The sequence below is a fragment of the Pseudomonas sp. MH9.2 genome, assembly GCF_034353875.1.
Classification (GTDB): Bacteria; Pseudomonadota; Gammaproteobacteria; order Pseudomonadales; family Pseudomonadaceae; genus Aquipseudomonas.
The window spans coordinates 2632501-2747843 of sequence record NZ_CP133784.1; the positions used below are offsets into that span (position 1 = coordinate 2632501).

At 56.8% G+C, this 115343-nt stretch carries 104 protein-coding genes, 1 tRNA gene and 1 pseudogene (2 of these 106 only partly in view); 53 read left to right on the forward strand and 53 right to left on the reverse strand.

Annotated features, from left to right (window positions below; genetic code table 11):
• On the reverse strand, window positions 1-1067 hold the 5' portion of the coding sequence (gene tyrS / locus RHM55_RS12415) for a tyrosine--tRNA ligase (RefSeq protein ID WP_322182406.1). The gene continues 133 nt to the left of window position 1, outside the view; the window shows 1067 of its 1200 coding nt (coding positions 1-1067); the start codon lies at window positions 1065-1067; the stop codon falls past the left edge of the window.
• 210 nt (window positions 1068-1277) lie between these two features.
• Between tyrS and RHM55_RS12420 the strand changes: the two genes are divergently transcribed.
• Window positions 1278-2708 (forward strand): peptidoglycan DD-metalloendopeptidase family protein, encoded by a 1431-nt coding sequence (locus RHM55_RS12420; protein WP_322182408.1) that lies wholly within the window; start codon window positions 1278-1280, stop codon window positions 2706-2708.
• Between the two features lie 3 nt (window positions 2709-2711).
• A complete protein-coding gene (locus tag RHM55_RS12425) occupies window positions 2712-3815 on the forward strand; it encodes an anhydro-N-acetylmuramic acid kinase (RefSeq protein ID WP_322182410.1) in 1104 nt (367 codons plus the stop codon).
• 55 nt (window positions 3816-3870) lie between these two features.
• Here RHM55_RS12425 and erpA read toward each other — a convergent pair whose 3' ends face one another.
• Both erpA and argC read right to left on the reverse strand, forming a co-directional pair.
• Entirely contained in the window at window positions 3871-4221 is a 351-nt protein-coding gene (erpA, locus tag RHM55_RS12430) for an iron-sulfur cluster insertion protein ErpA (protein WP_219064335.1), read from the reverse strand.
• A gap of 83 nt (window positions 4222-4304) precedes the next feature.
• Window positions 4305-5339, reverse strand: a complete 1035-nt coding sequence (gene argC, locus RHM55_RS12435; RefSeq protein WP_322182412.1) for an N-acetyl-gamma-glutamyl-phosphate reductase — start codon at window positions 5337-5339, stop codon at window positions 4305-4307.
• 136 nt (window positions 5340-5475) lie between these two features.
• Here argC and hemJ point away from each other — a divergent pair, with 136 nt between their 5' ends.
• From hemJ to coq7, 6 genes are all read left to right on the forward strand, one after another.
• Window positions 5476-5904, forward strand: coding sequence for a protoporphyrinogen oxidase HemJ (gene hemJ, locus RHM55_RS12440; protein WP_322182414.1), 429 nt, complete (start codon window positions 5476-5478; stop codon window positions 5902-5904).
• Window positions 5905-5933: 29 nt separating this feature from the next.
• The gene (locus RHM55_RS12445; RefSeq protein WP_322182416.1) at window positions 5934-6902 is read left to right on the forward strand and encodes a nitronate monooxygenase family protein; all 969 of its coding nucleotides are present in this window, start codon (window positions 5934-5936) and stop codon (window positions 6900-6902) included.
• A gap of 87 nt (window positions 6903-6989) precedes the next feature.
• Complete coding sequence (locus RHM55_RS12450; RefSeq protein ID WP_322182418.1) at window positions 6990-7886, forward strand: DUF805 domain-containing protein; 897 nt, start codon at window positions 6990-6992, stop codon at window positions 7884-7886.
• Window positions 7887-7964: 78 nt separating this feature from the next.
• Window positions 7965-8753 (forward strand): SDR family oxidoreductase, encoded by a 789-nt coding sequence (locus RHM55_RS12455; RefSeq protein ID WP_322182420.1) that lies wholly within the window; start codon window positions 7965-7967, stop codon window positions 8751-8753.
• A 63-nt stretch (window positions 8754-8816) separates the two neighbouring features.
• Window positions 8817-9155, forward strand: coding sequence for a histidine triad nucleotide-binding protein (locus RHM55_RS12460; protein ID WP_219064341.1), 339 nt, complete (start codon window positions 8817-8819; stop codon window positions 9153-9155).
• A 124-nt stretch (window positions 9156-9279) separates the two neighbouring features.
• The gene (coq7, locus tag RHM55_RS12465; RefSeq protein WP_322182423.1) at window positions 9280-9927 is read left to right on the forward strand and encodes a 2-polyprenyl-3-methyl-6-methoxy-1,4-benzoquinone monooxygenase; all 648 of its coding nucleotides are present in this window, start codon (window positions 9280-9282) and stop codon (window positions 9925-9927) included.
• An 80-nt stretch (window positions 9928-10007) separates the two neighbouring features.
• Here coq7 and speD read toward each other — a convergent pair whose 3' ends face one another.
• Both speD and RHM55_RS12475 read right to left on the reverse strand, forming a co-directional pair.
• Window positions 10008-10802 carry an adenosylmethionine decarboxylase gene (gene speD / locus RHM55_RS12470; protein WP_322182425.1) on the reverse strand — a complete coding sequence of 265 codons (795 nt, stop codon included), beginning with the start codon at window positions 10800-10802 and terminating at the stop codon, window positions 10008-10010.
• Window positions 10803-11055: 253 nt separating this feature from the next.
• Window positions 11056-11478 carry an OsmC family protein gene (locus RHM55_RS12475; protein ID WP_322182427.1) on the reverse strand — a complete coding sequence of 141 codons (423 nt, stop codon included), beginning with the start codon at window positions 11476-11478 and terminating at the stop codon, window positions 11056-11058.
• Between the two features lie 207 nt (window positions 11479-11685).
• On the opposite strand from RHM55_RS12475, the gene crp reads away from it, so the two are divergent.
• Window positions 11686-12330 carry a cAMP-activated global transcriptional regulator CRP gene (crp, locus tag RHM55_RS12480; protein ID WP_322182429.1) on the forward strand — a complete coding sequence of 215 codons (645 nt, stop codon included), beginning with the start codon at window positions 11686-11688 and terminating at the stop codon, window positions 12328-12330.
• 14 nt (window positions 12331-12344) lie between these two features.
• On the opposite strand, the gene RHM55_RS12485 is transcribed toward crp, so the two are convergent.
• The 15 genes from RHM55_RS12485 to RHM55_RS12555 all read right to left on the reverse strand — a co-directional run bounded on the left by RHM55_RS12485 (window position 12345) and on the right by RHM55_RS12555 (window position 30518).
• The gene (locus tag RHM55_RS12485; RefSeq protein WP_322182431.1) at window positions 12345-13040 is read right to left on the reverse strand and encodes a lipoyl protein ligase domain-containing protein; all 696 of its coding nucleotides are present in this window, start codon (window positions 13038-13040) and stop codon (window positions 12345-12347) included.
• A gap of 38 nt (window positions 13041-13078) precedes the next feature.
• On the reverse strand, window positions 13079-13903 hold the full coding sequence (trpC, locus tag RHM55_RS12490) for an indole-3-glycerol phosphate synthase TrpC (protein ID WP_322182433.1): 825 nt from the start codon (window positions 13901-13903) through the stop codon (window positions 13079-13081).
• On the reverse strand, window positions 13900-14949 hold the full coding sequence (gene trpD, locus RHM55_RS12495; RefSeq protein ID WP_322182435.1) for an anthranilate phosphoribosyltransferase: 1050 nt from the start codon (window positions 14947-14949) through the stop codon (window positions 13900-13902). Before trpD ends, trpC begins: the two co-directional genes overlap by 4 nt.
• Window positions 14950-14970: 21 nt before the next feature.
• Window positions 14971-15570 (reverse strand): aminodeoxychorismate/anthranilate synthase component II, encoded by a 600-nt coding sequence (locus RHM55_RS12500; RefSeq protein WP_322182437.1) that lies wholly within the window; start codon window positions 15568-15570, stop codon window positions 14971-14973.
• Window positions 15571-15903: 333 nt separating this feature from the next.
• Entirely contained in the window at window positions 15904-17226 is a 1323-nt protein-coding gene (locus RHM55_RS12505) for a nitrate/sulfonate/bicarbonate ABC transporter ATP-binding protein (RefSeq protein ID WP_322182439.1), read from the reverse strand.
• Window positions 17227-17240: 14 nt separating this feature from the next.
• Entirely contained in the window at window positions 17241-18983 is a 1743-nt protein-coding gene (locus RHM55_RS12510; RefSeq protein ID WP_322182442.1) for an ABC transporter permease subunit, read from the reverse strand.
• A gap of 651 nt (window positions 18984-19634) precedes the next feature.
• Complete coding sequence (gene trpE, locus RHM55_RS12515; protein WP_322182444.1) at window positions 19635-21116, reverse strand: anthranilate synthase component I; 1482 nt, start codon at window positions 21114-21116, stop codon at window positions 19635-19637.
• Window positions 21117-21186: 70 nt separating this feature from the next.
• Window positions 21187-22005 (reverse strand): phosphoglycolate phosphatase, encoded by an 819-nt coding sequence (locus RHM55_RS12520; protein ID WP_322182446.1) that lies wholly within the window; start codon window positions 22003-22005, stop codon window positions 21187-21189.
• A complete protein-coding gene (rpe, locus tag RHM55_RS12525) occupies window positions 22002-22676 on the reverse strand; it encodes a ribulose-phosphate 3-epimerase (protein WP_322182448.1) in 675 nt (224 codons plus the stop codon). The genes RHM55_RS12520 and rpe overlap by 4 nt, the downstream gene beginning before the upstream one ends.
• A gap of 133 nt (window positions 22677-22809) precedes the next feature.
• Complete coding sequence (locus RHM55_RS12530; RefSeq protein WP_322182450.1) at window positions 22810-23634, reverse strand: ABC transporter permease; 825 nt, start codon at window positions 23632-23634, stop codon at window positions 22810-22812.
• An 11-nt stretch (window positions 23635-23645) separates the two neighbouring features.
• Window positions 23646-24893 carry an ABC transporter permease gene (locus RHM55_RS12535; protein WP_322182452.1) on the reverse strand — a complete coding sequence of 416 codons (1248 nt, stop codon included), beginning with the start codon at window positions 24891-24893 and terminating at the stop codon, window positions 23646-23648.
• A 96-nt stretch (window positions 24894-24989) separates the two neighbouring features.
• Complete coding sequence (locus tag RHM55_RS12540; protein ID WP_322182454.1) at window positions 24990-26024, reverse strand: ABC transporter substrate-binding protein; 1035 nt, start codon at window positions 26022-26024, stop codon at window positions 24990-24992.
• Window positions 26025-26090: 66 nt separating this feature from the next.
• The gene (locus tag RHM55_RS12545; protein WP_322182456.1) at window positions 26091-27215 is read right to left on the reverse strand and encodes an ABC transporter ATP-binding protein; all 1125 of its coding nucleotides are present in this window, start codon (window positions 27213-27215) and stop codon (window positions 26091-26093) included.
• Between the two features lie 217 nt (window positions 27216-27432).
• Window positions 27433-28062, reverse strand: coding sequence for a response regulator transcription factor (locus tag RHM55_RS12550; protein ID WP_219064357.1), 630 nt, complete (start codon window positions 28060-28062; stop codon window positions 27433-27435).
• Between the two features lie 32 nt (window positions 28063-28094).
• Entirely contained in the window at window positions 28095-30518 is a 2424-nt protein-coding gene (locus RHM55_RS12555) for a PAS domain S-box protein (RefSeq protein ID WP_322182459.1), read from the reverse strand.
• Between the two features lie 121 nt (window positions 30519-30639).
• Between RHM55_RS12555 and RHM55_RS12560 the strand changes: the two genes are divergently transcribed.
• On the forward strand, window positions 30640-31623 hold the full coding sequence (locus RHM55_RS12560; RefSeq protein WP_322182461.1) for an alpha/beta hydrolase family protein: 984 nt from the start codon (window positions 30640-30642) through the stop codon (window positions 31621-31623).
• A 202-nt stretch (window positions 31624-31825) separates the two neighbouring features.
• Here RHM55_RS12560 and RHM55_RS12565 read toward each other — a convergent pair whose 3' ends face one another.
• Genes RHM55_RS12565 through RHM55_RS12575 form a run of 3 tightly spaced genes read right to left on the reverse strand, consistent with a single transcriptional unit; the run spans window position 31826 to window position 34322 of the window.
• A complete protein-coding gene (locus tag RHM55_RS12565; RefSeq protein WP_322182463.1) occupies window positions 31826-32593 on the reverse strand; it encodes a DnaJ domain-containing protein in 768 nt (255 codons plus the stop codon).
• Complete coding sequence (gene murU / locus RHM55_RS12570; protein WP_322182465.1) at window positions 32594-33277, reverse strand: N-acetylmuramate alpha-1-phosphate uridylyltransferase MurU; 684 nt, start codon at window positions 33275-33277, stop codon at window positions 32594-32596. It abuts the gene before it with no gap.
• A gap of 19 nt (window positions 33278-33296) precedes the next feature.
• Entirely contained in the window at window positions 33297-34322 is a 1026-nt protein-coding gene (locus RHM55_RS12575) for an aminoglycoside phosphotransferase family protein (protein WP_322182467.1), read from the reverse strand.
• A gap of 128 nt (window positions 34323-34450) precedes the next feature.
• On the opposite strand from RHM55_RS12575, the gene RHM55_RS12580 reads away from it, so the two are divergent.
• The 11 genes from RHM55_RS12580 to RHM55_RS12630 all read left to right on the forward strand — a co-directional run bounded on the left by RHM55_RS12580 (window position 34451) and on the right by RHM55_RS12630 (window position 48668).
• Window positions 34451-37249 carry an LPS-assembly protein LptD gene (locus tag RHM55_RS12580; RefSeq protein WP_322182469.1) on the forward strand — a complete coding sequence of 933 codons (2799 nt, stop codon included), beginning with the start codon at window positions 34451-34453 and terminating at the stop codon, window positions 37247-37249.
• A complete protein-coding gene (gene surA / locus RHM55_RS12585; RefSeq protein WP_322182471.1) occupies window positions 37230-38570 on the forward strand; it encodes a peptidylprolyl isomerase SurA in 1341 nt (446 codons plus the stop codon). Before RHM55_RS12580 ends, surA begins: the two co-directional genes overlap by 20 nt.
• The gene (pdxA, locus tag RHM55_RS12590) at window positions 38567-39556 is read left to right on the forward strand and encodes a 4-hydroxythreonine-4-phosphate dehydrogenase PdxA (protein ID WP_322182473.1); all 990 of its coding nucleotides are present in this window, start codon (window positions 38567-38569) and stop codon (window positions 39554-39556) included. Before surA ends, pdxA begins: the two co-directional genes overlap by 4 nt.
• Entirely contained in the window at window positions 39553-40359 is an 807-nt protein-coding gene (gene rsmA / locus RHM55_RS12595) for a 16S rRNA (adenine(1518)-N(6)/adenine(1519)-N(6))-dimethyltransferase RsmA (RefSeq protein WP_322182475.1), read from the forward strand. The genes pdxA and rsmA overlap by 4 nt, the downstream gene beginning before the upstream one ends.
• A gap of 142 nt (window positions 40360-40501) precedes the next feature.
• A complete protein-coding gene (gene apaG, locus RHM55_RS12600; RefSeq protein WP_322182477.1) occupies window positions 40502-40882 on the forward strand; it encodes a Co2+/Mg2+ efflux protein ApaG in 381 nt (126 codons plus the stop codon).
• Entirely contained in the window at window positions 40882-41763 is an 882-nt protein-coding gene (locus tag RHM55_RS12605) for a symmetrical bis(5'-nucleosyl)-tetraphosphatase (RefSeq protein ID WP_322182479.1), read from the forward strand. The genes apaG and RHM55_RS12605 overlap by 1 nt, the downstream gene beginning before the upstream one ends.
• 37 nt (window positions 41764-41800) lie before the next feature.
• Window positions 41801-42130: a thiosulfate sulfurtransferase GlpE gene (glpE, locus tag RHM55_RS12610; protein ID WP_322182481.1), complete on the forward strand. Its 330-nt coding sequence runs from the start codon at window positions 41801-41803 to the stop codon at window positions 42128-42130.
• Window positions 42131-42415: 285 nt separating this feature from the next.
• Complete coding sequence (locus RHM55_RS12615; RefSeq protein WP_322182483.1) at window positions 42416-44338, forward strand: PrkA family serine protein kinase; 1923 nt, start codon at window positions 42416-42418, stop codon at window positions 44336-44338.
• Between the two features lie 191 nt (window positions 44339-44529).
• Window positions 44530-45801: a YeaH/YhbH family protein gene (locus RHM55_RS12620; protein WP_322182485.1), complete on the forward strand. Its 1272-nt coding sequence runs from the start codon at window positions 44530-44532 to the stop codon at window positions 45799-45801.
• A complete protein-coding gene (locus tag RHM55_RS12625; RefSeq protein ID WP_322182488.1) occupies window positions 45798-47360 on the forward strand; it encodes a SpoVR family protein in 1563 nt (520 codons plus the stop codon). The genes RHM55_RS12620 and RHM55_RS12625 overlap by 4 nt, the downstream gene beginning before the upstream one ends.
• 78 nt (window positions 47361-47438) lie before the next feature.
• Window positions 47439-48668: a multifunctional CCA addition/repair protein gene (locus RHM55_RS12630; protein ID WP_322182490.1), complete on the forward strand. Its 1230-nt coding sequence runs from the start codon at window positions 47439-47441 to the stop codon at window positions 48666-48668.
• Window positions 48669-48698: 30 nt separating this feature from the next.
• On the opposite strand, the gene folK is transcribed toward RHM55_RS12630, so the two are convergent.
• Entirely contained in the window at window positions 48699-49232 is a 534-nt protein-coding gene (gene folK, locus RHM55_RS12635; RefSeq protein ID WP_322182492.1) for a 2-amino-4-hydroxy-6-hydroxymethyldihydropteridine diphosphokinase, read from the reverse strand.
• Window positions 49223-49576, reverse strand: a complete 354-nt coding sequence (gene folB, locus RHM55_RS12640) for a dihydroneopterin aldolase (RefSeq protein ID WP_322182494.1) — start codon at window positions 49574-49576, stop codon at window positions 49223-49225. The genes folK and folB overlap by 10 nt, the downstream gene beginning before the upstream one ends.
• A 74-nt stretch (window positions 49577-49650) precedes the next feature.
• Here folB and plsY point away from each other — a divergent pair, with 74 nt between their 5' ends.
• Window positions 49651-50220 carry a glycerol-3-phosphate 1-O-acyltransferase PlsY gene (gene plsY / locus RHM55_RS12645; protein WP_322182496.1) on the forward strand — a complete coding sequence of 190 codons (570 nt, stop codon included), beginning with the start codon at window positions 49651-49653 and terminating at the stop codon, window positions 50218-50220.
• Window positions 50221-50254: 34 nt separating this feature from the next.
• Here plsY and tsaD read toward each other — a convergent pair whose 3' ends face one another.
• Complete coding sequence (tsaD, locus tag RHM55_RS12650; RefSeq protein WP_322182498.1) at window positions 50255-51280, reverse strand: tRNA (adenosine(37)-N6)-threonylcarbamoyltransferase complex transferase subunit TsaD; 1026 nt, start codon at window positions 51278-51280, stop codon at window positions 50255-50257.
• 187 nt (window positions 51281-51467) lie between these two features.
• Here tsaD and rpsU point away from each other — a divergent pair, with 187 nt between their 5' ends.
• The 6 genes from rpsU (at window position 51468) to RHM55_RS12680 (ending at window position 61083) form a co-directional block, all read left to right on the forward strand.
• Window positions 51468-51683 carry a 30S ribosomal protein S21 gene (rpsU, locus tag RHM55_RS12655; RefSeq protein ID WP_002551877.1) on the forward strand — a complete coding sequence of 72 codons (216 nt, stop codon included), beginning with the start codon at window positions 51468-51470 and terminating at the stop codon, window positions 51681-51683.
• Between the two features lie 365 nt (window positions 51684-52048).
• Entirely contained in the window at window positions 52049-53998 is a 1950-nt protein-coding gene (gene dnaG, locus RHM55_RS12660; protein ID WP_322182501.1) for a DNA primase, read from the forward strand.
• Between the two features lie 67 nt (window positions 53999-54065).
• On the forward strand, window positions 54066-55919 hold the full coding sequence (gene rpoD / locus RHM55_RS12665; RefSeq protein ID WP_322182503.1) for an RNA polymerase sigma factor RpoD: 1854 nt from the start codon (window positions 54066-54068) through the stop codon (window positions 55917-55919).
• A gap of 129 nt (window positions 55920-56048) precedes the next feature.
• The gene (locus RHM55_RS12670) at window positions 56049-59792 is read left to right on the forward strand and encodes a bifunctional diguanylate cyclase/phosphodiesterase (RefSeq protein WP_322182506.1); all 3744 of its coding nucleotides are present in this window, start codon (window positions 56049-56051) and stop codon (window positions 59790-59792) included.
• A gap of 15 nt (window positions 59793-59807) precedes the next feature.
• Window positions 59808-59884: transfer RNA gene (locus tag RHM55_RS12675), tRNA-Ile, on the forward strand.
• A gap of 125 nt (window positions 59885-60009) precedes the next feature.
• Window positions 60010-61083, forward strand: coding sequence for a site-specific integrase (locus RHM55_RS12680; RefSeq protein ID WP_322182508.1), 1074 nt, complete (start codon window positions 60010-60012; stop codon window positions 61081-61083).
• Window positions 61084-61239: 156 nt separating this feature from the next.
• Here the strand turns inward: RHM55_RS12680 and RHM55_RS12685 are convergent, their stop codons facing one another.
• Window positions 61240-62490, reverse strand: a complete 1251-nt coding sequence (locus RHM55_RS12685) for a helix-turn-helix domain-containing protein (protein ID WP_322182510.1) — start codon at window positions 62488-62490, stop codon at window positions 61240-61242.
• 90 nt (window positions 62491-62580) lie between these two features.
• Between RHM55_RS12685 and RHM55_RS12690 the strand changes: the two genes are divergently transcribed.
• Both RHM55_RS12690 and trfA read left to right on the forward strand, forming a co-directional pair.
• Window positions 62581-62799, forward strand: a complete 219-nt coding sequence (locus RHM55_RS12690; protein WP_322182512.1) for a DNA-binding protein — start codon at window positions 62581-62583, stop codon at window positions 62797-62799.
• Window positions 62800-62809: 10 nt separating this feature from the next.
• The gene (gene trfA / locus RHM55_RS12695; RefSeq protein WP_322182514.1) at window positions 62810-63715 is read left to right on the forward strand and encodes a plasmid replication initiator TrfA; all 906 of its coding nucleotides are present in this window, start codon (window positions 62810-62812) and stop codon (window positions 63713-63715) included.
• Window positions 63716-64080: 365 nt separating this feature from the next.
• Here trfA and RHM55_RS12700 read toward each other — a convergent pair whose 3' ends face one another.
• Window positions 64081-64521, reverse strand: a complete 441-nt coding sequence (locus RHM55_RS12700; protein WP_322182516.1) for a hypothetical protein — start codon at window positions 64519-64521, stop codon at window positions 64081-64083.
• A gap of 270 nt (window positions 64522-64791) precedes the next feature.
• Here RHM55_RS12700 and mobC point away from each other — a divergent pair, with 270 nt between their 5' ends.
• Window positions 64792-65328, forward strand: coding sequence for a plasmid mobilization relaxosome protein MobC (mobC, locus tag RHM55_RS12705; protein WP_322182518.1), 537 nt, complete (start codon window positions 64792-64794; stop codon window positions 65326-65328).
• A 165-nt stretch (window positions 65329-65493) separates the two neighbouring features.
• Window positions 65494-65922 (forward strand): hypothetical protein, encoded by a 429-nt coding sequence (locus RHM55_RS12710; RefSeq protein ID WP_322182520.1) that lies wholly within the window; start codon window positions 65494-65496, stop codon window positions 65920-65922.
• An 81-nt stretch (window positions 65923-66003) separates the two neighbouring features.
• On the opposite strand, the gene RHM55_RS12715 is transcribed toward RHM55_RS12710, so the two are convergent.
• The gene (locus tag RHM55_RS12715) at window positions 66004-66969 is read right to left on the reverse strand and encodes a hypothetical protein (protein WP_322182522.1); all 966 of its coding nucleotides are present in this window, start codon (window positions 66967-66969) and stop codon (window positions 66004-66006) included.
• Window positions 66970-67108: 139 nt separating this feature from the next.
• On the opposite strand from RHM55_RS12715, the gene RHM55_RS12720 reads away from it, so the two are divergent.
• The 3 genes from RHM55_RS12720 (at window position 67109) to RHM55_RS12730 (ending at window position 69644) form a co-directional block, all read left to right on the forward strand.
• On the forward strand, window positions 67109-67987 hold the full coding sequence (locus RHM55_RS12720) for a competence protein CoiA family protein (protein WP_322182524.1): 879 nt from the start codon (window positions 67109-67111) through the stop codon (window positions 67985-67987).
• A gap of 206 nt (window positions 67988-68193) precedes the next feature.
• Window positions 68194-68445 (forward strand): helix-turn-helix transcriptional regulator, encoded by a 252-nt coding sequence (locus RHM55_RS12725; RefSeq protein WP_322182526.1) that lies wholly within the window; start codon window positions 68194-68196, stop codon window positions 68443-68445.
• On the forward strand, window positions 68442-69644 hold the full coding sequence (locus RHM55_RS12730) for a type II toxin-antitoxin system HipA family toxin (protein ID WP_322182530.1): 1203 nt from the start codon (window positions 68442-68444) through the stop codon (window positions 69642-69644). The genes RHM55_RS12725 and RHM55_RS12730 overlap by 4 nt, the downstream gene beginning before the upstream one ends.
• Window positions 69645-69863: 219 nt before the next feature.
• Here RHM55_RS12730 and RHM55_RS12735 read toward each other — a convergent pair whose 3' ends face one another.
• The 10 genes and pseudogenes from RHM55_RS12735 to RHM55_RS12775 all read right to left on the reverse strand — a co-directional run bounded on the left by RHM55_RS12735 (window position 69864) and on the right by RHM55_RS12775 (window position 80431).
• Window positions 69864-70997 (reverse strand): DNA cytosine methyltransferase, encoded by a 1134-nt coding sequence (locus tag RHM55_RS12735; RefSeq protein WP_322182532.1) that lies wholly within the window; start codon window positions 70995-70997, stop codon window positions 69864-69866.
• A 57-nt stretch (window positions 70998-71054) separates the two neighbouring features.
• Window positions 71055-72011, reverse strand: coding sequence for an O-methyltransferase (locus RHM55_RS12740; RefSeq protein WP_322182535.1), 957 nt, complete (start codon window positions 72009-72011; stop codon window positions 71055-71057).
• On the reverse strand, window positions 72011-72751 hold the full coding sequence (locus RHM55_RS12745) for a hypothetical protein (protein WP_322182537.1): 741 nt from the start codon (window positions 72749-72751) through the stop codon (window positions 72011-72013). Before RHM55_RS12745 ends, RHM55_RS12740 begins: the two co-directional genes overlap by 1 nt.
• Window positions 72730-73344: an ATP-binding protein gene (locus tag RHM55_RS12750; protein WP_322182539.1), complete on the reverse strand. Its 615-nt coding sequence runs from the start codon at window positions 73342-73344 to the stop codon at window positions 72730-72732. Before RHM55_RS12750 ends, RHM55_RS12745 begins: the two co-directional genes overlap by 22 nt.
• Before the next feature lie 766 nt (window positions 73345-74110).
• A complete protein-coding gene (locus tag RHM55_RS12755) occupies window positions 74111-75349 on the reverse strand; it encodes an HD-GYP domain-containing protein (RefSeq protein ID WP_322182541.1) in 1239 nt (412 codons plus the stop codon).
• 89 nt (window positions 75350-75438) lie between these two features.
• Window positions 75439-77118: a methyl-accepting chemotaxis protein gene (locus RHM55_RS12760; protein WP_416152020.1), complete on the reverse strand. Its 1680-nt coding sequence runs from the start codon at window positions 77116-77118 to the stop codon at window positions 75439-75441.
• A 33-nt stretch (window positions 77119-77151) separates the two neighbouring features.
• On the reverse strand, window positions 77152-77856 hold the full coding sequence (locus tag RHM55_RS25925) for a methyl-accepting chemotaxis protein (RefSeq protein ID WP_416152021.1): 705 nt from the start codon (window positions 77854-77856) through the stop codon (window positions 77152-77154).
• Window positions 77857-78057: 201 nt separating this feature from the next.
• Window positions 78058-78726, reverse strand: a pseudogene (locus tag RHM55_RS25930) (hypothetical protein); the annotation flags it as partial.
• A 405-nt stretch (window positions 78727-79131) separates the two neighbouring features.
• Entirely contained in the window at window positions 79132-79446 is a 315-nt protein-coding gene (locus tag RHM55_RS12770) for a cupredoxin family copper-binding protein (RefSeq protein ID WP_322182547.1), read from the reverse strand.
• A 13-nt stretch (window positions 79447-79459) separates the two neighbouring features.
• Complete coding sequence (locus RHM55_RS12775; RefSeq protein ID WP_322182549.1) at window positions 79460-80431, reverse strand: metallophosphoesterase family protein; 972 nt, start codon at window positions 80429-80431, stop codon at window positions 79460-79462.
• Window positions 80432-80593: 162 nt separating this feature from the next.
• Here RHM55_RS12775 and RHM55_RS12780 point away from each other — a divergent pair, with 162 nt between their 5' ends.
• Together RHM55_RS12780 and RHM55_RS12785 are read left to right on the forward strand one after the other, a co-directional pair.
• Window positions 80594-81106 carry a sigma-70 family RNA polymerase sigma factor gene (locus RHM55_RS12780; protein ID WP_322182551.1) on the forward strand — a complete coding sequence of 171 codons (513 nt, stop codon included), beginning with the start codon at window positions 80594-80596 and terminating at the stop codon, window positions 81104-81106.
• Window positions 81099-81854, forward strand: a complete 756-nt coding sequence (locus RHM55_RS12785) for an anti-sigma factor (protein ID WP_322182554.1) — start codon at window positions 81099-81101, stop codon at window positions 81852-81854. Before RHM55_RS12780 ends, RHM55_RS12785 begins: the two co-directional genes overlap by 8 nt.
• 16 nt (window positions 81855-81870) lie before the next feature.
• Here RHM55_RS12785 and cysC read toward each other — a convergent pair whose 3' ends face one another.
• Together cysC and RHM55_RS12795 are read right to left on the reverse strand one after the other, a co-directional pair.
• Window positions 81871-82479, reverse strand: coding sequence for an adenylyl-sulfate kinase (gene cysC, locus RHM55_RS12790; RefSeq protein ID WP_322182556.1), 609 nt, complete (start codon window positions 82477-82479; stop codon window positions 81871-81873).
• A 41-nt stretch (window positions 82480-82520) separates the two neighbouring features.
• Window positions 82521-83849 carry an MFS transporter gene (locus RHM55_RS12795; protein ID WP_322182558.1) on the reverse strand — a complete coding sequence of 443 codons (1329 nt, stop codon included), beginning with the start codon at window positions 83847-83849 and terminating at the stop codon, window positions 82521-82523.
• A gap of 176 nt (window positions 83850-84025) precedes the next feature.
• On the opposite strand from RHM55_RS12795, the gene RHM55_RS12800 reads away from it, so the two are divergent.
• The 10 genes from RHM55_RS12800 (at window position 84026) to RHM55_RS12845 (ending at window position 94916) form a co-directional block, all read left to right on the forward strand.
• On the forward strand, window positions 84026-84487 hold the full coding sequence (locus RHM55_RS12800; RefSeq protein ID WP_322182896.1) for an Lrp/AsnC family transcriptional regulator: 462 nt from the start codon (window positions 84026-84028) through the stop codon (window positions 84485-84487).
• 178 nt (window positions 84488-84665) lie between these two features.
• Window positions 84666-86345 (forward strand): flavin monoamine oxidase family protein, encoded by a 1680-nt coding sequence (locus RHM55_RS12805; protein ID WP_322182560.1) that lies wholly within the window; start codon window positions 84666-84668, stop codon window positions 86343-86345.
• A 15-nt stretch (window positions 86346-86360) separates the two neighbouring features.
• Window positions 86361-87161, forward strand: a complete 801-nt coding sequence (locus RHM55_RS12810; RefSeq protein WP_322182563.1) for a carbon-nitrogen hydrolase family protein — start codon at window positions 86361-86363, stop codon at window positions 87159-87161.
• Between the two features lie 97 nt (window positions 87162-87258).
• Complete coding sequence (gene pqqF, locus RHM55_RS12815) at window positions 87259-89664, forward strand: pyrroloquinoline quinone biosynthesis protein PqqF (RefSeq protein WP_322182565.1); 2406 nt, start codon at window positions 87259-87261, stop codon at window positions 89662-89664.
• Between the two features lie 155 nt (window positions 89665-89819).
• Window positions 89820-89891: a pyrroloquinoline quinone precursor peptide PqqA gene (gene pqqA, locus RHM55_RS12820; RefSeq protein ID WP_008365141.1), complete on the forward strand. Its 72-nt coding sequence runs from the start codon at window positions 89820-89822 to the stop codon at window positions 89889-89891.
• Window positions 89892-89984: 93 nt separating this feature from the next.
• Window positions 89985-90896 (forward strand): pyrroloquinoline quinone biosynthesis protein PqqB, encoded by a 912-nt coding sequence (gene pqqB / locus RHM55_RS12825; protein WP_322182567.1) that lies wholly within the window; start codon window positions 89985-89987, stop codon window positions 90894-90896.
• Window positions 90897-90904: 8 nt separating this feature from the next.
• Entirely contained in the window at window positions 90905-91660 is a 756-nt protein-coding gene (gene pqqC, locus RHM55_RS12830; RefSeq protein ID WP_322182569.1) for a pyrroloquinoline-quinone synthase PqqC, read from the forward strand.
• Window positions 91657-91932 carry a pyrroloquinoline quinone biosynthesis peptide chaperone PqqD gene (gene pqqD, locus RHM55_RS12835; RefSeq protein WP_322182571.1) on the forward strand — a complete coding sequence of 92 codons (276 nt, stop codon included), beginning with the start codon at window positions 91657-91659 and terminating at the stop codon, window positions 91930-91932. Before pqqC ends, pqqD begins: the two co-directional genes overlap by 4 nt.
• Window positions 91904-93076 carry a pyrroloquinoline quinone biosynthesis protein PqqE gene (pqqE, locus tag RHM55_RS12840; protein ID WP_374029324.1) on the forward strand — a complete coding sequence of 391 codons (1173 nt, stop codon included), beginning with the start codon at window positions 91904-91906 and terminating at the stop codon, window positions 93074-93076. Before pqqD ends, pqqE begins: the two co-directional genes overlap by 29 nt.
• On the forward strand, window positions 93042-94916 hold the full coding sequence (locus RHM55_RS12845) for a S9 family peptidase (protein WP_322182573.1): 1875 nt from the start codon (window positions 93042-93044) through the stop codon (window positions 94914-94916). The genes pqqE and RHM55_RS12845 overlap by 35 nt, the downstream gene beginning before the upstream one ends.
• Here RHM55_RS12845 and RHM55_RS12850 read toward each other — a convergent pair.
• On the reverse strand, window positions 94886-95494 hold the full coding sequence (locus tag RHM55_RS12850; protein ID WP_322182575.1) for an aminotransferase class III-fold pyridoxal phosphate-dependent enzyme: 609 nt from the start codon (window positions 95492-95494) through the stop codon (window positions 94886-94888). The genes RHM55_RS12845 and RHM55_RS12850 overlap by 31 nt on opposite strands.
• Window positions 95491-96189 (reverse strand): MOSC domain-containing protein, encoded by a 699-nt coding sequence (locus RHM55_RS12855; protein WP_322182577.1) that lies wholly within the window; start codon window positions 96187-96189, stop codon window positions 95491-95493. The genes RHM55_RS12850 and RHM55_RS12855 overlap by 4 nt, the downstream gene beginning before the upstream one ends.
• A 102-nt stretch (window positions 96190-96291) precedes the next feature.
• Here RHM55_RS12855 and RHM55_RS12860 point away from each other — a divergent pair, with 102 nt between their 5' ends.
• Entirely contained in the window at window positions 96292-97209 is a 918-nt protein-coding gene (locus RHM55_RS12860; RefSeq protein WP_322182579.1) for a LysR family transcriptional regulator, read from the forward strand.
• Between the two features lie 261 nt (window positions 97210-97470).
• Here the strand turns inward: RHM55_RS12860 and RHM55_RS12865 are convergent, their stop codons facing one another.
• The 10 genes from RHM55_RS12865 to bioB all read right to left on the reverse strand — a co-directional run bounded on the left by RHM55_RS12865 (window position 97471) and on the right by bioB (window position 109955).
• A complete protein-coding gene (locus tag RHM55_RS12865) occupies window positions 97471-99249 on the reverse strand; it encodes an acyl-CoA dehydrogenase C-terminal domain-containing protein (RefSeq protein ID WP_322182581.1) in 1779 nt (592 codons plus the stop codon).
• A 148-nt stretch (window positions 99250-99397) separates the two neighbouring features.
• Window positions 99398-101194: an acyl-CoA dehydrogenase C-terminal domain-containing protein gene (locus RHM55_RS12870; RefSeq protein WP_322182583.1), complete on the reverse strand. Its 1797-nt coding sequence runs from the start codon at window positions 101192-101194 to the stop codon at window positions 99398-99400.
• Window positions 101195-101283: 89 nt separating this feature from the next.
• The gene (locus tag RHM55_RS12875) at window positions 101284-102573 is read right to left on the reverse strand and encodes a GGDEF domain-containing protein (RefSeq protein ID WP_322182585.1); all 1290 of its coding nucleotides are present in this window, start codon (window positions 102571-102573) and stop codon (window positions 101284-101286) included.
• A 193-nt stretch (window positions 102574-102766) separates the two neighbouring features.
• A complete protein-coding gene (locus RHM55_RS12880; RefSeq protein ID WP_219064565.1) occupies window positions 102767-104572 on the reverse strand; it encodes a phenylacyl-CoA dehydrogenase in 1806 nt (601 codons plus the stop codon).
• Between the two features lie 321 nt (window positions 104573-104893).
• Window positions 104894-105190, reverse strand: coding sequence for a pyrroloquinoline quinone biosynthesis protein PqqE (locus RHM55_RS12885; protein WP_322182589.1), 297 nt, complete (start codon window positions 105188-105190; stop codon window positions 104894-104896).
• A 199-nt stretch (window positions 105191-105389) separates the two neighbouring features.
• On the reverse strand, window positions 105390-106070 hold the full coding sequence (bioD, locus tag RHM55_RS12890) for a dethiobiotin synthase (protein WP_322182591.1): 681 nt from the start codon (window positions 106068-106070) through the stop codon (window positions 105390-105392).
• Window positions 106071-106085: 15 nt separating this feature from the next.
• Window positions 106086-106910: a malonyl-ACP O-methyltransferase BioC gene (gene bioC / locus RHM55_RS12895; RefSeq protein WP_322182593.1), complete on the reverse strand. Its 825-nt coding sequence runs from the start codon at window positions 106908-106910 to the stop codon at window positions 106086-106088.
• Window positions 106903-107649, reverse strand: a complete 747-nt coding sequence (locus RHM55_RS12900; protein WP_322182595.1) for an alpha/beta fold hydrolase — start codon at window positions 107647-107649, stop codon at window positions 106903-106905. Before RHM55_RS12900 ends, bioC begins: the two co-directional genes overlap by 8 nt.
• Complete coding sequence (bioF, locus tag RHM55_RS12905) at window positions 107642-108832, reverse strand: 8-amino-7-oxononanoate synthase (RefSeq protein WP_322182597.1); 1191 nt, start codon at window positions 108830-108832, stop codon at window positions 107642-107644. Before bioF ends, RHM55_RS12900 begins: the two co-directional genes overlap by 8 nt.
• A 64-nt stretch (window positions 108833-108896) precedes the next feature.
• Window positions 108897-109955 (reverse strand): biotin synthase BioB, encoded by a 1059-nt coding sequence (gene bioB, locus RHM55_RS12910; RefSeq protein WP_219064559.1) that lies wholly within the window; start codon window positions 109953-109955, stop codon window positions 108897-108899.
• 102 nt (window positions 109956-110057) lie between these two features.
• Between bioB and RHM55_RS12915 the strand changes: the two genes are divergently transcribed.
• From RHM55_RS12915 to rarD, 5 genes are all read left to right on the forward strand, one after another.
• Window positions 110058-110792, forward strand: a complete 735-nt coding sequence (locus RHM55_RS12915; RefSeq protein ID WP_322182599.1) for a ComF family protein — start codon at window positions 110058-110060, stop codon at window positions 110790-110792.
• Window positions 110793-110872: 80 nt separating this feature from the next.
• The gene (locus RHM55_RS12920) at window positions 110873-111637 is read left to right on the forward strand and encodes a TOBE domain-containing protein (RefSeq protein WP_322182601.1); all 765 of its coding nucleotides are present in this window, start codon (window positions 110873-110875) and stop codon (window positions 111635-111637) included.
• A gap of 81 nt (window positions 111638-111718) precedes the next feature.
• Window positions 111719-113626: a PhoX family phosphatase gene (locus RHM55_RS12925; RefSeq protein WP_322182603.1), complete on the forward strand. Its 1908-nt coding sequence runs from the start codon at window positions 111719-111721 to the stop codon at window positions 113624-113626.
• Between the two features lie 105 nt (window positions 113627-113731).
• Complete coding sequence (locus RHM55_RS12930; RefSeq protein ID WP_322182605.1) at window positions 113732-114706, forward strand: serine/threonine protein kinase; 975 nt, start codon at window positions 113732-113734, stop codon at window positions 114704-114706.
• Between the two features lie 97 nt (window positions 114707-114803).
• Window positions 114804-115343, forward strand: partial view of an EamA family transporter RarD gene (gene rarD, locus RHM55_RS12935; RefSeq protein WP_322182607.1) — the 5' portion only. The gene runs 342 nt beyond the window's last position; 540 of the gene's 882 nt are visible here — the first part of the coding sequence; its start codon is at window positions 114804-114806; the stop codon falls past the right edge of the window.

The window sequence follows — 115343 nt, forward strand, 5'->3', positions numbered from 1 at the left end:
TCCCGAGCAACCGCGGAGTTCTTGACCAAGCCTGCTTTATTAAGGACCGCCGCGATTGGCATGTCGTCAGTGGCCGCAAGACTGATCTCTGGCAAGTCATCAGGCAGGTCGCCGTCTTTCATGCGGTTGCCCGCCGAACGATGCGCAGTTGCCGCTGCCTCTTCGCCATGGAATCGGGCAACGATCTCTTCAGCCAGCTTGATTTTGATATCTCGCGGATTCGCGCCCGCAGCGACATCAGCCTTGAAGCCATTGATCTCCTCCATAGAGAGGAAGCTCAGCAACTCGAAGTAGCGCCACATCAAGGCATCAGGGATTGAAACCAGCTTGCCGTACATAATGCCCGGCGCTTCCTGAATCCCTACATAGTTACCCAGGGATTTGGACATCTTCTTCACGCCATCCAGACCTTCTAATAAAGGCATGGTGAGAATGCACTGAGCTTCTTGCCCATAGGCGCGCTGCAGTTCGCGCCCCATCAGAAGGTTGAACTTCTGATCGGTACCGCCCAGTTCGACATCGGCACGCAACGCGACTGAATCGTAGCCCTGCACCAATGGGTACATGAATTCATGAATGGCGATCGGCTGATTGGTCGAGTAGCGCTTATGAAAGTCATCGCGCTCCAGCATCCGCGCCACTGTGTATTGTGACGACAGGCGAATAAAGTCAGCCGAACTCATTTGATCCATCCAGGTGGAGTTGAACGCCACCTCGGTCTTGGCCGGATCAAGAATCTTGAAAACCTGGGTTTTATAGGTCTCCGCGTTAGCCAGAACCTGTTCGCGCGTCAGCGGAGGCCGCGTCGCACTTTTACCACTAGGATCGCCAATCATGCCGGTGAAGTCGCCAATCAGGAAAATGACCTGATGACCAAGCTCCTGAAACTGACGCAGCTTATTAATAAGCACGGTATGACCCAAGTGCAGATCCGGGGCCGTAGGGTCAAACCCGGCCTTGATACGCAATGGCTGACCACGCTTAAGCTTTTCGACCAATTCGGACTCGACCAGGAGTTCATCCGCACCGCGCTTGATCAGCGCTAGCTGCTCTTCAACCGACTTCATAACAGCCCCGTAATGGCTCATCTAAATGGGACCCAACCATACAAGATCAGGGCCCGATTACAAGTTTTTGCCCCGCACTCTCCGCCGAATCAGAGACTGATGCGTTCGTAGGGTTGCTTCGAGCATGATTTGGTTATATTTTATACAGTTATTTCTTCATCATCATGTCATTCATCTTTTCCAATTCATCTTTTCAAAGTCAAATTACCTATGATCGACACACCGCCCAAGGCGCCTCCGCTTTATCCGAAGAGCCACCTGCTCGCTGCAAGCGGCATCGCCGCCCTGCTGAGCCTGGCGCTTCTGGTCTTCCCGTCCAGCGACGTTGAAGCCAAAAAAACCACCCTGAACCTTGATCTGGAAAGACCTGCAGATCAACTGACACAAGAACAAGACGCTTCAGAACCGATTCAGGCCACACCCGACGTCACTGCATCGCCATTTGCGCAGATCGAAAGTGGCGCTGACGACACTCAGGAAACGGCCACTGCACAACCTGTGAAGGCAGAGCCTGCCCCCACAATTGTTGCCAAGAACCCGACTCACAAAGAAGTTGTCGTCTCCAGGGGCGACACCTTATCGACCCTGTTTGAGAAAGTAGGTCTTCCTGCTGCAGCCGTGCATGAAGTACTGGCCAGCGACAAACAAGCCAAGCAATTCAGCCAGCTTAAGCACGGGCAGATTCTACAGTTCGAGCTATCCCCTCAAGGTCAGCTCAAACAACTGCACAGCAAGGTCAGCGACCTGGAAAGCATCAGCTTGTCCAAGTCCGACAAAGGCTATGCATTCAGCCGGGAAATCACCAAGCCGAACATACGCACTGCGTATGTTCATGGGGTTATCAACAGCTCGCTTTCCCAATCGGCTCAACGCGCAGGCCTGTCCCACAGTATGACCATGGACATGGCCAGTGTTTTTGGCTACGACATCGACTTCGCTCAGGATATTCGCCAGGGCGACGAGTTCGATGTGATCTACGAACAGAAAGTCATCAACGGTAAAACCATCAGCACCGGCAACATCCTGTCAGCGCGCTTTACCAACCGAGGCAAAACGTACACTGCCGTTCGCTACACCAACAAGCAAGGCAACAGCAGCTACTACACTGCTGACGGCAACAGCATGCGCAAGGCCTTCATCCGCACCCCGGTAGACTTTGCCCGCATCAGCTCGATGTTCTCCATGGGCCGCAAACACCCGATTCTGAATAAGATCCGCGCCCACAAAGGCGTCGATTACGCAGCGCCTCGCGGCACACCGATCAAAGCAACCGGTGATGGCAAGGTTCTATTGGCGGGTCGTCGTGGCGGCTACGGCAACACCGTAGTCATTAAGCATGGCAACACCTACCAAACCCTGTACGGGCATATGCAGGGTTTTGCCAAAGGCATACAAACCGGCAGCAATGTGAGGCAAGGCCAGGTCATCGGCTATATCGGCACAACCGGACTCTCGACCGGACCGCACTTGCACTATGAGTTCCAGGTCAATGGTGTCCATGTCGACCCACTGGGCCAGAAATTGCCAATGGCCGATCCAATCGCCAAAGCTGAAAAACAGCGTTTCATGCAACAAAGCCAGCCGCTAATGGCCCGCATGGACCAAGAGAAATCCACCCTGCTCGCTTCGAACAAGCGCTAAGCCATGGCCTTCTATATAGGTGTGATGTCCGGGACCAGTCTTGACGGGCTGGATATCGCCCTGATTGAACAGGACGACCGACCAAAACTGCTGGCGACCCACTACATACCGATGCCGGATGATCTGCGCGCCGAGCTTCTGGGTTTATGCGCCAGTGGCAACGATGAGCTTGCCCGGGCCGCTATCACCGAGCAGAAGTGGGTGCGTCTTGCCGCACAGGGTGTTCTGGCGCTGTTGAGCCAAGAGCAATTGTCTGCGGGCGAGATACGCGCCATCGGCAGTCATGGACAAACTATTCGTCATGAGCCCGCGCGCGGCTTCACCCTCCAGATTGGCAACCCCGCACTGCTCGCAGAGCTGACAGAGATCACCGTCGTCAGCGATTTCCGTCGCAGAGACGTAGCCGCAGGCGGGCAAGGTGCACCGCTGGTGCCAGCGTTTCATGAAGCCCTTTTCGACAATCCGCTTGGCGCGCCACAAAATCATCGTGCAGTTCTTAATATAGGTGGCTTCAGCAACCTGAGCCTGCTGGAAGCCGACAAGCCCGTGTCCGGTTTCGACTGCGGACCAGGAAATGTCTTGCTTGATGCCTGGATACAAACACAACGCAGCCTCAGCTTTGACCGCGACGGCGCTTGGGCGGCGAGCGGCAAGATTGAGCCAGCGCTGCTGAAATCGCTACTCAGTGATCCGTTTTTCCTGACCCAAGGCCCTAAAAGTACAGGCCGCGACGTCTTCAATCCTGGCTGGCTTCAGCATCATCTGTTCCAACTGCCAATGTTCGCCCCTGAAGACATTCAGGCAACCTTGCTTGAGCTGACTGCGCTGACCATTACCCAGTCGCTGCAAACTGCACAAACGCAAACTGATGAGCTGTTGGTCTGTGGTGGCGGCGCGCACAACTTGGCGCTGATGGCGAGGCTGACCGCGTTGCTGCCTGATACCAAGGTCAGCAGTACAGCGGCTTATGGCGTAGACCCTGACTGGGTCGAAGCGATGGCTTTCGCCTGGTTGGCGCACTGCTGCCTTGAAGGCGTACCCGCCAACCGACCTAGCGTCACCGGTGCTCGCGGCCTGCGCGTGCTAGGCGCCATCTACCCGGCATGACGCACACAGCAAAACGCCGCACATAAGCGCGGCGTTCTCTGACCAGCAAGCCAAATCAGACCGAGAATGACGAGCCGCAGCCACATGTGGTGGACGCATTCGGGTTCTTGATCACAAAGCGCGATCCTTCCAGCCCTTCCTGATAATCCACTTCTGCACCTGCCAGGTACTGGAAGCTCATCGGGTCGACAACCAGGCTGACACCCTCACGCTCGACGATGGTGTCGTCATCCGCCACGTCTTCATCGAAAGTGAAGCCGTACTGAAAACCTGAACAGCCGCCACCTGTCACAAATACGCGCAGTTTCAGGCGATCATTGCCCTCTTCATCGACCAGAGTCTTCACCTTGTGCGCTGCACCGTGAGTGAATACCAATGCCGTAGGGGTGAAGGTTTCGACGCTCATGCTGAATATCTCCCGGCGCTATATGCCGTCATAATGCGTAATGACTGGCATTATCCGCTTGACCTAGTAAATTGGTCAACTAATCAAGGCAGCATACCGGCATGGGAAAGGCCCAAACGCTCGTCCAGACCGAACAGAATATTCATATTCTGTACCGCTTGGCCTGATGCGCCCTTGACCAGATTGTCGATGACCGACAACACCACCACAAGATCGCCGCCTTGCGGACGATGCACGGCAATTCGACAAACGTTAGCGCCACGTACACTACGTGTTTCCGGATGGCTGCCAGCTGGCATCACATCGACGAACGGCTCATCGGCATAGCGTTTTTCGAAGAGCTCCTGCAAATCCACGGACTTATCCAGCACCGTGGCGTAGAGCGTCGAGTGAATGCCCCGAATCATCGGCGTCAGGTGTGGAACGAAGGTCAAGCCGACATCTCCGCCTGAGGCACGCCGCAGACCCTGCCTGATTTCAGGCAGGTGACGATGGCCTTTGACCGCGTACGCCTTAAAGCTTTCGCTGGTTTCAGAGTACAGCGAGCCGACACTGGCACCGCGCCCTGCACCACTGACGCCTGATTTACAGTCGGCGATCAACCGAGAGGTGTCAGCCAGGCCAGCTTCGAGCAACGGCAGAAAGCCCAGCTGTGTCGCGGTAGGGTAGCAACCGGGCACGGCAATCAGGCGCGCTTGCTTGATCTGCTCGCGATTGACCTCGGGCAGCCCGTAGACCGCCTCCTTAAGCAATTCAGGTGCGCCGTGCGGCTGACCGTACCATTTAGCCCACTCGTCTGCGTCCTGCAGGCGGAAGTCTGCCGACAAGTCGATGACCTTGGTCCCGGCGTTCAACAGTTCGCCTGCCAACGCATGAGCAACACCATGCGGGGTGGCAAAGAACACCACATCGCAGGCACCCAGTGCTGCGATGTCTGGCACGCTGAAAGCCAGGCCATCGTAATGGCCTCGCAGGTTAGGGTACATATCGGCCACGGCCAGCCCTGCTTCGGAGCGAGAAGTGATGACCACCACCTCGGCTTGCGGATGCTGTGCCAACAGACGCAGCAGCTCGACCCCGGTGTAACCCGTGCCGCCGACGATACCGACCTTGACCATAAATCTGCCCCTTCAACGAACCTAGTGGAAAACCATTGATAATATGGGCGTATGGCCTGAGGAACAACCGCGAACGTGACGTATGGCGGGTCATACCACTACTATTTGGCCACCGTGAACTTGGGAATAACCAAAAATGCTTTTTCTATGGCTCAAAGCCCTCCACATCGTCTCGATGGTCTGCTGGTTTGCAGGTCTGTTTTATCTGCCGAGACTGTTCGTTTATCACTCAATGAGCGAGGACGTCGCGAGCCGGGAACGTTTCTGCATCATGGAGCGCAAGTTGTACCGAGGCATCATGGGGCCCGCAATGATTGCCACACTGGCGTTCGGGATCTGGCTGATCAGCCTCAACCCCAGCGGTTATTTCAGCCAGGCCTGGATGCACGCCAAGCTGACGTTGGTGGTTCTGCTAATTGGCTATCACCATGTCTGCGGCGCGCAAGTCAAACGCTTCGCGCGTGGCGAGAAGGGTCGCAGCCACGTCTACTATCGCTGGTTCAATGAAATTCCTGTATTGATCTTGCTGGCTATCGTCATTTTGGTTGTGGTCAAACCGTTCTAATCAATAGCTGAATGCGTGGAGTAATGCTCATGTCACTGCCCGCCTTGCTTGAACAGTCCTTGCGTCTGCCCCTCGTGGCCGCACCGATGTTTCTGATCTCCAATCCGCAATTGGTTCTGGCGTGCTGCCGCAATGGAGTGGTCGGGAGTTTTCCGGCACTTAACCAGCGCGAGAGCAGTGGTTTCAAAGCCTGGCTAGAGGAAATCGAAGTCGGGCTGGCAGCGCTTGTGAATCCGGCGCCCTACGCAGTCAACCTGATAGTGCACAACAGCAACCCACGTTTGCAGGCTGATCTGGCCATCTGCATCGAGCATAAAGTACCCATCGTGATCACCAGCCTCGGCGCCGTTAAGGAGCTGGTCGATGCGGTGCATGATTACGGTGGTTTGGTGTTTCATGACGTGACCACTCGCCGCCATGCGGAAAAAGCAGCAGAAGCCGGCGTAGACGGTCTGATCGCCGTCGCGGCTGGCGCCGGGGGGCATGCCGGAACCTGGAGTCCTTTTTCGCTAATTGCCGAGATCCGCCAGTTCTTCGATAAAACCTTGTTGCTGGCGGGCTGTTTAAACCACGGTCACGAGATTCTTGCCGCGCAGTTGCTTGGCGCGGACCTGGCCTACTTCGGTACACGCTTTATCGCAACCCGTGAGAGCCATGCCCCGGAGGCTTACAAAGAGATGCTGCTGACCTCCAAAGCCGCCGATATCGTCCATACCGCTGCGGTCTCCGGCGTGCCTGCCAGCTTCATGCGCAAAAGTCTGGAGAATGCAGGTTTTGACCTCGCGGCTCTGCAAGGCAAGGGTGAAGTCGACTTCGGCTCGAAGCTCAAACCCATCAGCGATGAAGCAAAAGCCTGGAAAACCGTATGGTCCGCTGGGCAAGGCGTTGGTGATATTGACGATATGCCCAGCGTCGACGAACTGATTGCGCGCCTGGATGCTGAATACCGTAAGGCGCAAACACGCTCAGCAGACCTGGCCAGACGCTGGCCGCACTGATTGCCCGCCAGCGGCCGCCTTTTCGGCCATTTTCAGGCTCAGCTGCGTTAGCCATAACTCTGTTTTACCCAGACAAGGAAGCCAAGCATGGCCGAAACCCACTTCAAAATTGTCTTCGAAGGGAAGCTGCGCACTGGCGTCGACATCGAGACCGCCAAACTGAATATGGCTGGCCTGTTCAAACGTGAACTATCAGCTGTCGAAAGACTGTTCAACGGCCAGCCCGTTGCGCTCAAGCGCGGGTTGTCGCAAGAGCAAGCCCTGCACTACCTGAGCGTATTGAATGATGCTGGCGTCGAAGCCCGGATCGAAGCGGATCCCGCTATCAGTTTGAGTCTGGAAGAGATCGACGAGCCCAAACCGTATAGAGCGCCTGAAGCACCATCGCACGGAGCATCGCCTTATGCTCCACCACGGGCTCAGGTGGGGGCCGCATGGCCAGCGTTTGGCGAACTTAAAGTGTTCACCGTTCAAGGCCGGATAGGTCGTTTACGCTATCTGGCCTGGACGCTGGTGCTCATGGTCGCCATCCTTGCCGTTACCGGCCTGTGCGCAGCGGTCCTGACCCGCTCACTGGTGGGCGGTGGATTGCTCATTGCCATCGCAGGGATCGGCTTTTTTATCGTCAGTGTGCAGATCGGCGTGCAGCGGCTGCACGATGTCGGCTGGTCCGGCTGGCTGTTGCTGATCAATCTCGTGCCGTTCGTAGGCAGCCTGTTTCCGATCCTGATGATGGTCATCCCGGGCAATACCGGCGCCAACCAGTACGGAGCCCCGCAACCTCCAAACACCAAGGCGGTAAAAGTCCTGGCCTCTTTGTGGCTCGCGATTATCGCCATCCTGATGATCGGCGCTTTCGTCGGAGGCATCTCCACGTTCGAAAGTGAGGTGCAAACCACCGCCAGCGAGTATGAAAATATCCTGCCTTACGACGATGATAACGACAGCGATACCGCGCAACCCGCCGACAGCCAGCGTCTGTAGACTATAAAGATGAATAACGCGCCCGCTTGAGCCCGACGCACACTGCCGTGGCTCGCGGTCGCTGCCTGGAGAATGTGCATGACCCGTTACGCTCTGATCACTGGTGCCTCCAGCGGCATCGGCCTGGCCATGGCCGAAGCCTTGGCGCGCCGTGGTCGCAGCCTGATTCTGGTGGCCCGTCAACGGGACCTGCTGGAAAGCATTGCCATTGAGTTGAACCAGCGTTTTGGTGTCGAGGTCCTGTTTCGAGGCTGCGACCTGGGGGAGCCGCTACGTCTTTCCGGCTTCTTGCTGGAACTTGAAGAAGGCGAACGACAGATTGATTTGCTGGTGAACTGCGCAGGCATCGGTACCTGCGGACCGTTTCTGGCCCAGGATTGGGGCCAGGAACAAGACTTGATCGAACTGAACATACTGGCGCTCACCCGCCTGTGTCATGCCCTCGGCAATACCATGGCGGTCCAGGGTGGCGGGCAGATACTCAATGTTGCCTCGGTAGCGGCCTTCAAGCCTGGTCCATGGATGAGCAGCTATCACGCCAGCAAGGCCTATGTGCTGCACTTTTCCGAAGGGCTGCGTGAGGAACTGAAAAAAACCGGTGTAAAAATTTCAGTCCTTTGCCCTGGCCCGACCCGCACCGAGTTTTTCCGTAATGCACATTTGGAAGTCGGCAAGCTGGAACACAGTAAAAGGATGATGAGCCCAGAGGAAGTCGCGCTTCATACAGTGCGAGCACTGGCGAAAAATCGCGCAGTGATCATTCCCGGCTGGCGCAATAAGCTGTTGGCGTTTACCCCGCGTCTAGGTCCGCGCTGGCTGACCCGGAAAATATCCGGCGCGATCAACAAGACGTACTGCCCGCGCTAAAGAACTGGGCGTGGCCCCCGCCCCTCAGTACACTCAAGCACTTATCAAAACGGAGAAATGGTTGTGGAGACTCTGTTCACCAAGATCATCAACAGAGAGATACCGGCAAAAATCATCTACGAAGATGATCAGGTGCTGGCCTTTCACGATATTGCCCCGCAAGCGCCGGTGCATTTTCTGGTCATTCCGAAAAAAGCGATCCGCACGCTTAACGACGTGACCGAAGATGACAAAGGGCTGCTCGGTCATGTCCTGTTCACTGCGCAACGTCTGGCCAAAGAACTGGGCTGCGACGACGGCTTCCGGGTGGTCATGAACTGCAATGAGCTAGGCGGACAGACCGTCTATCACATTCACATGCACGTACTGGGTCAGCGTCAGATGCATTGGCCGCCAGGCTGATTCAACGTTTCAACGACTTACGCCCGCTGAGATTGCCGGTGCAAACCCGGCGGGCTGATCCATCTCAAGCCGCGCCCGACTGATTCGGGTAAACTGGCCGCCGTGGATTTATCCGGAGGTGCCCATGGCTACCGAACGTCACTACTCCCCTGTTGACCGTCTTTTATTGCAAGCCGATGCTGCGATGCGCACGCTGCTGCCTTTCAGCGTGCAACCGTATCGACCATCACCCGCCATTGTTCAGTCCGAAACCAAGATGAGCGACGTCGATACCCGGCACGTTGCGGGCCTGATGCGCATCAACCATACCGGCGAGGTCTGCGCGCAAGCGCTGTATCAGGGCCAGGCGCTGACCGCCAAGTTACCGAAAGTGCGGGCAGCTATGGAACACGCTGCCGAAGAAGAGATTGACCATCTGGTCTGGTGCGAACAGCGCATCCGCCAATTGGGTAGCCACACCAGTGTGCTCAACCCACTGTTCTACGGTATTTCCTTCGGGATCGGTGCCGCTGCTGGCATGATCAGTGATCGGGTCAGCCTCGGTTTTGTGGCCGCGACCGAAGATCAAGTTTGCAAGCACCTGAACGATCATTTGCAGCAGCTGCCCGCCGAAGACGAAAAGTCCCGGGCCATTCTCGAGCAAATGCGCATCGATGAAGAACGCCACGCCGAAAGCGCGCTGGATGCTGGCGGATTTCGTTTTCCGGCACCGATCAAATTCGGCATGAGTCTGCTGGCCAAGGTCATGACCCAAAGCACGTATCGGATATAACCGCCGCGCCATGACGGCAGACACAAGAAAGGCGCCTCGATGGGCGCCTTTCTTCTTTGTACTGACGAATCCGGTAAATCTTAAACGTTGACGTTGCGTCCGTAGAAGATTTCCAGCATTTCGTGCTTCACGCGCTCGGTGACCTGATCACGCTGTTCGGTCGACAAGTCGCTGGTCGCATCACCGAACAGGTAGTCATCCAATTCGAAGTTCTTGAGCAGCATCTTGGTGTGGAACAGGTTCTCCTGGTAAACGTTCACGTCGGTCATCTGGTAACCGGCGCGCGTGTCTACAGAGAGGTAATTCTGGATCGAGTTTATCTCGTGATCGATGAAGTGTTTTTTACCTTCAACGTCACGGGTGAAACCACGCACGCGATAGTCGACGGTGACGATGTCGGAATCGAACTGGTGGATCAGGTAGTTGAGCGCCTTAAGCGGTGAAATCACCCCACAGGTCGACACATCGATGTCCACACGGAATGTCGCGATGCCATCGACCGGGTGAATTTCTGGGTAGGTGTGCACCGTGATGTGGCTCTTGTCGAGATGCGCCAGGATGGTCTCTGGCAGCGGCCCCGGGGACTCTTCGATCTGGCTGTCGGTAGGCGTCACCGGCTGCTCGGAGATCAGAATGGTCACACTAGCACCTTGCGGGTCATAATCCTGACGAGCGATGTTCAGGATATTGGCGCCAATGATATCGACAACCTCGGTGAGGATCTGCGTCAGGCGTTCGGCGTCGTACTCGTGATTGATGTACTCGACGTAAGCTTGCTGGTCCTGCGGAGTTTCCGCATAGCAGATGTCATAGATGTTGAAGCTCAAGGTCTTTGTCAGGTTATTGAACCCGTGGAGCTTGAGTTTGCTTTTCACCGTTAATAACTCTCTATATATGTGCGGCCCGGGCCGCGTGATCAAGCATGCCCGTCAGATGAGGCCGGCTCATCTGCGTAGGACGGTTAACACCTCTTCGCGGTGGCGATTTTGGTTGTCCGTTCGGGGGCGACTATAGCCTTGGTACAGCGGGTCGCACCCTGAAAAAGTGGCGCATTATGCCGACGTCGGCGCCTGTCGGCTAGCGGGTATCGCCAAGTGTGCGCCGCTTTTGTGAAAGTTGAGTGTCGTTTCAGCCCAGTTCGATGATTTCATAGTCATGGGTAATTTCCACACCGGCATTACCGAGCATGATAGAGGCCGAACAATACTTCTCGGCAGACAGCTCGATGGCGCGTTTGACCTGAGCCTCTTTCAAGCCTCGGCCCTTGACCAAGAAGTGCAGATGGATCTTGGTGAATACCTTCGGATCTTCGCTCGCGCGTTCGGCTTCCAGAAACGCCTCGCAGCTTTCTACCGGCTGACGGGACTTCTTCAGGATACTGACCACGTCGAAGTTACTGCAACCGCCCAAGCCGAGCAGGAGCATTTCCATAGGACGCACGCCCAGATTGCGACCGCCGCTTTCCGGCGGGCCGTCCATTACCACCACATGACCGCTACCGGATTCACCGAGGAACATGGCTTCGCCAGCCCATTGGATGCGTGCCTTCATCGCCAAGACTCCACTGCTAAAAAAGGGTCGCCAGCTTAGCACAGGGCCACACTGTCACTGGATGCCCGGTTAAATGCCAAATCAAATTAAGTCCGTAGGAAATTTCCCAAAAAACAGCAAACTCTCCTGATAAGCTGCGACAAATCACCCGCACGGCCGATACCTATAAGGATGCCGTGTGGCGCAGTACTTTTTCGGGATACATGCATGGTTGCTATAACCCTTACACCCAAAATAAAAAACCTCGACAACCTTCTCGGCCATTGCCAGAAGCGCCGTTACTTAGCCAAACACACCATCATTTGCGCAGGTGATCGCTCTGAGTCGCTGTTCTTCATCATCAAAGGTTCTGTCACCATCCTGATCGAGAACGACGAGGGTCGGGAGATGATTGTCGCGTACCTGAATGCCGGCGATTTTTTTGGTGAGCTGGGCCTGTTTGACCGGATCGGGCACGAGGTAGAGCGTAGCGCCTGGGTTCGCACCAAAACCGAGTGCGAAGTGGCTGAGATCAGTTACAGCAAATTCCGTGAAGTCACACAGCAAGAACCGGATATCCTCTACGCCATCGGTAGCCAGATGGCTGACCGGTTGCGCAATACCACGCGAAAAGTCGGCGACCTGGCGTTTCTCGACGTCACTGGAAGGGTCGCACGCAGCCTGCTGGATCTGTGTAAGCAACCCGATGCCATGACCCACCCCGACGGGATGCAGATCAAGATTACCCGCCAGGAAATCGGGCGCATTGTCGGATGTTCAAGGGAAATGGTCGGCCGCGTACTTAAGGCACTGCAAGAGCAGAACCTGGTGCATGTCAAAGGCAAAACCATGGTGGTGTTTGGTACGCGCTAAGCAAGCCGGGCAGCTCAAAATCCTGCAAGGATCTTTTGATAGCGCTCGGCTAGCCGGTCCAGCACATCAGCAGCCGGGAAGGCTTCATGCAGGGCAATGTGGCTGTGGGCGCGGACTCGTTGATCCTGCTCGCAGATCTGGTTGAAGCGGTTGACCGCAGCGACCATTTGCTCGCGCTCGTTATCCAGCAGCAGCGCGCCGTGGGCCAATACGACGGGGCGTTGCCCGCCCTGACTCTGCCGCCAACGCTGAGCCGTACCGACCATTTTCCGGCCGTCCAGGTTGACGTTGAAACGCCCGTCACAGAAGGCGCCGTCCACTTCCCCAAGTGAGGCAGCTCCGCCCAACTCGATCAGCACATCACAGATCGGCTGACACAGACGGTTATAGGCATTTTCGATCCGGTCGCGGTCATTGTCACCGCGCGGCTGGGCGTAAACCAATGCGATGTTGACCACCGCCGGTGATTGCGGGACCGGTTCGCCGCCGCTTTCACGCAGCAGTATTGGCCACCCGCTGACCGCCAATGCTTCGGTAGCCTGTTCAAAACCTGCGAGACGGCTCATCCGTCGCGGCATCACCAAGGCCCGATCAAGCGGTCGCCATAACAGCAAACCGTACTCGAACTCGCCGGCACACACAGCGGCGAGCAAATCCTGCTCGGCCTGCAGGCCTGCCTCGACGGATATATCGATGACTTTGTCTAACATGCTGGTTTCTCTGTAGGCGCTGCGTCAGGGCTATCCGCTTAATTACTGATCAATGGCCCACGCTCAGGGAAGAACAAACGTTGCAGTTCAGCCCCTGGGTGTTGCTTGCGCATGAACGCTTCACCCACCAGAAATGAGTAGACCCCGCTGACTTCCATCAGCTCGACATCCGCGCGATTAAAAATGCCGCTTTCGGTGATGACCAAGCGATCACTCGGAATCTGCGGCAGCAGGTCCAGCGTCGTTTCCAGGTTGACGTCAAAGGTGTGCAGGTTACGGTTGTTGATGCCCACCAACGGCGTATCCAGTGTTTTGAGGGCGCGTTCCAACTCAGCGGCATCATGCACTTCGACCAGCACATCGAGGCCCACGCTTTTGGCGACGGCAGCCAGCTCGGCCATCTTCGAATCGTCCAGCGCGGAAACGATCAGCAACACGCAGTCGGCGCCTAATGCGCGGGCTTCGACGATCTGATACGGATCGATCATGAAGTCTTTACGAATCACCGGCAGACTGCAGGCGGCACGCGCCTGTTGCAGGTAAGCATCGGCACCTTGAAAGAAATCAATGTCGGTCAGAACAGACAGACAGGTTGCCCCACCTGCTTGATAACTTTTGGCGATGTCAGCAGGGACAAAGTTTTCCCGGATCACGCCTTTGCTCGGCGATGCTTTTTTGATTTCGGCGATGACCGCAGGGTGCTTGCTCTTGGCCTGCTTGATCAATGCCTTGGCAAAACCGCGTGGCGCGTCGGCCAGTGCCGCTTGGCGCTCGAGCTCGGCAAGACTCACCATGGCACTGCGGGCAGCGACCTCCTCAACCTTGCGGGCGAGAATTTTTTCCAGAACCGTCGGCACACTCATCCTTCATTCTCCTGCTTGAATACCGCGGTAAAGGCACCCAACTCTTCCAGTTTTTCCCGGGCAAGGCCGGTGTGCAGCGCATCGTGGGCCAGTGCAACGCCCTCTTTCAGCGTAGACGCATGATCAGCAGCATAGAGTGCTGCGCCCGCATTGAGCACGATCATTTCGGCCGCTTTCTGCCCGTTTTCGGTCTTGCGTCGCCCCAAGGCATCGCGGATCAACTCCAGCGATGCAGCAGGGCTTTCCACGGCCAGGCCGATCAGGCTCTGGCTTTTTATCCCCACATCTTCCGGCTGTACCCAGTATTCAGTCACTTCGCCATTTTTCAGCTCGGCCACGAAGGTCGGTGCCGCGAGGCTGAACTCGTCCAGACCATCCTGGGAGTGCACCACCAATACGTGCTTGCTTCCGAGACGAAGCAAGACTTCGGCCAACGGCCGGCACAGCGCCTGACTGAACACCCCTACCACCTGATGGCGGACGCCAGCCGGATTCGTAAGCGGGCCAAGCATATTAAACAGGGTGCGCAATCCAAGGTCGCGACGCGGACCAGCGGCGTATTTCATTGCGCCGTGGTGGGACTGGGCAAACATGAAGCCGATGCCCACGCTTTCGATACAGCGGGCCACCTGCACAGGCGTCAGGTTCAAATAGATACCCGCCGCCTCAAGCAGATCGGCGCTGCCACTTTTGCCGGACACAGCCCGATTACCGTGCTTGGCAACCGTGCAACCAGCCGCCGCGACCACAAAGGACGATGCTGTGGAGACGTTAAAAATATTTGCGCCATCGCCGCCCGTGCCAACCACGTCGACCACGCCGTCGAGGGACTTGAGTTCGACTTTGCTGGCCAACTCACGCATGACCGAAACAGCACCGACGATTTCATCAATGCTTTCGCTTTTCATGCGCATGGCCATCATGAAGGCGCCTATCTGCGCTTCTGTGCACTGACCTGTCATGATTTCGCGCATGACGTCGCGCATTTCCTCGGTGCTCAAATCAAGCTGGTTGACGATGCGAGCCAGCGCGCCTTTGATATCCATAGCCATAACCTTGAAAGCCCCTTAACCCTGACGGCTGCCGCCAGTTTGCTTGAGGAAGTTGGCGAACAGCTCATGTCCCTGCTCGGTAAGAATCGACTCAGGGTGAAATTGCACCCCCTCGATATTTAGCGTTTTGTGCCGCAGGCCCATGATTTCATCGACCGAACCGTCTTCAAGCTCAGTCCAGGCGGTCAACTCCAGGCAATCGGGCAGGGTTTCGAGCTTGACGACCAGAGAATGATAACGGGTGACCGTCAACGGATGATTCAAGCCTTCGAATACGCCAAGGTCTTCATGAATCACCGGACTGGTCTTGCCATGCATCACTTGCCGCGCCCGCACTACATCGCCCCCAAATGCCTGACCAATAGACTGATGGCCCAGGCACACGCCCAGAATCGGCAACTTACCGGCGAAGTGCTTGATCACCTCCAGCGATACGCCTGCTTCAGTCGGGGTGCATGGGCCAGGGGAAATCACGATGCGCTCGGGGTTCAGGGCTTCGATCTCGGCAATGCTCAGCTCGTCGTTGCGGATCACTTTGACCTCGGCACCCAACTCACCCAAATATTGCACGACGTTATAAGTAAAGGAGTCGTAGTTATCAATCATCAGCAACATGTATTTAACCTCTTGAAATTACTGACTTTTAAAGCCGCCCTTGGATATTGCTCGCTTGTCGGACGCACACTGTCTGGTCACTGGGATTCATCCAGCTCAGGCACTCTGACAAGTCAATCGAAGGGCATATCGGTACAGGTCCGGCTGGCCGGAAGGGAGAACAGTCAGGCGCGCCAACGCCAACGGCCGAGAGCCTTGATAACGCGCACAAAAAGTTTGCTGAGGATTAACACTGGGGGAGGTCTCATGTATACGTTTGGGCACAGTAGCCTACCCACGCACACGGTGCAATATCGAGCCCTCCCCACGCTGCCATCTCATGCGCTGAACGTGTTACTGGCTGCCTTCGACATCTTCCAGACTGAACGTTTCAGTGTTGTCATTGTAGGAGAAAATTTCTGCGTATCGCCCCCAACTGATCACACTCTCCAGTGTTTCCTCCACAAAGGACCCACTGAGCGAATCTTCCAGTTCCTGCTCGAAGCGTACACGTGGCGCCCAGTGCCCGTGCCGTTCCTGCAATACCTGGCGGATACGTGCGGCCAATGGCACATGTTTGACCAGATGCTCGGCAAAAATGGTTTTTCGCTCCTGGGTGCCGTACTCGGCGAATAACTTGCCAGCCTCTGTGAGCGTGATTTCAGCGCCCTTGAGCTCAGCAAACCCCAGATGCTCCAGCATCTCTGCCACCGGGAACAAATCGTCGACTTCCAGCAATAGCCGTTCTGAAACATTCGGCAAACCGGCATGCCCATGATAGGGCTCGGCCGCCAACGCTTCGATCAGGCCCGCCATCAGGTTGGTGGAGACATCCGGCAGCGGACTGCCCATTTGCAGTTCGGCCTTGCCGGTGCTGGCATCAGCACTGCGCCGGTTGGTCATCAACGCATAAATATCATCAACCATCTTGCGAAAGGTTGGATCCAGCCGATTGCGCGGGTGAACGAACGGCACTTTGATTTCCGCCACGACCCGCCCAGGATTTGACGACAAGACCAGAACACGGTCGCACATCAATACCGCTTCTTCGATGTTGTGAGTCACGATCAAGATGGATTTTATCGGCAGTTGTTTCCCGCTCCACAGATCCAGCAAATCGCTTCGCAGTGTTTCTGCCGTCAATACATCCAGGGCAGAGAAAGGCTCGTCCATCAATAACAAGGTTGGGTTGACCACCAGGCCTCGGGCAAAGCCCACGCGTTGACGCATCCCGCCAGACAATTCGCGCGGATAGGCGTTCTCGAACCCATCAAGACCGATCAGGTCGATTGCATCCAGCGCACGCTTACGTGCTGCCTTGGGCTCTACCTGCAGGGCTTGAAGACCTGCCTCTACGTTTTCAAGTACGGTCAGCCATGGAAACAGCGCAAAGGTTTGAAAAACCATGGCCACACCTTCGGCGGGGCCCGTCAACAAGGAGCCGTTGTATCGAACCTCGCCAGACGAGGGTTGTATCAGGCCGGCGATGATGCGCAGCAGCGTCGACTTGCCCGACCCGGAGCGGCCCAGCATGCCCACAATTTCGCCTTCGCGTAGCGTCAGATCGACACCACTGAGAACCTGTAACTCATCCTTGCCCTTGCCAAAAGCCCGGCTCACATCATTGAGCGAGTAAATTTCGGGGGCGGCGCTAGCCTGCTCGGTATAGGTATTCATAACATCGACTCCTGTTAATTCAGGCGGAGTTTGTTTTCGGCAATGGCGTACATCGGCCGCCATACCAAGCGATTGAAAGCCACGACAAAGAGCGACATCACCACCACGCCGAGCGTGATTTTCGGAAAGTCACCGGCCGCAGTGGTCTGGGCAATGTAGGCGCCCAATCCATGCGCCACTACCTTGTCTTGTCCCCATGAAACGAATTCGGAAACGATACTGGCATTCCACGCCCCGCCCGAAGCAGTGATCGCCCCGGTTACGTAATACGGGAAAATGCCTGGCAGCATTACCTTGCGCCACCATAACCAGCCGCGGATGCGAAAATTGGCTGCAGCTTCCTTGAAGTCATTCGGGAAGGCACTGGCACCGGCAATTACGTTGAACAGGATGTACCACTGTGTACCCAGCACAATCAGCGGACTCAACCAGATATCGGGGTTTAACTGATAGCGCAAAATGACGATGACAAACACTGGAAACAATAAGTTTGCAGGGAAGGCAGCCAGGAACTGGGCTAACGGCTGGATTTTTTCCGCGAGGCGCGGACGTAAACCAATCATCACGCCAAGTGGCACCCAGATGACTGATGCGACGGCAATGAGCAGAATGACCCGCAACAGGGTAATCAGACCCAACCCGAGCACATGCCCGACCTCTGCAAGTGTCACCTCGCTGCTAACGTAACCCGCGATCCGGTACAGGATGTACAGCGTGAGCACCGCAATCACTCCCCCCCACACCCAGTCGATAGCCCGTGAGATGGCGGGATCAGGGGGTGTCGCCACGGTTTTCGATCGAGGCAAGCTCAGGCGCATATGGCCAATGCGGGTCATGGCCCGGGCAAAAGGCCGCAACAGGCGTTGAATAACCCGGGTCCGCTGAATCAGGTTCAGCACCCAGGATTCAGGCGCGCCAGCTTGGGAGGCGGTGTCTTCCATACGGAATTTGTCGGCCCATGCCACCAACGGCCGAAACAGGAACTGGTCATAGAGAAGGATGACCGCAATCATCGCCAGGATGACGTAGCCCACCGCATGCAGGTCGCGTTGTTCGATGGCAACCGCCAGATAGGAGCCTACACCTGGCAGCGTGATGGTCTTGTCGCCCACGGTGATGGCTTCCGAGGCAACCACAAAAAACCAGCCCCCGGACATGCTCATCATCATGTTCCAGACTAGCCCTGGTATGGCAAACGGAACGTCCAGCTTCCAGAATTTTTGCCAACCGGAAAGCTGTAGATTGCTGGACACCTCCACCAAGTCACTAGGCAGCATGCGCAGTGACTGATAGAAGCTGAACGTCATGTTCCAGGCCTGGCTGGTGAAGATGGCAAAAATGGCAGCGCATTCAGCGCCCAGTACGCGGCCTGGAAACAGCAACAGGAAAAACGTTACCGTAAACGAGATGTAGCCCAGAACGGGCACCGATTGCAGGATATCCAGCACCGGCACCAACAGCTTCTCTGCCCGCCGACTTTTGGCAGCCAACGTACCGTAAACCAGCGTAAATATCAGGGACGCAACCATCGCTGCAAGCATGCGCAATGTGGTGCGTACCGCATATTCGGGCAGGTTACCCGGATCAAGCGAAATAGCCTCGCTCTGCAAGGTTGAAATCGGTGCCCAGGTCTGTTGTGCGCCAATCGAAAAAAACAGCAAAAAACCGATAACCAACGGCATGGCTACCAGATCCCAACGGTTGGGAAGCAGCCGCTTTGCGGTTACCGGGATGTAATGACGGAATACCTTATTCATGTTCACTGATTCCAGCAGCTATCTGAGCATGGTCCCTGACCACAAGGTCAGTGTCTTCCAGAGCGCAGCATCCGAAACTGCGCAACAGGCAGTCACAGCACACTCTAATGAGGGGAAACGAAACAACTGAGAGAGGCCACGCAAGCGAACGCTACACGGTAGATGCAGGGAAGGTGGCCAAGTCATTCAGTGATTCAGACCGCTGAATAATCCCGCGCACCCATTACATTCCGTTTGGCGTCCCACTGCGTGACCCACCGAGAATGGGCAGGATCCATGGCTGGAGTCTCCTTGCGCGGGTTTAAGATTGGCATTCGGGAGGAATAGCGAAATGGCACCCTAGGGGTGACGCCATCAAGACAAGACTTTTCCGCGGCGGATTATACGCATCAAAATGTTACAATTGCGCACAGCCAACGTAACTTTTGGTGCGTTAACAGCCCTGCTCTACGCAGAGTTTTTTGTTAAGGCATAACCCTACAGTGATTATCTGGTTTCCCGCCGCCGCGCCATCCATACAAAGCTGACGAGGCATGGCAGTCTACCTGGGCGAACAGTGCGTTATCACGCGTGCAAAGCACCATTGGCCAGCTTACGAAGCGAGATTGCTCACGAGCACGAAGACGGTGTGTTTGACACACCGCCCTCACCTCAGGAAAGCGGTTCTTGCTCAGCCAGCGCCACCGCACGGAACATGGCGCGGCGCTTGTTCAGGGTCTCTTCCCATTCCAGCGCGGGCACAGAGTCAGCGACGATACCGCCACCGGCCTGCACGTGCAGCTCACCGTTCTTGATCACTGCGGTACGGATCGCAATCGCGGTGTCCATGTTGCCGTTCCAGGCCAGGTACCCCACTGCGCCACCATAGACACCACGCTTGACCGGTTCCAGCTCGTCAATAATTTCCATGGCGCGGATTTTCGGCGCGCCAGACAAAGTGCCCGCCGGCAGAATCGCACGCAGGGCATCCATCGCCGTCAGGCCGCTTTTCAACTGGCCAGTGACGTTGGAAACAATGTGCATCACGTTAGAGTAACGCTCGATGACCATTTTTTCCGTGAGTTTGACCGAGCCGATTTCAGACACGCGACCGGTGTCGTTGCGCCCCAGATCGATCAACATCAAGTGCTCGGCGACCTCTTTGTGATCGGAAAGCAGGTCTTTTTCCAGCGCCAGATCTTCTTCTTCGTTTGCGCCGCGCGGACGGGTACCGGCAATCGGGCGCACGGTGATCAGGTTGTCTTCGACCCGCACCAATACTTCCGGCGAACTGCCCACGACATGGAAGTCGCCAAAGTTGAAGAAATACATATAAGGCGTCGGGTTGAAACAACGCAGCGCACGGTACAAGTCGATGGGGGCGGCCTTGAAGTCGATCGACATGCGTTGCGACGGAACGACCTGCATCACGTCACCGGCAAGGATGTACTCCTTGATGGTGTCCACTGCGCGCTCGTAATCGTCTTGAGTGAAACTGGAGCGGAATATCGGATCAGGCGCCTGCGGCCGGGTCAGATCAAGACCGCGACGTGGGGTAATCGGCTGACGAAGTTTTCCCATCAGCTCGTCCAGACGCGCCAGGCCACTTTCGTAGGCGCCGGCTTCAGCCGGGTCGACCAGCACGATCGCGTGCATCTTGCCGGCGAGGTTGTCGAACACCACCACCGCATCCGACACCATCAGCAGGATATCCGGCACGCCCAGCGGGTCCGGGTTCGGACATTTACCCAGGCGCTTCTCGACATAACGCACGCAGTCGTAACCGAAGTAACCCACCAGCCCGCCGTTGAAACGCGGTAACCCGGCAATGGTCGGCACGTTGTAGCGCGCCTTGAATTCTTCGACGAACGCCAACGGGTCTTCCGACTCCAGGCGCTCGATCTCGACGCCGTCCCGGGTCACGCTGATCTGCTGTTCGTGAACACGCATCACGGTGCGGCATGGCAGGCCAATGATCGAGTAGCGGCCCCATTTCTCGCCGCCCTGCACCGACTCCAGCAAATAAGAGTTCGGCTGGTCGGCCAGTTTCAGGTAGATCGACAGCGGTGTGTCGAAGTCGGCAAGGGTTTCGTAGGCAAGCGGGATACGGTTGTAACCGGCAGCAGCCAAACGCAGAAATTCTTCGCGGGTCATGATCAGCCTCGTGGCTTGAGGGTAAAACGGTCAGGTATGCAAACGCGCCGGTGGACCGGCCAGAGTCAAGTCAGGCGCGCCAACGCCAGCGGGCCAGGGCCTTGATGACTTTCATCCAGAGCTTGCGGGTGACCACCACGATGGAATCTCTTTGAGGGGGGGATTTGACGTCGGCCAACGTTAGCGCAGCGGCAGAATCTAAGCAACCGGGGAGCAGCATACGCAGGTCATCAATAACCAGCGACGGCGATTCCTCGGCAATCGGCCGGCCATGGTTGTAGCCATAGCTGAGCGCCACACTGGCAACGCCTGCCGCTTTTGCTGCCAGCACATCGTTGCGCGAGTCACCGACAAATAGCGACTGGGATGCCGGAACACCAGCCATTTTCATCACAAAAAACAGCGCAGCCGGATCAGGCTTCTGTTGCGGCAACGTATCGCCGCCGATGATCCAGCGGAAAAACCGTCCCAGCTTCAGCTCATCCAGCAGCGGCGCGACGAAGCGCTCCGGTTTGTTGGTGATAAGGGCCATTTCAACGCCCTGTTTCTGCATCCACTTCAAGGTTTCGCGCACCCCGGGGTACACCTGCGTCAGCGCGTGACTGCCCGCGTATACCTCCATGAAAATCGCCAGGGCCTCTTCGGTCAACGCCTCATCAACGGCGCTGTGATCGATGTCGCTGGCCAAGGCGCGACGCACCAATACGCGCACCCCGTTGCCGACCCAGAGCCGTACAGCCTCGACACCCGCGGGCGGGCGCCCCAGTTTGAGCAGCATTTTATCCACGGCCGCTCCAAGGTCCGGCACCGAATCGATCAATGTGCCATCCAGATCGAACATCACCAGCTTGGGCAAGCGGCCCGGGAACAGCTGCTCAAACCCGCTCATGGGCGAGCCAACGCCAGTTCGGCACGCATTTTCTGGATGACCTCTTGGTAGTCCGGCGCGTTGAAGATAGCGGAGCCCGCGACAAAGGTGTCGGCACCGGCGGCAGCGATCTCACGAATGTTGTTCACATTGACCCCGCCGTCGATCTCCAGACGAATGTCATAGCCGGAGGCTTCTATCAGCGCCCGCGCTTCACGCAGTTTGTTCAGAGTGCCGGGAATGAACTTCTGCCCGCCAAAACCGGGGTTCACGCTCATCAGCAAGATCATGTCGACCTTGTCCATCACATACTCAAGCACGTTCAGCGGCGTGGCCGGGTTGAACACCAGACCGGCCTTGCAGCCGCCTTCACGGATCAACTGCAGTGAGCGGTCGACGTGCTGCGTGGCTTCAGGGTGGAAGGTGATGTACGTGGCGCCAGCGTCGATGAAGTCGCCGATCATGCGGTCAACCGGGCTGACCATCAAATGAACATCGATGGGCGCGGTGATCCCGTACTTGCGCAATGCCGTGCAGACCATCGGGCCGATGGTCAGGTTAGGTACGTAGTGATTGTCCATGACATCGAAGTGAACAATGTCCGCGCCAGCGGCAAGAACATTGTCGACTTCCTGGCCCAGGCGGGCGAAGTCGGCGGAAAGAATTGAAGGAGCAATAACGAAGGGCTGCATGACGCACCTTTGAGCAGAATCTCGGTGGCGCGCATTGTACCTTAGTCGGGCCGGGTGCAACTCTCCACAGATCCGAGCCAGACCCCGATCCCGCAGAACCGGGGTCAGCCTCGGATATTTCCTGCCAGATCGATCAAGCCACTTGAGTTCGCAACTTCTCGCTACGTCCGCGCAACCATTCCAGTACCAGCAACAGCACCACCGAGAACGCGATCAGCATAGTGGCCGCAGCGGCGATGGTCGGGCTGAGGTTTTCGCGAATACCGCTGAACATCTGCCGGGGCAGCGTGGCCTGTTGCGGGCCAGCGAGGAACAAGGTCACGACCACTTCATCGAACGAGGTGGCGAACGCAAACAACGCACCCGATACCACACCTGGCGCGATCAGCGGCAAGGTCACCCGGCGGAACGCAGTCAGTGGGGATGCCCCGAGGCTGGCGGCAGCACGAACCAGATTGTGGTTGAAGCCCTGCAAGGTCGCCGACACCGTGATGATCACGAAGGGCACACCCAACACCGCATGCACCAGAATCAGCGATATGTAACTGTTGCCCAACCCCAGCGGGGCGAAGAACAGGTAGCTGGCGACACCGACAATGACCACCGGAACGACCATTGGCGAAATCACCAGGGCCATGACCAACGCCTTGCCCGGGAAGTTGCCACGCGTCAGGCCAATCGCTGCCAGCGTACCGAAGCCCATTGCCAATACCGTGGCCGCAGGCGCAACGATCATACTGTTCTTCAGCGAGCGCATCCATTCAGCTGAGGAGAAGAAGTCCTGGTACCAGTGCATGGAAAACCCTTGCAGCGGGTAGACCAGAAAGCTCCCTGAGTTGAACGACAGCGGAATGATCACCAGCACCGGCAGGACCAGAAACAAAAGCACCAGCCCGCAGAGAATACGCAGGGCGTAGTACCAGACCCGCTCAATAGGAGACGTGTAAGGGCTCAGCATGTTGATTCTCCTCAGCTCAGGCGCATGCGGCTGGCGCCGACTAGCCAGTTATAAATCAGGTAAAGCACGATGGTTGCCATCAACAGCAAACCGCCCAAAGCCGTGGCCATGCCCCAGTTGATACTGGTGTTGGTGTAAAAGGCGACGAAGTAGCTGACCATCTGATCGTTCGGGCTGCCGAGCAACGCCGGCGTGATGTAGTAGCCAATCGACAAAATGAACACCAACAGACAACCTGCACCGACACCCGCATAGGTCTGGGGGAAATACACGCGCCAGAAGCTGGCGAATGGATGGCAGCCCAGGGAAATGGCCGCCCGCATGTACGTCGGGGAAATCCCCTTCATCACGCTGTAAATCGGCAGGATCATGAACGGCAGCATGATGTGCACCATCGAGATGTAAACGCCGACCCGGTTGAACACCAGCTCCAGCGGTTTATCAATGATGCCCATCGCCATCAAGGCACTGTTGATCAAGCCACTCGATTGGAGCAATACAATCCACGCGGCAACCCGCACCAGAATCGAGGTCCAGAATGGCAGCAGCACCATAATCATCAGCAGGTTGCTTTGCCGGGAAGGCAGATTCGCCAGCAGGTACGCCAACGGGTAAGCCAGTACCAGGCAGATCGCGGTGATGACCAGACCCATCCAGAACGTGCGGGCGAAAATATCCACGTAAATTGCTTGATCAGGGGTCGCGGGCGCCACTTCACCGAGGTCATCGATGCGATGGTCGACTGCGGCCAGCAAGTAATAAGGAGTAACGCTACTGGTGTTACGGCGGATCGCTTGCCAATAGGCAGGATCGCCCCAGCGCTCATCGACAGCTTCGAGCGCTTCTTTATAAGAAGTCGGTTCAGTCTTGAACGGCAATGCGCGGGCGGTTTTCGTCAGCAGGCTGCGATAACCGGCCAGTTCCATATTCAGGCGCTTGGACAAATCGCCAAGGGTCTGATTCTTGCGGGTTTCAGCCAGGTCCACGCTCAGTGCCTGGTAAGCAGCCTCGGACGGAAGACTCTTGCCGTCCCATTGGGCCACCGCTGCAACCGTACGCGGTAAGGCGCCGACCACTTCAGGGTTACCGACGCTCTTGTAGAGCAGCGCAATAATCGGCACCAGAAATACCAGCAGCAAAAACAGCACCAGAGGAGCGATCAATGCCTGAGCCTTCCAGCGATTGACCCGTTCAGCACGAGCCAGACGCTGTTTCAGGGTGGGGCTGGCGCCTTCTGTAAGGGGCACTGTGATGGCCATAGCGAACTCCGAAAATCTTTGAACGATGGATGCGCCCCTCCTCCCTATCTACAGCAGAAGAGGGAGCGCACCTGGATCTAACTCAACGTAAAACGGTTACTTGGCCGCCCACGCGTTGAAGCGCTGCTCCAGTTGCTCGCCGTTGTCAGCCCAGAAGCTCACGTCGATCTGCACCTGGTCCTTGATGTTTTCCGGGGTGGTCGGCATATCTTTCAGGATGCCTTTGTCCAACAGCGGTACGGCTTGGGTGTTAGCTGGGCCGTAAGCGATGTTTTCCGAGTAGGTCTTCTGCTGTTCTGGCTTGACCGAGAAGGCGATGAATTTCTTCGCTGCTTCGGCGTTTTTCGAGCCTTTTGGGATGGCCCATGCGTCGAAGTCGTAGATGCCGCCGTTCCAGACTACTTTCAGGTTGCTTTCTTTTTGCACAGCGGCAATACGGCCGTTGTAGGCGGAGCTCATCACGACGTCACCGGAGGCCAGGAACTGTGGCGGTTGTGCGCCCGCTTCCCACCACTGAATGCTCGGCTTGAGTTCGTCGAGCTTTTTGAATGCACGGTCTTGACCGCCTTTACCCGCCAGCACTTTGTAAACATCTTTAGGGGCTACGCCGTCAGCCATCAAGGCGAATTCCAAGGTGTACTTGGCGCCTTTACGCAGACCACGCTTGCCCGGGAATTTTTTCACGTCCCAGAAATCAGCCCAGCTGGTTGGGGCGGTTTTCAGTTTGTCGGCGTTGTAGGCCAGCACGGTGGACCACACGAAGAAGCCAACGCCGCAGGTCTGGATAGCGCCTTTGACATAGTCTTCCGACTTGCCAAGCATCGCAGGATCGATCTCTTCGAACATCCCTTCATCGCAACCACGGGACAGCTCGGGCGATTCGACTTCTACCAGGTCCCAAGAGACGCTCTTGGTGTCGACCATGGTTTTGACTTTGGCCATTTCGCCGTTGTACTCACCCGCAACCACCTTACCGTTGCCAGCTTTTTCCCACGGTGCGTAGAACGCTTTTTCCTGAGCTGCCTTGTTGACGCCGCCGAAGGATATAACGGTCAGATCTGCCGCCGCCATGGCGTTTGCCGCGCACATCATGCCGAGCGTAATAGCGGTGAACTTCAAAGATTTAAGCATTTATTGTTCTCTCCACAGTGCAGTGTTGGGTATGCGTGGGGCGATTGATTCGCCTCTGACTGTTAATTAATGCGCTTCCAGCAAGGGATCGAGCGCGCGAACGTGTTCGACCTGCCATCCAATTGGCACAACGTCGCCCACCGTCAACCCCGGATCCAGCTCGGCGATTGGCTGTTTGACGAAGAAGTCTGTTTTTCCTGCAACTTCCAGACGCACACGAACGTGGTCACCCAGATAAATGAATTCAGCGACGCGGCCAGAGAAACGGTTCACACAGCTTTCACTGTGGCCGTTCACACGAACGCGCTCAGGGCGAATCGACAAGGTCACCGGGTCACCGATCTTGCCAACATTGACTGCCAGCGCCTCGACCTTCTCGCCACGGGCCAATGCCACGACACACCGATCACCTGTGCGGCTGACCAGGTTGCCGTTAAGACGGTTGTTTTCGCCGATGAAGTTGGCGACAAACGTGTTTTTCGGTTCTTCGTAGAGCGTGCGCGGAGGCGCAATCTGCTGAATCTCGCCCTGATGGAATACCGCCACCCGGTCAGACATGGTCAGGGCTTCACCCTGGTCATGGGTCACGTACACCACGGTAACGCCGAGGCGTTCGTGCAGGTGCTTGATCTCCATCTGCATGTGCTCGCGCAGTTGTTTGTCCAGCGCACCCAAGGGTTCATCCATCAACACCAGCTGTGGTTCGAACACCAGCGCCCGGGCCAAGGCCACACGCTGTTGTTGACCGCCAGAAAGCTGCGCCGGGTAACGATGGGCGAAGGTGTCGAGCTGAACCATGCTCAGCACACGCTTGACCCGCTCGCTGACGTCGGTCTTGTTCAAGCCGCGGACAGTCAGCGGAAACGCCAGGTTTTCCGAGACGGTCATGTGCGGGAACAAGGCATAGTTCTGGAACACCATGCCGATGTCACGCTTGTGCGGCGGCACGTTGTTGATCGCGCGGCCAGCCAACAGGATTTCGCCAGCGGTTGGCGTTTCGAAACCGGCCAGCATCATCAAGCTGGTGGTCTTGCCAGAACCGGAAGGCCCCAGCAGGGTGAGGAACTCGCCTTTGCGAATTTCCAGGTTGAGGTTTTTGACGATCAGTGCTTCGCCGTCGTAGCTCTTTTGCACACCACGGAAGCTGACCAGAACTTCACTCGCCCCAGCACTTGAATCGACGTCGCTCATTACCCACACCTTTGTTTTGTCTGCCGTGGATTAATCCTAGATCAGACCATTGGCCGCGCAAATCGGGGGGCAAGAGAGATTGCTGTAGGGATTGCCCTACAGCGATGGCGCGATTAGGTATGAGGTGTCGTAACTGGGTCGCGTCGACACCTTTCACGACACGTCAGGGCCTGCAAAACATGAGATTTAACCGTGTCGCTTTCAGACATGCGCCTGATTAGAGCAACTTGTGCTCCATTGCATACTTCACCAGATCGGCCAGCGAAGTGACGTGAAGCTTCTGCATCAGTCGCGCTTTGTGTGTGCTGATGGTTTTGCTGCTCAAGGCCAGTTGCTGGGCAATGTCGTTGACGTTCGCCCCCTGTGCCAGGCGCTCGAACACTGAAAACTCGCGCTCGGACAGTAGCGAGTGAAGCGGACGGTTATCGGTCAGGCCGACTTCAAACACCATGCGGTCCGCCAGATCCGGGTCGATGTAACGCCCACCGGCAGCCACCCGCCGAATCGCCGTCAGCAGCAACGCCGGATCGCTGTCCTTGGTGGCGTAACCGGCAGCGCCGATCTTCAATGCACGGGCGGCCATCTGCGCCTCGTCGTGCATGGACAACACCAGAATCGCCGGCGGGTTGTTCAGGGCACGAATTCGCGGGATCGCTTCCAGGCCATTCACGCCCGGCATGGAAATATCCAGCAACACCACTTCGCACTCGACATGACGCAAGGTTTCCAGCAGTTGTTCACCGTTGCTGGCCTCACCCACCACCGCCAGATCCTTCGCCAGCCCGATCAGTTGTTTGATGCCTTCACGGACAATGGTGTGGTCTTCTGCTACCAATACACGAATCACGTTTCACGCTCCTGCCCAGCAGCTTTCAATAATTAATCGGCAAGTGGAATGTACACACGCAAGGTTGTGCCTTCACCGGACTCACTGTCCAGCAGCAATCTGCCACCCAGCATCAACACCCGTTCGCGCATGCCCACCAGACCGAACGAGGTTGGCCTGCCCTGCTCGGGCACAAAACCGCAACCGTCGTCGGCGATGGTCATGCACAGCATGCCGTCATCCAGCGTCAGACTCAGCTCGACGGTATGCGCCTGGGCGTGACGCATCACGTTGGTCAATGCTTCCTGAAGAATCCGAAACAAGCCGATGGCCTTGGCATCGCTGAGCATGGGCAGGTTATCGGGGACCTCTACAAGACACGGAATCTGGGTGCGCGCCTCAAAACGCCGGGCCTGCCATTCAATGGCCGACGCAATGCCGGCATCCAGAATCGGCGGGCGCAGCGCCGTGGCGACATCACGCACCAGTTGAAAGAGCTGCGAGATCAGGCGTTTCATGCTGTTCAGCCGCTCGTGCAGGCCCGGATCAAGGTCGGCGTAAGCCAGCTCACACATCGACGTTTCCAGCTTGAGTACGGTCAGCATCTGCCCCAGCTCGTCATGCACCTCGCGGGCGATGCGGGCTTTCTCTTCTTCACGCACACTTTCCAGGTGCGCTGACAGTTCGCGCAGTTGTTCACGGGAACCGGCCAACTCCAGTTCTATACGCTTGCTTTCACTGATGTCCCAGACGATCCCGTCCCAGACCACGCGATCATCCTCCAGACGCCGGGCGATGGCCTTGATCTCCGCCCAGCGCTCCTCACCATTGCGGGTCAGGATGCGTCCCTGCCATGACCAGTCGCTATTGCCGTCCAGAGAGCGATCCTGAATGACGTGATAGCCCGCGCGATCATCCGGGTGCACCAGATTGCGCAGTCCCATCTCTTTATGACGCAAGGTTGCGGGCGAATAGCCGACCAGGCTTTCACTCCCTTCACTGATATAGGCGAACTCCGGCGCATCGCCTGCGTTCGCCCGCTCCAGACGGAACACCAGACCCGGCACGTTGGCCGCGATCCCTTGCAGGCGCGCTTCACTTTCTTGCAACGCGGCCAATGCCCTACGCCGATCAGTCACGTCGGTGAGGTAAACCACGAGGTATTCAGCATCGCGAAAGCGCAGAAAACTCAAGGACACGTCGGTGGGCAACATACTGCCATTCGCGCAGACACAGTTTGTCTCGAAACTTTGTGGGCTGTCCTCCGTGGAACGGGCGCGCCGCCACAGATTCAACCAGCGATCCATGTGCAGGCTTGGTTCGAAGTCGATCAGCGGCCGATCCACCACCCCGCCCACGCCATACCCCAGCATGGCCTCGGCGGCGCGGTTGGCGTAGCGCACATGACTGTCCCAATTGACCCAGAGAATGCCAACCGTGCTTTGATCGATAGAGAACTGCGTCAGCCGCAACGCCGCCTCACTGGCTTGGCGCAAAGCAATGTCTTCACGCGCAGCCAGCAGGCTGTGTTCCAGCTCCTGTTGCTGACGGCGCTGCCAGATCACAATCGCAAAACAGGCCAGTCCCATCACCGCAAACAACAAACTGAGGTTTTGCCAGAAACCCGGTGACTCAGTCAGCCGTGGGTATTTGGGCTGCAACCAACGTGCGTGCAACTGCTCAAGGTCTCTGGCGGGGATCGCGTGCAGCGCGGCACTGACGATGTCGGCCAGCTCTGGCAAGTTTTTTCGCGACGCCACGCGTAACAGCTGCGGCAAGCCGATGTCGCCCACCACCGCCAAATCGGCAAAATCCGGTTCGATGGACAAACGGCTGAGCTGCGCCTCGTCAATCACGGCGTATTTGGCCTGCTGACTCAACAATAACTGCAACGCCTGGCGCTCCAGGGGCACCCCTTGCAGATTGAGGTGCGTGTAAGTCCCGCGCAAATAATCGGCGACTGCACTGGGCATGCGCACGGCAACGCGGACACTGCTGTCAAGTTTCTCCAGATCGACTGCTCCCGCCCCTTGGCGCTCGCCGACCACCAGATTCGGCACGCGCATGTAAGGGTCGGAAAACAACCATAGACGCAAACCAGCAGGCGTTTGTGTCAGCCCCGGCGCCAGATCGACAGCCCCCTCGCCCACGGCCTTCTCCAGCGCGGCCTGATCCGGAAAATTGCGCCAGAGCAGTTCGACCTGCAGGGTATTGGCCAGCGAATTCATCAGGTCGACATTGGCCCCCGACAATTGCTGCAGGCGCCGATCAAACTGTGCATAGGGCGCCTGCAGAACCAGACCCACCCTTAACGGGCCGTGCTGATCAAGCCAGGCGCGCTGCTCCACGCTCAACGTCGCGGCAGAGGATGCTGGCGCTGGCTCGGCCGACGCCACGAACGGCACGCCCACCAAAGGCAGAGCAATCAAGGCCCCCCATGCACAAGCGAGAACCCAACATCGCAGTGATCGAATCATGAGCGTTTCATTCCGTGGCTTCCTGAATTGTGTCCCGCATTGCATTACTACCCTGAGCACGCCTGACAAATGCTGATCAACCCATTAGGCTGCGAGGATTGTTTCTGGCTTGGAATATCCGATGTCCTACACCTTTAGCGCAACGTTTCCCGCCTTATGCCTGTCGCTGATACTACCTTGTGCCTTGCCGGTAATGGCCGCTGATCCAGCGTCGGACAAACCGGCAGCCGAAGCCGTACCTGCAGAACGCCAACTGTTGCTGGACCGCAGCCAGGAGGACACCCTCGCCCTCCAACGCCAACTGCCGCAACAGGAACAACAAGAGTTGCAGGCCGACAGCGGTAGCTTCCTCGCCCTGTGGAAACCCGCCAACGTCGCTCAACCCAAGGGCGCAGTGATCATCATCCCGGGGGCTGGCGAATCGGCGGACTGGCCACAGGCGGTAGGGCCCCTGCGGCGCAAATTTCCCGATGCTGGCTGGGACAGCTTGAGCCTGACCCTGCCAGATACGGCCAACGGCGGCAGCTTGCCACGCATCGAAGAAACCGTGGCTGTCGTAGATCAAACTGCAGCGGACAAGGACGCCAAAACCGGCGAGTCCTCAAAAAAAGCCGACCCCGCGAGCACTGCCGAAGCCGACGCAGCTGACAAAGTGGCGCGCGCAGCTGCCGCTGAAGAGCACGCCAAGGCTGAGGCCGAGCGCATTTTCGCCCGCATTGAAAGCGCCATCGCCTACGCGCAACAGCAAAAAGCCCGCAGCATTGTATTAGTCGGGCATGGCAGCGGCGCCTATTGGGCCGCCCGCTACTTGAGCGAGCGACCGTCGCCAAACATCCAGAAACTGGTCATGGTATCGGCGCAAGAGCCATCCAACACCAAGCCGTCCCTGGATGAACTGGCGACAACGCTGAACGTAAAAACGGCGGACTTCGTCTACAAGGACTTGCCGCAATACCGCCAGGCGGCACTGCAACGCCTGCAAGCGAGCAAACGCACGAAAAACAAAGGCTACACGCAGGTCGCGCTGACGGCATTGCCGGGCAACAACACCGCCGAACAGGAGCAACTGTTCCGGCGCATTCGTGGCTGGCTGGAGGCCAAGTAATGTAAGAACCCCCGCCACGCCTTTCGAGGCTGGGCTGTCGCGCAGCAAACCGGGGGCGCGTCTGACCTGCAGGACCGTCATGCGGCGCTGAGTCCAGCTATTTTGCGACTGCTGCGCAGTCGATTCGCAGACAAGTCAGCGCCTACAGGGTCAACTGTGGGAGTGAATTCATTCACGAAAGCGATCCACCTGACACCTCTGATCAGCGAAAATCCCGCCGCTCGCGAATCAGCATATAGGCTTGATGCAGATCACGGGTTTTCTCGGTGGCTTCGCGCACCTGCAAAAGGCTGGCCCCTGTACCCGCCACTTTATCCGGGTGGTGGCGGCTGAGCAGACGTCGATAAGCGCGCTTGATCTGCGCCGGCTCTGCGTCCGCTGCCACGCCCAGCAACTGCAGCGCCTCTTGATAGTCATCACCGCTACGGGTTAATGGCTTTTTGTGCGGATCGTACTCGCCGGCTAATGCCTGAACGCTTGGCGCTGCCCAGCCCAACCATTTGCCCCACAGCACAATCAACTCAGTTTCGATCCGTGACACCTTGCCGTCGGCCCAGGCCATGCGCCAGCACGCTCGCAGCAACCCTTCGGCGGCATGCGGCTGGGTCTTCATGCGGCCCAGGTGCCCACGCAGGCGGTCGCGCCCTTCCTTGCCGCGATTGAAGGCCAGAATCGCACGACGCTGCGCCGGCTCACTCAGGCCCAGTCGACGCATTTCCACGCGAGCCTGCTGAATATGCCCATCAACCACTCGCCCATCACTCTTGGCCAAACGACCGAGCAGAATGAACAGCAACTCATCGTCACGCGGGACCTTGCGTCCACCCAGTCGCTGACGCAGATGTGCCCAGCTGTGCAACTCCAGACGCCGATCAAGCGCCTGTCCGAGCAACGCCCCCAGCAGCGCGCCCGGAATGCTGGCGATAGCAAAACCGGCGCCAGCGCCAATCAACGTGCCTGGCCACAGCATTTAGCGACTCACCGCAAGCAACTGCTCGACTTCAGCCAAGCGCTCATGGGTACCGACATCGACCCAGCGCCCCGTGAAATGCTCGCCCGTGACCTGCCCTTGCGCCATGGCTTCGCGCAACAACGGCGCCAGCTTGAAGGCACCGGCCACGCAACCGTCGAACAGGCGTGGATGGAGGATGGCCACGCCACTGTAGGTCAGCCGCGGTGCGGTTTGGCTGGCAACCTCATGGCTATCCAGGACATGCCCATCCACCAGCGCAAAATCGCCTGCAGGGTGATGCGCAGGGTTATCGACCAGCACCAGATGCGCCAGCCCGGGGATAGGTCGATGCAAACGGGTGAAATCGTAATCCGTCCAGATATCGCCGTTCACCACCAAAAACGACTCGTCGCCCAGCAGCGGCAGGGCACGGAATATCCCGCCACCGGTTTCCAGCGGCTCGCCTTCGGCGGAATAACGGATGCTCAAACCCAAGCGCTGCCCGTCACCGAGATAATCCACGATCTGCTGACCCAGCCAGGCATGGTTGATCACCACCTCTGTGAATCCCGCTGCGAGCAGCGCCCGCAGGTGATATTCGATCAGGGGCACATCGCCCGCACGCACCAGAGGCTTCGGCGTGTGCAAGGTCAAAGGCCGCATGCGCTCGCCTTTACCTGCGGCGAGAATCATCGCTTTCATGCGCTTACTACCTTCATTTTCATACAACAACTCCAACAGGTTGACGCAGGCTTGCCAGCAACTCAGCCAACTCAGCCAGCTCCGGGCGCCGCGCCAATACGGTATCTATATAGGCGAAGAAACGCGGCACGTCGGCCAGGTAGCGAGGCTTGCCGTCACGGTGGCAAATACGCGCAAAAATACCGATAACTTTCAAATGTCGCTGCACGCCCATCAGATCACTGGCCCGCAGAAAATCTTCAAACTCCGTCTGCACCGGGATGCCCAGCTTGCCGGCTGCTTGCCAATACGTCAGTAACCAGCCGCGCACACGCTCCTCGGGCCAGCTCAAGAATGCATCCTTGAACAGGCAGGTCACGTCATAGGTCACCGGCCCATACACCGCATCCTGAAAATCCAGCACGCCAGGGTTCGGCTCGCTGTGCATCAAGTTGCGCGGCATATAGTCGCGATGCACCAACACGTTGGGTTGCTCCAGCGCGCTGTCGATCAACAGATCGCTGACCCGCTGCCACGCCCCCAGCTGTGCGGGGCTCATCTCGACGCCCAGATGACGACGTACATACCACTCGGGGAAGAGTTCCAGCTCGCGGCGCAACAGCGCGACGTCATAGCTCGGCAACGGTGCGTCCATCGGCAACTGCTGATAGGCCAGCAACGCGTCGAACGCATCGGCGAACAGCGCGTCGGCATTCTCGGTATTGATCACGTCGAGGTAGGTCTTGCGACCCAAGTCGTTGAGCAGAAGAAAGCCTCGCGTCAGGTCTTCGGCATAAATTTTCGGAACATTAATTCCTGATTTAGCCAGTAAATGAGCGATATCCACGAAGGGTTTGCAGTTTTCCTGGGGTGGAGGCGCATCCATCACAATAAAAGTTCGACCTTCGCCCTCCCAACGGAAATATCGCCGAAAACTGGCATCACTGCTGGCGGCGGTCAACGTGGCCGGGGGTACAGCGCCCCAGCCTTGAGCTGCGAACAGCGTGTGTAACTGATCATTGAGCCAAACTTTCAGGTGTTGCAGGCGTACATCTTGATCTGGCATTGCTAGGGTCTCCGACGGCGCTAGCCGTCAAGCGGGTCATGCTTTATTATCCGACATCTTTTTCAGCCCATCGAGAGGCGTGCGGCCCCCCGCCGGCAGATGGCACGCAGGAAGCCCGGACTAATAAGATGGCATTGAAATCCCCCGCGTTCCGTAAAAAATTTCCGTTGCTCGTAACCGGCAGTTTGCTGGCGATGCAACCTCTAGCCACTCAATTCGTGGTTGCCGCGGAACAGTATGACTGCTCAGTCTCTGCTTCGGGCACCTGGGATTGCGCGCCGAAAGCCAACGCTGCTCAACTGCCGCCGCGGCCCGTGCATAGCACGGACGCTGTTAGTTCGACCGGCCAAGGCCCTTCGGACAGCGGTTCCCGTGGCGGCGAAAAAGCCACCCCCACACTGGTCACCGAAGCCAAAGGCCGAGGCCTGAAGTCGCGCAGTGCTGACTACAGCCACCTGGATTGGGTTCCGCGGGAGAAACTTACCCCGGCTCAATTGGCCGAAACAGGCCCCTATTGTTCAGGTGCCTACGTCGAGCCGATCCGTCCTGGCATGAATGACAAGACGAAGATGAGCGACGCGCCGATGTTCGTCGGTGCCAAGGCCTCTCGTTATCAACAGGAAGAACAGGTCGCGACCCTGGCCGGTGACGTCGTATTGCGTCAAGGTGGCCTACAGGCGGAGTCTGAGGAAGCCAGCCTTTATCAGACAGAAAACCGTGGCGAACTGAACGGCAATGTCCGTCTTCGCCAGAACGGCGCCCTGATCGTGGGTGACCACGCCGAGATGCAGCTCGATACCGGCGAAGCCAAAGTCGACAACGCCGAATACGTGATGCATAAGTCCAATGTCCGTGGGAGCGCGCTGTACGCCAAGCGTGCCGAGAACGCGATCATTCGACTCAAGGACGGCACTTACACCACCTGCGAACCGAGCAGCAACGCATGGGAAATCAAGGGTAATAACATCACCTTGAACCCGGCCACGGGTTTCGGTACCGCGACCAACGCGACGCTGCGGGTCAAAGACATACCGATTTTCTACACCCCGTACATTTATTTCCCGATCGATGATCGTCGTCAGTCTGGTTTCCTGCCTCCGTCTATCAGCAGCAACAGCAAGACGGGCCTGATGCTGGTTACGCCGTATTACTTCAACCTGGCACCGAACTACGATGCCACGTTGTACCCGCGCTACATGGGTAAACGCGGTTTGTTGATGGAAGGTGAGTTCCGCTACCTGACCAAAACATCCGAGGGCCAAGTAGGCGCCGCGTACCTCAACGATAAAGACAATGATCGCCAACTGCAGACGGACTACAAAGACACGCGCTGGATGATCAACTGGCAGCACAAGGGCGGTCTGGATTCGCGCCTGATGAGTCAGGTCGACTACACCGACATCAGCGATCCGTACTACTTCCAGGATTTGCAGACCGATCAGATTGGTATCAAGAACACTGACTACATCAATCAGCAAGGTTCCCTGACCTGGCGCGGCGATACCTACACCGCACGGTTCAACATGCAGGCCTTCAAGCTGGCGACCGTTGCGGATATCACACCGTACAATCGCCTGCCGCAACTCACCATCAATGGTGCGCTGCCGTATCATCCGGGCGGGTTGAACTTCGCTTACGAGACCGAAGCTGTACGTTTTGACCGGAATCTGGAGACAGGTAATTTTGTCGACCAGAATGGCGGAGTCAGTCCACGCCTCGATACCAACGTAGCCGGCCTCGCGCGTGCCAACGGTGATCGCCTGAATCTTGCGCCTGCTGTCAGCTTGCCGCTGAACTGGACGTATGGCTTTATCAAGCCGTCGCTCAAATATGTTTATACCAAGTACGATCTGAGTCTTGATAGCCAAGGTAAAGACTATCTATTGTCGAACGCGAACCTGACATCGCCTACCCAGGAGACGTTCAACAGCTCGCAAGATCGTGCCATACCGATTGCCAGCATCGACAGCGGCCTGTACTTCGACAGGGACACCCAGTGGTTCGGCAAAAATTACCGCCAGACATTGGAACCACGCCTGTTCTACCTCTACGTGCCGGATAAAGACCAGAACGACATCCCGGTTTTCGATACCGCCGAAACCACGTTCAACTATGCATCGCTGTTCCGCGACAATCGTTTCGTGGGCTCCGACCGTATTGGTGACGAGAACAAGCTGTCCTTGGGCATCACCAACCGCTGGATTGAAGACAATGGCTTCGAACGCCAACGCTTCAGCATCGGTCAAGCGATGTACTTCAAGGATCGCAAGGTACAACTGCCAGGCATTGATTACCGTACGCGTGCCGATGCTCTGGCCAACGTATCGCCTTATGCACTGGAATACGAATACCGCTTCAACCGCGACTGGCGCGCGACGTCCGATTTCAACTGGGATCCGGACAGCCGCAGCACCCGTTCTGGCAGCGCGATGATGCACTACCAGCCTGAAGACAGCCCAGGCAAGATCATCAACGCCGGTTACCGCTACCGTAATGACCTGGTACGTTATGACCAGAGCACCGGTAAGTGGAACGTTGGTGGTGGCGATTACGGCACCCCAGGCCAACCGGGCTATGTGAAGGATTACTACAAAATCCAGCAACACGACTTCTCGGTGATCTGGCCAATCGTGCCGCAATGGAGCGCGATCAGCCGCTGGCAGTTCGACTACAACCGCAACCGTACCCTCGAAGCCTTTGGTGGCTTTGAATATGACAACTGCTGCTGGAAGCTGCGTCTGATCAACCGTTACTGGGTTAACTATGACGAGTTCAGCCAACAAGCGCCTCAGAACGAAAAAGGCGACCACGGCATTTTCTTACAAGTTGTGTTGAAGGGACTGGGCGGTGTTACTGGCGCCAAAGTTGAATCCTTCCTCGACAAAGGCATTCAGGGTTATCAAGAACGTGAAGACAAAGCTTTCTAACTGTCTGCGCCCGCTCATGTTGGGCGCGCTACTCCTGGGCACCGCAGCGCATGCTGCGGTGCAGCCCCTCGACAAGGTCGTGGCCATCGTCGATAACGACGTGATCATGCAAAGCCAGCTGGACCAGCGGGTCCGTGAGGTACAGCAAACCATTGCCAAACGTGGCTCTGGTGTGCCGCCTGCGAGCGTTCTGGACCAGCAAGTGCTCGAGCGCCTGATCGTGGAGAATATCCAGCTACAAATCGGTGATCGCTCCGGCATCCGGATCACCGATGAAGAGCTGAACCAGGCCATCGGGACCATTGCCCAACGCAACAACATGAGCCTGGATCAATTCCGCGCCGCGTTGGCTCATGACGGCTTGTCCTATAACGACGCTCGCGAACAGGTCCGCCGGGAAATGATCATCAGCCGGGTGCGTCAGCGCCGGGTTCAGGAGCGTATCCAGGTATCGGAACAGGAAGTGAAGAACTTCCTGGCTTCCGATATGGGCAAGATGCAAATGTCCGAGGAATACCACCTCGCCAACATCCTGATCGCCACTCCCGACAGCGCGTCTTCGTCGGCGATCCAGGCGGCGGCCAGCGACGCCAAGGATGTTTACGATCAACTCAAGCGCGGCGCTGACTTCGGCCAGATGGCGATTGCCAAGTCCAAAAGCGAAAACGCATTGGACGGCGGTGATATGGGCTGGCGCAAAGCCGCTCAGTTGCCACCACCGTTCGGCGAAATGCTGGGCTCCATGCCGGTTGGCGATGTAACACCGCCAGCACGCACACCCGGTGGTTTCATTATCCTGAAGCTGTTGGAAAAGCGCGGCGGCCAGGGTAAATCGCTGATGCGTGATGAAGTGCACGTACGCCACATCCTGATCAAACCGAGCGAAATCCGCAGCGAAGAAGAAACGCATCGTCTGGCCGAGCGCTTGTATGAGCGCATCAAGAATGGCGACGACTTTGGTGAGCTGGCAAAAAGCTTCTCCGAAGACCCGGGCTCTGCACTCAATGGTGGCGACCTGAACTGGGTCGATCCAAACTCCTTGGTTCCTGAATTCCGCGAAGTCATGGCCAATACTCAAGCCGGCGAATTGTCCAAACCGTTCAAAACGCCTTACGGCTGGCATGTTCTTGAAGTCCTTGGCCGCCGCGCCACCGACAGCACGGATCAAGCCCGTGACCAGCAGGCACTGACGGTGCTGCGCAACCGTAAATACGATGAAGAGCTGCAAACCTGGCTGCGTCAGATTCGCGACGAAGCCTACGTTGAGATCAAGCTCCCAGGCGCTGAGCAGACCGGCCAAGCTGGTCAGGCTGTGCAGTGAAGCCACAGCGCTTTGCTCTGACACCCGGCGAGCCGGCCGGTATAGGTCCCGACCTGTGCCTGCTGCTCGCCTCGCAACCTCAGCCGCACCCCCTGATTGCCATTACCAGCCGTGACCTGCTCCTGGAGCGGGCCGCGTTGCTGGGTGTGGCCGTCAATCTGCTGCCGGTGACCCCCGATGCCTGGCCAGACTTGCCCGCCCCGGCTGGCAGCCTGTACGTCTGGGACACGCCCTTGCAGGCGCCTGTGACCGCAGGCCAACTGGACAAAGCCAATGCTGCCTTTGTGCTGCAGACGCTGACCCGCGCCGGACAGGGCTGCATTGATGGCGACTTTGCCGGGATGATTACCGCACCGGTGCATAAGGGCGTCATCAACGAATCAGGCATCGTCTTTTCAGGCCACACCGAATTCCTCGCCGAGCTGACACACACCGAACAGGTCGTGATGATGCTCGCCACCGGCGACTTGCGCGTAGCACTGGTGACCACTCACCTGCCGCTGCGTGAGGTGGCCGATGCGATCACGCCGGAGCGACTGGAGCGCGTTACGCGTATCCTCCACGCCGATCTGGTCAACAAGTTTGGCATTGCCCAGCCACGCATTCTGGTCTGCGGGCTCAACCCGCATGCCGGCGAAGGCGGACACCTGGGCCGCGAAGAAATCGACATCATTGAACCTACTCTGGAGCGTCTGCGCAGTGAGGGCCTTGATTTGCGCGGCCCACTGCCTGCCGACACTCTGTTTACCCCCAAATATCTGGAGCACTGCGATGCAGTGCTGGCGATGTACCACGACCAGGGCCTTCCCGTACTGAAGTACAAAGGTTTCGGTGCCGCCGTCAACGTGACGCTGGGCTTGCCGATCATCCGCACATCAGTGGATCACGGCACCGCACTGGATCTGGCCGGCAGCGGCAAGATCGACACCGGCAGCCTGAAGGTCGCCCTGGAAACCGCCTACCAGATGGCCGAGACGCATTCATGACCGAGCAATTCCAACACCGGGCGCGCAAGCGTTTCGGGCAAAACTTCCTGCACGACGCGGGTGTGATCGATAAAATTCTGCGTGCGATTCGCGCCCGCCCGGAAGATCGCCTGCTGGAAATCGGCCCGGGCCAAGGCGCCCTGACCGAAGGCCTGCTCAACAGCGGCGCACAACTGGATGTGGTTGAGCTGGACAAGGACCTGATCCCGATCCTCACGCATCAGTTTGGCAACAAACCCAACTTCCATCTGCATCAGGGCGACGCACTGAAGTTCGACTTCACCAGTCTGAACCCGGCGCCGAACAGCCTGAGAGTCGTTGGCAACCTGCCGTACAACATCTCCACGCCGCTGATCTTCCATCTGCTGCAGAACGCCAATCTGATCCGCGACATGCACTTCATGCTGCAAAAAGAAGTGGTCCAGCGTCTCGCCGCAGGCCCTGGCGGTGGTGATTATGGTCGTCTGTCGATCATGGTTCAGTACCACTGCCGCGTCGAACACCTGTTCAACGTTGGGCCTGGTGCGTTCAATCCGCCACCTAAAGTCGACTCGGCCATTGTGCGCCTGGTGCCACACGACGTCCTGCCGCACCCGGCCAAGGATCATCGCTTACTCGAACGCGTCGTACGTGAAGCCTTCAATCAGCGCCGCAAGACCCTGCGCAATACACTCAAGGCTTTGCTCAGCAGCGAAGAGATTACAGCTGCTGGCGTCGATGGCAGCCTGCGTCCAGAACAACTGGACCTTGCAGCCTTTGTCCGCCTGGCGGACAAACTGAGCGAACAACCCATCGCAGAGTAAAGTGTCCGGGTATCCAGGAGGTAAAAACGCCATTGCGGGCACACAGCCCGCAGAGGGTTGGTTTTTTACCTCCTAAATACCCTAGACTGGATTTCACCGGTATTGTCCGCCTTTCTCCGCTTTTGCTTTCAAGGCCTCTTGCATGTCCGATCCCCGTTATCAGGTCGACGTCAGCGTCGTCACTCGCTTCCTCGTAGAACAGTCGCAACCCGAGCAGAACCGTTTCGCGTTCGCGTACACCGTCACGGTGCACAACAGTGGCGAACTGCCCGCAAAACTGCTCTCCCGGCACTGGGTCATCACCGACGGTGATGGTCATGTCGAGGAAGTTCGGGGGGATGGCGTGGTTGGCCAACAGCCCCTGATCAAGGCCGGGCAAAGCCATACCTACAGCAGCGGCACGGTCATGATGACGAAAGTCGGCAACATGCAAGGCAGTTATCAAATGCTGGCCGAAGACGGCAAACGTTTCGAGGCAGTCATTGCACCCTTTCGCCTGGCGGTGCCCGGAGTCCTGCACTGATGGCGGTGTATGCCGTCGGTGACGTGCAAGGCTGCCTGGAACCCCTGCAATGCCTCCTCGAACATGTCGCCTTCGACCCGAGTAAAGACCGCCTGTGGCTGGTGGGGGATCTGGTCAATCGCGGCCCGCAATCACTCGAAACCCTGCGTTTCCTGTTCGGCATTCGCAACGCGCTGGTCTGCGTGCTGGGCAACCATGATCTGCACTTGCTTGCGGCATCGCGCAATATCGAGCGCCTCAGGAAAAGCGATACCCTGCGCGAAGTGCTTGAGGCACCTGATTGTGCCGACCTGCTTGACTGGCTACGCCAGCAAAAGCTCATGCATTACGACGCCGAACGCAATATCGCCATGGTGCATGCCGGCATCCCACCCCAGTGGACGCTGAAAAAAGCGCTCAAATGCGCCAGCGAAGTCGAAGAAGCACTGCGTGACGACAACCTGCTCGACCCTTTCCTCGATGGCATGTACGGCAACGAACCTGCCAAGTGGGACAAAGACCTGCGCGGCGTGACGCGACTACGGGTGATCACCAACTACTTCACACGCATGCGTTTCTGCACCAGCGACGGCAAGCTCGACCTCAAAGGCAAGGAAGGTGCAGACACCGCCCCGCCCGGTTATGCCCCATGGTTCAGTTACAAGGATCGTAAAACCAGTGACGTGAAGATTATCTTCGGCCATTGGGCGGCCCTTGAAGGCAAGTGCACCGATCCCAACGTGATTGCGCTCGACACGGGCTGTGTCTGGGGCAGCGCCATGACCTTGCTCAACGTTGATAGCGGTGAACTGCACCGATGCGATTGCGACAACAAGGGCCTGGCACGCGCCAATCCTGCCTCAATTGCGGGTGCCGGGTCACAAACCACCAGCCAGCGTTAGCATCCACTTTTCAGCCAAACCCCAAGGAGCCCAGTCCATGACCGAGTTCAAGCGCATCCCTCCCGCGCAAGCCCATTCGCTGCGCGAACAAGGCGCCGTATTGGTCGACGTACGCGACCCTCAGGCGTTTGACGCCCAACACATCCCTGGCTCGCAGCGCCTGGATAACCACTCCATCGCCGACTTTATCGCCAAGGCCGATCTGGACAAACCCTTGGTGGTCGTCTGCTATCACGGCAACTCCAGCCAAAGCGCAGCAGCCTATCTCGTGGGGCAGGGTTTTTCGGACGTTTACAGCCTGGATGGCGGTTTCGAGTTATGGCGCAACACCTATCCCGACGAAACAGCGCAAAGCACCCCGGAATAATTTTTTTATACCGCCCGATCCCGCGCCCCATGCGGGCTTGGGCCTCGAACTGATAAACGGTCAGACAGACTTATTGCTCATCCCTTCTTTCTCTTTCTGATTCCGAACTATCCTTAGCCGTAGGCCATCCAAATCAGGGGAGAGCCGGTACACCGGCGCGCGGGTCATCGGTAGTAACTTTATGGTGTTCTGGGGGGTAAACAGCAGCTGGATTTCAGCTGTATGCCAGCATCGACATCGACTGACGATCCGCCGCCGGCTCCACGTATCGAGCGAGGTGACGTCATGAGTATTTTTAGCCACTTCCAACAACGCTTTGAATCGACACGCCAGGAAGAGCTCTCGTTACAGGAGTATCTAGATCTCTGCAAAAGTGACCGTAGTGCCTATGCCTCAGCCGCAGAACGTCTTCTGCTGGCTATAGGCGAGCCTGAGTTGCTGGATACCTCGGCCAACTCGCGGTTATCCAGGATTTTCTCCAACAAGGTGATCCGCCGCTACCCAGCGTTCGAAGACTTCCATGGCATGGAAGAATGCATCGATCAGATCGTCTCCTACTTCCGGCATGCCGCGCAGGGCCTTGAGGAGAAGAAACAAATCCTCTATCTGCTCGGCCCCGTGGGTGGAGGTAAATCATCGCTGGCTGAAAAACTCAAACAGCTGATCGAGAAAGTGCCCTTCTACGCCATCAAAGGCTCCCCCGTTTTCGAGTCACCGCTCGGTCTGTTCAATGCGACTGAAGACGGCGCGATTCTCGAGGAAGACTTTGGAATTCCTCGGCGTTACCTGAACACCATCATGTCGCCTTGGGCGACCAAGCGTCTGGCCGAATTCGGGGGCGACATCAGTCAGTTCCGGGTGGTCAAGCTGTACCCGTCCATCCTCAACCAGATCGCCGTGGCGAAAACCGAACCAGGGGACGAGAACAACCAGGACATTTCTGCGCTGGTGGGCAAGGTCGATATCCGCAAACTGGAAGAATTCCCTCAGAACGACGCTGATGCCTATAGCTACTCCGGGGCACTCTGCCGGGCCAACCAAGGCCTGATGGAATTCGTCGAAATGTTCAAGGCGCCGATCAAGGTCTTGCACCCATTACTGACCGCCACTCAGGAAGGTAACTACAACAGCACCGAAGGCCTGGGCTCGATCCCGTTCACTGGCATCCTGCTGGCCCACTCCAACGAATCGGAATGGCACAGCTTCCGCAACAACAAGAACAACGAAGCTTTCATCGACCGAATCTACATCGTCAAAGTGCCGTACTGCTTGCGGGTCAGCGATGAGATCAAAATCTACGACAAGCTGCTTTTCAACAGCTCCCTGGCCAACGCCCACTGCGCACCGGACACTCTGAAAATGCTGGCGCAGTTCACCGTGCTGTCGCGCCTTAAAGAGCCCGAAAACTCGAACATCTACTCGAAGATGCGGGTGTACGACGGTGAGAACCTCAAAGACACCGACCCAAAAGCCAAGTCCATTCAGGAGTACCGTGACAACGCCGGTGTCGATGAAGGGATGAACGGCCTGTCGACGCGCTTCGCGTTCAAGATTCTGTCGAAAGTCTTCAACTTCGACCCGCATGAAATCGCCGCTAACCCGGTTCACCTGCTGTACGTGCTCGAACAACAGATCGAGCAGGAGCAATTCCCGGCGGAAACCCGCGAACGTTATCTGCGGTTCATCAAAGAGTACCTGGCGCCGCGCTACATCGAGTTCATCGGCAAGGAAATCCAGACTGCCTACCTGGAGTCCTACAGCGAATACGGTCAGAACATTTTCGACCGCTACGTGCTCTACGCAGACTTCTGGATTCAGGATCAGGAATACCGGGATCCGGAAACCGGCGAAATCCTCAATCGTGTCGCGCTGAACGAGGAACTGGAAAAAATCGAAAAACCTGCAGGCATCAGCAATCCAAAGGATTTCCGCAACGAAATCGTCAACTTCGTATTGCGTGCGCGGGCCAATAACAACGGCAAAAATCCAACGTGGCTCAGCTACGAGAAGCTGCGGGTGGTTATCGAGAAGAAAATGTTCTCGAACACCGAGGATCTGCTGCCGGTCATCAGCTTCAACGCCAAGGCCAGCAAAGAGGATCAACAAAAACACAACGACTTCGTCACACGGATGGTCGAACGCGGTTACACCGACAAACAGGTACGACTGCTGTCCGAGTGGTATCTGCGGGTTAGAAAATCACAATAACCCGCTGCCGGTTACACCGGTTGTCGTTAGCCGAGAGCCTGTGTCAGCGTTTTCTGCTACACAGGCTCCAAGAGGTTGTTTTAGAAATCGACAGCGAGGCTCAGGCAGAGCAAGAGTGGCGCACGCCCGTCACATTGTTCTAAACGTCATGCCAGCCCGCCATTTTTCAAGACAGCTTCGAAGGAGCAGTCATGAGTTATGTGATCGACCGACGTCTCAATGGCAAGAACAAAAGCACGGTAAACCGCCAGCGCTTCCTGCGGCGTTACCGTGACCACATCAAAAAAGCCGTCGAAGAGGCGGTCAGCCGCCGATCCATCACCGACATGGAGCACGGTGAACAGATCAGTATTCCCGGTCGCGATATCGACGAACCGGTACTTCATCATGGTCGCGGCGGCAAACAGACCGTCGTTCATCCCGGCAACAAGGAGTTCACCACGGGTGAGCATATCGCCCGCCCACAAGGAGGCGGTGGCGGTAAAGGCGCGGGCAAGGCCAGCAATTCAGGCGAAGGCATGGATGAGTTTGTCTTCCAGATTACTCAGGAAGAGTTTCTGGAGTTCATGTTCGAGGACCTTGAACTGCCCAACCTGGTCAAGCGTAACCTGATGGGCACCGACACCTTCAAAACCGTTCGCGCGGGGATCAGCAACGAGGGCAACCCTTCACGGATAAACATCATCCGTACCTTGCGTTCAGCCCATGCACGGCGGATTGCATTGTCAGGCAGCAGCCGCGCGAAACTGCGTGAAGCCGTTAGTGAACTGGAGCGCATGAAGCGCGAAGAACCCGACAATTTCGGCGATATTCAGGAGCTTGAGAGCGAAATTGAGCGACTCAACGCCCGTATTCGTCGAGTGCCCTACCTGGACACCTTCGACCTCAAGTACAACCTGCTGGTCAAGCAACCCAACCCCAGCTCCAAGGCGGTGATGTTCTGCCTGATGGACGTTTCCGGCTCCATGACCCAAGCAACCAAGGACATCGCCAAGCGTTTCTTTATCCTGCTGTACCTGTTCCTCAAGCGTAACTACGACAAAATTGAAGTCGTGTTCATTCGCCATCACACCAGCGCCCGCGAAGTCGACGAGGAGGAGTTTTTCTACTCCCGGGAAACCGGCGGCACCATCGTTTCCAGCGCGCTGAAACTGATGCAGGAGATCATGGCCGCGCGTTACCCGACCAACGAGTGGAACATTTACGCGGCACAGGCTTCGGACGGCGACAACTGGAACGATGACTCACCGATCTGCCGCGACATCTTGATCAAGCAGATCATGCCCTTCGTGCAGTACTACACTTACGTGGAAATCACCCCGCGCGAGCATCAAGCGCTGTGGTTTGAATACGAGCGTATCAGTGAAGCGTTCTCCGATACGTTTGCCCAGCAGCAGCTGGTCTCTGCCGGTGATATCTATCCGGTATTCCGTGAACTCTTCCAGCGCAGGTTAGTGACATGACCGCTAGAGAGCAGAAGCGCCAACCCCTGTCCACGGGTTCAGAGTGGACATTCGAGCTGATCCAGGCCTACGACCGGGAGATTGGTCGTATCGCCAAGCGTTATGCCCTGGATACCTATCCCAATCAGATCGAGGTAATCACCGCCGAGCAGATGATGGATGCCTACGCGTCTGTCGGCATGCCGCTGGGTTATCACCATTGGTCCTACGGCAAGCACTTCCTCAGCACCGAGAAATCCTACAGCCGTGGCCAGATGGGGCTGGCCTATGAAATCGTCATCAACTCCGATCCTTGCATCGCTTACCTGATGGAAGAGAACACCATCTGCATGCAGGCGCTGGTCGTGGCGCATGCCTGCTATGGGCATAACAGCTTCTTCAAGGGCAATTACCTGTTTCGCACCTGGACGGACGCCAGTTCGATCATCGATTACCTGGTGTTCGCCAAGCAGTACATCATGCAGTGTGAAGAGCGGCATGGTATCGACGCGGTAGAAGACTTGCTCGACTCCTGCCACGCACTGATGAACTACGGCGTTGACCGTTACAAACGCCCTTACCCTATTTCCGCCGAGGAAGAACGCCGTCGGCAGAAAGACCGTGAAGAACACCTGCAGAAGCAGATCAACGATCTGTGGCGGACCATTCCGAAAGGCGCGGACAAGAACAGCGACAAAGACAACGCTCGCTTCCCCTCCGAGCCACAGGAAAACATCCTGTACTTCATCGAGAAACATGCGCCACTGCTGGAGCCCTGGCAGCGGGAAGTGGTGCGGATCGTGCGCAAGATCGCGCAGTACTTCTATCCGCAACGTCAGACCCAGGTGATGAACGAAGGCTGGGCGACCTTTTGGCACTACACCTTGATGAACGATCTCTACGATGAAGGCCTGGTGACCGACGGCTTCATGATGGAGTTCCTGACATCACACACCAGCGTCATCTACCAGCCGGGCTTCGATAGCCCGTATTACAACGGTATCAACCCCTACACCTTGGGGTTCGCCATGTACCGGGATATCCGGCGGATTTGCGAGCACCCCACCGATGAAGACCGCCACTGGTTCCCGGACATCGCTGGCAGCGATTGGCTGGCCACCATCAAGTTCGCCATGAGCAGCTTCAAGGATGAGAGTTTTATCCTGCAGTACCTGTCGCCCAAGGTGATTCGCGACCTGAAACTGTTCAGCATCATGGACGACGATCAAAAGGACGACCTGCTCGTTCCCGCCATCCATGACGAACCGGGGTACAAAACCATTCGGGAAACACTGGCCGCCCAGTACAACCTGGGCAACCGCGAACCGAACGTGCAGATTTTCAGCATCGACCGCCGCGGTGATCGCTCTCTGACCCTGCGCCATCAACAACACGACCGCAAACCGCTGGGAGACTCCACTGAGGAAGTGCTCAGACACCTGCACCGCTTGTGGGGCTTTGATATTCATCTTGAGACATTGCAGGGCGATCAGATCATGAAAACCCATCATGTCCCACCCAAAGGAGAGCATGCCGACAGTGAATATCCCCGGCTCGACTTGGCCGTCGTCCACCTATAAACGGTTGTAAGTGTTTTCTGTTTTAACCTCCGTGAGTGCGTCGCAAGGGTTATCCTGTCGCGCTTACGGAGGTTTTTTATGCAGATTTATAAAGTGGGCGGCGCAGTACGTGATCGCCTCTTGGGCAAGACCGTCGCCGATACCGACTGGGTCGTGGTGGGCGCAACCGCCGATGAAATGCTCAGCCAGGGTTTCCGCCCGGTCGGTGCGGATTTCCCGGTATTTCTGCACCCGAAAACAGGGGAGGAATATGCCCTTGCCCGAACGGAACGCAAGAGCGGCCCAGGCTATGGCGGGTTCATCTTCCATGCGGATCCCGAGGTCAGTCTCGAAGAAGATTTGATTCGTCGAGACCTCACGATCAATGCCATTGCGGAAGATGCGCAGGGTCGGTTGACTGATCCCTACCACGGCCAAGAAGATCTTAAAGCCCGAATCTTACGCCATGTATCACCGGCGTTCGCCGAAGATCCTCTGCGCGTACTGCGTGTCGCCCGCTTCGCCGCACGCTATGCATCGGATGGTTTTACCATCGCGCCAGAGACGATGACGCTGATGCAGCAGCTCAGTGAATCCGGCGAACTGGAGGCTCTGACTCCCGAGCGCAGCTGGAAGGAAATCTCCCGCGCCCTGATGGAAAATCAGCCCCAGGTTTTCATCCAGGTCCTGCGCGAGTGCGGGGCACTGAAGGTGCTATTTCCGGAAGTCGATGCATTGTTCGGCGTACCGCAGCCCGCAGCCCACCATCCAGAAATCGACACGGGCCAGCACGTGCTCAGCGTCCTTGAGCAGGCCGCGATCCATCATCAGCCGCTGAGCGTGCGCTGGGCATGCCTGCTGCATGATTTGGGGAAAGGCCTGACACCGGAAAGCGAATGGCCCCGGCACATCGCTCACGAGCACACAGGCCTGCGCCTGATCAAAGCCGTGAATGCGCGCTTCAAGGTTCCTCGGGATTGTCAGGAGCTGGCGATGCTGGTCGGCCAGTACCACACCCATGGACACCGAGCGCTGGAGCTAAAAGCATCGACGCTGTTTGAGCTGATGCAAAGCTTCGACATTTACCGTCGACCACAACGTTTCGAGGAGTTTATCGCAGGGTGCGAGATGGATGCCCGAGGCCGCCTAGGCTTCGAGCAGCGCGATTACCCTCAGGCCGAGTATCTGCGAGGCGCCGCCAACGCTGCACGAGCCGTGGCTGTGCAGCCGTTGCGCGATCAGGGCTATGAAGGGCCCGAGCTGGGCGAAGCGTTGAAGCAGGAGCGTTTGAAGGCGGTGCAAGCTTACAAGGCAACGTATAGCGCTTGAGACCCGCGATGTCAGGGCCAGACCTGTGTATTACCAGGGATGCGTATTTAACAGGACCTCAGGCGTCAACGGCATCCCGCGCCACTCAAACGCTACTGGCGCCAGCACCTGATCAATCTGCGCGTCCCGCCACAAATCCTTGAAGGTTTTGCTCACACCGGGATGCAGCCGCTCTGGCGCTATCAGCGACAACGGCCAAAGCACGAAGGCATTTTTCAGGATTTCCGCGCGGGGCAGAATCAAGCCATCGAAATTACCGACCTGCTCGCCGTAGAGCAGCACGTCGATATCCAACGGCAAGCCCCGGCGCTCCGGAGCATAGCGACCGTTATCCGCCTCGATGAATTTCAAACGGCGGTCCAGCTCCATCAGCGGCAGGTCGGTATACCCCGTGACCACCAGATTGAAGAATGGCCCGCTTTTGATCCCCACCGGCTGACTTTCGAATACCGGTGAACAGGTCATTTGCTGCAAGAATCCATCAAGCGCTTCAAGCCCTGCGCTCAGGTGCTTTTCGCGCTCGATATTGCTGCCGAGGCCGAGGAATATCTGGGTTAGCGACATCCGCGCTCGATCTCCACGCCCACGCCAGTAGCCGCCGCAACGGCGCCTGGCTTGGTCAGTTTGAGGTGCAGCCAGGGAATCTGGAACTCACTCATCAACACCTCGGCCAGGCGCTCGGCAAACGTTTCGACCAACTGAAATTTGGCGTCTTCGGCAAATGCCTGAATTCGTGCCGAGACGCTAGCGTAGTCGAGCGCCTTGCTCAGGTCATCGTCTGCCGCAGCGGGCCGATTGTCCCAGGCAAAACTCAGGTCCAGACGCAGGCACTGGCGAATGCCACGCTCCCAGTCATAGGCGCCGATAACCGTATCGACTTCCAGACCCTCGATAAAAACTCTGTCCAAGCACTTTTCTCCGCTGCACGACAAGGGCGCGATGCGCCGTTAGAATCAGGGCGTCCTCGCCCGGAATAGTTAGCATGTTTTGGTTACTGGCGACCCTCGCCTACCTGCTTGGCTCACTGTCCTTCGCCATTTTGCTTAGCCGCCTCACTGGCAGCCCCGACCCGCGCGCCAGCGGTTCCGGCAATGCTGGCGCAACCAATATGTTGCGTCTGGCGGGCAAAAAACTCGCCGTTCTAACCCTGATCGGCGACGTTTGTAAAAGTCTGCTCCCCGTCCTGGCTGCCAGACTGCTCGACCTTGATCCTCAACAGCAAGCCTGGATAGGCCTCTGTGCAGTCCTGGGGCATTTGTTTCCAGTGTACTTTCGCTTTCGTGGCGGCAAGGGTGTTGCCACAGCGGCAGGCATGCTGCTGGGCCTGTTCCCACCCGCCGCAGCGCTGGCTGTCTGCGCCTGGCTGCTGGTGTTCTACCTGACCCGCACCAGCTCACTCGCGGCGTTGATCGCCACCCCGCTGACCCTGCCATTACTGGCGTGGCAGGAGCCTCAAGCACTACTGCCGATGAGCATCCTCACCTTATTGATCGTGTGGCGCCATCGCAGCAATTTACGCGACCTGTTTGCCGGGCGCGAACGGCATTTTTGAATCACGGCCATGAGCCAGACTCAGGTTGACGCCGTTACAGCCCCGACAACTGCTCCATCGGCCAGCGGGCCTGCACACTGATGCTCAAATCCTCTTTCTGCCCCGCCAAAAGACGCTGACAACCGGCAAACGCAATCATCGCGCCGTTGTCGGTGCAGAACTCGGGCCGCGCATAAAAAACATTGCCATGCAGTTCGCCGAGCATTTTTTCCAGCGACAGGCGCAACGCTGTATTGGCACTGACGCCGCCAGCGATGACCAGACGCTTGAGGCCGGTCTGCTTGAGGGCGCGCTTGCACTTGATGGTCAAAGTCTCTACCACCGCATGCTGGAAGGCCAGAGAGATGTCGCAACGGGTTTGCTCACCGTCGTCTCCAGCGCTTTGGCACTGATGCCAGGTGTTCAAGGCGAAGGTTTTAAGGCCGCTGAAGCTGAACTCCAGGCCTGGCCGGTCGGTCATTGGCCGCGGAAAGACGAAACGCCCTGCCACGCCCCGGCTCGCGAGTCGCGCGATCTCAGGGCCGCCCGGATAATGCAGACCCATCATCTTCGCAGTTTTGTCGAACGCCTCACCGGCGGCATCATCCAGCGTCTCGCCCAGCACTTGATAAAGACCGATGCCATCGACCCGAACCAGCTGCGTGTGGCCGCCGGAAACCAACAAAGCGACGAACGGGAACTCTGGCGGCTGCTCTTCGAGCATTGGCGCCAGGAGATGCCCTTCCATGTGATGCACGCCCAAGGCTGGAATGCCCCAGGCAAAGGCCAGCGCCTGAGCGCAGGAAGCGCCCACCAGCAACGCCCCGACCAAACCCGGACCCGCGGTGTACGCAATGGCGTCGATTTCGGTGGCGACACAGTCCGCTTCAGCCAGCACCTGGCGGATCAGCGGCAGCATACGCTTGACGTGGTCACGCGAAGCCAGCTCAGGTACAACCCCGCCGTACGCGCGATGCAGGTCGATCTGGCTGAACAATGCGTCGGCCAGCAGGCCGCGTTCACTGTCATAAAGTGCGACACCGGTTTCGTCGCAGGAGGTTTCTAATCCCAGTACTAGCATGGGTTTGCGCCTTATTCGAAGGCGCGCATAATAGTCGCCACTCCAGCCCCCGACTAGCGGTTTTCGATCAGAGGCTTTGCATTCCTCTCAATGAGGGGTTAACATCCGCAACCCTTAAAAACCGACGAACTTATGTGCAGTTTTTGCACGAGTCGTTGACCCCGGTAATGAATGAAGGTAGCTCTGGATGCCAGCCGTCAAAGTTAAAGAGAACGAACCCTTCGACGTAGCTCTGCGTCGTTTCAAGCGCTCCTGCGAAAAAGCCGGTGTTCTGGCTGAAGTTCGTAGCCGCGAATTTTACGAGAAGCCGACTTCGGAGCGTAAACGCAAAGCAGCTGCTGCTGTTAAGCGTCACGCGAAGAAAGTACAGCGCGAACAGCGCCGTGCCGTCCGTCTGTATTAATTTACAGACGTCCGTCGCAAGTTTCTGCCACGCCCGGCCTCAAAGCCGGGCTGCCGGCAGTTGCACATCAAGCCTCAAGATTCATTGACAGAGGCTGTCTAAGCCGCAGGTGCACGTCAACTGCGTCTCAGACAAATCCCGTCAAGGCACGTCTAGTCTGATTCAGGCTGCGTTGATCGCGTCTACACTGACGAACGAATCAAGGCACACGACGAGCACGCCTCGCTGATCTTCGAAAGAAGCTCAATCAGGGCAGCGTCTCCCCATGTCAGTTTAGTGAACACAATGGTCTGCAAAGGCCAATTGTAGTTACGTTTTAGTTTCGCCACGATTTTGCTGGCGGGCCGCCTGATGATGAGAACGCCATGGCCGGGCTAATTCCCCAGAGCTTTATTGACGACCTTCTGAACCGCACCGACATCGTCGATGTTGTCAGTTCACGTCTGCAATTGAAGAAAACCGGGAAGAATTACAGCGCCTGCTGCCCATTCCACAAAGAAAAAACCCCTTCGTTCAGCGTCAGCCCGGACAAACAGTTCTATTACTGCTTTGGTTGCGGCGCGGGCGGCAATGCCCTCGGTTTCATCATGGACCACGACAACCTGGATTTTCCCCAGGCCGTCGAGGAACTGGCCAAAGCCGCCGGCATGGAAGTCCCGCACGAACAGGGTGTCAAAGGTCAAAAGCCACGCCAGCCGACCGACTCACCGCTGTATCCGCTCCTGACGGCAGCCGCCGAGTTTTATCGTCAAGCCCTTAAAAGCCATCCGACGCGCAAATCCGCAGTGGACTACCTGAAAGGCCGCGGCCTGTCCGGCGAGATCGCGCGCGATTTCGGCCTGGGATTTGCTCCACCCGGCTGGGACAACCTGTACAAGCATTTGAGCAGTGACACACTGCAGCAGAAGGCCATGATCGACGCTGGCCTGCTGATTGAAAATGCCGAGACCGGCAAGCGCTATGACCGTTTCCGCGACCGCGTAATGTTCCCGATCCGCGACAGTCGTGGCCGGGTCATTGCGTTTGGCGGTCGAGTCTTGGGTGACGACAAACCCAAATACCTGAACTCACCGGAAACACCGGTATTTCACAAGGGACAGGAACTCTACGGCCTGTTCGAAGCGCGCAAGTACAACCGCAACCTCGATGAAATCATCGTGGTTGAAGGCTACATGGACGTCATCGCCCTCGCCCAACAAGGCTTGCGCAATGCCGTCGCCACGCTGGGAACGGCGACCAGCGAAGAGCACCTTAAGCGACTCTTCAGGGTAGTGCCCAACGTGCTGTTCTGCTTCGACGGTGACCAGGCAGGCCGCAATGCCGCCTGGCGCGCACTGGAAGCGGCACTGTCGAGCCTTCAGGATGGACGTCGCGCGCGCTTCCTGTTCCTGCCTGAAGGCGAAGATCCGGATACGCTGGTCCGCTCGGAAGGAACCGACGCATTCAAGGCGCGGATCAACCAGCATGCGCAGCCGCTGGCCGATTATTTCTTTGAGCAACTGACTAAAGAAGCCGACCCGCGCTCGCTGGAGGGAAAGGCCCACATGGCGACCCTGGCCGCACCGCTGATCGACAAGGTACCGGGCGCCAATTTACGTACGCTCATGCGTAAGCGCTTGAGTGAAATTACCGGCCTCAACAGTGAAGCCGTTCATCAGTTGGTGCAGAGCGCACCCGCAGAAGCGCCACCCAGTTATGACCCGAACATAGATTACGACGCCATTCCCGACTACGCTGATTATCAGCCTCACAATGCCTACGAAGCACAGCCGGAATGGACGCCAAAGAAAGCCGGCGGTCAAAAGAAGTGGGATAAAAAGCCCTGGGACAAGAAAGGCAAACGGCCTGACTTCGAGCCTCGCGGCCCACGCACACCTGCGACGGTGGAACCACCGACACTGACCGCGCTCAGAACACTTCTGCACCACCCGCAACTGGCAGCGAAAGTCGAAGATGCCAGCCAACTGGCCGCAGAAGACCATATTTACGCGCAGCTACTGGTTTCTCTGCTTGAAGCACTGCAGAAAAACCCCACATTGCGTTCACTTCAACTGATTGCGCGCTGGCATGGCACCGAACAAGGCCGATTGTTACGCGCATTAGCAGAGAAAGAATGGCTGATTGAGGCCGACAACCTTGAACAACAGTTTTTCGACACTATAACTAGCTTATCCGCCCGCCAACGCGAGCGTAGCCTGGAACATCTGATCAGGAAAGAACGTCAAACAGGGTTGAGTGCGGAAGAGAAAGTCCAGCTGCTCAACCTGTTAAAACGCAAAGTTCCTGCACAAACCCCGACCTCAACTGGCGCGTGAGGTCATAGCTCGGGTATAATCCTCGGCTTGTTTTTTGCCCGCCAAGACCTTCAGTGGATAGGGTGTTATGTCCGGAAAAGCGCAACAGCAGTCTCGTATCAAAGAGTTGATCACCCTGGGTCGTGAGCAGAAGTATCTGACTTACGCAGAGGTCAACGACCACCTGCCGGAGGATATTTCAGATCCGGAACAGGTGGAAGACATCATCCGCATGATTAATGACATGGGGATTCCCGTACACGAGAGCGCGCCGGATGCGGACGCCCTTATGTTGGCCGACGCCGATACCGACGAGGCAGCCGCTGAAGAAGCGGCCGCAGCGTTGGCAGCGGTCGAGACCGACATCGGTCGCACGACTGACCCAGTGCGCATGTATATGCGCGAAATGGGTACCGTTGAGCTTCTGACCCGTGAAGGCGAAATTGAAATCGCCAAACGTATCGAAGAGGGCATCCGTGAAGTGATGGGCGCAATCGCGCACTTCCCTGGCACGGTTGACCATATTCTCTCCGAATACACACGAGTCACGACCGAAGGTGGGCGTCTTTCCGATGTTCTGAGCGGTTACATCGACCCGGATGACGGCATTGCGCCGCCAGCCGAAGTGCCGCCGCCTGTCGACCCGAAAACAGCGAAAGCTGCCGAAGGTGATGACGAAGAGGAAGAGAAGGACGAAACCACAACCGACGACGAAGAAGAAGTCGAAAGCGGTCCGGATCCTATCGTTGCTCAGCAGCGCTTCGGTGCAGTTTCCGATCAAATGGAAATTGCCCGCAAGGCATTGAAAAAGCACGGCCGTGGCAGCAAGCAGGCAACCGCCGAGCTGATTGCACTGGCACTGCTGTTCATGCCGATCAAACTGGTTCCTAAACAGTTTGAAGGCCTGGTCGAGCGGGTTCGTAGTGCACTTGATCGCTTGCGCGCTCAGGAACGCGCCATCATGCAGCTGTGTGTACGTGATGCACGTATGCCACGCGCCGATTTCCTTCGCCTGTTCCCTGGCCATGAAGTCGACGAGAGCTGGACCGATGCGCTGGCTAAAGGCAAAGGCAAATATGCTGAAGCCATTGGTCGCCTGCAACCGGATATCCAGCGTTGCCAGCAAAAGCTGATCGCACTCGAAACCGAAACAGGTTTGAAGATTTCCGAGATCAAGGACATCAACCGTCGCATGTCGATCGGTGAGGCCAAAGCCCGCCGCGCGAAGAAAGAGATGGTTGAAGCCAACTTGCGTCTGGTGATCTCCATCGCCAAGAAGTACACCAACCGTGGCCTGCAGTTCCTCGATCTGATCCAGGAAGGCAACATCGGCTTGATGAAAGCGGTGGACAAGTTCGAATATCGTCGTGGTTACAAGTTCTCGACTTATGCCACTTGGTGGATCCGTCAAGCGATTACCCGCTCGATTGCCGACCAGGCACGCACCATCCGTATTCCGGTGCACATGATCGAGACGATCAACAAGCTCAACCGTATTTCCCGGCAGATGCTGCAGGAAATGGGTCGCGAACCGACCCCGGAAGAGCTAGGCGAACGCATGGAAATGCCTGAGGACAAAATCCGCAAGGTATTGAAGATCGCTAAAGAGCCGATCTCCATGGAAACCCCGATCGGTGACGACGAAGATTCGCACTTGGGTGACTTCATCGAAGACTCGACTATGCAGTCGCCAATCGATGTCGCCACGGTCGAAAGCCTCAAGGAAGCGACGCGCGAAGTGCTCTCGGGCTTGACCGCTCGCGAAGCCAAGGTTCTGCGCATGCGCTTCGGCATCGACATGAATACTGACCATACGCTGGAAGAGGTCGGTAAGCAGTTTGACGTAACCCGCGAGCGGATTCGTCAGATCGAAGCCAAGGCGCTACGCAAGTTGCGTCACCCGACGAGAAGCGAACACCTGCGTTCGTTCCTCGACGAGTAATACGTAGACCCGATACAACAAAACCCCCGGCCTTGCTGGGGGTTTTGCATTGTGCAGAATTAAGTTTGCCCACCCCCTGCGGCGCCCGACTACACTCGGATTACACCCTTTTGCCTAATTGAGGCTGCCATGCCACGACTGTCGGCCATTATTTTCTTTTACATGATCGGCGCAACAGTAACGGCCAACGCCTTGACCCTGTCTGATGAGGAACATACCTGGCTTAGTTCACACAAAGAGCTCCGCCTCGGCGTAGACGCCACATGGCCGCCTTTTGAGTTTCGCGATGAAAACGGACGTTATCAAGGGCTTGCGGCGGACTACGTCACACTTATCGAGCAGCGGCTCGCCGTCTCATTGCAACCGATCGAGCCGGTCGGATGGAATGAGGTTTTAAACAAAGCCAAACGAGGTGAAATAGATTTACTGCCAGGGATAATGTCCACGCCGGAGCGCCAGAGCTATCTATCGTTTACCCGCCCTTACCTGGATTTCCCGATTGTTATTCTTGCCCATGAAGGCAGCGTACACCCGCACAACCTGCAAGAGCTTTACGGCCTTAAAGTTGCCGTCGTCGATAACTATGCGCCTCACGAACTCCTGCGCACCCATCATCCCGATCTAAACCTGGTCGCGCTGCCCGACGTCGGCTCAGCCCTGCAGGCCTTGGCCGCAGACCAGGTAGATGCCGTCGTGAGCGATCTGGCGTCCAGCGTCTGGAGCATGCGTCAACTCAAGCTTGGGGGTATCTACGTAAGCGGTGAGACACCGTATCGCTATCAACTGGCGATGGCCGTTCCGCATGATCAACCCCTGTTGGCCGGTATCCTGGATAAAGCTCTGGCCGACCTGAGTCCATCAGAAATCAGCAGCATTCAGGAGCGTTGGGTGGGCAGCGTGCTTGATCACCCCAGGTTCTGGCAGAACTTCCTGCGCTACGGGCTTCCCGGGCTGTTGTTGCTGTCAACCGTGCTCATCGTGGTCATTCGCATCAATCGCAGACTGAGCTCGGAAATATCGCGGCGAGTGAATCTGGAACAAGAGCTACGCAGTAGCGAATACCACTATCGCGGGCTGGTCGAGAGCCTCTCGGCCGTCGCCTGGGAAGCAAGCATGAGCGATTACACCTACAGCTATGTCTCCCCCCACGCGGAGGAGCTGCTCGGCTACCCACTGGCCGATTGGCTCAAGCCCGGGTTCTGGCGGAGCATCGTGCACCCGGCAGACATCGAAGAGGCCGAGCGATTTTGCAATCAGGAGACCTGTTTACGCAGGGACCACAACCTCGACTATCGCGTCATCAGAGCCGACGGCAAGACCCTCTGGGTACGGAATATTGTCAGCTTGATCGAGCATGGCCACGAACCGGTAATGCGCGGCCTGATGATCGACATCAGCGAAACCAAGCAAACCGAAACCGCTCTACGCCTCTCTGAAGAGAAGTTCGCCTCGGTGTTCAGGCAATGCCCGGACATCCTGGTGATCGCCCGCCTGTCCGACGGCTGCCTGCTCGAGGCCAACAAAGCGTTTGAAGAACAAGTCGGTATCACTGCCGGGGAGGTCATCGGCAAAACTGCAACCCAGCTCAATATCTGGGGCGTGCCCGGCATTGGTCCAAGCCTGCTGATGCGCCTGCAGGGCGGCAGTATCCGCAATCTGGAAATGCCCTTTCGCCGCCTGGACGGACGTCTGTTCACCGGCCTGATATCCGCCGAGCCATTTGACCTCGACTCGACACCGGCCCTCGTGGTCGTAGTACGCGACATCAGTCCACTCAAAGAAGCGCAACAACAACTGCAAATATCCGAGGAGAAATTCGCCAAAGCTTTCCACTCCTCGCCCGATGGCTTGCTCATCACCCGCCAAAGCGATGGCCTGCTGATTGAAGTCAATGAAGGCTTCAGCCGGATCACCGGCTACAACAGCGCACTGTCTTTGGATCGCTCGACCCTTGATCTGGGGATTTGGGTCGATCTGAACGAGCGCGCTCAAATGATCGAACAGCTCAATCGCGACGGTTTCGTTCGCGATTTCAGCAGCCATATTCGCCGCAGGGATGGTCAGGTCAGGCTGTGTGAAGTGTCCGCGAGGCCATTGCCGATCGGCGGTGAAGACTGCCTTCTGACTATCGCCCGCGACATCACCGAACGCCATCAAATGCAGGAGAAACTGCAACTCGCCGCCACCGTATTCGAGAGCACGGCCGAGGGCGTATTGATCACCGACATCCAACAGAACATCAGCGCCGTAAACCGCGCGTTCACTGAAATCACCGGTTACAGCGAAGAGGAGGCCATCGGCCAGACCCCACGCCTGCTCGCGTCAGGCCAGCATGACAGCGCCTTCTATGCCGCCATGTGGTACCAGCTGACGGACGAAGGGCATTGGCAGGGTGAAATCAGCAATCGGCGCAAGAACGGCGAGCTTTATCCAAGCTGGCTGACAATTAGCGCAGTGCGTAACCCCGAGCAGATCATCACCCATTTTGTCGCGGTGTTCGCCGATATTTCCAGCCTCAAACATGCACAGGCACGCCTCGATTATCAGGCTCACCACGACCCCCTGACCGGCCTGCCAAACCGCACGTTGTTCGAGAGTCGCCTGCAAGCAGCGCTCAGCCATAGCGAGGAAGTCTGTGGCCAGGGCGCGGTGCTTTTCCTCGACCTGGACCGCTTCAAACACATCAACGACAGCCTTGGGCACCCGGTGGGTGATCTGCTGCTCAAAGGCATCGCGTTGCGCCTCAAAGAGCAACTGCGCGACGTGGACACCGTCGCACGCCTGGGAGGCGATGAGTTCATCATCCTGCTGCCCGGCCTCCTGCATCCCGGCGACGCCGAAACCGTCGCGAACAAACTACTGGCGTGCTTCGGCGCGCCGTTCCAGGCAGGCGAACACGAGTTTTTTATCAGCGCGAGCATCGGCACCAGCCTCTTCCCAGCAGACGGCAGCGATGTCGCCACACTGGTCAAAAATGCCGACGCCGCGATGTACCGCTCCAAAGCCAAAGGGCGCAACCGGGTCGAAAGTTATACCCGCGACCTCACCGCACAAGCCAGCGAGCGAATTGCGCTGGAACATGAGCTCAGGCGCGCCATGGAGCGCAACGAACTGAGCCTTAGCTACCAACCGAAACTGTGCCTGCTGTCAAAGCGGCTGGTGGGTGCTGAAGCCCTGATTCGCTGGCGTCATCCAACACTTGGCGACGTGCCCCCGGAGCACTTTATCCCCCTTGCCGAAGAAAACGGCATGATCCTGCAGATCGGCGACTGGGTTCTGGAAAGCGCCTGCCGCCAGATGTGTGAGTGGAACAAAAGCTACAAACCGTTCGGACCGCTCTCGGTTAACCTGGCCGGCATGCAGCTGCGCCAACCCAACCTGCTGCAACGCATCGAGCAACTGCTCAAAGAGTTCGATCTCCAGCCCGGCTGCCTGCAACTGGAAATCACCGAAAACTTCATCATGAGCCAAGCCGAAGACGCACTCGCCGTGCTGCACAAACTGAAAAAGCTCGGCGTCCAGCTCGCCATCGACGACTTTGGCACCGGCTACTCATCCCTCAGCTACCTCAAACGCCTGCCACTGGACATCCTGAAGATCGACCAATCCTTCGTCCGCGGCCTACCCGACGACCCACACGACGCCGCCATCGTCCGCGCCATCATCGCCCTGGGACGCAGCATGCAACTAACCGTCATCGCCGAAGGCGTAGAAACCCTCGAGCAGCAGGAATTCCTTGCACAGGAAGGCTGCGAACAAATCCAGGGCTTCATCGTCAGCCTGCCCCTGCGCGCCGAAGAATTCTGTACGAGGTTTCTTCTTATGAACGTTTCGGATTTTTCGGATAGCACAGCAGGGAAACCATCGTTATAATCCGCGACCTACTGAGGGCCTATAGCTCAGTTGGTTAGAGCAGGGGACTCATAATCCCTTGGTCGTAGGTTCGAGTCCTACTGGGCCCACCATACTCAAAGCCGCGCACTGCGCGGCTTTCGTGTTTTTGGTGGAGCCACCTCAGATACAGTCCTATGGTCCAAGGGTACAAATTAGGTACAGTGCTGGTTCGCCAGCCGCCTAGGAGCACCCTCTCATGGCAACACTCGTCAAAACACCTTCCGGCACCTGGAAGGCGCTGATTCGTAAAACTGGCTGGCCAACCGTGGCTAAAACCTTCCGCACCAAGCGTGATGCGGAGGACTGGTCTCGACGTACCGAAGACGAGATGGTCAGAGGTGTGTACATCCAGCGCAGCGGCTCCGAGCGTATGACATTGGAAGTAGCGTTGAAACGCTACCTCAGCGAAATCAGCCCAACCAAGAAACCCTCGACGCAGAAAGGCGAAGCAACCAAAGCTCAGCAGTTGGTCAGTCATCTGGGTAAATACTCCATGGCTGCACTCTCGTGCGAGATCATCGCCGGCTACCGCGACACCCGACTCGCCTCGATCACCAATCGTGGCAAGCCCACCAGCAACAACACCGTGCGTTTGGAACTGGCTCTACTCAGCCATCTATTCACCGTAGCGATTCAAGAATGGGGCCTTGGCCTTAGCTTCAACCCTGTGCTGAACATCCGCAAGCCAAGCCCCGGCGAAGGCCGCGACCGTCGCCTATCTACCGAAGAGGAACGCCGCCTGCTGACTGCCGTGAATAATCACAGCAATCCTATGCTCGGCTGGATTGTCCGTATCGCCTTGGAGACAGGCATGCGCTCATCTGAAATCACCTCCTTGCGACGACATCAGGTCGATATGAAAAAGCGCGTGGTGCGCCTCTCTGACACCAAGAACGACAGCTCACGCACAGTGCCGCTCAGCAAATGGGCAACAGAAACCGTCCAAGCGGCCTTAAACAATCCTGTACGCCCCATTGACTGTGATTTGGTGTTCTTCGGCGAGCCAGGCAAAAACGGTAAGCGCAGCCCTTATGCGTTTACCAAAACTTGGGGATTACTGAAAACTAAACTCGGCATGCCTGATCTGCGCTTCCACGACCTGCGCCACGAAGCCGTCAGCAGGCTCGTCGAGGGAGGTCTATCCGACCAAGAGGTCTCGGCCATCAGTGGGCACAAATCAATGCAGATGCTAAAACGCTACACACACCTGCGCGCCGAGGATTTGGTCGGAAAACTGGATAGACTCACGAGAGAACGCTTGGTGGAGTGAACATAAAAAAATTTATGATTAGTTCAGTACTGCTCCCCTATGCCGGGTGGACAAGTCCGCCCGGCATAGGGGAGCCCACCTAAAAAGCGGGCGCTGACAATAAGGCGAAACCATTACCGCAGAGACTTCTAAAGCAGACAGCTCCACCCGGGGGCATCAATCAAGACGACCGACCAATGCTTGGACCGTGCGCTTAAACAACCGCGTGTGACGAGCAATTTCAGATATTGGTACGCCTTGCGCGTGAAGTGTTTTCAGCTCAGCCAGCACACTGGGCTTTATTGATGGCTCTCCCGTACCAGGGTCGATATAGACCTCAGCCTGACGCTTAAGAACCAACTCTCTGAGGCTTTTCCATGCTTTAGACACTGCCTGTCGAGACACACCAAGCCGCCTGGCAATTTCAGCCTGGTGCAACCCTTCTTCATGAAGAATCCAAATTTTTTCGCGCAGCCCAAGTTTAGCTGTTAGCGAAGTCGTAGCTGGACGTAAACGGGAATGCACCTGATCATAAGCCGTCTTGCGCAGCTCCTGCGTATCGGCTCCATTCGGTAACGGGAACCGAAACGCAAAACCTGAATAGCCACGCCCCCTCAAAGCCTCCAGCTCACGACGAAAGGCAGCCCTGAAGGGAAGATCAGCGTGGTATCGAGATCCAGGATCACTAGGATCATGAATCTCACAGTAGCGATTACTTAACTTTCGCCACCTAGCATCTGGAAAATACTTACCAGGCCCCTCCCCGGCATCCATAAGCCCAACCCAACGTTTGGTCTCACGCCAGCACAGCTCGCAATATGAAGTCGCCTGCGGCCTAGTGCGATCATCCATAAACCAATTTCCATAGTACAGAGTACGGCCTGGTCGCAGCGCATCCAACACTGATAACAACCGCCTTACACTATCTAACGTTCTGCAAAATTGCTCACAGGAAGGCTCATAGGGGTCATTCACCGCATCTTGAGCGCTTCTAATTGCATATCGCAGATTCATATCCCAGAGTTGAAGGTTAGAGATCTGCCAGTCCACCGCTAAAACGTCAGCAGCCTTCACCTCCAATTGATCAATCTTGTTAGCTCGAAGCTCCGTTCGGTCATACCCGCTGGAGTTCTCAATGACCGCCGGATTCACACGCCACTCGGGTGGCTGCTTGCCCATTACTGACAACCTTGTGCCACCTAATAGCTCAAACTCCCATGCCCCTGGATAGTTTTCAATAGCGCGCAAAAAAGCGTCGTCCAGCAATAACCGGACCTCTGACCAAATCGAATACCTGCGAGATGTCAGGCTATGGGAGGGAGTCAATTTTGCCGAAAACAAATCAAGCGCTTTAGTAAAATCCGGATCGCATTGATCAAACGCCTTGAGCTGCTGTAGGTGAATAGCAAAGTTTTCAGCGCGCTTCATGTCAACCTAAAACCTAATAAACATGCCTCCATCCTAAATGTATTCCTGCGTAACGTTCAACCTACATTCCGCATGTAGGCGCAACTAACCATGACCACCGAAGAATTAATATTGAGTAGCTATGGGGGCTCACCACTTCTGTCCCTAGGACAGGTTGCCGAAATACTCCATCGCAGCCCTGAAGGACTGCGCATAACGCTGTCCGGCGATAATGAAATAGCTCGAAAACTAAAGCCTGCACGAATTAAGATCGGGCGGCGCGTTTACTTTCGCGTTGGGTCTATCGCTCAATTTATCGATGAGGCCTGAGCTAGCCCCAATGCACCTGACTGAAAAAATTGCTCGTTTACAGAAGGCCTCATTAGAGCGCTATACACCAAAGGCAGTACCAGCTCATTCAGACGCAGCGACGCCTGCTTACCAGATACCTTTTTGGCCTGAGGCAACTCGCGGCGTACCAAACGCAGTGCTCCGATCCGCGTTATTTGCCGCAACTAAAAAAGGTACACGTCGCTACATTGACCGAGAACAGCTTCACGCTCAGGGAGACATCCGAATTCTCTATAGCGGTCCCTGGTTAGGGCAGTGCGATCTAGACGCTTGGGAAACAATCGTGCACCTTGCTCGCTCAAGCACCAATAGCTTCGAGATACGAACAACCAGTTACCATTTATTAAAACTGCAAAGCAAAGCCGACGCAGGTACAAACCGCAAAACGTTACATAACTGTATTGTCCGATTGAAGGCCACAGCAGTAGAGGTCAAGCATGGAAACTACTCCTATGTGGGCAGCCTGATCGATGAAGCGTTCCGAGATGAGGACACCAATCAATACGTCATACGCTTGAACCCGAGACTATGCAGCCTATTCGTGCAAGGCTCTTTCACACGAGTAGATTGGAATGTTCGACGCTCTCTTGCTGGCAAACCGCTGGCGCAATGGCTACATGGTTATTTTTCCAGCCATGCGAAGCCATTCCCTGTTCGTATCGAAACACTACTGCGTTTAGCAGGTAGCAGTGATGAATCAGCAAGCAGCGGCGAACAAAACGTGCGCAGGGCGCTGGATGCGCTTGCCCAAGCCAGCAATGAGAATGCTCAGCCCCTCAGCTACACAATCCACAACAAAACGGTGCATGTCGTACGACAACCATCCAAGACACAACGTAAACACCTAGAGAATCGCTCGTCACACCAGCCGAAAGGTCCACAAGGGATACCGTAGCAGTGGCTAGAAAACACCGAAGTACTGGCTAGAGCACACCGAAGCGGTGACTACTAAAGACCGAAGCACTGACTAGAAAACCCCGAAGCGGTGGCTACTATGCTCACAATCAAAACACCCGTACAGCCCTTGGCGTTAGAGGCTTCGAGCATGGGGGGGAGAAGCAGACTAATCCTTTCTAATCTATTTCTAATCAAGCAGCGGGCCTACCTTGATCCTCTTAGCTTACGATAAGGCACCCAGAGAGCACCCGGGCACGCCCACCAGTCTGCATGCAATGCTGCGCCACCATGAAAAAACGACCTTCGTCTATTTGAGTTTTTTAAATCTGCGAAAATAATTCCAAAAAAGTCCTTAAACACATATCAGGAGCGCAGATCCCTATCCCTGTTTACCTTTGCAATTTTTGCCAAAGCATCAAGATCTGGAGTACTTCGCATAATCGCTTCCAACTCTCGCACGGGGTCTCGTATTGGACTTCCCGACATATCCTTTTCTGACGAAGGATCTAGAAGTTTGGCTCCCATATCTTTCAGTGAAGGCATATTGACTGCTCGCTCCTCACGCAGACCAGGTCGCTCTTTATTTCGCTCACGAGCTTTTTCTCGCCTTATTCGAAACAGCGTATTACGAAAAAAACCCGGGGTCATTTCTAATCCGCTCTCTCGCAGCACCTCAACAACAGCATACTGATAAACACCGGCAGCCAAAGCTGCCTCTACATCATCTATAACTGCGCGCATACGGCCAATTTTACTGCGGGCGCTACCCGAAGCCAGTTCATTTAACACCTTAGAAAGTGTCATTTCTCTCACCCCACCGAAACTCAAACGACCATAAGAATAACAAATTGCTAACAATATAATTACAAATAGAGTATTTCTGCCAACATCTAACCACAATTTGCTAACGAAATGGTTTATTCACGCTACACATTTGATAAAAGACTGCTAACAAATTGCTTTAATTTCGCTGCCCACACCAAAAATAACGGGTTTCATAAAGTTTCTAGTGCAGGATAGGCATTCGCGCGTATTTTGTATTACACGATAGGGCAGACATTCTAGGAGGCCACTGTGTCGAACAAAACTGCAACGCTGATAACCAGAATTGGACAGTGCGATAAAAATCAATTTGAGCGCATAGCGAAAAGCCACAACCTGACACCCTCAGAACTTCTGAGAAGATTGGTATTGACCGAGATAGGAAAAAACGAAACCTTCAAAGCTGTCGGGCCTGAACCTCAAAAAATCGGCACAACACGCTTAACCATTAGACTGGCAGAGTTTCTAATGGACTCAGTGAAGCTACGTGCAGAGTCAAAAGGAATGGCCACTGGCAGGTGGGTTTCAGCATTGGTGCAATCGCATGTTAGTAACGCACCGGTAGTCACTGAGAAGGAGGTACTTGTACTGCGCGCAATAAGTCGCGAACTATCGGCTATCGGCAGAAACATCAACCAAATAGCCCGACACCTAAACTCCCCCCAAAACCACAATGGGCATATCGACTTGGGTGCACTATCAAAACTGCCAACAAGCATTGAAAACGCAAAGCAGAATATTCGTACAGTAATCAAAGCCACGTGGCAGGGCTGGGGCGTCGTGGACTGACTCCACCACCTCTACTGGCCTTGATGCGAGGCATTCAGTCCATGCGTTTTTTCGCGTCCGCGAAAATTTCCAGACAGCACCGATTTTCGCGTCCGCGAAAAACTACAATCGGTTGGGGATCATCTTGCGGGTGCCCCCTACTCCGTTAGCCACTGAGGACACGTGATGACACAGAAAGAGAAAGACCACCTCTTTGCCCGGCTGCTACCCGAGTACCGAGACCTGTTTGCTGACATGGACGATCTGAATAGAACGCTCTGGTTTGCCGTCAACGAAGAGAATGAGCTGATGTCATTCATAGTCGGATCATGTGAGACGGCTGATCAAGCGATAGAGCACTACAAGGTCAAGCTACTGGCAATCGCTGCCGCCTTGGAGTCACTACCCTGTGCTGCCGCTGAGCAACGCAACATTGCCGAGCTTCGCCACATGGCCACTCATGCGAATACCGCATGGACCTCCGGGAACGTTATTCCCGAAGGGAAAGACTATCTCTCCGGCCTTGCGCGCATGGCCCCAGATGAGTTTTCACAACACATCGACGAGCTTTATAAGCAAACGCTGGAAGAGCTGCGCTCGGACGGTGTGATTTAAGGTGAGTACGGCCGGCCTTGGCTAAGAATATGAGCACCGTGCACCAGAGATTTTCGCGGACGCGAAAATCTCTGCGCTGAGTCACGGGCCGATATACACCCCCGAAAGCCTGGCCCGGTCAAAGCTAAAAACGTGCGCATGCGGGCTTTCGCTGCAACGCCCTACCACCGGTAACCGATGCTCGGGCTTCCCTGGCATCAGCAGCACTCGACCACTGCACAGTGGGCAGTCGCCGCTAAAACGGACAAAGCGTGTCCATTGCTGCTTCTCGCTATCCCGGTGCATCTCCAGCTCCGCAGAGTCTTCCCATAGCGAAAGCAACGCCGTGGGGGCCTTCACGATCCGATCATCTACCAAGCGCAACCAAGGGCTGTAGAAGCTTGTCCAGATTAGCCAAGCGCAAGCGCCAAAGAATGCTATACCCCCTATCTGGCGTAACGTCAGGGCTTGATCGATGCTCGACATGCTCCATAACCCAGTCAATAAACAGATCAATGAGAATGTGATTCCCAAAAGCACAATTGCCAGCAATGACGCGCCACGCCAGCTTCGGTTCTTCAGCTCACCGTTACGGAAGATCCGACGCATAAGCCAAGATGGTTTGACCTCCCCTGCCTCAGTGCGCCTGTAACCAATACGGTTCCAGAGCGGAGCAGGCTCTGCCGCAAGAGCCTCAGGTAGCGGCACAACATCTAGCCAATAAGCACGTTCGATACCTTTGCCACCCTTACCCTCATTGGTACGGATAACCGGCATAATCTCCAGGCGGGCCTCTTTTAGACGCGCCAAAATTGCTGACTGCCGCGACTCCAGAAACCGCTCAAGCAAACTCGGCTGCAACCAAGTAGCCGGATTCATCGTCAGGCCCTTCAAATCGCCTTCAACGTGGAGCAGCAACGCAGTACGACCAAATACCTGCGACTCACTTCTGCCCTTCTCAAGGTCAGAGAGCTTGGCCTCTACCATGAACTTTAGAATACGGTGTGCCTTGGTATCGGCTGGCGAATCATTCAACTCTGCCTGTAAGCAACGCATCACTTCCTGCACAACATCTCCCTAAGCCCCAGAAACAGCGGGCTACAGCTATATCTATATTCCCACAAACCCTTTATGCGGGGTTGGGGGGAGGTTTAAACCTGCTCGAACTATGACTCTTAGACCCGTCTTCATAACAGAGTCTTGCCCCATGACCATGTTCGTTGCACTTGACCAAAACGGCCGATTGATCACCATTGAAAACTCTCTGCGTGGGCTTGCCTGTAAATGCACCTGTGCTTGCTGCGACGAGCCCGTCATCGCCCGTAAAGGCCTAATCCGTGAACACCACTTCTCCCATCACTCAAACAAGGAAAGCTGCTTCATCCAGCGCGAAAGCCTACTGCACTTGTACGCGAAGGAAGTCATTCGTGACCAACTCGGCTTGCAGCTCCCACCCATGCCTGGCGTTTACCCAGCCAGCGTAGACCCCACAAGCTGGTGGGACTTCGAAAAAGTAGATGAAGAAGTACCACAACTAGGGTTCCAGCCTGATCTGGTCGCGCACCTAAGGGATGGCAGCCAGCTATTCATCGAGGTCGCTGTAACCTCATTCATTAGCGAAGAAAAGCTGGAACGGATTAAAAAGGTTGGCATCAATACCGTGGAAATCGACCTCAGCGACCTGCTGTTCAGCAAGCTGCTCATTCCCTCCGAAGAGGTGAAAACACATATCCTAAAGCAGACACAGAGCAAAACCTGGGTCTACCCCGAGCAGCCAGAAATTCCAGCACAGCCCGCAATAACATGGCTAATGATTCCCCCAAAGCTACCTGTAGCCGAGCCCGCTGCCAAATGCATCGAGAGTCGCTTTACCATCATGGGCATGTGGGTATCTGCCAGGATATTGCCAACGGGCTCAGTAGCCGTGCGCTCTTGGTCATTCAATCCACAGATAACAGAGCTGCTTAAGTCCTGGCGTAACGAGCTAGGCGGCGAGTACAACCCCAAATACAAAAACTGGATTTACTTCCCCCCAGCTCGCGAGGAAGTAATGAGCCGTTTACAGCAACTGGATAAGCATCACTGACCAGAGTCGCTTCGCGAACTGCACTCAACTGCGCAGAGTCGCGACGCCGTCGCCCTCGACCTGACCGCCTCAGTGCGCCGTGAGCAATCGAGAGCCGTTCGCTTCAAACAGGACCGCTTGCCCGTGGTTTAATAACGCCTCATTTGACCATCTTCAAAATGTACCGTATACGTTACCTTAACATTTTAAAGTAACGTATATGAGACATGGACATATCTACCCTCTCGCAACGACTTAGTCGACAGATACGTGAGAAACGCCTCAATCGTGGCCTTACTCAGGCTGCGCTTGCCGAGCTTGCGGGCCTGCCCCGGCAGAAGGTCATCGCTATCGAAAAGGGCAGCCTGTCAGTTGCAATGAATGCCTATGCGCGGGTGCTGATTGCACTGGACTGTGAACTGGCTGTTGTCCCTGCCGCCATGCCAACGCTCGATGAAATCGAGGACCTGTTCGAATGAAGACTACTGCCTTGCAGGTCAGCACCCCGCAAGGGTCGAGCGGCAGCCTGCTGAGCGGCGCCGAAGACTACATTTTCCGCTATCACAACGAAGCCTCTCCTCAAGCAGCTATCAGCCTGCTAATGCCCGTTCGCCCTGATGAGTTCAGGCGGCGAGAGCTGCATCCGATCTTTCAAATGAACCTGCCCGAAGGCTACGTCCTAGAGCAGCTGCGCAACCGACTGGCGAAGACAGTCAACGTCGATCCTTTTCTGTTACTGGCACTATCGGGAAGCAGCGCACCGATTGGTCGAGTTTTCGTGCACTCTGAAGCAGTAGACAAGCTGCTTCAGGGCCGACAGACACCGAGCGGAGAGAAGCTGGAGGAAATCCTGCATTGGGACGGCACCGAGGATATTTTTGCCGACCTGGTCGATCGCTACATCCTGCGAGCGGGCATCTCTGGCGTGCAGCCAAAAGTACTGGTCCCTGAGCAATCCGAGGCGCAAGCACGAAAGGTCACGTCCAATACACCGGACCTGATCATCAAGAGCGGCCGTGAAGAGTTCCCTGGACTCGCGATCAATGAATTTCTGTGCATGAGCATGGCCAAGGAGGCCGGCTTACCCGTGCCGAAGTTTTACCTGTCAGACAACATGAAGCTGTTCGTCATGCGCCGCTTTGACAGGGATAGCCAACTCAACGCCCTGGGCTTCGAAGATATGGCCGCCTTGATGGGGCTTTCGGCTCCGCAGAAATACAGCAAGAGCTACGCGGCCATCGCCAAAGCCATTCGGCTGTACTGCCCTCCCGAGCACGTACGAAGCTCCCTGCAGCAACTGTTCGACAGCGTCGCCCTGAGCTGCATCGTCGGCAATGGCGACGCCCACCTTAAGAACTTTGGCCTGCTATATTCAGAACCAACCAAGCGCGATGCACAACTCGCCCCCGCCTACGACATCGTTAACACCACAGCCTACATTCCCGAAGACACGCTGGCCTTGGACCTTGCGGGCAACAAGTCGCTATTTGCCGCCCGCCTGGGCCTTCTGGAGTTCGCTCACAGCTGCGACATCGAACAACCCAAGGAGCGCATCCGCAGGCTGCTGGAAGCCGTGGAACGGGTGCTCGCTCGCCACCGAGAGCACTGCGAGCAAGCCCCGCACATTGTCCAAGCGATTCGCAGCAGCGCAGAACCCTACCTGTACGCATTCGGGTAATCGTGCTGGTGGTTGTTAACCCATCGATGAACCGAATAGGTTCATAATTCGACTCATCCGTTCAGCACCAAATAAAAGGAAACAGTGAAATAGACTTCACCCCCCATCGTCGTGCATGTCTGGGGCACGCTGGGCTTGTTTATCCCGCCGATGCTGCTGATGCAAACAAAACCCGGGGCAATTCATGGTAAGAGCGATATTCCATTAAACTTATTAGATTTAAGCCGCAAACTCTAAATCAAATACTTCTCTTACAAGGCTCAAGACATATTTTGACATAATCGGTGACACACTATTACCAATCATTCTGAATGAATGCCATATGGTCGGATGAAATACGAACCAGTCAGGGAACCCTTGCAGCCTAGCTGCTTCTCTGACTGTAATGACACGAGGTTCCTGAGGATGAATCGGCCTCATAGCCTGAAAACTACCTTTGTCACTACCGGTGCCAGCCCTTAATGTCGGACAATGCCCTTCCCATGACAACCTAGGGTAGCGGCTAATTTTTTCAACAGACCCAGGGACAGTATTGGCAAAACGCGCAATCACTGCGTCAGTATGCTTTGTTTTCATAACACCTGAAACCATGCCAATTTTCAGCATCTCAACAGCAAACTTTGCACCTATATTGTGAGGTGCTTTCTTTAGCTCCTTAGCATATCTACTCAGCTGAACCTCGTTATTGTAACGCCACCAATCATAGCCGCTACTCTTTGTACTAACCGAAATTACTGGAGATGGCAGATCAGATATCGCCTCGGCTACTGTAACAGCACAAATTGACGGTAAAACCAGCCGATCTTGGATAGACGGCATAGACAAGTCAACGTGACAACCAATGACAAGGACTCGTTTTCTCGAAGTAGCGGCACCGCAATCCAAAGCGTTTATTTTGAATGGACCGATGATATTGTAGCTACCACCAACCAAGTTCAGCGCCTCATCGAGAATAGATTCGTTCCGAGCATCAAGTATCCCCTCAACGTTCTCCATTACGAAAAGCTTAGGCTTGAGTATTAAGACCTGACGAAAGAAATGAGTTATCAAACTATTCCTTGGATCTTCCGGCTTTCGCAAACCTATGCGACTAAAGCCTTGACAAGGAGGACCGCCAATTACTAAGTCAGGGCGGACATTACCTATGGTAGAAAGCCAAAACTTTGAGTCCAGCGTTGAGATATCGGCCAAATAAACTTTTGAATCTGGAAAGTTTAATTTGTACGAATATTGCAAGTCGGCATCAATATCAACTGAGGCTATATTTCTGAATCCTGATAGCTCTGCTCCCAGGCCAAATCCCCCGCACCCACTAAACAAATCAACGAAGGTTGGCCTGCTCAAACTATTCACCTACAGTATCTTAAAATTGCGAACTATATAGCATTTTTGAAAAAATAAGAAGAGCTTTTACAATACCACCTCCCCATAAGACGGATAAAGCTTATAAAACTTAGCGTAATCATCAAGCTGACTTTGATCCAGCTTGAAGCCTAGTTTTTCTAAAACTTCACCTTCATCCAACTTATCAGTAGAAGGCAAGAGAGCATCTAGCGATATTCTTTCTCTGTGAGTCAGCGGCGGAACCTGAATAGGATACAAACCGGGGCCTATGTACTCTGAATTAACAAAACACCTATTTACATTTAATTTCCCCTCAGTCTCATCATCGACAAACATCCCCCCCACTGTAATCATGGGCGCGTTATCTTTATAGTAATAATTTAAGAATGAGATGAATTTTCCGCCGCGACCGGAACGCCGGTGCGCGCGCTCAATATGCCTAGTCAGGCAGATGGCCAGAACATTATGATAGTTTTTTTGATTGATGTGCTGGAACTCCTCAGCACTTGGTGCCGCATCCCCCAGAAGAAGCTCAAGCCCCTCATGCCTAGTTAGCCGGTTCCCATCGGCATCTTGATTTGGGACTCGTCCCATATGAGCATTTACAGTGACCATAAGAATAGAGCCAGGAGATATTTTTGAGGCCACCATTGCACTATCATCGAAAACCGCTGAATTTTCTGGGCCACAGTCATAATCAAGCCACACTATCGATGGCTTCGCCCAATCGGTTGCTTCTATACCGTCCGCAGCATACCCTGGAAACACTTTAATATTTTTGTAAGGCCGATTAAAGATAGCTCTCGGCGAATATTCTGCCAGTTCGAAAGAAACCAACTCTTCTATCCCCAAACTCTTGTGAGCCAGGACGAAATCGACAAACCACATCGACCCCATCCCCAAGTACTGATATCTTGAAAAATCGAAAGTACTTGAGAGACCCACTAATATCTCAAATATTATTTTTCTCTCTACGCACTTATTTGGCCTCAGAGAGTAATTGATTGCTTCAAACGAGGCCATTACTCACCAACCTCATTCTCAACATAATACTCAAACGTTTTTTGACCGATCTGTTTGTAACTCATCTGACTATTACCAAGAGATTGGGCAACTTTACTAAGAAGTGCCAACGGCTGCTGATATGAAACCGTACCCATTCTGATTTTTGGCGCGGACTCAAATACAGGTAATTTCATAGGAGCTGGCGCAACAGATATTACCTTAATATCCGTGATCGGCTTGATTGCGGCGCTCGACTCGACCGCCTTAGCTTTTTCCAAATTTACCTTTCGCGTGTTGGTATAGTCTAGATATTTACGGGTCGCATCCCGCATGAACGATGTTGCGCGCCTAAAAACTGGTAGCGTCTCGTCGATCTGCCTCTTCGTTGTTGTCCAAGGAAGTTCACCAGGCTTATCCGAGGTAAAAAATATTAAACCTACAAAACCATTATACTGTGGGTGCCACCCTGGAAAGTCATCCCCCCAAATAGTTCTTTCAGACTTATCGCCCGCCAGCACTACCCGGTCATTACATACAACATACCAACCCCAACTCTCTGTATCCTTACTCAAAGCAGCAGGATCACCGGCATCTTCAGGCGGTGTACCTGCGACGCCAGAAATGATACGAACGTTAACGCCTGTCTCAGCATCAGTATACTCATGAACGTAGGGGGAAATATCTTGCCCATCGCGCACTCCATATATGTGTTGCTTAACAGGTATGCCGTTGATCTTTATTTCAAACCCTTGCTGCAAAAAAATGAATAGTACTTTCCAACATCTTTTCTAAGCTTGTTGACAAAAATCTGATCAGAAAACTCTGAAGATGTCGCCTTCCTCAATTCCTTTACAGATATCTCAGTACCGACAAACCCTTTGGGATCGATTTGATCAAGCTGGAATTCCCACTCTTTTTTTGCAGCCCAGGCCGCAACATCTATATCTGCCTCAAATGCCTCCTCAGGTGCAGCGCCTGTAGCACTTCTGATTTTTATTTTCTTGCCAATTTTGAATATAGCGCGTTTCATTCCTATGCCATACAAGCCAATAGAGTTTTCAGCATCCTTAGGCGCATCTGATCGACGCCCAAAGTGGAACGCATAATCTTTTGCATCGATCAGAGACATGCCACCACAATTGTCTTTAATCTCAAAATCAGTCTCGCCTAACAGAATATCAGCAAAATACCCAGCTAGGTTTTCTCGCTTATCCTGCTTAGAATGTCGAGAAGCACCATCTATGCTGTTATCCAGAAGATCAAAAATACACTCATCAAGCCCAATGTCTCGAGTAATCATATCTATGAAGAAATCTTTAGTAGGATCCGCCTTAGCCATCCACTGCGCCATAACTAGCTCCCTCAGCTTAACTCTGGTTATATTCTAGGACACTTCATGACTGCACAATTACGATCCGTACGCCCTTGATTGCATATTGCCAGAGTGCAGCGTTTGGTTTCCAGCATTCCATCGTGAAAATAGAGGCACCGACGCGCCGAGTCGAGATTGGGCCGATGCACCAAGGTGTCGATCAGCAATGCTTCAGGCTCTGCGTTTTGGTATGCAAGGGCTCACATTTACGGCGCCTTGGACCCAGGTTATGAATCGCCCGCACTTTTTAGCCAGCTTGAAATGGCCGCTTTTTGGCTGTGAATTCAATCGGTCGATGCGATCGTTGGTCAGGTCGAATGCAAACAGGGGGCCAAGTGGAGTGCAATTTCACAGCAGCAACCGATGCGCTGCTGCCATTTGTCCAACAAGCCATGGCTACGGGCAAATGATTGGCTTATTTCTTGGAAGAGAATTTCGTGACCAGGCAGGCAATCAGTACAAAAAACAGTACCCCAGCAGTACAGTGCCCAGCTTCTACCCATTTCGCAAAATTACGCTTAACATCAGTAACCACGCTACTTTCAGCTAACTGCACCTACGCTAACCTCCGCACGATTTCGCTAGGCTTACAGCGTGTCGAGCCAACTCATAATCCCTTGGTCGTAGGTTCGAGTCCTACTGGGCCCACCATACTCAAAGCCGCGCACTGCGCGGCTTTTGTGTTTTTGGACACCATTGGGCTTGGCTCGGAATGGACTCCTGCCACGCCTCATTGCAGGCCTTTCTACTTGGGGTCGAAATGTGATGTCTTGCTGGCCTCCAGGCCTGACCAAAGTTCGTCGATGCCTTTGAAGCCCCAATCTTCAACTTTCTCGCGACTGATAATTCTGTCCTCCACCGCCCGCTTGGCCAGATCCACTATGGTTTGCTCAATGGGCATTCTGGATCGAGCCGAAAAGAACACCTTCACTTTCGGCGTCAGCAGCGACTTGTCATGCTGCTCAATGACCACACCGATGCGTCCGCTTTCCAGGCGAACCAAGGTGCCGACCGGATAGATGCCGATGCATTTGACAAATGCCTGGAATATTTTCTTGTCGAAATGGCCGCTCCATTCGGCCATTTTTCGAATTGAGTCCGCAGGGCACCAGCCTTTTTTATAGGGGCGATCAGACGTTATCGCGTCATAGACATCACAGACAGCCCCCATTCGGGCAAACAGACTGATCTGCTCACCCTCTAGCCGATGAGGGTAACCGCTGCCATCGTATTTTTCGTGATGGTGAAGACACACATCCAGTACCAGAGAACTGAAGTGTCGGCTCCCCAGCAACATCTCTGCGCCAGCCTCGGGGTGGCCGCGCATGGTATCGAACTCGGTATCACTGAGTTTGCTGGGCTTGTTGAGTATGGCAATGGGTATAGCCAACTTACCCACGTCATGCAGCAATCCCGCCATCCCGGCTTCCTTGACCTGATCGGCCGGGAAACCCAGCTGGCGGGCTAACGCAATCATCAACCCGCAAACAGCGACCGAATGCATGTACGTGTATTCGTCGGACTGTTTCAAGCGCGCCACACTGATCAGCGCATGAGAATTACGCAGCAACGAGTTGGATATGTCCTCAACCAGTCCGCCTATGCCTTCCAGCTCGACAGCACGGCCCATGCGCAAATCACTGAACATCTCGACAACGGCTGCCTTGGAGCGAGAACACAGCTTCAGCGCCTGTGATATTTCCTCCTGCATGGAGACTTGAGGCAGCGTAAAGCCCTCTGTTACCTGCGCAGGCGTTTGAGTCGCTGTATCGCTTGTCTCAGATACTTGAGCCGCGCCTGTGTCGCTCCCCTTGTCCGTATCAATCCACAACTCGGAGAGATTGGATGCGAGAATCCGCTGCAATTCGCTTTCACTTTTGAGCAGAAAGCTGGGTTTCCAGAAAGAGTGGTCTACCCATGAGCCGCAGAACTTATGAATGTACATCCCGAGGCAGAGCTCGGTAACTGCAATACGTCTAAGCACGATGAACACCGGCCTGTAATGAAACGTGGGCACTACCGATCTACGGAATGTCAATTAAACCGGTCCCTGAAAGGTCCCCGGTCATCCGTTTAAACAGTAAATCTCGACACCAGTCTGTTCAGGTCTGCCGCGAGCCTGGAAAGCTCACCACTGGCCACCGATGTCTGGCTGGCCGCCGATGAACTCTGGATGGAGAGGTTGCGAATACTGACGAGGTTCTGATCCACTGATCGCGCCACGTGAGCCTGTTCTTCCGAGGCTGTCGCGATCAACAGGTTCCGTTCATTAATATCGGAAATGGCCGCCGCTATTTCCGATATGGCAACCCCGGCTTCATGGGCAATCGAAAGCGTGGCCGTCGCGTCTCCGCTGCTTTGTTTCATCGATTGCACCGCTTTATGCGACCCGGCCTGTATGACCTGGATCATTTGCTCGATCTCGTGGGTAGACGCTTGAGTACGATGCGCAAGCGCCCTGACTTCATCGGCTACGACAGCAAATCCACGGCCTTGCTCGCCCGCACGTGCGGCCTCAATGGCGGCATTCAATGCCAGCAGGTTGGTTTGCTCCGCGATTGAACGAATGACATCAAGTACCTTGGCAATGTCCTGAGCCTGCCGGGCCAGATCTTCCACTTCAGTACTGGTTTGATCGACACTCGAATTGAGCTTCTCAATCGAGCCAATGGTCTGACTAACTCTTTCCTGCCCGGTTTTAGCCGAGCGCTCGGACGCCTGCGTCGAGTGCGATGCCGAAACGGCATTGCGCGCGACCTCCTCCACGGCGGCTGTCATTTCATTAACAGCGGTCGCCGCTTGCTCGGTTTCCATACTTTGTTGCTGGATGCCGGCGGTCGACTCCTTCGTGACCGCGCTCATCTCTTCTGCGGCGGAGGCCAGTTGGCTGGAGGAGTCAGAGATATGCTGGATCGTAGTTTTAAGACTTAGAAGCATCGCCGCCGTCGCAGTTTGAAGGTCCGTCAGTTCATCTGAACCCGTGACCTCTACGGTGGCCCTCAGGTCCCCTGCGGCGACTTGCTTAGTGGCACCCAGCAGCGCCAGAACAGGCACAGTAATGCTGCGAGTAAACGCAACCGCCACTAGGACCGTGATAATAACCGCGACAACGACAAACATGATGGTCAGCGTCAATCCACTGTCAAAACTTTCACGTGCACTTTGGCCCGACAGCTCAGCGCCGTCTTCATTCAGACGGATCAAGTCCTCAACTGAGGACTGCAACGCTTTTGCCGAAGGACTGGTGATGTCGCGGATGAACACTGTAAGTTCAGCAACAGGCTTCGTTTTACTGAGTTCCATGAGTTCGTCAATTTTGGCTTCGTATGCCGCGACGTTGCGGCTGACTTGTTTATATTTATCCCCTTCTTTGGGACTGGAAACAAGCGGAGCATACGCGTCGGAAAGCTGTGTCAACGTCGCTTTCAACGCGTTCAACTTTTCTCGTGAACTGGCACTTTGGCGGTCGTCATCCATAACGAAACGCCGTGCATCAAGACGATAAAGCAGCCCGGCGGCTTCGATCCTCGAGGCTTGGCGCACACTGGGTAACCAGTCGGTTTGAAGATCAAGCGCTGATGTATTAATGGCGTTCATTTTATAGAGTTCTGTGCCACCAAGCCCTACCAGGAGGAGACAGATAATGCCAAAACTGAGGAGTGCTCTTGTAGTCAGTCTGATATTTCTTAGCGTCATGATAAGTACCTTATTGTTGTTAGGTGACGCACTTACACGGTAATTCCACCGTGACATCGTTGATGTGAATATTGTGTCAAACACAGCCCATCAAAGTTTAAACTGACTCACGATTTGTCCTAGCCGCCTGGCATCTTCACCGGCAGCCTTTCCGCGGGCCAGTGTGCTTTCAGACAGCTTGGCAGTCCGCCCCGCCACGTCGGCCACATTACTGATGCGTTGGTTGATTTCGTCACTGACTGTCGATTGTTCGCGTGCGGCCTCGGCGATCTGCAAACTCATCTCCGAAACGGATGCCACCAGCGTGCTGATACTGATTAGAGCTTGCCCCGCTGACTCAACCTGCGCGACACCTTTTTCGGCATATCCACAACTGTCTTCCATGACCTTTACTGCTTGCCTGGACGTATTTTGCAGCCGCTCTATCATGCCTTGAATTTCTTGGGTTGAAGCCTGCGTTCGACTCGCCAGCGTCCGCACCTCATCGGCGACCACAGCAAAACCGCGCCCTTGTTCGCCCGCACGCGCAGCTTCAATGGCGGCGTTGAGCGCCAGTAGGTTGGTCTGTTCGGCAATAGTGCGGATAACCTCCAGAACCCCACCAATGGATCGCGAGTGCGTTTCCAGGGCTTGAATGACCTCGGCCGCTCCCCGCACCTCATGGGCCAACGTGTGGATGTCAGCAATTGTCTGGTTGATCACACCAATTGCCACCTGCGCTTGGCGGTCGGCATCGCCAGTTTGTGCGGAGCTGGCCTTGGCATTGGATGCAACCCCTTGAACAGTGGCGGCCATCTGATTGACAGCCGTGGCCACCTGTTCAATTTCGACGCGCAATACTTCAGCGCTTTGCTCGGCAGCCTGTGCGTCATCGACCAGTTGGTTAGAGGAGTGACCCAAGGTATTACCGACTTCAGCCACGGTCGATATTTGCAGACGCAGCCCAACCACAAACTTATTGAAGTCAGCGACCACTTCACCGATTTCGTCGTCATTGTCCTGATGTAAGGTATGGCTAAGGTCGCCTGTTCCTGCACTCAAATCCCGCAATGAACGCGACAAGTGATTTAGCGGTGGCAGCACGCGGCGACTGATCAGCCATAGCGTGCCAAGCATCAACACCAACACCAGTGCCCAGGCCAACAAATTGTTAACTTTAAGAGACCCTCGCACTGTGTCGGTTATGCTCAGGTTGGCTCTGTAGTTTTCAGCCAAGGGTCCGTGAAGGGCCGCAAAGCTGCGGATAACCTCATCCGAATGCCTGTCAAACGCCTCCATTACTTTATCGCCAGCGACTTTGCCTGAAACGCTGTACGCCTGAAACATTTGTTCGCCGACGTTATCAAGCCGCTCCATCGGCTCTCGCGCAGCCTCCAGTTCGCGACTCAGTTCCGGAACCAGACGTTTCAGCTCAATCAGCTTCTCGAGAGCCTGCTGGAAATGCTGGTGGCCTTCGCTGGCCGCTTCTCGGTCGCCGGTCAAACTGGCGTCGGTATAGAACTGCTGCACCTGCGCCGTGTGATAACGCAGTTCTTGCGCGCCTTCCTGAGCCTCGCTGAGTTTCTCCAGTTGGCTGCCCAAATCGTCTAGCCGATTGACTTGGTAGGACGTCCACAATGAGAGACCCAGCGCGACAAGGATGAGTACGGTCGCGCTACCGAGCATCAAGCGTGCGATGTTGAACTTCAAAACATTAATCCTTCGTGCAAGTAGAGGTGGAATGACAACGCCAAGCCTGCAAAGAGTGTCATATTATTTAAATACTCAAGCCCGCTTATATTGAAACAAACGTGCACTACGTCGTACGAATAAAAAGTAGCCGTGAAGAAAGTGCCCATTTTCTTTTTTCTGCTCCGCCTGCAGCAAAGCTATACAAAAACAAAAACTTGTACAAGTGCTGCACAGAAACAAATGACACATTTCGTAACTGATTAGGCAGCTAAGGACAGCGCAAGAAGCCGACGCTACTGCCGGACCTGACTCATTCACGCCATGAAAGCCGCGCATTGCGCGGCTTTCTGCGTTTCAGAGGGTTCACAGTGACGGCCTTGCCATCTAGCACCTACCCCCCTATTGAGTCACCCTGACGCTCCCGATCATTTGTGGATGCAAGACGCAGAAGTACTCAAATGTGCCGGGTATCAAGAACGTGTAGGAAAAAGAGTCCCCGGTATCCAGTGCCCCTGATCGGAACACCTTATTCACTTCAGCGACCGTGTGGGGCACCTGATCATCATTCACCCAGGTCACTTTTGTGCCAACCGCAACCGTTAGCTCCTTCGGCGAATACATGAACTCTTTTATGTCGATTTGTATGTCTTGCGCCCACGTTGATGCCGAGGTCAACAAACCGCTCAGGGCAAGTATCTGCGCATATTTTTTCATAGGGATACGTTCATTAAACAAGCGTTGAGTTGATCAATGCCAACGGGGGATCGCCTTGTGTCGCCTTGACGTCGGTGATCCCCAGATAATTACGCAACTGATCCGCAGGCACGGTCATAGGACCGGGGGCGGGGGCAGTGCCTGGAGCCGGTTGAGGGTATGACGTAGAGCGCGCAGTGTGGAACGTGATGTTTCCCTCGACCTTCTGAATGACTTGATGAATGTGGCCATTGAGGACCGTCACCGAGCCATATTTTCGAAGCATTGCGATCGCCTGATCACCGTCTTCGGTTCCCCACCCCCAAGGCTGATAGATAGTCCACAGGGGGATGTGTGTGAACACAACGACAGGCGTGCTGGTTGCTACCGCGCGTAAATCATCTGCCAACCATTGCAACTGATCAGCACCAAGAGTCGCTTCACGACCTGGCTGAAAATCAAAGACATTCACCAGGCCAATGAAATGCACACCATGGTCATCGAAGCTGTACCACCCGTTGCCTTTTGTGCCTTTGCCATAGCGAGCCAGATACGCTTTGCCACCACCTTCATCAAGCGTGTCGTGCTCGCCCGGTACATAGTGCACAGTCGACGGCAAGCGCTTCAGCACCTGATCGGCGGTGTCGAACTCTTCCTCTTTAGAGAGATGGGTAATATCACCTGTGTGCAAAATGAGTGAGGGCTTTTTCGGCAGGGCGACGACCTTGTCGATTGCCAGTTGTAATGTTTTGAGCGGCTCGGGGTTCGCTTCTTTGTTGAACCCGATATGCGTGTCGCTAATCTGTACAAAGTGAAAATCACTGGCCAGTCCCCCTCCGTTCAATACCGTCCCGGCATCATCCAATGCAAATGCACGCGGAATGCCACCGCTCATCACCCATAGCACCCCCGCGCCCGCCCACGCCGAGCATTTCAAGAGTTCTCTTCGGCTAAGACCGTGGCGTTCATCGGTCACGTCTTCAGGTGTGTTCGGACCCGTTTTCATAAAGACTCCTCAAGAAGGTGTGGTTTGTAGTGAACAGGCTGTCAGGGTCTATAACTAGCGAAGGGGCATCTTTATTCCACGATCAAAAATATTGCGGCATGAGGGAATAAAACCGGCCGAATGAGAGTTGATAACGAGATGAGACTGAGCCACGCAGCCGATATGAAGCGTTTTGATGAGCTGTTAGCACCCCACATGGACGCGGCTTACAACCTCGCCCGGTGGCTCACCGCCAACGAAAGTGCTGCACATGATGTTGTGCAGGAAAGCGCTTTAAAGGCGTTTAAATTCCTTCATCGTTTTGAAGACGGGAATGCCAAGGCGTGGCTACTGACCATTGTCCGCAATGAAAGCTATAACTGGCTCAAGGCCTCGGCAGGCCACCGATGGGTCGCGATAGGTGAAGGCATATCAGAAGATGATATGGCGCTCAGTCATGCGCTGACGCCGGAGATTGATGCCATACGCGCGGAGGATATCGTGCTCCTTCAGCAGGCGCTTAAGGCCTTGCCACCGGTGTTCCGTGAGGTGATTGTTTTAAAGGCATTGGAAGACATGCCTTACAAGGATATTGCGAAGGTGACTGACGTACCGTTGGGAACGGTCATGTCGAGGTTGGCACGTGCGCGAGCCATGCTCAAAACTGAATTTATGAAGTTGTACCGCCATGAATGATATGAACTGTGGTCTGTGCCATACGCTGATGCACGGCTATCTGGACAACGAGCTGGAAACGCCAGTGCAGGAACGGCTTACCGAGCATCTGGTGGGCTGCTCCGAATGTACGCGGCGGCTTGGTGAAATGAAACGACTGACAAGCGCCGTAAAGGCACACGCCCCCTACTACAGAGCGCCCGTGTCGCTTATCGAAAGCATACGCTCCAGCCTTCAATCGCCGCCCTCTTCCAAGACAAATGCCTGGAAGATGATATGCAACTGGGGCGCCCCCGTTTTGTCGGCCGCAGTATTTTCGGCAGCACTATTCCTCTATGCACAAACCCCGTCCAGTGACGACATCTGGGCGGATGAAGCCGTCTCAAGCCATGTACGCTCACTCATGGGCGAGCATTTAATGGATATCGCTTCCTCCGACAAACACATCGTCAAACCCTGGTTTACTGGCAAACTTGATTTTTCACCCCCAGTGTATGACTTCTCCGCCCAGGGATTCCCTCTCCTTGGTGGACGCTTGGACTATCTGCAGCATCAGACCGCAGCCGCACTCTCCTACCGCCATGACAAACACATCATCAACACATTTGTTGTCCCGACGACACAAGCAGACAGTGGACTGCAAAGCCAATCAAAACGTGGCTATAACATCGTGTCCTGGCGCCAGAACCACATGCGTTTCATCATCGTCTCCGATCTGGACAAACAACAACTGGAAGTCTTGGGCCAACTGACTCGAAAGGGCCTGTAGGTTTAGCGGCTGAGGATCAGCTCCGTGACGGTTTACGGAGGGGGATATGACCTGTCACGTAGTTAACCAGCTTCTCCAGACTCGCAGCGATCGATTCATTACCCGTGTCCAGGGTCAGCTCAGGATGTTCCGGCGCTTCATACGGCGCGCTGACACCGGTGAATTCAAGCAGCTCGCCAGCATGCGCTTTCTTGTACAGCCCTTTGGGGTCGCGGGCCTCGCACGTCGCCAGGTCGGCTGCGACATGCACTTCGTGAAACATCTGCCCGATCGAATCACGCGCACGCGCACGGTCCTCTCGGTAAGGGGAAATGAACGCGGTGATGCAAATCAAGCCCGCGTCGGCAAACAAGCCCGCAGCCTCCCCCACTCGCCGTATGTTCTCGGTTCTGTCTTGGGCGCTGAAACCGAGATTGGCATTCAGGCCTCTGCGCACGTTGTCACCGTCAAGCACATAGCAGGAGTACCCCATCTCCGTCAGGGCGAACTCCAGCGCCATGGACAAAGAGGATTTACCCGAAGCGGAGAGCCCGGTCAGCCACAATACCGCGCCGCTATGGCCGTAATGCGCGTTGCGGTCCGACGCAGTCAGCGAGTGCGGTACGGCGGTCAGGTTGTTATTCATCGTCCGAATCCTGTGGAGCACAAGAGCTACGAGTCACGGCATTACAGCGCGCGGGCATGATTGGCCGGTAATTGTTCCTGGTTGCCTGGAAACTGGACCAGGGCGAACAAACTGATGCACAAAGCTGCCAACAAATACCACGCGGGCACCATTGGGTTGCCGGTTACGCCAATCAGCCAAGCGACAATAAAGGGACAAAAAGCGCCAAAAGTTGTCGTACCCAAGCTGTAGATCATTGAGACACCGGTCGCCCGATGATGACGAGGGAAAGCTTCCAATATCATCACGGTGGTTGCAGCGTTACCGCACAGTACCAAGGCCGAATAGCCGCCAATAACCAGTAATGAATAGACTTGTCCGATCCCTCTGGTCAATAGAAAGAAAGCCGGATACACCAGCACGATGCTACTGATGATCGTCGCGTACTGGATCGGCTTACGCAGGCGTTGCCTGTCGGCGACGCGTGCCAGCAGCGGCACGCCGATAAAAATCAGCGTACTTGAAAGGCAGGCTGAGAGCAGACTGACCATCGGTAGCATATGTAACGTGCCGACCAGATAGATAGGCATGTAATACACCATGAGATAGATACCCGCCGTGGGCGCGGCCATCAACAGTATCCCCAACCCTAGCGTACGGGCATGCTGCGCCAGCATGGCCTTCACCGATGACCGATGAGGGCTTTTCATGGGAGTATTTTCCATGTTGCGACGGATATACCAACCGACTGGCCCGATCAGCATTCCCAAAATGAACGGGATGCGCCAACCCCATTGATGCAACGCCTCAGGGGTCATTATCGCCGTTGTGCACGCCCCGACCAGCGCACCCGCCAGTGCCGCCGCCGCCTGGCTGGCCGAGCGCCAACTGACCACATAACAGCGGCGTCCCTTGGCGGCCAGCTCCATCAGCACAACAGAGGAGACGCCAATCTCGCCCCCAGCTGCGAACCCCTGTAACAACCGACCACAAACAATAAGCAGCATGGACGCCACGCCTATGGAGTTATAGGTCGGCGCAAATGCAATCATGCCGGTGGCCAGCGTCATCAACACGATGGACAAGGTGAGCCCTGCCTTGCGTCCTTTGCGGTCTGCCAGATTGCCGATAAACAACGCGCCAATTGGCCGCATCGCGAACCCGGCACCAAAGGTGAGCAGTGCCATTAGTAGCGATGCAAGTGCGCTGTCAGAAGGGAAGAACAACTTGCCAATGATCACTGCGGAAAAACTGTAAACAGTGAAGTCATAGGTCACCAGACCATTGCCAATGGAAGCCGCCCACACGATGCGCTTTTTGTGCGCACGGGTACGTGCCAGCAACTTCATCGCTGGCGAGGGAGCAGGTAAAAGAGCAGCGGAGCCTTGCATTTATTCTGAACCTTGGGCGGTACTGAAAATCAGGACATTCTCATTTCGGCGTCTCGATACAAGGGAACGCAAATCAATATCAAACTGCCATAAAACAGGATCATAACCAAGTATCGCTGCGGCGGCTAATTGCGCTCGGAGCAGGTAACATGCTCGCTGCACTGAAGGAGATGACCTTGCCCGATAGCCGCCCACCCGCCCTTGACGAAATCGACCGCCAATTGATTGCAGCCCTGCAGATCAACGCGCGCGAAAGCGTCGCGATGCTTGCCCGACATTTGGGGATTGCCAGAACGACGGTGACGTCACGCCTAGCCCGCCTGGAAAAAGCCAAGGTCATCACCGGTTATGGTGTGCGCCTGAGTCAACGCGTGGTTGATGGCGGGTTGCAAGCGTATGTCGGCATTACCGTGCAGCCGCGTTCGGGCAAAGAAGTCGTGCGTCGCCTCAGCACCATGGCTCAAGTGCAGCAGCTGTGTGCGGTAAGCGGAGAGTTCGATTACGTGGCGTGGCTGCGCACTGACTCCCCTGAGCAGCTGGATCAGTTGCTGGATTTGATTGGCAGCGTCGATGGGGTGGAGAAGACCACAACCTCGATCATCCTCAGTAGCAAGATTGATCGCGGGCAGCCCATTTAGCGTCTGATGCAACGACAAGCGTCTTCGTGCCCACAAAATCAGGGGCATCTGACAATATGACCATTTATTTCGTCATATTGAAGCATAAAACTGCAAAACGACGACACATTGCGTCTTATTAACGTGCTGACTCTTATCTAGACTGATTCTTTTGCACCCTAGTCGAACAAGGTCAGTCATGAATAATAATCGCCATCCTGCAGACGGTAAAAAACCGATCACTATTTTCGGCCCGGATTTTCCTTTCGCCTTCGACGACTGGATCGAGCATCCGGCCGGATTAGGCAGTATTCCGGCCGAGAACCACGGCAAGGAAGTGGCGATTGTCGGCGCTGGCATCGCAGGCCTGGTCGCTGCCTATGAGCTGATGAAGCTCGGCCTCAAGCCCGTGGTGTACGAGGCCTCGAAGATGGGCGGCCGTTTACGCTCGCAGGCGTTTGAAGGCACTGAAGGAATCATCGCCGAGTTGGGTGGGATGCGTTTCCCGGTGTCGTCCACGGCGTTTTATCACTATGTCGACAAGCTCGGCCTCGAATCAAAACCCTTCCCTAACCCGCTGACCCCCGCGTCCGGCAGCACGGTGATCGACCTGGAAGGCACCACGTATTACGCACAACAATTGTCGGATCTTCCTGCACTGTTTCAGGAAGTAGCCGACGCCTGGGCCGATGCACTGGAAGCCGGCTCGCAATTCGCCGACATCCAGCAAGCCATCCGTGACCGCGATGTGCCGCGCCTGAAAGAGCTGTGGAACACTCTCGTGCCCCTGTGGGATGACCGCACGTTTTACGATTTCGTCGCCACATCCAAAGCCTTCGCCAAACTGTCCTTCACCCACCGCGAAGTGTTTGGCCAAGTGGGCTTCGGTACCGGCGGCTGGGACTCGGACTTCCCCAACTCGATGCTGGAAATTTTCCGCGTCGTCATGACCAACTGCGACGATCACCAACACCTGATCGTCGGCGGTGTAGAACAAGTGCCACTGGGCATCTGGCGCCATGTGCCGGAACGTTGCGCTCATTGGCCAGCAGGCACCAGCCTCTCGTCGTTGCACCACGGAGCAGCGCGTACCGGGGTCAAACGGATTGCTCGCGCTGACGATGGCCGCTTTGCCGTTACCGACAACTGGGGCGACACCCGCCACTACGCAGCGGTGCTGACCACCTGCCAAAGCTGGCTGCTGACCACCCAGATCGAATGCGAAGAGTCGTTGTTCTCGCAGAAGATGTGGATGGCACTCGACCGCACGCGCTACATGCAATCGTCAAAAACATTCGTCATGGTCGACCGCCCGTTCTGGAAGGACAAAGACCCGGAAACCGGTCGCGACCTGATGAGCATGACCCTCACCGACCGACTCACTCGCGGCACGTATCTGTTTGATAACGGCGACGACAAGCCGGGGGTGATTTGCCTGTCCTATTCGTGGATGAGCGACGCGCTGAAGATGCTCCCACAGCCCATCGAAAAGCGGGTGAAGCTGGCCCTGGACGCGCTGAAAAAAATCTATCCGAAGGTGGACATCGCCGCGCGCATTATTGGCGACCCGATCACGGTGTCGTGGGAAGCGGACCCACATTTCCTAGGGGCTTTCAAAGGCGCATTACCGGGACACTACCGCTACAATCAGCGCATGTACGCGCACTTCATGCAGCAGGACATGCCCAGCGAACAACGCGGAATTTTCATCGCCGGGGACGACGTGTCGTGGACACCTGCCTGGGTTGAAGGCGCAGTGCAGACGTCATTGAATGCGGTGTGGGGCATCATGAATCACTTCGGCGGCAGCACCCACCCAGAGAATCCGGGCCCAGGTGATGTCTTCGACGAAATCGGGCCTATCGCGCTCGCTGATTGAGAGGGAGACACGGACATGCGCATCGCCCTGTATCAATGCCCGCCGCTGCCGCTGGATGTCAGCGGCAACGTGCATCGCCTGGCGCAACAGGCGTCTCAAGCCGCAGCACAAGGGGCAGACCTGTTGGTCTGCCCGGAGATGTTCCTGACCGGTTACAACATCGGAGCGGCCGCAGCATTTTCGCTGGCCGAAACCCGTGACGGTCACTCGGCCGAGCAGGTGGCGGCCATCGCTCAGGCAGAGGGAATTGCCATTTTGTATGGCTACCCCGAACGCGCCAGCGATGCGCAGATTTACAACGCCGTACAGCTGATTGACGCCCAGGGCAGGAGCGTCTGTCATTACCGTAAGACCCATCTTTACGGTGAGTTGGATAAGTCGATGTTCGCCGTCGGTGGCGATGATTTCCCGGTGGTTGAATTGAATGGCTGGCGCCTCGGCCTGCTGATTTGCTACGACTTGGAGTTCCCGGAAAATGCGCGGCGCCTGGCCTTGGCCGGCGCTGATCTGATTCTGGTGCCGACCGCGAACATGGTGCCCTACGATTTCATTGCCGAGGTCACTGTTCGCGCCCGCGCGTTCGAAAACCAGTGCTATGTGGCCTACGCCAATTACTGCGGCAGCGAAGGCGATATCCACTACTGCGGACTGAGCAGCATCGCTGCACCCGATGGCAGCCGAATCGCTCAAGCAGCACGGGATGAAACGTTGATCATTGGCACGCTGGATCGGCAGTTGATGGAAGACTCGCGCGCGATCAACAGCTACTTCAAGGACCGACGGCCGGCGCTGTATGCAGGACTGAGCAAAGGCTGAACCGTTCGTGTCGCGCTCTTTGCGAAAGCAATACCGACCCAAACCCCGGCATATCCGCTAGCATGACAATCCTCTCGCTGAAACGCCGGAAGATGGCATGCCCGCGCTGAATTCCCACACTGTCGAACACCTCACGTTGCCGAACGGGCTGCGGGTTGTGCTGTGTCATGCCCCGCGCCTGAAACGCTGCGCGGCAGCCTTGCGAGTGGCGGCTGGCAGTCATGACGTACCTGCGATGTGGCCAGGCCTGGCGCACTTTCTTGAGCATCTGTTTTTCCTCGGTACCGAGCAGTTTCCAGCCGAAGAGAATCTGATGGCCTTCGTCCAGCGCCATGGTGGACAGGTCAATGCCAGCACCCGAGAGCGCACCACGGACTTCTTCTTCGAACTACCGCAGCCTGTGTTTGCCCAAGGGCTGGAGCGCTTGTGTGAAATGCTCGCTCATCCGCGCATGACCCCGGCCGCTCAACTGCGCGAGCGTGAAGTGCTGCATGCCGAGTTCATCGCGTGGTCTCGGGATGCCGAGGTCCGTTATCAAACAGACTTGATCCAACCCCTTTCAGCGCGACATCCACTGCGCGCGTTTCATGCCGGTAATCGCTACAGCCTGCCGGTACCACGTCGGGCCTTTCAGCAGGCCTTGCACGACTTTTATCAGCGCTTCTATCAGGCCGGGCAGATGACCTTGAGCCTGACCGGTCCGCAACCGCTGGCCGAGTTGAAAGCCCTGGCCACGGCGTATGGCAGCTGCATCGGCGCAGGGGAAAAGACTGAACAGTCCAAGTCAGCGCCATTGATGAGCGGAGCGCCCCGCCCGCAGCCCATTGCCGATCCGCGTCGGCTGCATCTGGTTTTTGCGTGCGAAGACTTACCGGAGTCCAGCCCCGACGCGGTGGCGTTTTTCTGTACCTGGCTGGCCGCCGCACACCCTGGCAGTTTGCTGTTCGAACTGCGTGAACGCGGCTTGATCGAATCGCTCAGCGCCGCACCGCTGTATCAGTTCGATCAACAACTGTTGCTCAATATCGAGTGCGTATTGACTGTCGACGGCATTGGACAGCGCAGGCAGATCACCGCGTTGTTCTTTGACTGGCTGGCGTTCTTCAAGGCCCAAGACGACTGGTCGACCCTGCGTGAAGAATACGCGCTGCTGCAACAACGCCGCTTGGCGGTGGGTAGTGCCCTCGATCTGGCACGGCATTTTAGTGAGCACCTTGAGCGGGCGGATTGGCTGTTGCCCCTAAACGCCCTGCTCACCCAATTGCAGCCCTCGCGGGTGTTGCATCCGCTGGCTGACGCCGCTGTGGATAACTCGAGCACCGGACAGGTTGCGTGGCGCTTACCTGAACCCAATCCATTCCTGCGCCCCGCCACGCCGCCGGTCTTGAGCGTGCCAGCGGCGGCGTCCATGCACTTCAGCGAAGTCCTGCCCTGCGACGCCGGCGAAGGGGCGATTTTCCTGCGCTGGCGACTGGACGCGGCGCATCCCGACCTCTGGCAGATGCTCAACGACAGCCTGAAAACCCTCTGTGATACCGCGCAACAAGCGGGGGTCAGCCTTGGATTCAGTGCGTACGGCCATTTTTGGCAACTCAAGCTAAGCGGCTTGTCTGCACCGATGCCAGCCATCCTCCGTCACGCCTTGCACTTACTGACGGCACCCGACAGCAACACCTTGGCACAATATGGTCAAGCCAGCACCGAGCCCCCCCAGATTCCGATCCGACAGTTGCTCAAGCGCTTGCCGGATGCCTGCCAAGGCCCTGTTGTGTGCGTTCACGCCAACAATTTACCGGCCCTGTGGTCAACCGCGCAGTGGATGGGTTTCGCTGTCGGTCTGTCAGACGATGGCCGCGCCACGCTGAATGCCGAGCTGAAGCTGATGCCCGGCACGCTCGATGACCAGCCCTTGAAAGCGCCGCTCCCTCGGCCGGGTAAACACTGGCACACAGAGCCGTCGGAATCATCTGAAAATGCAGTGCTACTGTTCTGCCCCGCGCCGAGCCAAAACCTGTTTGACGAAGCCGCCTGGCGCGTATTGGCGCACCTCGGCCAAGCGCCCTTCTATCAACGCCTGCGAGTCGAACTGCAACTGGGCTATGCCGTATTCAGCGGCTTTCGGCAGGTAGCCGGGCAAGCGGGATGGCTGTTGGGTGTGCAGTCGCCCAGCGCCACGGCAGCCGACATCATCAATCATCTGCAGGAGTTCATCAGCCGCTTGCCGACGTTGATCTACGAAGCGAATCTGCCGCTACAGCAGCAAGCATTGGCCGCGCAGTTCGAGACAGCCGCCATGGACCTCCTGCAAGCCAGCGAATGGCTCTGGCAGGCGCACCTTGCCGGGCATGACGAAGAGTATCCGCGCCATTTGCAAACGGCTCTTTTATGCATCAATCAGCAACAATTACTGCGCGCCGCTGATCAGCTAGTGAATGCGACCGACGGCTGGCTATGCCTGGCTAACCGCTTGAGCCCGAGCCTTCCCTGGCAAGCGGACGGGTGACTATCCTCCATTCTGCAATTGGCTATGTTGAAAATTGCGGCGTATACAGGGACAAGAGTTTAGTAACATAGCTACCTAAGCATCTGAACGTCTCCCTGCGAAGGTGGACTAAAGATGTAGTTATCCCTGCTGTACCTACTCTAAAGGAGTCTTTTATGTGGACTAAACCTGCTTACACTGATCTGCGGATCGGCTTCGAAGTCACCATGTACTTCGCAAGCCGTTGATGTCGACGCGGTCTAACGCCTCGGCTCGCCGGGGCGTTTTTGTTTATAGCGTCATTGAAACCCAAATTTCGAACCTCGCGTGGTGGAGCTGATATGTACATCCAGATTCTAGGTTCCGCCGCGGGTGGTGGCTTCCCTCAGTGGAACTGCAACTGCACCAACTGCGCGGGTTTTCGCGACGGTAGCCTGCGGGCTGTGGCTCGCACTCAATCCTCCATCGCCCTGTCGGACGACGGCGTGCATTGGGTGTTGTGCAACGCCTCACCAGATATCCGCGCACAACTCCAAAGCTTCGCGCCCATGCAGCCGGGCCGTGCCCTGCGTGACACCGGCATCAACGCCATCGTGTTGATGGACAGCCAGATCGACCACACCACTGGCCTGCTCAGCCTGCGCGAAGGCTGCCCGCATCAGGTCTGGTGCACCGACATGGTTCATGAGGACCTGAGCACCGGCTTCCCGCTGTTCCCCATGCTGACCCACTGGAACGGCGGCCTGAACTGGAATCGCATTGAGCTTGAGGGCAGCTTTGTCATCCCCGCCTGCCCGAATCTGCGTTTCACCCCGTTCCCGCTGCGCAGTGCCGCCCCCCCCTATTCGCCACACCGCTTCGACCCGCATCCAGGCGACAACATTGGCCTGATCGTTGAAGACCTGAAAACCGGTGGCAAGCTGTTCTATGCGCCAGGCCTGGGCAAAGTCGATGAAGCATTGATCCAGAAAATGCGTGCCGCCGACTGCCTGTTGGTGGACGGGACGATGTGGGAAGACGACGAAATGCTGCGCCGTGGCGTCGGCACCCGCACCGGTCGCGAGATGGGCCACCTGTCACAGAATGGCCCCGGCGGCATGCTCGAAGTGCTCGAGCAACTGCCGGAACAGCGCAAAGTGCTTATCCACATCAACAACACCAACCCGATCCTCGACGAAGACTCCCCAGAGCGCGCCGAGCTGGCACGGCGTAATGTCGAAGTTGCCTACGACGGCATGAGTATCGAGCTTTAGGAGCCCACATGAGCGACGCCACTGCGCTGTCCCCCGCTGAATTCGAACAGGCCCTGCGCGCCAAGGGTGCGTATTACCATATCCATCACCCGTTCCACGTGGCGATGTACGAAGGCCGTGCGACCCGTGAGCAGATTCAGGGCTGGGTCGCCAACCGCTTCTATTACCAGGTGAACATCCCGCTCAAGGATGCCGCGATTCTGGCCAACTGCCCGGACCGTGAAGTGCGCCGCGAGTGGATTCAGCGTTTACTCGATCACGACGGCGCGCCGGGTGAAGACGGTGGCATCGAAGCCTGGCTGCGTCTGGGTCAGGCGGTGGGGCTGGACCCGGATCAGTTGCGCTCGCAGGAATTGGTCCTGCCCGGCGTGCGTTTCGCCGTCGATGCCTACGTCAACTTCGCCCGCCGTGCCAATTGGCAGGAAGCCGCCAGCAGCTCGCTGACCGAATTGTTCGCGCCGCAGATCCACCAGTCGCGCCTGGACAGCTGGCCGCAGCACTATCCGTGGATCGACCCCACCGGTTACGAGTATTTCCGTACCCGTCTGGGTCAGGCCCGACGTGACGTGGAGCATGGGATGGCGATCACCTTGCAGCACTACACCACGTTCGAAGGCCAGCAGCGCATGCTGGAAATTTTGCAGTTCAAACTGGACATACTGTGGAGCATGCTTGATGCCATGAGCATGGCCTATGAGCTGAACCGCCCGCCCTACCACAGCGTCACCGACCAGCGCGTCTGGCACAAGGGGATAGCCTTATGAGCTTCGATCAACACCTGACGCCACGCTGGCGCCAAGGCTATCGTTTCCAGTATGAGCCTGCGCAAAAAGGTCATGTGCTGCTGTACCCGGAAGGCATGATCAAACTCAATGAAAGCGCCGGCGCCATTGGCGGCCTGATCGATGGCGAGCGCAGCGTCGTGGTGATTATCGAGATGCTGGGCCAACAGTTCCCAGGCTTTCCCGAACTCGGCGCAGACGTCGAGCAGTTTATGGAGGTCGCTCGTGCTGAACACTGGATCGAACTCATCTGAGTTGACGCAGCAACTACCGCCCAAGCCTGAAACCGGTTTGCCTTTATGGCTACTGGCCGAGCTGACGTATCGCTGCCCGCTGCAATGCCCGTACTGCTCCAACCCGCTGGATTTCGCCGCGCAAGGGCAAGAGCTGACCACCGAAGAGTGGTTCAAGGTGTTCCGTGAAGCACGGGAGATGGGCGCGGCGCAGATCGGTTTTTCCGGCGGCGAACCGCTGGTGCGTCAGGACCTGGCAGAACTGATTGCCGAAGCACGTCGGCTGGGTTTCTACACCAACCTGATCACCTCCGGCATAGGTTTGACCGAACAGAAGATCGCTGACTTCAAAAAAGCCGGGCTGGACCATATCCAGATCAGCTTCCAGGCCAGCGATGAGCAGGTGAACAACCTGCTGGCCGGCTCGAAAAAAGCCTTTGCGCAGAAGCTGGAAATGGCCCGCGCAGTGAAAGCCCACGGCTACCCGATGGTGCTGAATTTTGTCACCCACCGGCACAACATCGACAAGATCGACCGCATCATCGAGCTGTGCATCGCACTCGAAGCGGACTTCGTCGAGCTTGCCACTTGCCAGTTCTATGGCTGGGCGCAACTCAACCGTGTTGGCCTGTTGCCGACCCGTGAGCAACTGGTGCGTGCCGAGCGCGTCACCAACGAATACCGGGCCAAACTGGCCGCAGAAAATCACCCGTGCAAACTGATTTTCGTCACACCGGATTACTACGAAGAGCGCCCAAAAGCCTGCATGAATGGCTGGGGCAGCATCTTCCTCACCGTGACCCCGGACGGTACCGCCCTGCCGTGCCATGGTGCGCGGCAGATGCCGGTGCAGTTTCCCAATGTGCGCGATCACAGCATGCAGCACATCTGGTACGACTCGTTCGGCTTCAATCGTTTCCGTGGTTATGACTGGATGCCCGAGCCCTGCCGTTCTTGCGACGAGAAGGAAAAAGACTTCGGTGGATGCCGTTGCCAGGCCTTTATGCTGACCGGCGATGCCAGCAATGCCGACCCGGTCTGCAGTAAATCGGAGCATCACGGGATGATTATTCAGGCCCGCGAAGAAGCCGAGTATGCTACTCAGACCATTGAGCAGCTGGCTTTCCGCAATGAACGCAACTCACGCCTCATCATCAAATCCTGAGCTTTTAAGTGCCGCGCAGGCAGTGGCGGCGGGCGTTGATTTCGCAGAACTGGCGGTCAGCCCGGCCGGCCTGTTCTGGAACGAATACCGCCCTGAAGATGCCACCTGTCGCGTCTGGCGCTGGCATCAGGGCCAGACGCAATGCCTGACGCCTGACGGTTTCAGTGTGCGCAGTCGGGTCTATGAATATGGCGGTGGTTCGTTCTGCTTGAGCGACGACGCCGTACTGTTCGTCAATGAGGCTGATCAGCAAATATATCGCCAACGGTTCGATGACAGCGTCCCTGAGCTGTTGAGCCGTGGCAACAAACGTTATGGCGATTTGCGATTTGCCAACGGTCAGATTCTGGCCGTGGAAGAAGATCACGACACCCATCGTTTGGTCGCCCTCGATATCGCGGACGGTCAACGCCATCTGCTGGCTGAAGGCGCTGATTTCTATGCTGCGCCGACCCTTGGTCCCATCGGTAAGCGCCTGGCCTGGATCGAGTGGCAACGCCCGCATCAGCCATGGACCTCGACCCGGTTGATGTGCGCAGAACGCCAGACCGATGGCCATTGGGGACGAGCACACTGTGTTGCCGGGGATGTCACCGAGGAGTCTCTGCAACAACCGCGCTTCGATGCCCAGGACCGCCTGTTTTGCCTGACTGATCGCGATGGATTCTGGCAGCCGTGGGGCGAGACGCCCACCGGCCTCGCGGCGCTTCCTGCTGCCAGGGCTGATCACTCCCCCGCGCCGTGGCAATTGGGCGGCAGCACCTGGCTGCCGCTGGATAACGGCGATTATCTGGCGAGCTGGTCCGAAGAGGGTTTTGGCCGACTGGGTATGTGTCATGCCGACGGCACGTTGGAGGATTTCACTGGCGATTACAGCCGCTTCCGCAGCCTGGCCGTGGATGAGCAGTTTATCTACTGCATCGCGGCCTCGGCGATCAGCCCTTCAGCCGTTCTGGCCATCCAGCGCAAGGACCATCGCGTGCAGGTGCTGGCCGGTGGTGTTGCGCCGCTGCCCGCCGAGCGCATCAGCCGCCCTCAAGCGCTGCGCTACCCAAGCAGCACCGGCGAGGCTCATGGCTTTTTCTACCCGGCCATGACCGGTGAGCAAAAACCACCCTTGGTGGTGTTCATTCATGGCGGCCCGACGTCGGCCTGTTATCCGGTCCTGGATCCGCGTATCCAATACTGGAGTCAGCGCGGATTCGCTGTCGCCGACCTCAACTACCGTGGCAGTACCGGTTATGGTCGCGCCTATCGGCAAAGCCTGCATTTGAACTGGGGCGAAGCCGACGTCGACGACGCCTGTGCTGTGGTCGCATACCTCGCCGAACGGTCGATGATCAACCCTGATCAGGCCTTCATTCGAGGCGGCAGTGCGGGCGGCTACACCACCCTGTGTGCGCTGGCGTTCCGTCGGGTGTTTCGCGCAGGGGCGAGTTTGTACGGCGTCAGTGATCCGATTGCGCTAGGCCTTGTGACTCACAAATTCGAGGCGGATTATCTGGATTGGCTGATCGGCGATCCCGAGAAAGACATAGAGCGCTACCAGGCCCGTACCCCGCTACTGCACGCCAGCGAGATCAGCGTGCCGGTGATCTTCTTTCAGGGCGAACTGGATACGGTGGTGGTGCCCGCGCAGACCCGCGACATGCTTAAGGCCTTGCTGGACAATAATATCCGCGCCGAAGCCCACTTCTACCTCGACGAGCGCCACGGTTTTCGCAAGGCGGCGAACCAGGCCCATGCGCTGGAAGAGGAATGGCGGTTTTATCGCGATGTCATCGACAGCTGCGACACGGTGCAGGCCCCTCAAGCCGCAACAACATCCCGGCGCTCGTGACTTGAAGCGGTCGAGCGGGCCAATACCGCCGCCACCGGCCTGCTGCCTTCCACCGCGCAGCCCAGGACGATGATGTCGGCGCGGATCCCGCAACATGTTTCACACAGCAGCGTTTCGCGACGGCCCATACCCGTCAGGGTTTCATCGAGAATCAACAGGATCTTCAACTCGCGACACAGCTGGGCGACACCCTGAAAGTACGCACGGGTCGCGGCCAGGCTTTCGTGGCCGCCGCGAATCGGCTCCAAAATGATCGCAACAGTCTGCGCGTCGACAGCGGCATGCAGCGCCGCCAGATCATTGAATGGAACGTTGATCGCATTCGGTCTGCAGCTGCCCGACGAAATGATCCCGAAGGCACCGCGGCGATGCTCCTGACCCCAAGTGCTTGTCAGCCTGATTGCCACCTCCCGGGCCTCGGCGGCAGTCTCGACGATAAGCACCTGATCGCTGGCCGTACTGCAGCGCAAGCGCTCACCCAGACTGAGTCCCGCGTACGCATCAGCGCTTTCCGGTTCCAGCTCGATACCCGCGTCATTCTGTTCCAGACGGCCAAACAACAGCTTGAACACGTTCATGCCCGCAACCCCACCAGCGGAAGCCCCAGCAGGCGGTCGGTCCAGTCTTCGACCTGCCCGGTGCGTAAGCGCTTGAGCGCAATATCACGCCAGCGCGAAGCGAGTGCGGGGCAATCCACCAGTTTTTTCAGACCCGCACGCTCCAGCGGCTCCGTGTAGAAACTGCGCAAGGCCCACGCCACGGTCAAGCCGGGGTAGCTGCGCTGAACCAGCTCGAAAGGATCGCTCGCACTGACGAACCCGGGTTTGAGCACCCGGTAAAACCAGCCACAGCGACCACTGTCTTGCGCCTGTTGCGGCATGTCTTGCAGACCCCAGCGCTGGCTCAAGCGATAACACGGCGAGCGCGGCTGACTGATCTGCAGCAGCGCCGTGCCCCAGCGGAACATGTCGCCCAGGCAGGCGTGCTCTTCGGTCAAGCCAAGGGTGGAGAGGTTTTCGCCAAACGCCGGGGCGCTCCAGTCGATGTGCGGATAAAGCGTGCGCCAGTAGGCATAGTGTTCGGCGGGATAATGATGCAGCGCGCGTTCTGGCCCGGTATGAAAGCGCGGATCGCCATGCTCATCACATCCCAGGCCTTGTGGCCAGAGCCAAGTTCGGCGTTCGAGCCGCTGTTTATCGATATCAATGACCAATCCATGACCAAGGTTTTTTGCTTTCCCTATGTAAACGCCTTCGACATACACGCTATTCATCGAAATTTCTGGCCCTGTAAGCCTCGTGGAATGGGCGTAGACTAGGCTTCCTAGGGGCTCACAGCCATTTCGATTTCCCAGCATTTTCGATAAGATTTACTTATGGATTTTCGGCAGCTGCGGTATTTTGTCGCTGTATATGAAGAAGGCCACGTCGGACGGGCCGCGGAGCGACTTTCACTGTCGCAGCCGGCGCTTTCGCAGCAGATTCGTCAGCTCGAACACACCCTTGATGTCAGCCTGTTCGAACGCAGCAGCAAGCGTCTGGTGCCGACCCTGGCCGCACATACGCTTTACAATCACGCCCTGCCTTTGCTCGACGGCATGCAACGCGCCCGCGATGCACTGCGTAACTTCAAAGGGCAGTCGGCACATACCTTGGCGATTGGCGTGCTGCAAACGGTGCTGGGCCTGGTGCCACAGTTACTCGAGCGCGTACGCAAGGCGCAGCCGCATTTGGTGGTGCACATCTACGAGCTGTCCGGACTGGAGATCGAACGGCGCCTGCTCAATGGGGCGCTGGACATCGGCATCAGCTTTCTGCCTGCGCATCAACCCGGCTTGCACAGCTTGTTGCTCTATGAAGACGAGTTACAGTTGGTCATCCCCGCCAACCACCCGCTGCGCGAGTTCAAGAAGGTATCGCTAAGTCAGGCGGCGGAACTGCCGATGCTGTTGCTGGGCGAAGAGTATCAGGTGCGGCAAATCTGGCAGGCACAACTGGCTAACCTGGGACGCAGGCCGCATGTGCAGGCGGAACTCAATAGCATGTCAGGCATACTCGACAGCCTGCTCAATACCACGTTGGCGACGGTATTACCGGGGCGCGTGCAGCAAACTCAGGAAAACCCGGGGCTGCTTTGGAAACCGCTGACAGAACCGCGGGTGCCGCTCAAGGTTGGATTGGTTTTCCGCGATGCGCAACGTCAACAGCCGACGCTGGAACTGCTGCGTTCATTGATGGAGGAAGTGGTCAATGGACGTCCGGGCCTGCCGGTGTCGCTGGATGAGCTGAGCTGACATCTATCAGGCGAGTGACGCTAAATCGCGCACAAAAAGAAAACCCCGCCGAAGCGGGGCTTTGCAGACTGTTTCCCTGACATCCTTTTCGCCCCGCCATCCTGGCAGGAATCCTTACGTGTCCGTGTTGTGTTTTATGCGCTTCCTGCGCTACGTCCATGTGAAGTAGATTAGCTTTGGATCCATACAAACGATAGGGGCAAACAGCAGCACGTCATGTAAGCAAATGCTTACATTGCGTCAGACCTGTCCGACCCGAAATCAAAACTGCGAAGCCTCGAGCAGGAACAGCGTTTCACTGCCAGCCTTGACCGACGCGCTCAAGGACTGAATACGCGGCAGCAGACGGGCGAAGTAGAAACGCGCAGTTCCCAGTTTGCTGGCGTAGAAGTCTTCCCGGGTTTCTTTACCGAACGCCGCCTTGGCCATCAAGGCCCACATGTAGGCGTAGGCGGTGTAGCCGAAAGCGTGCAGGTACTCGACCGATGCAGCGCCGATTTCGTTGGGGTTATCTTTGGATTGCTCCAGTACCCAATGCGTCAGTTCATCGAGGGTATCGAGTGCAGCGTTCAACGGCTTGGTGAATTCGGCCAGCTCGCTGCCGGCACCGGCGGTGAACTGACGAATTTCGTCAGCGAAGAGCGTGTAGTACGCACCGCCGTTGCCCACGATTTTGCGCCCGACCAGGTCCAGCGCCTGGATACCGTTAGTACCCTCGTAGATCTGGGTGATCCGCACGTCGCGGACCAGTTGCTCCTGGCCCCACTCACGAATGAAGCCGTGGCCGCCGAACACTTGCTGACCGTGCACTGTGGTTTCCAGCCCGAGATCGGTCAGGAACGCCTTCGCCACTGGCGTCAGCAACGCCACCAGATCATCGGCACGTTTACGCGCTGCAGCGTCTTCGCTGAACTTGGCGATATCCAGTTGCATGGCCACGTAAGTGGAGAACGCACGACCGCCTTCGTTGGAGGCTTTCATGGTCAACAGCATGCGGCGCACATCGGGGTGAACAATGATCGGATCGGCGATTTTATCCTTGGCTTTAGCGCCGGTCGGCGAGCGACTTTGTAGGCGGTCGCGGGCATATTCGATAGCGTTCTGGTACGAACGCTCGCCGGAGGCCAGGCCCTGGATACCGACACCCAGACGCTCGTAGTTCATCATGGTGAACATGGCCGCCAGGCCTTTGTTAGGTTCACCCACGAGATAACCGACCGCCGCATCGAAGTTCATCACACAGGTAGCGGACGCCTGAATACCCATTTTGTGTTCGATGGAGCCACAGCTGACCGGGTTACGCTCACCCAGAGTCCCGTCGGCATTGACCATGAACTTGGGCACCAGGAACAGCGAGATGCCTTTCGGGCCTGCTGGCGCATCTGGCAGCTTGGCCAGGACCAAATGGATGATGTTTTCAGTCAGGTCGTGCTCGCCGCCCGTGATGAATATCTTGGTGCCGCTGATTGTGTAGGAGCCGTCGGCCTGAGGATCGGCTTTGGTGCGAATAATCCCCAGATCGGTACCGGCATGGGACTCGGTCAGGCACATGGAACCGGCCCAGACCCCAGAGTACATATTCGGCAGATAAGTGGCCTTGAGCGCTTCGCTGGCATGGGTGTTGATCGAGACACACGCACCGGATGTCAGCATCGGATACAAACCGAACGCCAGGCTTGAGGAATTGATCATTTCTTCGACCTGAGCCGACACTACTTTGGGCATGCCCATGCCGCCGAACGCCGGGTCACCACCGACACCGACCCAACCACCGTCAGCGTACGTCTGATAAGCCTCGGGGAATCCGGCCGGAGTGGTCACGACGCCGTCATTCCAGTGGCAGCCCTCTTCATCGCCACTCCGACTGAGCGGCGCGATGCTTTTGCTGGTGACTTTACCCGCCTCTTCGAGAATGGCCTCTACCGTGTCGGCGTCCACTGTTTCGGCCAACGCCGGCAGCTGAGCCCAAAGCGTGGCAACCTCGAAAACTTCATTAAGGACGAAGCGCATATCACGCAGGGGCGCTTTGTAGTCAGCCATGGCAAACCTCGCAAAAAATTGAGCCGGTGTAACGGAGACATCAAGTGTAACCGAACACCATTTGCGACACATAGGGTCAAAGCATGACCAATTTGTAATTTTTGGTCATGCTTATTGAGGCGATGCCGCGCTCACGACCGGCTAGGGATTACAAGGCGAACAGCTGCGCGGGCAACTGCATCAGGCAATCACTGCCCGCCTCGATGGCCGCTTGGTGGGCACCGGTGCGCGGCAACAAACGCTTGAAGTAGAACGAGCAGGTCGCCAGCTTGGCCTGGCAATAATCCGCCTCGCCGCTGCCGTCCTCCAGCTGAGTCTGAGCCACCAGTGCCATGCGCAACCACAGGTACCCAAGAATGATATAGCCGCTGTACATCAGGTAATCCTGCGCAGCTGCGCCCACTTCGTCCGGATTTTTCATGGCCGCCATGCCGATGTGGGTGGTCAGTTCGCCCCACTGTTTGTTTAATCCACTCAACTGCGCAACGAAGCCCTTGAGCTGTGGATGCCCGGCATTGGCTTCGCAAAATGTGTGGACGATTTTGGTGAAGCCACGCAGCAGTTTTCCTTGGCTGCCCAATACTTTGCGGCCGAGCAAATCGAGGGCCTGAATGCCGTTGGTGCCTTCATAAATGGGTGCAATCCGACAGTCGCGCACCAACTGCTCCATGCCCCACTCACGAATATAGCCGTGGCCGCCGAAGACCTGCATGCCATGGTTGGTCACTTCCAGGCCGGTCTCGGTCATGAACGCTTTGCAGATCGGCGTGAGGAACGCCAACAGGTTTTCCGCCTCCTCGCGCTGACCCGCGTCGCTGCTCATGTGTGCGGTATCGAGCAACTGGGCAGTCATGTACGTCAGTGCGCGATTGCCTTCGTTGAAGGCTTTCATGGTCAGCAACATGCGGCGAACATCAGGGTGGACAATGATCGGATCAGCGACCTTATCCGGCGCTTTGGGGCCGGTCAGCGCACGCATCTGTAAACGTTCATTGGCGTATTTTATCGCACCCTGGAAGCTGGCTTCGCCCAGGCACAAGCCCTGCATCCCCGTGCCCAGGCGTGCGTGGTTCATCATGGTGAACATGCAGTTGAGGCCCTTGTTGGCCTCGCCGATCAGGTAACCGGTGGCGCTGTCGAAGTTGAGCACGCAGGTGGCCGACGCCTTGATCCCCATCTTGTGTTCGATCGAACCACACGACACGCCGTTGCGCTGGCCCGCGTCGCCTGCGGCGTCCGGCAAGAACTTGGGCACAATGAACAGCGAGATGCCTTTGGTGCCCGCCGGTGCATCCGGCAGTTTCGCCAGTACCAGGTGCACGATATTCTGGCTCATGTCGTGTTCGCCAGCGGAGATAAAAATCTTGCTGCCGGACACGGCGTAGCTGCCATCCGCTTGCGGTACGGCCCGGGTTTTGATGATGCCCAGGTCGGTACCGCAGTGGGCTTCAGTCAGGCACATAGTCCCGGTCCATTGACCTTCAGTCAGCTTGCTCAGGTAGGTCTGTTTCTGCGCGTCAGTGCCGTGGGTATGGATCGCCGACATCGCGCCATGGGTCAAGCCGGGGTACATCCCCCAGGACGTATTACTCGACCCGATCATTTCGCTGATGACCAAGCCCAGAGACAATGGCAGCCCCTGCCCGCCATAAGCCGGATCCGCTGCCAGGCCGTGCCAGCCGCCCTCGACGTATTGGGCAAACGCTTCCTTGAAGCCCTTGGGTGTGGTGACCACGCCCTGATCGAAATGACAGCCTTCTTCATCGCCAGACCGGTTCAGCGGCGACAGCACCTGTTCGCAGAATTTGGCCCCTTCTTCAAGGATTGCGCTGACCATATCCGGGCTCGCGTCGTCAGCTCCGAGCCTTGCGTAATGAGCTGGAAAGTCAAAAACGTAGTCGATCAGAAAGCGCATATCGCGCAGGGGAGCTTTATAGTCAGGCATGGTTTTTTCTCCGGCAGCAGATGCGTCAACCTACTGCGCAGACCTGACCCGAACAACCACACTAGAGACGCTGAATGCGCCGTCATCACTCAACCGCCAGCGCCAGCCATCCGCACTGCGCCGCTGCGGCTCTGGCCGTGGAACATCACGCAATTGCGCCCTGCACCTTTGGCACTGTAGAGCGCCTGGTCGGCAGACTTGAGGACTTCCTCGGCAGTTCGGTGGTCCACTTGCCGTTCGGCGACACCGATACTGACGGTCACCGAAACGCTGCTCGCCTGGGCACTGCTTCTGCGTTGACGACCCTGTTGATCGTCTTGTGGACGATCCTGATTGCGTAGATGAATGTTGTATGTGGCGATGGCTTCGCGGATCGCCTCCAGGTGGGGCATGCATTCTTCCAGCGTCTTGCCCGCGAACACCACGGCAAATTCTTCACCGCCATAGCGGTAGGCACGACCACCGCCAGTGACTTTCGACAACTTGCTGGCCACCAGACGCAGCACCTGATCACCGACGTCATGCCCATGGGTGTCGTTGAATTTCTTGAAGTGATCGACGTCGGTCATCGCCAACACATAATTACGCCCCAGGCGCTGCATGCGCTCATTAAGCGCACGACGACCAGGCAGTCCGGTGAGCTCATCGCGAAAGGCCATTTGATAAGCCTCATGTGCAACGGCCGCAGCAATCATCAGCATCACCTGGCTGCACATGACATTCAGGGTGAACGGCAGAATGAATGTTTTTGGCAGCGCCCAGAACAATCCCACCAAACCCACTATCTGAGCAGCGTGCAACGGACGCGGTTTGCGCAGGTATTGCACCGTCAACAAGACGAAGCTCGCAAAAAATACCGGGTACGCCAACTGAATCAGGCTCATCCAGTTGCCATGCAGGGCTGGCCAGCGGATCAGCGCCAGCCAGTTCAGCAGCGCCTGTGGATAACTTTGCTCCAACGCCAGGGCGACACTACCAACCGCGAACAATACGGCAAAGCGGGCCACCAGATCGCGGAACAAATGGGTGCGCTCCTCCCATGCAGCGAACACACCGAACAACAGCGGCAGCAACAGGCAGCACAGGTGAAAGACCACGGCAGCGTCTTCACGCACCTTGCCATTGTCTCGGTAATAATCGGTCTGGGTGTCGAGCAGGAAGTAGGCGGTGTAGACCGTGATCATCAGAAACAGCTCGCGCTGACGCCGATAGACCCCGCAGTAAGCACCACCCAATAACAGAACCAGGGTTGGCAGCACGTTGAACAGCGAAGTGAAGAAGACGTTGAGGTCCTTCACGTACGCAGCAGCAAGCCCCGCAACCAACAGCAACAACGATGGCAGGAAATGACTAAAACGTACGGGAGAAAAACGCGGCAAGGGGGATGACTCCTACCCGGCGTAACAATAGAAATATCGACAGATGGCATTGTGCCTGCACTGCCTGCGTTAAGCACTCAAATGGCTCAAAAACATGCTCAAGTCTTTGTTAGCGGCCACATCGGGGAAATCTGAACGTAAAAAAGCCGCTTCCCCCATAGGAGAAGCGGCTTTTCAGAGGCTGCGCGAGGGTTTAGTAACCCAGAGCGAAGTTTTCTTCTTTCATGTCCATCAGGTTGTTTGCACCCGACAGCATGGTCACAACGTGTGTACGGGTACGCGGCAGAATGCGCTGGAAGTAGAAACGTGCTGTTTGCAGCTTGGCTGTGTAGAACGCTTCTTCGCTGGTACCGGCAGCGAGCTTTTCCGCCGCCAGACGTGCCATGTCAGCCCAGAAATAAGCCAGGCATGCATAACCGGAATACATCAGGTAATCCACCGACGCAGCACCGACTTCTTCGCGATCTTTCATGGCCGCCATACCGACCTTCATGGTCAGCTCGCCCCATTCTTTGTTCAGCGCAGCCAACGGCTCGACGAACTCTTTGACTGCTTCGTTGCCTTCGTTGGTCTGGCAGAACTTGTGGACGATCTTGGTGAAGCCCTTGAGCGCTTCGCCTTGGGTCATCAACACTTTACGGCCGAGCAGGTCCAACGCCTGAATACCGGTGGTGCCTTCGTACAGCATGGAAATACGGCTGTCGCGAACGTTCTGCTCCATGCCCCACTCGGCGATGAAGCCGTGGCCACCATAGATCTGCACACCATGGTTAGCAGACTCGAAGCCCACTTCTGTCATGAAGGCCTTGGCAATCGGGGTCATGAACGCCAACAGGGCGTCTGCTTGTTTCTTCTGTTCAGCGTCCTGGCCGTACTTGACGATGTCGACCAGCTTGGCAGTGAAGTACACCATCGCACGGTTGCCTTCGGCGAAGGCTTTCATGGTCAACAGCATGCGACGTACATCAGGGTGCACGATGATCGGGTCGGCGGCTTTTTCCGGCGCTTTCGGGCCAGTCAAAGAACGCATTTGCAGGCGATCACGCGCATATTTCAGGCCGCCCTGGAAGCCGATCTCGGCGTGAGCCAAGCCTTGCAACGCAGTGCCCAAACGCGCGGTGTTCATAAAGGTGAACATGCAGTTCAGGCCTTTGTTCGCCTGGCCGATCAGGAAACCGGTGGCCGCGTCGAAGTTCATCACGCAGGTCGCGTTACCGTGGATGCCCATTTTGTGTTCGAGGGAGCCACAGTTCACGGCGTTGCGAGCGCCGATGCTGCCGTCAGCGTTTGGCAGAAACTTCGGCACGATGAACAGCGAGATACCTTTGGTGCCAGCCGGTGCGTCCGGCAGACGTGCCAGCACGATATGGACGATGTTGTCGGCCATGTCGTGTTCGCCAGCAGAAATGAAGATTTTGGTGCCCGTAACTTTGTAGGAACCGTCAGCCTGAGGTTCGGCTTTGGTGCGCAACATGCCCAAATCGGTACCGCAGTGCGATTCGGTCAGACACATGGTGCCGGTCCATTCGCCGGAAACCAGCTTGGTCAGGTAAGCCTGCTGCTGTTCTTCGGTGCCGTGCTCGGAAATGGTGTTCATCGCGCCATGAGACAGGCCTGGGTACATCCCCCACGACCAGTTGGCTTCGCCAACCATTTCACTGACTGCCAGACCCAGCGACTCAGGCAGGCCTTGGCCGCCATGCTCGACGTCATGAGCCAGGCTTGGCCAGCCGCCTTCCACGAATTGTTGATAAGCCTGCTTGAAACCCGACGGGGTTTTCACGCCGGACTCGCTCCAGGTGCACCCTTCGGTGTCGCCGACACGATTCAGCGGAGCCAACACCTGCTCACAAAACTTGGCGCCTTCCTCAAGAATGGCGTCAACCATGTCTGGAGTAGCGTCCTGGCAAGCCGGCAGGCTTTGATAATGCGCTTCATAACCGAGCAGTTCGTCACGAACGAAGCGAATATCACGCAAGGGGGCCTTGTAGTCAGGCATAGCGATAAACCTCTGCTGATGAATCCTGGAATGAATGACCGATCGGTCGCTGTGGGGATTTCCCCAACCACCTGACAATCTCAAGTTGCCTAGCGGTCAAACAGTTGTTTGAAACATACGTTTACGACCAAACCTTGTCAAGCTTAGCAAGCGAGCCATTCATCGCCGATGGGCTGTACATCCCGCGCGCAAAGGTCCGCAGCCGCAGACAAGCACGCTCAAGACGACTATGCCGAGCAGTCTCGAAAAAGAAATTTTAGTTGAGCGTAAAAGAGGTAGGGGTGTATCGCGGTGCGCGGGCGCGCACCGAAAGGACTGAATTCAAGCGTGGGTATCGATCAGCGTGCCAAGCACTTCATCGGAAGCCTTGGCAACCTTGACCCCGAGATCTGCCTGGATCTTGCCCATAGACAATTCCACCGCACTGGAGGCCAGGTCGGTTTGCCGGCTGCGATCAACCGAATGCAGGCGGTCAGCCTGGTAGTTGGACGACTGGTTATTCGCGGAGGTTTCGACCCCGTTTTGGGCGATCTGGCTGGCCGCTTGATCGACACGCGCCTGCCCGCCCTGAATGCTGCTCAGGCCCGAGTAGAAAGCAGTGTTTCCGGAGATTTCCATACGACGGTCCCTCAGTTCATAAAGCGAACCCGGTCATTGAAGCAGACTGAAACCTAAAAGGCCCGACAAAAAGACTAATAGCAATTGGCCGCACGATAGTCAAAGTACTTTTGACGCAGCACTGTCGCGCAGCAAACCCGGTCAATTGTAGGCGCTGCCGAAGGCTGCGATAGACGGCGTGAGCCCCTCAGGTCGCCCCTTAATCCAGCAACTCCAGATGAAGAAATTCCGCCACGGCCTCAGCCGTCGGTTTTTTCAGCCGAGGCACGCGTCCCAGGCACGGCGCTGGCAAGCGTTCGGCCAGGGTGGCGAGGTTTTCTTCCAGGCGAGCCGTCTTGCCATCGATAATGTTGGCGACCCAGCCCGCCAGCTGCAGGCCGTCCCGGGCGATGGCTTCGGCGGTCAACAGTGCGTGGTTGATGCAACCCAGACGCACCCCGACTACCAAAATCACGGGCAATTGCAGTGCCTTTGCGAGATCGGACAGATTACTCTGGTCGGCGAGCGGCACGCGCCAGCCCCCAGCCCCTTCAATCAGGGTGAAGTCTGCACCCTTGCTCAATAGATAGCGCATGGGTTCCAGCAGAGATTGTACGGTCAATGCCACGCCCGCTTCGCGCGCCGCCAAATGGGGAGCGATGGCCGGCTCGAATGCCACCGGGTTCACCTCTTCATAGGTCAGCGCCACTGAGCACTCCGCCAGCAGTGCCTGTGCATCGGCGTTGCGCAGGCCCTCGGGGCTAACAACGCAATCCGACGCTACCGGTTTGCCCGCTGCCGTGCTCAACCCTGATTGGCGGGCGGCATACAGCAGCCCGGCGGCAATAGTGGTTTTACCGATGTCAGTGTCGGTACCCGCGATGAAGTATGAACTGTTCATCTCAGTGCCTTACGTTCAAGGTTTTTCCAACACCGCGTAGACCACTTGGTAAGTGGCCGGCAGCCCTTCACTCTGGCGAAAATGCTCATACGCGTCGATCAATCCCAGTATGCGCGCGCGTCCGGTCAAACCACCGGGTCGGCCAGGGTTGAGGTTGTGCGCGCCGAGGGCTTTCAGCTCATGAGTCAGGCTGCGCACGTCCGGGTAATGCAGGACATGGGGCTGCACTTCGAGGCTTCGCACCCGCAAGCCACTGGCCGCGCACAGCTGTTGATAGTCGTCGAGCGGGCGGAAATGGTTAACGTGCACCAGGCCGTCCACCGCCTGCCAGCTTTCGCGCAGCTCATATAAGGTGCCGACACACAGGCTAGCAAACGCCAACACGCCCCCCGGTTGCAGCACACGCCGCGCTTCGCTGAGCACCGCAGCAAAGTCCGCGCACCACTGCACCGCAAGGCTGGAAAAAATCAGCCCACAGCTTTGATCCACCAACGGCAGGCGCTCGGCATCACCGGCGACAAAGTGCTGCGCCCCGCCCGATGGACGCGCATGACGCAACATGCCTTCGGCGATATCCAGCGCGAGGCCTTCGCTCTGGGTGAAATGTTCAGCCAGCGCGCGACTGAAATAACCAGTGCCGCTGCCCAGGTCCAGCCAGCGCGATGGGTTCAGCGGAGGCGGCAAGCGTGCGAGCAGTTCGCTGCCCACGGCGCGCTGCAATTCGGCGACGCTGTCGTAGCTGGCCGCTGCACGGGAAAAGGACGCGGCAACCTGACGCTTGTCGGGCAAGGCACCGGACAGGGTGGTGTTTGGTTGTTTGAAACAGGATAAATCAGTCATCACCCGACTCATGCAAAAAGGCCTGAATTGCCGCAGCCACTCCGCGGGGATTTTCCAAGATGAACGCATGACTGGCCTCTTCGATCAGGCCAACCTCGACATCAGGCAGCAGGGTCAGCACATCACTGGCAGCCTCTGCCGGTACCAGCGCATCAAGGCCCGCGAACAGGTGCAGTTGCGGACCACGATAGGCCTGTAAGGCAAGCCGGGTATCGAGCTGCCCCAGCAACTTCAAGCCATTGAGCAGCACGTCAGCCGGGGTGTGGGGTGCACCGGCATACAGCAGGCGCGCCAGACCGCGCGGGTCTTCGGCACCTTGCACGCACAACAGGCTGAAGCGCTTGAGCGTGCCCAAGGGATCGGCGCTGCACCCTGCAAGAAACGCATCGAAGTCCTCGGGCGGCATCGCGCTGGGCCAGGCGTCACGCGATACAAAACAGGTGTTGCTGGCAAACGTCAGCAAACCACAGCAACGATCGCCGCGGCGCGCAGCCAGTTCCGCTGCCAGCATGCCACCGAGCGACCAGCCGCCAAGCCATGCGTTATCCGGCAACGTGGCGTCCAGTTCATCGAGCAGCTCACTCAGCTCGACGTTTCCGAAAGCGGACACGTCGAACTCGGGTAGCGGCTCTACTTCAACCCGCAAATGTTCGTCCAGACCGCGTAAAGCAGCAGCCAACGGCTCCAGCGGCGAGATCCCGAGACCCCAGCCCGATAGCAAAACAAGACGATCACGCATGGCCTGCTTCCACCGATTCGCATGTGTCGAGCAGCGGGTAACACTGCGCCAATGCACTTAACAATAGCTGCACTTGCGCCTGGCTGTGAGCCGCGGACAAGGTCACGCGCAAACGCGCACTGCCGGCGGGCACGGTAGGCGGGCGAATCGCGGTCACCAGCAGGCCGCGCTCACGCAGCATCTGCGACAGGCGCAAGGCGCAGCCACTGTCGCCAATCAGGATCGGCTGGATCGGGGTGAAGCTGTCCATCAGTTGCAGGCCGATCTGCTCGGCACCGCTACGGAACTGCTGAATCAAACGCGTCAGATGCTCCCGACGCCAATGCTCAGTGCGCAACAGCTCAAGGCTTTTCAGCGTGGCGCAGGCCAGCGCAGGCGGTTGGCTGGTGGTGTAAATGTAGGGCCGGGCGAACTGGATCAGGGTTTCGATCAAATCGTCACTGCCCGCGACAAATGCCCCGGCCGTGCCGAACGCTTTGCCGAGCGTGCCGACCAATACCGGCACGTCCTCCAGGCTCAAGCCGAAGTGCTCGACGATCCCCGCCCCGGTGGCGCCCAACGGGCCAAACCCATGGGCGTCGTCAACCATCAACCAGGCGCCTTTGGCCTTCGCCGCTTGCGCCAACGCTGGCAGATCGGCCAGGTCGCCGTCCATGCTGAACACGCCATCAGTGACCACCAGCGTATTACCGCTGGCTTTCTCCAGGCGCGCGGCAAGGCTGCTCCCGTCGTTGTGCAGGTAACGTGAAAACCGCGCACCGCTGAGTAAGCCGGCATCGAGCAAAGAGGCGTGGTTAAGGCGATCTTCCAACACCGTATCGCCCTGCCCGATCAGCGCCGTCACGGCACCCAGGTTGGCCATGTAGCCATTGGAAAACAGCAAGGCACGAGGACGACCGGTCAGGTCGGCAAGGGCTTCTTCGAGTTCATGGTGCGGGCTGCTGTGGCCGATCACCAAATGCGAAGCACCACCGCCCACGCCCCAGCGTTCAGCACCTGCTCGCCAGGCGGCAACCACATCAGGGTGATTGGCCAGGCCCAGATAATCGTTGCTGCAAAAGGCCAACAAGGGCTGACCATCGACCACCACTTCAGGGCCTTGTGGGCTTTGTAACAGAGGGCGGTGGCGATACAACTGTTCAGCGCGACGAGCAGCCAGACGCGTGCGGAGATCGAAAGACATGCAGGCTCCGACGTTTAATGGGGAGAATCAGGCCGAGCCAGCGAAACCGGCTCGGCGACGTTGATCAGACCGACGCGGCGTCGTAGAACAGCTCGCTGCTTTTTTGCTCGACCAGCGCTTGCTCGATGGCCGCCTGATGCACTTCGTCCGCGTGCCCTTCGCGCGCTTCAGGAAGGATGCCCAGACGCGAGAACAGCTGCATGTCCTTGTCCGCCTGAGGGTTGGCGGTGGTCAGCAATTTGTCGCCGTAGAAAATCGAGTTGGCACCCGCGAAGAAGGCCAGGGCCTGCATCTGCTCGTTCATCGCTTCGCGGCCAGCGGACAAGCGCACGTGAGACTGAGGCATGAGGATGCGCGCCACGGCCAGCATCCGGATGAAATCGAACGGGTCGATGTCATCGGCGTTTTCCAGCGGCGTGCCAGCAACTTTGACCAGCATATTGATGGGCACCGATTCTGGATGCTCAGGCAGGTTAGCCAACTGAATCAGCAGCCCTGCACGGTCGTCCAGGGTCTCGCCCATGCCGAGAATGCCACCGGAGCAGATTTTCATCCCGGACTCACGCACATAGGCCAGCGTCTCCAGACGCTCGCCGTAGGTACGGGTGGTGATGATGCTGCCGTAGAACTCCGGCGAGGTGTCCAGGTTGTGGTTGTAGTAATCCAGACCGGCGGTGGCCAGCGCTTGGGTTTGATCTTGGTCGAGACGCCCCAGGGTCATGCAGGTTTCCAGGCCCATGGCTTTCACGCCTTTGACCATCTCCAGCACGTACGGCATGTCTTTAGCCGATGGATGCTTCCAGGCCGCGCCCATGCAGAAGCGCGTCGAGCCGATGGCCTTGGCGCGTGCGGCCTCTTCCAGGACTTTCTGCACTTCCATCAATTTTTCTTTTTCCAGCCCGGTGTTGTAGTGGCCGGACTGCGGACAGTATTTGCAATCTTCCGGGCAGGCGCCCGTCTTGATCGAGAGCAGGGTCGATACCTGCACGCGGTTGGCATCGAAATGAGCGCGGTGCACGGTCTGCGCCTGAAACAACAGGTCATTGAAAGGCTGTACGAACAGCGCTTTGACCTCGGCTAAAGTCCAGTCGTGACGCAGAGTGGCGGTGATGCTGGCGCTCATTGGGCGGCTCCTCGTTTGTTCTTTGGCTATTGCCTGTGCGGCGGGTCAAAACCGAAAGCCCACAGGCGCAACACGGATGTTCGGCATATTTAAGGAAGAGCCATGCGCTGTCAACCACCGAGCACGTTTCAGGTTTACATCTGGTTAAAAAGTAAACAATCGTGTTTGCTGTGCGACGAAACCACAGACGCGATTTTCCCCATCTGCACCGGCTGTGAAACCGATCTACCCTGGCTCGGCGATCAATGCGAGCGCTGCGCCCTGCCCATGCCGATGGCTGGCCTGACATGCGGCCAATGCCTGCGGCACCCGCCGGCCTTCAGTGAAGTGGTGGTGCCCTGGCGTTATGACTTCCCCATCGACAGCCTGGTCACACGGTTCAAGCATCAGGGTAAATGGCCCATGGGTCGCTTGCTCGCTGAATTGCTTGGGCAATCGCTGCACTATCGCTTCGCCGAAGGCCTGCCACGCCCGGATTGCCTGCTGCCAGTGCCGTTGGCCAGCAAGCGCCTGCGCCAGCGCGGCTACAACCAAGCCGCGATGCTGGCCCGCTGGCTCGGTGCTCAAGTAGACATTCCGATGGACGAGCGCCTGTTGCTCCGGGTACTGGAAACGCCGGCTCAGCAAGGACTCGACGCTAAAGCCCGCAAACAAAATCTGCGCAAGGCCTTTGCATTGGCTGACAGCGCTCAGATAAAGGACCGTCATTTCGCGGTGGTCGATGACGTACTGACCACCGGCGCTACCGCCAATGCCCTTGCCCGGCTATTGATGGATGCCGGCGCCTGCAGGGTCGATGTCTATTGCCTGGCGCGCACGCCCAAGCCTGAGGATTGAGTGGACATACCTCATGCAAGCGCGTGGGACGACGCCATGAATTGCCTTACACTCCAAGCCTCACACTAAAGTCCGCCACCATGCCCCTGCCCCTCCTCCTGACCCAACACATGGTCCGCCGCCCGCAGCGTATTGCCCTGCTGCAGCACATCGCCGAGCAAGGTTCGATCACCCGCGCAGCGAAAAGCGCCGGCATGAGTTACAAGGCGGCGTGGGACGCCATTGACGAGCTGAACAACCTCGCGAAAGAACCCTTGGTTGTGCGCAACGTCGGCGGACGTGGCGGTGGCGGCGCGCAGTTGTCGGTAGAGGGCCTGCGCGTGCTGCGTCTCTATCAGCGCTTGCAGGCGTTGCAGTCTCAGGTACTGGAAGCGACTGAGGAAACCGCTGATCTGGATTTGCTCAGCCGTTTGATGCTGCGCACCAGCGCGCGCAATCAACTGCACGGTCGCATCGAAACCATCACTCGCCAGGGCCATAACGACCGGGTGCGCCTGCAACTGGCTGACGACCTGTTCATCGATGCGCAAATCACCCATGAAAGCACCCTGAGGCTCGAACTGAAGATTGGCACCGACGTCGTGGCACTGATCAAGGCCGGATGGCTGGAGCTGCTCGGCGACGGACAGCCCGTAACATCCGGCCACAATTGCTTGACGGGAAAGATTGAAGACATTCTCGACGCAGAAGACGGGCCCAGTGAGGTTCGTATCTCATTGCCCAGCGGACAGACACTTTGCTCTTTGGCCGAGCCCACGCAGCTCTCCGCACTGCGACTGGAAAAAGGCGCCTCAGTTCGCGCGCAGTTCGCACCGTCCTGCGTGCTGCTGGGTACGCCGTTGTAACGACCGCTGAACCTCGAAACCGACACATAAACGTCATGTGGGCTTACTAAGGTGACTGCCAAACCAAGCAGGGAGCCCGTCATGAGCCTATTAGAAGACAACCAGCCCACCGACCTTGAACAGCTGATAGGTCTGAGTCGACGTCGCTTCATCGGTGCGGGCGCCCTGTGCGGTGCGGCGATGTTTCTGGGCGGCAACCTGCTGAGCCGCAGCGCATTGGCCACCAGCGTCAGCGCAGCATCGAGCACGCTCCTCGGCTTCGCCAGTATCCCCGCCTCCACCCAGGACAGCATCAGCCTGCCGCCCGGTTATAAAGCTTCGGTCCTGATCAGTTGGGGCCAGCCACTGCACACCGATGGCCCCGCGTTCGACCCCAGCGGCAAAGGCAGCGCCAAGGCGCAAGAAGCCCAGTTCGGCGACAACAACGATGGCATGAGTCTGTTTCCGTTTCCCGGCAAGGAAAACGATCACCGCGCGTTGATGGCGATCAACAATGAATACACTCACTATCGCTACCTGTTCGATCACGGCCAAGACCCACAATCCGCCGACGACGTGCACAAGGCCCTGGCCAGTGAAGGCGTGTCGGTCATCGAAGTGCGGCGCGAGGGCGAGCAATGGCGATTCGTTCAGGGTTCGCCTTATAACCGGCGTATTCACGGTAATTCGCCGATCCGCCTGAGCGGCCCCGCAGCGGGTCATGCCTGGCTGAAAACGGCGGCTGACAGCAGCGGCGAACACGTGCTTGGCACTTTCCAGAACTGCGCCAACGGTAAAACACCCTGGGGCACGTACCTGACCTGTGAAGAAAACTTCACCGATTGTTTCGGCAGCAGCAATCCCGAACAGGTGTTCGACGCCGGGCTCAAACGCTACGGTGTCGTGGCCGCCAGCAAAGACATCAACTGGCACCCACACGACCCTCGCTTCGACCTGGCAAAGACCCCCAACGAGATCAACCGGCATGGCTGGGTGGTCGAGATAGACCCGTTCGATCCGGCATCGACGCCGATCAAACGCACCGCGCTGGGCCGTTTCAAGCATGAAAACGCCGCACTAACCGAAACCAGGGATGGCCGCGCGGTGGTGTACATGGGCGACGATGAGCGTGGCGAGTTCATTTACAAGTTCATCAGCCGCGACAGGATCGATCACCAGAACCCCAAAGCCAATCGCGACCTGCTCGACCACGGCACCTTGTATGCGGCGCGCTTCGATGGCGGCGACAGCAACCCCGATCACCCTAGAGGACAGGGTCAGTGGATCGAACTGACTCATGGCAAGAATGGCATCGATACGGCCAGTGGTTTCGCCAACCAGGCTGAAGTACTCATCCATGCGCGCCTGGCAGCCAGCGTGGTGAACGCCACGCGCATGGACCGTCCGGAGTGGATCGTGGTCAGCCCAAAGGATGGCCAGGTGTATTGCACGCTGACCAATAACGCAAAACGCGGCGATGACGGCCAGCCAGTCGGAGGTCCAAATCCGCGGGCAAAAAATCAGTATGGGCAAATCCTGCGCTGGCATGAAAGCGCTGGCAATCCGGCCGCTATGACGTTCGCCTGGGACTTGTTCCTGATCGCTGGCAACCCGAGCGTCCACGCCGGTACACCGAAAGGCGGCTCAAGTAACATCACCCCGGCAAACATGTTCAACAGCCCGGATGGGCTTGGGTTCGATGACGCCGGGCGGTTGTGGATTCTGACCGATGGCGATGTGAGCAACACCGGAGACTTTGCCGGCATGGGCAACAACCAAATGCTGTGCGCCGACCCGGACAGCGGCGAGATCCGCCGTTTCATGGTCGGCCCGGTGGGCTGCGAAGTCACCGGCATCAGCTTCGCCCCGGACCAGCGAGCCTTGTTCGTCGGTATCCAGCATCCCGGTGAAAACGGCGGTTCGACCTTCCCGGAACACCTGCCCAACGGCAAACCGCGCTCCTCGGTGATGGTCATCACACGGGACGACGGAGGGATCGTCGGTGCCTGAATCGCGGGCAAGCGCGCCCCTGCACCATCGCCGTCGCCGCAAACCATCCGCGTTGCGCTACCATGACTGGCCCGACGCGGCAGCCTGCTGCGCGCAGGAGTAAGCATGGCACACCCGTTTGCAACACTCACGCCCGATCTGGTACTCGACGCTGTCGAAAGCATTGGTTTTCTCAGCGACGCCCGCATTCTGGCGCTGAACAGTTATGAGAACCGCGTCTATCAAGTCGGCATCGAAGACGGCCAGCCGCTGATCGCCAAGTTCTATCGACCACACCGCTGGACCAACGAAGCCATCCTCGAAGAACACAGCTTTACCTTCGAACTGGCAGCGGTGGATATTCCCGTGGTGGCGCCGATGGTGCACAACGGCAAAACCCTGCACGAACATGCCGGCTTCCGTTTCACCTTGTTTCCGCGCCGTGGCGGGCGGGCGCCGGAGCCGGGCAACCTGGATCAACTGTATCGCCTGGGCCAACTGCTCGGCCGTATCCATGCCGTGGGTGCAACCAAGCCCTTCGAGCACCGCGAAGCTTTGGGCGTGAAGAATTTCGGCCACGATTCGCTGACGTATCTGCTGGAAAACAACTGCGTCCCGCGCAGCCTGCTGCCGGCTTATGAGTCCGTCGCCCGCGACCTGCTCAAGCGCGTCGAAGACGTGTACGCCGCCACGCCACACACCAACATCCGCATGCACGGCGATTGCCACCCTGGCAACATGATGTGTCGCGATGAGATGTTCCACATCGTCGACCTCGATGACTGCCGCATGGGTCCAGCGGCGCAGGACATCTGGATGATGCTGGCCGGGGATCGCCAGGAGCGCCTGAGCCAACTCTCGGAACTGATGGACGGCTACGGCGAATTCCATGACTTCAACCCCCGTGAACTGGCGTTGATCGAGCCGTTGCGTGCGCTGCGTCTGATGCACTACAGCGCATGGCTGGCGCGGCGCTGGGACGATCCGGCCTTCCCGCACAGCTTCCCTTGGTTTGGCACCGAACGTTATTGGGGTGACCAGATCCTCGCTTTGCGCGAACAAATGTCGGCGCTCAATGAAGAGCCGTTGAAGCTGTTCTGACTCGCCGGACCTTTAACCTGAAGAACGGGTACCACACCCTCCAAGTGGCGCCCGGTGACGGCAGACACCCTAATAATTAGCTGCCTAAGGAACATGCATGCAAGTCGCCAACCCGCGTCGCGGGTATATTCTGGGCCTTATCGCCTACATCACCTGGGGACTGTTTCCGCTTTATTTCAAAGCCATCGCGGCCGTCCCCTCCATTGAAATCATTGTTCACCGCGTGCTCTGGTCCGCGCTGTGCGGCTCGCTGTTGCTGCTGGTCTGGAAGCACCCTGGGTGGTGGCGTGAGTTGCGCGACAACCCTCGCCGTCTGGCGATTCTGGCGCTCAGCGGTTCCCTGATCGCGGCCAACTGGCTGACGTATGTGTGGGCGGTGAATAACGGACGCATGGTTGAAGCCAGCCTCGGTTATTACATCAATCCGCTGGTGAACGTGTTGCTCGGCATGTTGCTCTTGGGCGAACGTCTGCGGCCCCTGCAATGGCTGGCCGTCGGCTTGGCCGCCGTCGGGGTCGCGCAGCAGGTCTGGCAGGTCGGCAGTCTGCCGTGGGTGTCGTTGGTGCTGGCACTGACCTTCGGTTTCTACGGACTGATCCGCAAAAAAGCGCCCGTGGCGGCATTGCCGGGCCTGGTG

Coding starts and splice junctions, on each gene's coding strand:
- RHM55_RS12620 (WP_322182485.1), top strand. CDS start 44,530: ATGAGTTATGTGATCGACCGACGTCTCAATGGCAAGAACAAAAGCACG.
- folK (WP_322182492.1), bottom strand. CDS start 49,232: ATGTCGCTAACCCAGATATTCCTCGGCCTCGGCAGCAATATCGAGCGC.
- coq7 (WP_322182423.1), top strand. CDS start 9,280: ATGGCTACCGAACGTCACTACTCCCCTGTTGACCGTCTTTTATTGCAA.
- RHM55_RS12560 (WP_322182461.1), top strand. CDS start 30,640: ATGTCCTACACCTTTAGCGCAACGTTTCCCGCCTTATGCCTGTCGCTG.
- RHM55_RS12780 (WP_322182551.1), top strand. CDS start 80,594: ATGAAGCGTTTTGATGAGCTGTTAGCACCCCACATGGACGCGGCTTAC.
- RHM55_RS12855 (WP_322182577.1), bottom strand. CDS start 96,189: ATGAATAGCGTGTATGTCGAAGGCGTTTACATAGGGAAAGCAAAAAAC.
- RHM55_RS12880 (WP_219064565.1), bottom strand. CDS start 104,572: ATGCCTGACTACAAGGCCCCCTTGCGTGATATTCGCTTCGTTCGTGAC.
- RHM55_RS12630 (WP_322182490.1), top strand. CDS start 47,439: ATGCAGATTTATAAAGTGGGCGGCGCAGTACGTGATCGCCTCTTGGGC.
- pqqF (WP_322182565.1), top strand. CDS start 87,259: ATGCCCGCGCTGAATTCCCACACTGTCGAACACCTCACGTTGCCGAAC.
- RHM55_RS12925 (WP_322182603.1), top strand. CDS start 111,719: ATGAGCCTATTAGAAGACAACCAGCCCACCGACCTTGAACAGCTGATA.
- RHM55_RS12455 (WP_322182420.1), top strand. CDS start 7,965: ATGACCCGTTACGCTCTGATCACTGGTGCCTCCAGCGGCATCGGCCTG.
- RHM55_RS25925 (WP_416152021.1), bottom strand. CDS start 77,856: ATGGCCGCCACTGTTCAAGGGGTTGCATCCAATGCCAAGGCCAGCTCC.
- RHM55_RS12530 (WP_322182450.1), bottom strand. CDS start 23,634: ATGCTGAGCCCTTACACGTCTCCTATTGAGCGGGTCTGGTACTACGCC.
- pqqD (WP_322182571.1), top strand. CDS start 91,657: ATGAGCTTCGATCAACACCTGACGCCACGCTGGCGCCAAGGCTATCGT.
- RHM55_RS12500 (WP_322182437.1), bottom strand. CDS start 15,570: ATGTTGCTGATGATTGATAACTACGACTCCTTTACTTATAACGTCGTG.
- RHM55_RS12870 (WP_322182583.1), bottom strand. CDS start 101,194: ATGCCTGACTATAAAGCTCCCCTGCGCGATATGCGCTTTCTGATCGAC.
- pqqC (WP_322182569.1), top strand. CDS start 90,905: ATGAGCGACGCCACTGCGCTGTCCCCCGCTGAATTCGAACAGGCCCTG.
- RHM55_RS12775 (WP_322182549.1), bottom strand. CDS start 80,431: ATGAAAACGGGTCCGAACACACCTGAAGACGTGACCGATGAACGCCAC.
- rpoD (WP_322182503.1), top strand. CDS start 54,066: ATGTCCGGAAAAGCGCAACAGCAGTCTCGTATCAAAGAGTTGATCACC.
- RHM55_RS12450 (WP_322182418.1), top strand. CDS start 6,990: ATGGCCGAAACCCACTTCAAAATTGTCTTCGAAGGGAAGCTGCGCACT.
- bioB (WP_219064559.1), bottom strand. CDS start 109,955: ATGAGCGCCAGCATCACCGCCACTCTGCGTCACGACTGGACTTTAGCC.
- RHM55_RS12535 (WP_322182452.1), bottom strand. CDS start 24,893: ATGGCCATCACAGTGCCCCTTACAGAAGGCGCCAGCCCCACCCTGAAA.
- RHM55_RS12510 (WP_322182442.1), bottom strand. CDS start 18,983: ATGAATAAGGTATTCCGTCATTACATCCCGGTAACCGCAAAGCGGCTG.
- plsY (WP_322182496.1), top strand. CDS start 49,651: ATGTTTTGGTTACTGGCGACCCTCGCCTACCTGCTTGGCTCACTGTCC.
- murU (WP_322182465.1), bottom strand. CDS start 33,277: ATGAAAGCGATGATTCTCGCCGCAGGTAAAGGCGAGCGCATGCGGCCT.
- pqqB (WP_322182567.1), top strand. CDS start 89,985: ATGTACATCCAGATTCTAGGTTCCGCCGCGGGTGGTGGCTTCCCTCAG.
- RHM55_RS12740 (WP_322182535.1), bottom strand. CDS start 72,011: ATGGCCTCGTTTGAAGCAATCAATTACTCTCTGAGGCCAAATAAGTGC.
- RHM55_RS12485 (WP_322182431.1), bottom strand. CDS start 13,040: ATGTTAGACAAAGTCATCGATATATCCGTCGAGGCAGGCCTGCAGGCC.
- RHM55_RS12810 (WP_322182563.1), top strand. CDS start 86,361: ATGCGCATCGCCCTGTATCAATGCCCGCCGCTGCCGCTGGATGTCAGC.
- RHM55_RS12795 (WP_322182558.1), bottom strand. CDS start 83,849: ATGCAAGGCTCCGCTGCTCTTTTACCTGCTCCCTCGCCAGCGATGAAG.
- RHM55_RS12445 (WP_322182416.1), top strand. CDS start 5,934: ATGTCACTGCCCGCCTTGCTTGAACAGTCCTTGCGTCTGCCCCTCGTG.
- RHM55_RS12730 (WP_322182530.1), top strand. CDS start 68,442: ATGAAGACTACTGCCTTGCAGGTCAGCACCCCGCAAGGGTCGAGCGGC.
- RHM55_RS12860 (WP_322182579.1), top strand. CDS start 96,292: ATGGATTTTCGGCAGCTGCGGTATTTTGTCGCTGTATATGAAGAAGGC.
- RHM55_RS12720 (WP_322182524.1), top strand. CDS start 67,109: ATGACCATGTTCGTTGCACTTGACCAAAACGGCCGATTGATCACCATT.
- RHM55_RS12425 (WP_322182410.1), top strand. CDS start 2,712: ATGGCCTTCTATATAGGTGTGATGTCCGGGACCAGTCTTGACGGGCTG.
- glpE (WP_322182481.1), top strand. CDS start 41,801: ATGACCGAGTTCAAGCGCATCCCTCCCGCGCAAGCCCATTCGCTGCGC.
- rpsU (WP_002551877.1), top strand. CDS start 51,468: ATGCCAGCCGTCAAAGTTAAAGAGAACGAACCCTTCGACGTAGCTCTG.
- trpC (WP_322182433.1), bottom strand. CDS start 13,903: ATGAGTGTGCCGACGGTTCTGGAAAAAATTCTCGCCCGCAAGGTTGAG.
- erpA (WP_219064335.1), bottom strand. CDS start 4,221: ATGAGCGTCGAAACCTTCACCCCTACGGCATTGGTATTCACTCACGGT.
- RHM55_RS12685 (WP_322182510.1), bottom strand. CDS start 62,490: ATGAAGCGCGCTGAAAACTTTGCTATTCACCTACAGCAGCTCAAGGCG.
- RHM55_RS12625 (WP_322182488.1), top strand. CDS start 45,798: ATGACCGCTAGAGAGCAGAAGCGCCAACCCCTGTCCACGGGTTCAGAG.
- RHM55_RS12920 (WP_322182601.1), top strand. CDS start 110,873: ATGCCCCTGCCCCTCCTCCTGACCCAACACATGGTCCGCCGCCCGCAG.
- argC (WP_322182412.1), bottom strand. CDS start 5,339: ATGGTCAAGGTCGGTATCGTCGGCGGCACGGGTTACACCGGGGTCGAG.
- RHM55_RS12930 (WP_322182605.1), top strand. CDS start 113,732: ATGGCACACCCGTTTGCAACACTCACGCCCGATCTGGTACTCGACGCT.
- RHM55_RS12680 (WP_322182508.1), top strand. CDS start 60,010: ATGGCAACACTCGTCAAAACACCTTCCGGCACCTGGAAGGCGCTGATT.
- RHM55_RS12725 (WP_322182526.1), top strand. CDS start 68,194: ATGGACATATCTACCCTCTCGCAACGACTTAGTCGACAGATACGTGAG.
- RHM55_RS12690 (WP_322182512.1), top strand. CDS start 62,581: ATGACCACCGAAGAATTAATATTGAGTAGCTATGGGGGCTCACCACTT.
- RHM55_RS12770 (WP_322182547.1), bottom strand. CDS start 79,446: ATGAAAAAATATGCGCAGATACTTGCCCTGAGCGGTTTGTTGACCTCG.
- trpD (WP_322182435.1), bottom strand. CDS start 14,949: ATGGATATCAAAGGCGCGCTGGCTCGCATCGTCAACCAGCTTGATTTG.
- RHM55_RS12580 (WP_322182469.1), top strand. CDS start 34,451: ATGGCATTGAAATCCCCCGCGTTCCGTAAAAAATTTCCGTTGCTCGTA.
- RHM55_RS12700 (WP_322182516.1), bottom strand. CDS start 64,521: ATGACACTTTCTAAGGTGTTAAATGAACTGGCTTCGGGTAGCGCCCGC.
- RHM55_RS12520 (WP_322182446.1), bottom strand. CDS start 22,005: ATGAGCGGGTTTGAGCAGCTGTTCCCGGGCCGCTTGCCCAAGCTGGTG.
- RHM55_RS12760 (WP_416152020.1), bottom strand. CDS start 77,118: ATGTCACGGTGGAATTACCGTGTAAGTGCGTCACCTAACAACAATAAG.
- RHM55_RS12615 (WP_322182483.1), top strand. CDS start 42,416: ATGAGTATTTTTAGCCACTTCCAACAACGCTTTGAATCGACACGCCAG.
- RHM55_RS12750 (WP_322182539.1), bottom strand. CDS start 73,344: ATGGCGCAGTGGATGGCTAAGGCGGATCCTACTAAAGATTTCTTCATA.
- RHM55_RS12555 (WP_322182459.1), bottom strand. CDS start 30,518: ATGATTCGATCACTGCGATGTTGGGTTCTCGCTTGTGCATGGGGGGCC.
- RHM55_RS12565 (WP_322182463.1), bottom strand. CDS start 32,593: ATGCTGTGGCCAGGCACGTTGATTGGCGCTGGCGCCGGTTTTGCTATC.
- RHM55_RS12420 (WP_322182408.1), top strand. CDS start 1,278: ATGATCGACACACCGCCCAAGGCGCCTCCGCTTTATCCGAAGAGCCAC.
- RHM55_RS12805 (WP_322182560.1), top strand. CDS start 84,666: ATGAATAATAATCGCCATCCTGCAGACGGTAAAAAACCGATCACTATT.
- crp (WP_322182429.1), top strand. CDS start 11,686: ATGGTTGCTATAACCCTTACACCCAAAATAAAAAACCTCGACAACCTT.
- tsaD (WP_322182498.1), bottom strand. CDS start 51,280: ATGCTAGTACTGGGATTAGAAACCTCCTGCGACGAAACCGGTGTCGCA.
- RHM55_RS12670 (WP_322182506.1), top strand. CDS start 56,049: ATGCCACGACTGTCGGCCATTATTTTCTTTTACATGATCGGCGCAACA.
- RHM55_RS12540 (WP_322182454.1), bottom strand. CDS start 26,024: ATGCTTAAATCTTTGAAGTTCACCGCTATTACGCTCGGCATGATGTGC.
- RHM55_RS12785 (WP_322182554.1), top strand. CDS start 81,099: ATGAATGATATGAACTGTGGTCTGTGCCATACGCTGATGCACGGCTAT.
- RHM55_RS12575 (WP_322182467.1), bottom strand. CDS start 34,322: ATGCCAGATCAAGATGTACGCCTGCAACACCTGAAAGTTTGGCTCAAT.
- RHM55_RS12505 (WP_322182439.1), bottom strand. CDS start 17,226: ATGAATACCTATACCGAGCAGGCTAGCGCCGCCCCCGAAATTTACTCG.
- RHM55_RS12475 (WP_322182427.1), bottom strand. CDS start 11,478: ATGAAGGCACGCATCCAATGGGCTGGCGAAGCCATGTTCCTCGGTGAA.
- RHM55_RS12850 (WP_322182575.1), bottom strand. CDS start 95,494: ATGAACGTGTTCAAGCTGTTGTTTGGCCGTCTGGAACAGAATGACGCG.
- bioF (WP_322182597.1), bottom strand. CDS start 108,832: ATGTCTTTCGATCTCCGCACGCGTCTGGCTGCTCGTCGCGCTGAACAG.
- rsmA (WP_322182475.1), top strand. CDS start 39,553: ATGACCGAGCAATTCCAACACCGGGCGCGCAAGCGTTTCGGGCAAAAC.
- bioD (WP_322182591.1), bottom strand. CDS start 106,070: ATGAACAGTTCATACTTCATCGCGGGTACCGACACTGACATCGGTAAA.
- RHM55_RS12545 (WP_322182456.1), bottom strand. CDS start 27,215: ATGAGCGACGTCGATTCAAGTGCTGGGGCGAGTGAAGTTCTGGTCAGC.
- rpe (WP_322182448.1), bottom strand. CDS start 22,676: ATGCAGCCCTTCGTTATTGCTCCTTCAATTCTTTCCGCCGACTTCGCC.
- RHM55_RS12900 (WP_322182595.1), bottom strand. CDS start 107,649: ATGCGTGATCGTCTTGTTTTGCTATCGGGCTGGGGTCTCGGGATCTCG.
- trpE (WP_322182444.1), bottom strand. CDS start 21,116: ATGACCCGCGAAGAATTTCTGCGTTTGGCTGCTGCCGGTTACAACCGT.
- RHM55_RS12865 (WP_322182581.1), bottom strand. CDS start 99,249: ATGGCTGACTACAAAGCGCCCCTGCGTGATATGCGCTTCGTCCTTAAT.
- RHM55_RS12845 (WP_322182573.1), top strand. CDS start 93,042: ATGAACGCAACTCACGCCTCATCATCAAATCCTGAGCTTTTAAGTGCC.
- RHM55_RS12710 (WP_322182520.1), top strand. CDS start 65,494: ATGACACAGAAAGAGAAAGACCACCTCTTTGCCCGGCTGCTACCCGAG.
- RHM55_RS12885 (WP_322182589.1), bottom strand. CDS start 105,190: ATGGAAATCTCCGGAAACACTGCTTTCTACTCGGGCCTGAGCAGCATT.
- hemJ (WP_322182414.1), top strand. CDS start 5,476: ATGCTTTTTCTATGGCTCAAAGCCCTCCACATCGTCTCGATGGTCTGC.
- RHM55_RS12915 (WP_322182599.1), top strand. CDS start 110,058: ATGCGCTGTCAACCACCGAGCACGTTTCAGGTTTACATCTGGTTAAAA.
- dnaG (WP_322182501.1), top strand. CDS start 52,049: ATGGCCGGGCTAATTCCCCAGAGCTTTATTGACGACCTTCTGAACCGC.
- trfA (WP_322182514.1), top strand. CDS start 62,810: ATGCACCTGACTGAAAAAATTGCTCGTTTACAGAAGGCCTCATTAGAG.
- apaG (WP_322182477.1), top strand. CDS start 40,502: ATGTCCGATCCCCGTTATCAGGTCGACGTCAGCGTCGTCACTCGCTTC.
- bioC (WP_322182593.1), bottom strand. CDS start 106,910: ATGACTGATTTATCCTGTTTCAAACAACCAAACACCACCCTGTCCGGT.
- RHM55_RS12605 (WP_322182479.1), top strand. CDS start 40,882: ATGGCGGTGTATGCCGTCGGTGACGTGCAAGGCTGCCTGGAACCCCTG.
- cysC (WP_322182556.1), bottom strand. CDS start 82,479: ATGAATAACAACCTGACCGCCGTACCGCACTCGCTGACTGCGTCGGAC.